The following is a 114,759-nucleotide window of genomic DNA, read 5'->3' as shown; positions in this document are numbered from 1 at the left end:
GATCAGCTCGCCGTAGACGTCGAGCTGGAGCTGCGCATGCGCGGCATTGCCGACCCGCACGGGCCGCGCGCCCTCGTAGCCGTCGAGCCAGCCCGCTTCCCATTCCAGCAGACGCCGCTGGCCCCAGATGCCGTACATGATCTGCATGTTCGCCGGCGAGCCTGCCGCCGCGCGCAGCAGCCAATTGTGCCAGGCCAACGCTTCCTCGGTGTAACCCGAGTTCATCAGCGCCAGCAGCGTGAAGGTCGCATCGCGCAGCCAGCAGAAGCGGTAATCCCAGTTCCTGGCGCCGCCGAGCTTTTCCGGCAACGAGGTGGTGGGCGCCGCGACGATGCCGCCGGTCGGGTCGAAGGTCAGCGCCTTCAGCGTGATCAGCGAGCGTACGATCAGATCGTGATATTCGCCGTCGCGGGTGCAGCGGCTGCACCATTCGTTCCAGAATTTCTCGGTCTCCTGGAAGGCGATCTCCGGATCGATCGGCGCGGGCGGATCGAGATGCGAGGGGCCGTAGGTCAGCACGAACGGCACCGTCTCACCGGCCTTCACGTCGAAGTCGGAGACCGTGGTCAGATCCTCGCCGCGCGTCTCCACCGGGGTGCGCAGCACCGTCATGTCCTGGCCGGCGACCGCCAGCAGCGAATGGTCGATGCGTCGCACCCAGGGAATGTCGACGCCGAATCCGAAGCGGATGACCAGCTCCATCCGCATCTTCACCGTGCCCGTGAGGCCGCGGACCAGCCGCACGATGTCGGAGGCCTTGCCGCGCGGCGGCATGAAGTCGATCAGCGCAACGGTGCCACTCCTGGTCTCGAAGCGCGTTTCGAGGATGAGCGTGTTGCCGAGGTAGCGGCGCGAGATACCGGTGATGTCTTCGCCCGGCGCGATCAGCCAGCGGCCGTTCTTGTGCGTGCCGAGGATCGCCGCAAAGCAGGCATCGGAATCGAAGGCCGGCCAGCACAGCCAGTCGATCGAGCCGTCGCGCCCGACCAGCGCTGCGGTCTCGCAATCGCCGATCAGCGCATAGTCCTCGATCCTCTGAGCCAATGTGTCACGAGCCCCGGAAAATCCGCCGTTTCAACTCCCGCCGGTCAACGAGCGTTCCCGCGTCGCCGCCTTCAAGGCCGTAACATCGACCTTGGCGGCGATCTTGTCGAGCGCCACCGGCAGGCGCTGGCGCCAGTTCGGATGCTCGTCGATCGTACCGGGAATGTTGGGCTGGTCAATCACGCCGAGCAGATCCTCCAGCGACACCGCCAGCAGACGCGACGGCGTCCGCGACAGGAAGGCGAGCACCGAATAGAGATCGTTGGCGTTGATGCCGTTCTGGCGCAGGATCTCGTCGAGCCTGCCGAGCGCATCCCAGCGCGCCTGGTCGTTCTCGCCGGGGTCGAGCCCGAGCGAGCGCTTCATCTTGAGATCGCTGAAGGAGCGCCAGCCGGCATACGTGCACAGATCATGCGTGTTCAGCGTGACCAGCGCATTGGGCCGGTAATGGTCGGCATTACGGAAACGGCCGGCATCGTCGCGCTCGAACATCATGACGAGGTAGGACCAGATGCCGAAATCCTGCATGGTCTCGCGGAAACCTTCCGGCACGGTGCCGAGGTCCTCGCCGATCACGATGCATTTGTGCGCCGCGCTCTCGCGCACCACAGCGCCGAGCAACGCCTCGAACGGCATCTGCACGTAGGCGCCGTTGTCCGGCTTGAAGCCGCGCGGCACCAGATACAGCCGCTTCAAGCCCAGCACGTGATCTAGCCGGATCGCGCCGGCATGGCGCATCGAGGCGGCCAGCATGTCGGCGAACGGCACGAAGGATTGCGCCTCCAGACCACCGGCATTGAAGCCGGCAAGGCCCCAATCCTGTCCGACGGTGTTGAGCACGTCGGGCGGCGCGCCGACGGCGAGATGGCGCGAAATCGCCATCTGCTCGTTCCAGGCGTCGAAGCCGTTGGACTGCACGCCGACGGCGACGTCGAGATAGAGCCCGACGCGCATGCCGAGCTGGCCGGCCAATTCCTTGGCGGCATGCAATTGGCTATCGGCCGTCCATTGCACGAATTCGACGAACTCGACCTCGCGCTTGTCGGGACCGTTGCGGAGCTCGGCGCATTTGGCTTCATCCGGCTGCTGCCACTCTTGCGGCCATTCCCACCATGGCGCGGTGAAGCGATGCCGCAGCACCTCGAAGCAGGCAAAGCGGGACAACAGCGGCGCGCGGTCCGCGCGGAAGACGTCGAATTCCTTGCGGCGCGTCTCGCTCGCGCTCGTCACGAAACTGTTGTAGACGGCGCGCAGGCCGAGCCATTTCAGCGCCGCCATGTCCGCATAGGGCACACGATCGCCTTCGCGCAGCCGCGCGGCTGTCGCAGCCGCGTCGGGGACGAGGTCGGCGGAAAATTCCGGGATCGCCTCGACGTCGATATAGAGCGGGTTGAGAAACAGCCGGCTGTTCGGCGAATAGGGGCTACAATCGGCAGGGTGGTTGTCGAACAGGACATGCAGCGGATTGAGCCCGACGCCATCGGCGCCGAGCTGCCTGGCGAGGCGGACGAGATCGGCGAGGTCGGTGAAATCGCCAATGCCCCAATTGCGGTCCGAGCGGACGCTGTAGAGCTGCACGGCAAGCAGCCAGCCACGGGCGAAATCGCCGCCGAAGGCGCGTTCGGGCGCCACGATCATCGGCACCTCTTCCGCAACGCCCTCGGCATCGGTCAGCGTCAACCGGTGATAACCGAGCGGCAGGTCGGCGGGCCAGGCGATCACGGGCTCGCGAGTCTCGCCTTGCGCGATCACATTGCCGTTTGCGCGTAATGTCCATTGCAGCGGCGGCGCGCCGATTGTCGTCAATTCGGTGCGCGGATGTCCCAGGGCGCGCACCACCACGGGTCCGCCGACGAAGCGGTAAATCCGCTTCTCCGGCAGGGCCTCGAGGATGGATTTGAGGGCCACGGGATCGGTGACCCGCAGCTTTCCGAGGGCATCGACGAATTCGGACTGAACGCCCTTGATCCGGGCTTGAGCTAAAAGATCCATTCGGCACGCAGCTTGCAGGCCGTCATCCGGCCGGGGGCAGGGAATTTAACGAGGTCGTGGAAGAGGTTAGTCAGGGGTAACTCGCATACCGTGCCTGCCGTTCCCGAGGGAACCAATGACACACAAGCGGCTTTCTATATTGGTATCAAGCGTAGGTTCCCGACAAGGGAAACGGGCTCCTGCTTTCTTGTCAATGGCATCACCGTGAACAAGACAATTCAAACTGTCGAGAGTGCCGCAGCCGGCGGCGCTTTCCTCATCGAAGATATCTATCCCTCGATCGACAGCGGCCGTTTCGCCGTGAAGCGGATTGCCGGCGAACGGGTCGACGTCTGGGGCGACATTTATCGCGACGGCAGCGCGGTGATCGGTGCCGCGCTGATCTGGCGAGGAGAGCAGGACCGGGAATGGCGGAGCGAGCCGATGATCCATCACGGCAATGACCGCTGGTCCGGCGCGTTCACCCCCGTCGAGCCCGGCCAATATGTCTATGCGATCGAAGCGTGGACCGACGAGTTCGCTACCTGGTCGCACGGGGTCGAGCGCAAGCGGCGCACCGGCGCAGACGTCAGCCTCGACGCGATCGAGGGCGCCGGCCTCCTGACCAAGGCGCATGGCGCCCGGCAGGACGCCGCGGCGGTCATCGTGAAGCAATGCGAGGATTATCTTCAGACCGGCGATGTCGGCTCGCTGCTCGCAGCCGATCTCGGCGCGGCCATGGCTGAGAGTCAATCGCGGCCCGACCTGACCCGCTCGCAGAACTTCCCGCTGATCGTCGACCGCGACAAAGCGCGCTTCGGCGCCTGGTATCAGATGATGCCGCGCAGCCAGAGCCAGAGTCCCGGCCGGCATGGCACGCTCCGCGACTGCATCGCGCGCGTGCCTGATATCGCCGCGATGGGCTTTGACGTGCTCTACTTCACGCCCATCCACCCCATTGGCCGCACCCGCCGCAAGGGCCGCAACAATGCGCCGGTAGCGACCGAAGGCGATCCCGGCTCGCCCTATGCGATCGGCACGGCCGAGGGCGGGCACGATGCACTGCATCCCGAGCTCGGCACGATCGAGGATTTTCGCGCGCTGGTCGCGACCTGTCTCGAATACGGCCTCGAGCTCGCGCTCGACTTCGCCGTGCAATGCTCGCCCGACCATCCCTGGCTGACGCAGCATCCGGAATGGTTCAAGTGGCGGCCGGACCGCTCGGTGCGGACGGCGAATGATCCCTATTCGGACATCGTCATCCCCGACTTCGCCTCCGTCGACAGGGCCGGGCTGTGGAACGCGTTTCGCGATGCCATGCTGTTCTGGATCGACCACGGCGTCACCATATTCGCCATCGACAATCACGACACCGCGCCGCTTCCGTTCTGGGAGTGGCTGATCAGCGACATCCGCCGCCGCCATCCCGAGGTGATCCTGTTCTCCAAGACCTTTGCGCGGCCGAAGCTGATGCAGGGCCTCGCCAAGCTCGGCTTTGCACAGTCCTTCAGCTATTTCCCCTGGCGCACGGCGAAATGGGAGCTGGAGCAATATCTGGGCGAGCTGACCCGCTATCCCGAGCGCGATTTCTACCGGGCGAACCTGTTCGTGAGCACGCCCGACCTGCTGCCCTATCATCTCCAGGGCGGCGAGCCCTGGGCGTTCAAGTCGCGCGTCGCGCTGGCCGCGACCCTGTCCGGCACTTATGGCATCTACAGCGGATTCGAGCTGCTGGAGCATGACGCGATTCCCGGCCGCGAAGAATATCTCGATTCCGAGAAATACCAGATCAAGCCGCGCGACTGGGACCGGCCCGGCAACATCAAGCCCTACATCGCCGCGCTCAATCGCATCCGCAACGATAACGCCGCACTTCAACAAATGGAGAATTTGCGCTTCCTCGGCGTCGAGGACGGCGAGACGATCGCCTTTGCCAAGGAGGCGGCCGATCCAGCCAACACCGTCGTCGCGGTCATCGCCCTCTCGCGCCATGTCCGCGAAGTCTGGCTGCCGCTCGGCGACCTCACCATCGACGCCGGCGGCGCACGCCGCCACGTCACCGCACTCGAAAATCTCATCACAGGCGAACTGTCCCGCATCGAATGGGGCGGGATCAGATTATATATCGATCCCGACCGCGACCCGGCGCTGCTGTTCCGCTGCCTGGCGTAAGGATCACGCCATGAATGTTTTGTCTTCCGTCGACACCCAAAAAGCCGAGGCAGCCGAGATCGTGGATGAACTCTGGTACAAGGACGCCATCATCTACCAGCTCCACGTCAAGGCGTTTGCCGACAGCAACCATGACGGCATCGGCGATTTCGCCGGACTGACCGAGAAGCTGCCCTATCTCCAGGAGCTCGGCGTCACCGCGCTGTGGCTGTTGCCGTTCTATCCATCGCCCGGACGCGACGACGGCTACGACATCGCCGACTACGGTTCGGTCAATCCCGATTTCGGGACGATGAAGGACTTCAAGCGCTTCATCCAGGAAGCGCAGAAGCGCGGCCTGCGCGTCATCACCGAGCTCGTCGTCAATCACACCTCCGACCAGCACAAATGGTTCAAGCGCGCGCGCCGCAGCCATCCGGGCTCGAGCGCCCGCAACTGGTATGTCTGGAGCGACACCGACCAGAAATACCAGGGCACGCGGATCATCTTCACCGACACCGAGAAGTCGAACTGGACCTGGGACCACGAGGCCGGGGCGTTCTACTGGCACCGCTTCTTCTCGCACCAGCCGGACCTCAATTTCGACAATCCGCGCGTGGTCAGCGCCCTGATCCAGGTGATGAAGCGCTGGCTGGATGCCGGCGTCGACGGATTCCGCCTCGACGCCATTCCCTATCTCTGCGAACGCGACGGCACCAACAACGAGAACCTCCCCGAGACGCATGCGATCATCAAGCGCCTGCGCCAGGAACTGGACTCCTACTCCAAGGGCAAGCTGCTGCTGGCCGAGGCCAATCAATGGCCGGAGGACGTGCAGGAATATTTCGGCCGCGGCGACGAGTGCCACATGGCCTACCACTTCCCGCTGATGCCGCGCATCTACATGGCGATCGCGCAGGAAGACCGCTTTCCGATCACCGACATTTTGCGCCAGACGCCGGACATTCCTGCGAGCTGCCAATGGGCGCTGTTCCTGCGCAACCATGACGAGCTGACGCTGGAGATGGTCACCGACGTCGAGCGCGACTATCTCTGGACCACCTACGCCAACGATCCCCGCGCCCGCATCAATGTCGGCATCCGCCGGCGCCTCGCGCCGCTGATGGACAACGACCGCCGCAAGATCGAGCTGATGAACTCGCTGCTGCTGTCCTTTCCCGGCACGCCGATCATCTATTACGGCGACGAGATCGGCATGGGCGACAACATCTATCTCGGCGACCGCAACGGCGTGCGCACGCCGATGCAGTGGAGCCCGGATCGCAATGGCGGCTTCTCCCGCTGCGATCCGGCCCGCCTCTATGCGCCGCTGATCATGGACCCCGTCTACGGCTACGAGTCGGTGAACGTGGAGGCGCAGTCGCGCAGCCTGTCCTCGCTGCTCAGCGCCACCAAGCGCCTGATCTCGGTGCGCAAATCGACCCTCGCCTTCGGCCGCGGCACCATGACCTTCATCCGCCCGGCCAACCGCGCCGTGCTGGCCTATGTCCGGCAGTACAACGACGAGGTGATCCTGTGCGTCGCCAACCTCTCGCGCGCAGCCCAGGCGACCGAGCTCGACCTGTCGCCGTGGAAGGACCGCATTCCGCAGGAGATGCTCGGACGCACGCGTTTTCCGCCGATCGGCGAGTTGCCCTACATGATCACGCTGGGGCCTTACGGCTTCTACTGGTTCCAGCTCACCGAGCGCAACAAGTCCGAGCCGGTGACTCCACGCGCGGTGCCTGAGTTCGAGACGCTGGTGGTGCCGGTCAATTCGACCTGGGTGTCGCTGGCGCGCGAGCGCGGCGTGTTCGAGCATGAGGTGCTGCCAGGCTTCCTGTCGCGCACGCGCTGGTATCCCGAGCAAGATCCCAAGCAGATCAAGCCGACGCTGACCTCGGCGGTGCCGTTCTGCGACATCGGCGACAACAGGCCCTGGATCGCGATCTTCGAAACCGCGCAACAGGATGCCACGGCGCGCTACGTGCTGCCGATGCAGATCGAATGGGTGCGCTTCGACCGCGAACGCTTCAACCCGAAGGCGCTCGCCGCCGTGCGTCAGGGCGCGCGCGAGGGTACGTTGCTCGACGTCGCGACCGAGCAGATCTTCATCGGCCTGTTCCTGCGCAATCTGTCGCAGAACCTGGTGGTGGAAGAGAACAATCTGCGCCTGGAGTTCAAGGCGACCAGCCGGTTCGCCGATTACATCATCAAGGAGCCCGAACGCATCCGCGCCATCGAGCAGTCGAACAGCACGGCGCTGGTCGACAACCAGTACGTCGCCAAGATCTATCGCCAGCTCGAAGGCGGCATCAATCCCGAGATCGAGATCGGCTCCTACCTCACCGACGTCACGCACTTTGCCAATACGCCGGCGCTGCTCGGCAGCGTCGAGCTGGTCGAAGGCGATAGAAGCAGCGCGGTCGGCGTGCTGCACGCCTATGTCGAGAACCAGGGCGACGGCTGGGCCGTCACCACGGGCTATCTCGACCGCTATATCGACGAGCAGCGGTTGGCGCCGATGAGCGAAGCGCCCCGAGAGACCCAGGAGCAAGCGCCTTATCTGCACTTCATGGCGCAGATCGGCCGGCGGCTCGCCGAGCTGCACGTGGCTCTCGCCGCCGCAAGGCCCGAAGATCTCGCGCCGGAGCCGATCGGCCCCGCGCAGGTCGAGCGCTGGGCATCCGAGCTCAAGGCACGGGCCGAGCGGATCTTCGAACGGCTGGCCGACAGCCGCGACGGCCTGCGGGAATCCGACCGGCCGCTGATCGATCAGCTCGTCGCGGTGCGTGCGACCCTGCCCGACCACCTCACTGCGCTCTTGCCATCCGACATCGGCGGGTTGAACATCCGTCATCATGGCGACTTCCGCCTCGGGCAAATTCTGATCGTGAAGGACGATATCTTCATCATCGACTTCGACGGCAATCCGCATCTCGCGCTGGCCGACAAGCGGCGCAAGGCACCGGCCGCACGCGACGTCGCCGGCCTGATCCGCTCGATCGAGCTTTCGGTTAACACAGCACTCAGCCGCGCGCTGACGGGCGCATCCGACGAGCAGGACCGGCTCGCGACCGCACTCGGCGAATGGCGCGAACGCGCCGCCGCGACATTCCTTAACGCTTACCGCGAAGCCATGACCGATCGCCGGCTGTGGCCGGAAGATCGGCAATCCGCAGAAGGCCTGTTAAGGTTTTTCCTGCTTGATCAAGCCTTCGACGAAGTAGAGTACGAGCTGTCCCACCGGCCTGAGGGGCTCCGTGCGCCGCTGACCGGACTGCTTCGCATTCTGTCCAATGAGAGCGAAGCCCATGCCTAAACTGCCAGCCGAGGCCTACGCGATCATCGAGGGCCGCCACTCCGACCCCTTCCACTATCTCGGATTGCATCCTGAGGGCGGCAAGAGCGTGGTGCGCGCGTTCCTCCCCGAGGCCACCAATGTCGAGGCGGTGGGCGAACATGGCGAGGTGGCGAAGCTCGATCGCGTCCACGATTCGGGCCTGTTCATCGGCGCCCTGCCGAACGGCTCGAAGCGCTATCAGCTCCGCGCCAGGTTCGGCGACAACATCGTCGAGTTCGAGGACGCCTATCGCTTCCCGCCGATCCTGACCGACTTCGATCTCTATCTGCTCGGCGAAGGCACCCATCAGCGCCTCTACGACAAGCTTGGCGCGCATCCGATGCGGCTCGAAGGCATCGACGGCATCGGCTTCGTCGTGCTGGCGCCGAATGCGCGGCGCGTGTCCGTGGTCGGCGATTTCAATTTTTGGGACGCGCGGCGGCATCCGATGCGGGTGCGCGGTGCCGGTTATTGGGAATTGTTCATCCCGCACGCCAAGGGCGGCGACCACTACAAGTTCGATATCATCGGGCCGCACGGACATCAGTTGCCGCTGAAGTCCGATCCCATGGCCTTTGCGAGCGAGGTGCGGCCGAAGACGGCTTCCATCGTGTTCGACGAGGCACATCTCGCGCGCCCGCGCCCGGCGCCGGATGGCATCAACGCGCTCTCGGCGCCGATGTCGATCTACGAGGTCCATCTCGGCTCCTGGCGGCGCAAGAACGGCGACGAATGGCTCACCTATCGCGAACTGGCCGAGCAGCTGCCGGCCTATGCCCGCGACATGGGCTTTACCCATCTCGAATTCCTGCCCGTCAGCGAGCATCCGTTCGACGGCTCCTGGGGCTATCAGCCGACCGGCCTCTATGCGCCGACCAGCCGCTTCGGCGGGCCCGAGGATTTTGCCGCGCTGGTCGATGCCTGCCATCGCGAGGGCGTCGGCGTGCTGCTCGACTGGGTGCCCGGCCATTTCCCCGACGATCCGCACGGGCTCGGCAGCTTTGACGGCACCTCGCTCTACGAGCACGCCAATCCGCTCCAGGGCCGCCACCTCGACTGGGGCACACTGATCTACAATTACGGCCGCACCGAAGTGACGAACTTCCTGGTGTCTAACGCGCTGTTCTGGCTCGAGCGTTACGCGATCGACGGCCTGCGCGTCGATGCGGTCGCCTCCATGCTCTATCTCGACTACAGCCGCCCGCCGGGCGCCTGGATTCCGAACCAGTATGGCGGCCGCGAGAACATCGAGGCGATTGCGTTCCTGCGCCGCTTCAACACCGAATTGTTCGCGCGCTTCCCGCAGGCAACCACGGCGGCCGAGGAATCCACCGCGTGGCCGCAGGTCTCGCGCCCGGTCGAATTCGGCGGGCTCGGCTTCGGCTACAAGTGGAACATGGGCTGGATGCACGATACGCTGAACTACATCAGCAAGGATCCGATCCACCGCAAGCATCATCACGGCGAGATCCTGTTCGGCCTGCACTACGCATTCTCGGAGAACTTCATCCTGCCGCTGTCGCATGACGAGGTCGTGCACGGCAAACGTTCGATCCTCGGCCGCATGCCCGGCGACGAATGGCAGCGCTTCGCGAATTTGCGCGCCTATTACAGCTTCATGTTCGGCCATCCCGGCAAGAAGCTGCTGTTCATGGGCGCGGAGATCGCGCAAAGCCGCGAATGGAATCACGACCAGTCGCTCGACTGGCATCTGCTCGAATACAAGTACCATTCCGGCATCCAGGCGCTGATCCGCGACCTCAACCGGCTCTATCGCGCGGTGCCGGCGCTGCACCAGATGGATTGCGAACAGGGCGGATTCGAATGGCTGATCACGGATGACGCCAACCGCAACGTGTTCGCCTGGCTGCGCAAGGGATTCGACGAGCACGCGCGGTGTCTCGTGATCATCAACTTCTCACCCAACGTCTATCGCAACTATCGCGTCCCCGTGCCCTTTGCCGGCAAGTGGAAAGAGGTGTTCAATTCGGACTCCGCCCATTACGGCGGCACCAATGTCGGAAACATCGGCGAGGTTCATGCTGCTGGCGGCAAGGCGCCCGAGCTTCGCCTGACCGTTCCGCCGCTCGCCGCGATCTTCCTCGTTCCGGAAAGCTGACCGATGCGCCTGACTGCCGGATCGCCCGCACGCCTCGGCGCAAGCTGGGACGGACGCGGCACCAATTTCGCGCTGTTCTCCGCCAATGCGCAGAAAGTCGAGCTGTGCCTGTTCGACACGCAAGGAAGGCGTGAGCTCGAGCGTGTCGAGCTGCCCGAGCGGACCGAGGACGTCTGGCACGGCTATCTCAACGACATCTCGCCGGGCCAGCTCTACGGCTATCGCGTGCACGGCCCCTACGAGCCCGAGCACGGCCACCGCTTCAACTCGAACAAGTTGCTGCTCGACCCCTACGCCAAGCGGCTCGCCGGGCGGCTGGTCTGGAGCGATGCCCATTTCGCCTATCGCACCGGCTCACCGCGCGAGGATCTCTCCTTCGACCGGCGCGACAACGCGCGCGGCATGCCCAAGGCCGTCGTCGTCGACGAGACCTTCAACTGGGGCCGTCGCGAGATCCGGCCCAACATCCCCTGGGAAGACACCATCATCTACGAGGCCCACGTCAAGGGCCTGACGCAGAAGCGCGATGACGTGCCGCCGAACTTGCGCGGCACCTATGGCGGCCTGTCGTCGCCGGCGATGATCCAGCATTTGAAAACGCTCGGCGTCACCACCGTCGAGCTGCTTCCGATCCACAGCTTCATCGACGACCGCATTCTGGTCGAGAAGAAGCTCGCCAACTACTGGGGCTACAACACGCTGTCCTTCTTCGCGCCCGAACCGCGCTACGCCCAGGACAATGCGCTCGATTCCTTCCGCACCACGGTCGCGCGGCTGCACGATGCCGGCATCGAGGTGATGCTCGACGTCGTCTACAATCACACGGCCGAAGGCAATCACCTCGGTCCGACCCTGTGCTACCGCGGCATCGACAATGCCTCCTATTACTGGCTGAACCGCGAGAACCCGCGCTATTACGACGACTTCACCGGCTGCGGCTCGTCGGTGAACCTCACCCATCCGCGCGTGCTCCAGATGGTGATGGATTCGCTGCGCTACTGGGTCGAGGTCTGCCATGTCGACGGCTTCCGCTTCGACCTCGCCACCACGCTCGCGCGCGGTCCGAACGGCTATGATCGCGGCAGCTCGTTCCTGACGGCGATCCGGCAGGACCCGGTGCTGGCGGCGGTGAAGCTCGTCGCCGAACCCTGGGATCTCGGGCTCGGCGGTTACCAGGTCGGCGCATTCCCTTCGCAATGGTCGGAGTGGAACGATCGGTATCGCAGCGCCATGCGCCGCTACTGGAGCGGCGAAGGCAGCCTGATCGGCGACATCTCGAGCCGCATGACGGCGTCATCCGACCTGTTCAACCATGACGGACGGCGGCCGCGCGCCAGCATCAACCACATCACCGTACATGACGGCTTCACGCTCGCCGACCTCTTCAGCTACAATGAGAAGCACAACGAGGCCAATGGCGAGGACAATCGCGACGGCTCCAGCGACAACCACAGCAACAATTGCGGTGTCGAGGGTCCGACCGACAATCCTGAGATTCTCGGGCTGCGGCGGCAGCTTCGCAAGAACGTGCTGGCCTGCCTGATGCTGGCGCAGGGCGTTCCGCTGATCCTGGCCGGCGACGAGGTCGGCAATTCGCAATCCGGCAACAACAACGCCTATTGCCAGGACAACGAGGTCGGCTGGGTCGGCTGGGACAATCTCGGCAAGGATGGCGACGACATGATCGATTTCGTCGCCGGGCTCGCGGAGATCCGCCGCCGGTTCTCGCAGCTTCGCAGCCATCGCTGGCTCGACGGCCGCCCCAAGGACGGCGTCTCCTACGGCGCGCTGTGGCTGACGCCCGCCGGCGACGAGATGACGGAGAACGACTGGAAATTTCCGGAAGGGCGGTTCCTCTCCTATGTGATGGGGCCGATGGAACCGGGGAGCGCCGCGATCTTTATCGTACTGAACGCCGCCCCTGAAGAGATCGCATTCAAATTGCCCAAAATGGCCGAGTACAAGAGCTGGCAGCAGATCCTGAACACCACTGATGCCAGGCCGAACAGTGTTGATCTGCAGCCCGGAAGCGACAGCAAGGCGCCGCCGCGCTCCGTGCTCGCCTTCGCGGGGGCGCTATGAGACCATCCTTCGGGGCGAGGCCGACCAAGGACGGCGTGTCGTTCCGGCTGTGGGCGCCCGGTGCTCGCCGAGTCGATCTCCTGCTCGACAGGCGGCACGCGATGCAGCGCCGGCAGGATGGCTGGTATGTCGCCGAGATTGCCGGCCTGCCCGTCGGAAGTCCCTACCAGTTCAGGATCGACGACGAGATCGACGTGCCCGATCCCGCATCCGCCTTCCAGCCGGACGACGTTTTTGGCCCGAGCGAAGTCGTCGATCATGATGCCTTCGCGTGGCGCGCGCGCGATTGGCGCGGACGTCCCTGGGAAGAGACGGTGCTGATCGAGGCCCATGTCGGCACCTTCACGCCCGAGGGCACCTACCGCGCCATGATCGACAAGCTCGATCATCTCGTTGCGACCGGGATCACCGCGCTGGAATTGATGCCGCTGGCCGATTTCGCCGGCCGCCGCGGCTGGGGCTATGACGGCGTGCTGTGGTACGCGCCCGACAGCGCCTACGGCCGGCCCGAGGACCTGAAGACACTGATCGACGAGGCGCATCTGCGCGGCCTGATGGTGTTCCTCGACGTCGTCTACAATCATTTCGGCCCCGAGGGGAATTATCTCGGCCGCTATGCGCCGGCCTTCTTCACCGATGCGCATACGCCCTGGGGCAGCGCGATCGATTATCGCGTGCCGCAGGTCCGGGCCTTCGCAGTCGAGAACGCGCTGTCCTGGCTCACCGACTACCGCTTCGACGGCCTGCGACTGGATGCCGCCAATCACATCATGGCGATCCCGGGCGAGCAGTCGATGTTGCAGGATCTCAGCGTCGCCGCCGGCGAGCTTGCCAAGGCCACCGGGCGGCACATCCATCTCGTGCTGGAGAACGGCGACAACCGCGCCAGCCTGCTCGATGCCGCGCAGGATCCGCCCAACGGCAAATATCGCGGACAGTGGAACGACGATTATCACCACGTCTGGCACGTGATGCTGACCGGCGAGCTCGCCGGCTATTACGCCGACTACCAGACGCCGCGCATGGATCTTGCGCGCGCGCTCGCCTCAGGCTTCGTCTACCAGGGCGAGATCTCGGAGTTCTGGGGCAAGAAGCCGCGCGGCGAGGCGAGCGGCGAGCTGCCGCCGGCAACCTTCGTCAACTTCCTGCAAAACCACGACCAGATCGGCAATCGCCCATTGGGGGAACGGCTCGAGAGCCTGGCATCGCCGCGGCAGATCGAAGCCGCGCTCGCGGTGACCCTGCTCGCACCGATGGTACCGATGCTGTTTCAGGGCGAGGAATGGGGCTCCACGGTGCCCTTCCCGTTCTTCTGCGATTTCCAGGGTGGCCTTGCCGATGCCGTGCGCAAGGGTCGCAAGCAGGAATATGCCTGGGCCTACGAGAAATACGGCGACGAGGTCCCCGATCCGCTCGATCCCGAAACGCTGCAATCGGCGGTGCTCGATTGGACCGGCCACACGCCGGAGCAGGATGCGCGGCTCGCGCTGGTGCGGGAGCTGCTCGCGCTCCGTCACAAGGAGATCGCACCGCGGCTGAAGGGTGCGAGGTTCGGCGATGCCGAGACGGCCGATAGCGGCCTGCTCACCGCGCATTGGCGCATGGGCGACGGCGCGAGGTTGCGCCTGACCGCCAATCTCTCGGACAAGGACATCGCACGTCCCAGCGACGCGACGGGCACGCCGATCTGGGGCTCTGTCAGCGGCGATCGGCTCCCACCCTGGTCGGTGATCTGGCATCTCGGAGGTTAGCATGCCTCCTGCCATTCCTCTAGCGACCTATCGGCTTCAGCTCACCGCGGATTTCGACTTCGACAAGGCCGCCGCGGTCGTGCCTTACCTCAAGGCACTCGGGATCACGCATCTCTACGCTTCGCCGGTGATGAAGGCGCGCAAGGGCTCGACCCACGGCTACGACACCGTCGATCACAGCCAGTTCAATCCCGAGCTCGGCGGCGAGGCCGGCTTTGCTCGGCTGAGCGACGCCCTCACGCAGCACGACCTCAGCCTCATCATCGACTTCGTGCCGAACCATGTCGGCGTGCACTTTGCCGACAATCCCTGGTGGCTCGACGTGCTGGAATGGGGCCAGGCCTCGCCGCATGCGGTTTCCTTCGACATCGACTGGGATCAATTGGCCTACCGCGCCCGCGGCGGCGTGCTGCTGCCGATCCTAGGCTCGCCCTATGGCGAGGCGCTGGAGCGCAGCGACATCGAGCTGCGCTACGATCCCGATGAAGGCAGTTTTTCCGCCTGGTATTTCGAGCATCGCCTGCCGATCGCGCCGGAACGCTATGGCGAAATGCTGCGCGTGATCGTGAAGGAAGCCGACGCCGCCGAGACCGAGGCCGGCAAGCGCCTGCTCGCGCTCGCGGCCCGCTACACCGGGCTGCGTCGCCCCAACCGCAGGGAGGCGCCCGGCTTCAAAGCGGAGCTCAGGGAGATCGCAGGCAGCGCCGACATCATCGTACGCGGCCTCACCGCCTATCGTTCCGCCAAGGATCGTCCGGCGCAGACGCTGGCGCTGCATCATCTGCTGGAGCGCCAGCACTACAAGCTCGGGCACTGGCGGCTTGCCTCCAGCGACATCAACTATCGCCGCTTCTTCGACGTCAACGGGCTTGCGGGCCTGCGCGTCGAGGACGCGAGCACGTTCGCCGCCACGCACCGGCTGGTGAAGCAGCTCATTGCCGACGGCAAGCTGCAAGGCATCCGCCTCGATCACATCGACGGCCTGCGCGATCCCGCACAATATTGCCAGCGGCTGCGCCGGCTGGTGCGCGACGCGCAAGGCAACACCAAACCGTTCTATACCGTGATCGAAAAGATCCTGTGCGAGCACGAGCGCCTGCCGCATTTCGCCGGCGTTCAGGGCACCACGGGCTATGAGTGGATGAACGTCATCACCCAGGTTCTGGTCGACGCTAAAGGGCTGGAGGCGCTGAACGAGACCTGGCGGCAGATCAGCAATCGCCCGCCGCGGCTGGCGCCTTACGTCAAGGACGCCAAGCGGCGCGTGCTGGAGACGCTGCTGACCAGCGAATTCACCGTGCTGACCCGCCTGCTCGCGCGCATCGCCAACGGGCATTACTCGACGCGCGACTTCTCCGCCGACAGTCTGCGACAGGCACTCGAACTGTACGTGCTGCATTTCCCGGTCTATCGCACCTATTTGACGCATAGCGGCCCGACCGCGCTCGACCGCAAACTGATCGACGACACCATCGAACGGGCCCGCGCGGAATGGTTCGCCGCGGATGAAGGCATCTTCGACTTCCTGCACGATGCCCTGACCATGGACCTGCTCAAACCCGGCCGTCCCCCGCACAGCGCCCCGCGGGTGCGCCGCTTCGCGCTGAAGGTGCAGCAGTTCACGGGACCGATGATGGCGAAGTCGCTGGAGGACACCGCGTTCTATCAATTCCACCGGCTGCTCGCCCTGAACGAGGTCGGCGGCGATCCCGCGAGCAACGGCCTGACGATACCCGCCTTCCACGAGGCCATGCGCGCGCGTGCCAAGGAATGGCCGCAAGGGATGACGGCGACCGCGACCCACGACACCAAGCGCGGCGAGGACGCGCGCGCGCGGATCGCGGCGCTCAGCGAGATTCCCGGCGAATGGACCAGCGCCGTGGCGCGCTGGAAGGTGCTGAACGCGCCGCACCTCGCACTCGACGGTAATCTGCGCGCGCCGTCAGCGACGTTCGAATACATGCTCTACCAGACCCTGCTCGGCGCCTGGTCGCTTGGGGAGACGGCCGATGCCGGCTTCGTCGAGCGCATCCAGGCCTATGCGCTCAAGGCCGCGCGCGAGGGCAAGGAGGAGACCAGCTGGCTCAACCCGCACGAGGCCTATGAGAATGGCGTCGAAAGCTTCATCGGGAAGATCCTCGATCCAGCGCAGTCCAGCGAGTTCCTGGAGGCGCTGCAAACCCTGGCACGCCGCGTCGCGCTGCTCGGCGCCTTGAATTCGCTGAGCCAGCTCACGCTCAAGGCGATGCTGCCCGGCGTGCCCGACTTCTACCAGGGCACCGAATACTGGGACCTGTCGCTGGTCGATCCCGACAACCGCCGCCCGGTGGACTTTGCCGCGCGGCAGACGACGCTGACGTCACTGGAAGCCCCGGACTGGCGCGGGCTGATCAAGACCTGGCCGAATGGCCAGCTCAAGCTGGCCTGGACGCGGCATCTGCTCAAACTGCGCAACGAACTCGCCGATGTGTTCGCGCAGGGCGAATATCAGCCGCTGCAGGTCCGGGGCGCGCACGCTGACCACGTCATTGCCTTTACCCGCCGACACGGCCGCACGGCTGCGATCGTCCTGGTCGGGCGCCAGTTTGCGCCGTTCACGCGAGAGGGCCGGCAATGGCCCGCGTTCGAGGACGTTGACGCGACGATCGACGTCACCGGCTACACCGGGCCGGGCTTTTCCGGCATTCAATTGCCCCTCGCGCAAGCCTTCCGGGATATTCCCGCTGCGGTCATCGAAGCACGCGCTGTCAGTACAGCGAGACCCAGGCAACAGCGCGCTCGGAGCTGACGGCTACTTGCCCCCGTCCTTGGTCAGCAGCAGCTGCCCGCGCTTGCGGATGGTCGCCTGCGCCATCTCGGCGAAGCGCTGCAACAGCCACGGCAACACAACCTCAACCTTGACGTGGTCGTCGGCGACATCGATCTGACCGCTCGCAATCTGCCCGAGCGCGCGGATGCGAAAATTCATGCTGTCGCCGTTCCAGCGCTCTTCCTCGACCTGCATCACGGGAATGCTGGCTGCGGCGCGGCCGAGCCCGGTCTTGAGCCGGCGCACGGCTTCCTCGCGGCCGAGACGATGCGGAATGGAGACGACAAGCGGTGCTGACATGGCCCTGCCCTATAGTGACTGATCCTCACATAGTCATGCCGCCTGGACTGGCAAAGGTTCCATGCAAGTTCGCTCCGTTCGCCGTGTTTCATCGTCGGAACTATAGAACCTGCGGCAAGTTGCCCTCGCACCACGGGACAGGTGCAAACGACCCTTTCAACAAAGGGCTGGAGGAGACTAGCATGTCTATCGGTACGATCATTCTGATCATTTTGGTCATCGCGCTGCTCGGCGGCTTCAGCGGTATCGGCGGCGGCCCGTTCTACGGCACCGGCTATTACGGCGGCGGCGGCCTCGGACTCGTCATCGTCATCCTGCTGATCCTGCTGTTGCTCGGACGGATCTAGGACGAGGAGCCGTAGCTTCGTAGGGTGGGCAAAGGCGCAACGCGCCGTGCCCACCTCTTCGCCGCAATAAGAAAGATGGTGGGCACGCTTCCGCCTTCGCTCTTCGAGCTACGGCGGACAAGCCGCTAACCCACCCTACTTCTTCTCCGCGAGTTTCTTCGCCGCCGCCTTGATCGACGAAGCCGCGTCGTCATAGCCATCCCACGCCTTCGAGCGCGCCAGCAGGCCCGGCACCGTCCGCACCGTGTACCGCTTCGGATCGAGATCTCCCTTCACCTGCGCCCATGTCACGGGCATCGACACGGTCGCGCCATCGCGCGCACGGGGCGACAGCGGCGCCACCGCCGTCGACAGGCGGTCGTTGCGCAAGTAATCCAGGAAGATCTTTCCGTTGCGCAGCTTCTTGGACATGTTGAGCAGATAGCGCTCGGGATCGTCGTCGGCCATCCACTGGCAAACGCCTTGCGCGAACGCCTTGGCCTCCTTCCAACTCACCTTGTCGCGCGCGCCGTGGAGCAGCGGCACCACCACGTGCAGGCCCTTGCCGCCGGTGGTCTTGCAAAAGCTCTCCATGCCGACGTCGGTGAGGCGCTGCCGCATCTCCTTGGCGGCGTCCACGACATCGGCAAATTTGACGTCCGGCGCAGGATCGAGATCGAACACCAGCCGGCCCGGCGTATCGTAGGCGTCCGGGGCACAATTCCAGGGATGCAGCTCGACGCCGCCGATCTGCGCGACCGCGGCGAGCCCCTCGACGCGATCGATCTGCAGGTACGGCTTGCGATCGCCCGAGACTTTCGCGAGCTCCAGCAGGTTCGACGTGCCCTGCATGGCATGGCGCTGGAAGAATTTTTCGCCGCCGATGCCATCAGGCGCGCGCAGGATCGAGCAGGGCCGGCCCTTGATGTGCTCGATCAGCCAGGCGCCGACGGCCTCGAAATAGCGCGCGAGATCGAGCTTTGTGACGCCCGCGCCGTCCCGGCCATCCGGCCACAGCTCCTTGTCCGGCTTCGAGAGGACGACACCCATCACCTCGGCCGTGCCGGCATCCTTCCGCTTGCCTGCCTTCGGCACGGCACGCTTCCTGACCGACGGCTTTGCGAGTTCGGTATCAGCCGGTGTTTCCGCCTCGACCTCCTCGGCCGGCTTGTCCTGCCGCAGGCCCTTGAAGGCGGCCTGGCGGATGTTGCCGTCAGCGGTGAAGCCGGCGAACTCGATCTCGGCGACGAGCTCCGGCTTCAGCCAGTGCACGTCGCGCGTCTTATTCGGTGCGTTCTTGCCGCCGAAGGGGCTTTGCCCGGCCTCCATGGCTTTCAAGGACGGCATGATGCGCTTGACCGTGTCCGCGCCGAAGCCGGTGCCGACCATGCCGACGAAGGCAAGATGATCGCCGCGGTGCACGCCGGCCATCAGCGAGCGGAATTTTCCGTTGGTGGTCTTCCAGCCGCCGATCACGACCTCATGGCCGGCGCGGCATTTGGCCTTGGTCCAGCTTTCCGTTCGCCCCGACCGGTAGGGCGCATCGAGCTTCTTCGACACCACGCCTTCGAGCTCGAGCTTGCAGGCCGATTGCAGCACGGCATCGCCGCTGCTCTCGAAATGCTCGACATAGCGGATTTGGCCCGATTTCTTCTTGCCTGCTTCGAGGAGTTGCCTGAGGCGGTCCTTGCGCTCGCCGAGTGGCAGGCGCCGGCAATCGAGCCCCTCGGCGAACAGGAGGTCGAAGGCAAAGAAGATCAGGTCCTCGGTCTTGCCGTCCGACAGCGCGGCCTGGAGCGAGGAGAAATTCGGCGCGCCGTTGTGATCGAGCGCGACGATCTCGCCGTCAATCATGACGTCGGGAAGCTCGCCCGCCTCCTTCGCGATGGCCGCGAACTTGTCGGTCCAGTCGAGGCCCTTGCGCGTCTTCAGCGTCGCCTCGCCGTCCGCGACGCGGAGCTGGACGCGATAGCCGTCGAACTTGATCTCGTGGCACCAGCCGTCGGCCGCCGGCGGCCGCTCGATCGCGGTGCAGAGCTGCGGCGCGACGAAGTCCGGCATCTCCGAGACTTTCTTCGCGTTTGTCGCGGTCGTCGCTTTCTTCCTTGCGCCCGTCCCGCGCTTCAACGCCGCACCGGGCGCCGGCCTGACGGTGCGCCCTCTCGGCTCCTCGGCACGATTGGACTGCCAGACCGCATCGGCCTTGACCTTGGCACCCTTCGCCAGCATGAACGGTTTTGGCGCGCGACCCTTGCCATCCGCAATCTCTGCCATCGCGCGGCCGGAGGCCACTGACTTGTCCTCGCTGAGAATGTCGTCGCTCTCGCTGGCATACTCGTCGCGATGCTTGATCAGGAGCCAGTTGGTGCGCTTGCCGCCGGTGCGGTCATGCCTCATTCGCACCAGCACCCAGCTTCCATGCAGCTTGTCGCCGTGGAGCGTGAACTTGAGGTCGCCCTTCTGGAAGCCACGCTCGGGATCCTCGGACTCCCAGGTGCCGCGGTCCCAGAGCATGACCGTGCCGCCGCCATACTGCCCTTCCGGAATCGTGCCTTCGAAATCGCCATAGTCGAGCGGATGGTCCTCGACCTCGACCGCCAGCCGCTTGTCATGCGGATCGAGCGAGGGTCCCTTGGTGACCGCCCACGACTTGAACACGCCGTCGAACTCGAGCCGCAGATCATAGTGCAGCCGCGTCGCATCGTGCTTCTGGATCACGAAGCGCCGCTGCGCCGAAGGCGCCACCGCGGTCTTGCCCGACGGCTCCGGTGTCTTCTCGAAATCGCGCTTCTGTCGGTAGGTGGAGAGTTTTCGCAGCACGACCGGTCCCGCATTCTCTTTCGGCGTTGAAGCCTATCACGGCAGAAGTCCCACCCGGAACCAAAACCCGATGGGGCTGTTGGGGTTCCAAAATGCCTTGAAACGCTGGAGAACGGAATGGCCCCGCGCGCCTATTGGAAGGGAACGTTAAGGCTCTCGCTGGTCAGTTGCCCGGTCGCGCTCTATCCCGCGACCACCGCGGCCGAGAAGACGCGGTTTCACATGATCAACCGCGAGACTGGAAACCGGCTCAAGCAGCAGATGGTGGACTCCAGGACCGGTGACGTGGTCGAGAGCGACCAGAAGGGACGCGGCTACGAGCTGCGCAAGGGCAAATATGTCGAGATCGAGCCGGAGGAGCTCGAGGCGGTCCAGATCGAGAGCAACCACACCATCGACATCGAGAGTTTCGTGCCGAGCGACGAGATCGACCAGCGCTATCTCAATCATCCCTATTATATCGCGCCCGACGGCAAGGCTGCGGTCGATGCTTTTGCCGTGATCCGCGACGCGATGAAGGACCAGGACCGCGTGGCGCTCGCAAAAATCGTGCTCACCAACCGTGAGCACATCATCGCGATCGAACCGCTCGGCAAGGGCCTGCTCGGCACCACGTTGCGCTTCCCCTATGAGCTGCGCGACGAGGACCAGTTCTTCGACGACATCAAGAGCCCCAAGATCACCAAGGACATGGTCGAGCTCGCCAGCCACATCCTGCATACCAAGGCCGCACATTTCGACCCGAGCAAGTTCAAGGACGAGTACGAGACCGCACTGAAGGCGCTGGTGAAGCGCAAGGCCAGCGGCAAGACCATCGAGCGGCCGGAGCGCGAGGAGCGGCCGAGCAACGTCGTCAGCCTGATGGACGCGCTGAAGCAGAGCCTGAAGGGACGCGGCGGGAAGAAGACGCCGGCCAAACCCAGCGAACGCCGCGCGACGGGAAAGCAAAGAGCGACGAGGAAGACCCAGCGGTCGACGGCCCGGCACAGGAAGGCGGGCTGATTGCCTCCGTCATTGCGAGCGCAGCGAAGCAATCCAGGATCTTTCCGCGGAAGGACTCTGGATTGCTTCGCTGCGCTCGCAATGACGATGTGATTGCAGGCTCGCGCCACAACCTCTGCCGTCATGCCCGGGCTTGTCCCGGGCATCCACGTTCTTCGTGCCGCACGTCAAGGCGTGGATGGCCGGGTCAAGCCCGGCCATGACGGGTCGTTTGACGTCGACAACTAATCCCCCGCCTTCAGCCGATACCCGATCCCCGTCTCCGTCAGCACATATTGCGGGCGTTCGGGGTCGGCTTCGATCTTCTGGCGGAGCTGGCGGACATAGACGCGCAGATATTGCGCATCCGTCAGTTCGTCCCAGAGCTCCTTGAGCAGGAAACGATGGGTCAGCACCTTGCCGGCGTGCTGCACCAGCACGCGCAAAAGATCGTACTCCTTCGGTGACAGCTTTATCTCGCGCTCGCCGACCTTGACGATGCGGCGCACGAGATCAACGGAAAGATCCCCGGTGCGGAACACCGGACGCTCGCCCTTGACCTGGAGCTGGTGCCGCAGCGCCGCACGCAGGCGCGCCAACAGCTCGTCCATGCCGAACGGCTTTGTCAGATAATCGTCGGCGCCGAGATCGAGCGCCTGCACCTTGCCGGCCTCGTCGCCGCGGCTCGACAGCACCACGATCGGCACGCCCTCGTTGCGGCCACGGATGGTGCGCAGCAATTCGTGGCCCTGGATGTCCGGCAGGCCGAGATCGAGGATGATCAGCGCGGGCTCTTCCGCGAGCTTCTCGAGCGCGGTCTTTCCGTTCGACGCTTCCAGGATCTCGTAGCCTTGCGTCGAGAGCCCCATCCGCAGCAATTTTCGGATCGGCGGCTCGTCGTCGATGACCAGAACCTTGATCGGGGCGGCACTCATGCGGCTGTATCCAATGCGTGGGTCCGTGCCGGAACGGGCAACCGGATGGTGAGGATCGCACCGCTGCGGTCGCCGCGGTTGGCGGCCGAGATCGTGCCCCGCATCGCCTCGACGAAGCCGCGGGAGATGGCGAGCCCCAGCCCGGTGCCGGGACGGACATGGTCGCCCTTCTGCACGCGATAGAACTTGTCGAACACGCTCTCGAGCTCGTCAGGCGGAATGCCGCCACCCTGGTCGGCGATCTCTAGCACAACATGGTTCCCCTCGCGCCGGCTGCGGATCGAGATCGTTGTATCGGGCAACGAATATTTCGCGGCATTGTCGAGCAGATTGAACAGCACTTGCTCGAACAGCACGGCATCGAGCTGAAGCATCGGCAGATCGGCCGCCAGCACCAGTTCCACCTTGTGCGCGGTCAATATCTTGCTCGCACGCCGCAGCGCGCTGCCGACGATCTCGCCGAGATCGTGCAGTGCCGCATTGGGCACGATGGCGCCTGATTCGAGCTTTGTCATGTCGAGCAGATTGGCGATGAAGCGGTTGAGGCGCTCTGACTCGTCGATCACGGTGGCGAGCAGATCGCGCTTCTCGGTGTCGGAGAGTGCACCGGCGAGATCGCGCATGGTCGAAGCCGCGCCAAGCACGGAGGCCAGCGGCGTCTTGAGATCGTGCGAGATCGAGGTCAGCAGCGCAGAGCGCAACCGCTCGGATTCGACGGTGCGCTTGACGCGATCCACGTCCTCGACCAGCAGCACGCGCTCGATTGCCAGCGCGCCCTGGTCGACGAGTGCATCGAGCAGCCGGCGCTGGTCGGGGGTCAGCAGCGGACCGGTGCGATCATTGTCGATACCGATGACGCCGATCGGACCACGCCCGGTGCGCATCGGCAGGAACAGGCGCTTGGCACCTGGCAGCGTGTCCGAGCCGCGGCCGGCGGGACGATCATTGCTCCAGGCCCAATTGGCGGCGGCGAGATCGGCCTGGTCGATCTGGTCCTCGGGCGGATAGCCGGACTTCACCGTGAGCAGCCCTTCCTCCGGCAGCAGCAGGACCACGCGAACCTTCAGCATCAGCGCAGTTTGATAGGCAGTCGCCCAGAGCACATCGTCGAGCGTGCCGGTGCCCGTGAGCTTGCGGCTGAACGCATAGAGCTGCTCGGTCGTGCGGATGCGGCCGAGCGCGGTGTCCGCCTGCGTGCGCACCCGTCCGGCGACGTTCGACACCACGAACGCGATCAACATAAAAAAGAAGAACGCCGCGACATTGGTCGGGTCGGTAATGGTGAAAGTGTACACCGGCGGCAGGAAGAAGAAGTTGTACGCCAGCGACGCCGCAACGCTCGCAAGGAGCGACGGCCACAACCCGTAGCGAACAGCCACGGCGACAACCGCGGTCAGGAACATCAGGTCGACGTTTTCGATGCCGAAATACGGCTTGATGGCCACCGCTGCGGCAAGGCCGAGCGCGGTGATCCCGAGCGCCTTCAAATAGGGACGTGCGTCAAACGCCTCTGCCCGTGCCGCCGTCTGAACCGCCGTCTTCGGCGCCGGCTCGGTCGTGAGCTCATCGCCGGGAATGACATGAACGCTGATATTGCCGGCACTGCGCACGAGATCATGCACGACCGAGCCGCGCGTCAGTTCGAACCACCGCGAGCGCGTCGATTTCCCGATCACGATCTGGGTGACGTTGTTGCCTTGCGCGAAGTTGATGACGTCGTCGGCGATACGGCGGCCGACAGCTGGAATGGTCAGCGCTTCACCGCCCAGCGATTCGGCAAGCCGCAGCGTATCGGCGAGACGGTCGCGTTCCTCGTCCGAAAGCTGGAGCGACCGCCGGGTCTCGATCGAGATCGCGGTGAATTGCGCATGCAGCCGGTCGGCCAGCCGCTTGGTGTAGCGCACGAGCCCGGCCGCACGCGGATCCTCGCTGATGCAGACGAGGATGCGCTCGCCCGCGGCCCAGGGGCCGGCGATGGCATTCGCCTGCATGTGATTGAGAAGCTGCTCGTCGACCCGCTCGGCCGTACGCCGCAGCGCCAGCTCGCGCAGCGCGGTCAGATTGCCCGGGGAGAAATAGTGCTCCAGCGCCCGCTCGGCCTGCTTTGGCACATAGACCTTGCCCTCCCGCAGCCGCTGGATCAAATCGTCGGGCGTGAGGTCGATCAGCTCGATCGCATCGGCGCGGTCGAAGACCGAGTCCGGCACGGTCTCGCGCACCCGCACATGGGTGATCTGGGCGACGACGTCGTTCAGGCTTTCGATATGCTGGATGTTGACGGCGGTGTAGACGTCGATGCCGTGGGACAGCAGCTCCTCGACGTCGAGATAGCGCTTGGGATGGCGGCTGCCGACGGCATTGGTATGAGCGAGCTCGTCAACCAGCGCGAGCCGAGGGCGGCGCTCGATCACGGCATCGAGGTCCATCTCCTCGACGATCTGGCCGCGGTAGTCGAACCTCTTGCGCGGCACCACCTCGAGCCCACGCACCAGCGCCTCGGTCTCGGCGCGGCCATGGGTCTCGACAAAGCCAACCACCACGTCGATGCCCGCCTTGCGCCTGGCATGGGCGCTCTGCAGCATCTCGTAGGTCTTGCCGACGCCGGGGGCGGCGCCGACGAAGATCTTCAGCTTACCGCTCGCGCTCTCCTCCCTGCGCGCGGCTTCAAGCAGCGCCTCAGGGGACGGACGTTGTTCGGGATCGCGGCGCTCTCGGACCATCAGGCCAATATAATCATCCGCCCGCCCCCAGCCTAGACCGCTACTTCGCGGTGGCGCGATCGAGCGCGAGGTTCAGTGCCAGAACGTTAACCCGCGGTTCGCCAATCAGGCCGAGCAAACGGCCCTGGGTGTTGGAGGCCACGAGCTGCTTGACCTGAGCGTCCGGCAGATTCCGCGCCTTCGCCACCCGCGGCACCTGAAATTCAGCCGCTTCCGGCGAGATGTCCGGGTCGAGGCCGCTGGCCGAGGTGGTGACCAGGTCGACCGGCACGGCGGCGTTCGGATTTGCAGCCTTCAACTTATCCACATCCTCCTTGAGCCGGTCAGCCAGCGCCTTGCTGGTCGGGCCAAGGTTGGAGCCGCCCGAGTTGGCCGCGTTGTAGGGCGCCGACACCGTCTTGGTCGAATCATTCGGGTCCGGGGCCAAAGTCGCCGAGAGGCGGCCGTGGAAATATTTGTCCTCCTTGAACTCCTGCCCGATCAGGGCGGAGCCGATCACCTTGCCGTCCCGCTCGATCAGGCTGCCCTGCGCCTGTGAGGGGAAGATCGCACCGGCAATAGCGGTCATTGCGAGCGGATAGGCCAGGCCGGTGATGGCGGTGAGCACCAGCAGCAGGACGATGGCGGGGCGAATTTCTCTAAGCATTTTAGGTCTCCAAATCTTTCGTCATTGCGCGGGGCGCGGTGCGCCCCGCGACGACGATCAAGCCAGATGCAAGGCGGTGACGACGAGGTCGATCGCCTTGATGCCGATGAAGGGAATCACGATGCCGCCGAGGCCGTAGATCAGGAGGTTGCGCCTCAGCAATGCGCCGGCACCGACCGCGCGATAGGCCACGCCCTTCAGCGCCAGCGGGATCAGCGCGATGATGACCAGCGCGTTGAAGATGATCGCCGACAGGATGGCGCTCTGCGGGCTCGACAGGTTCATGACGTTGAGCACGTTGAGCTGCGGGTAGAACGCCAGGAACATCGCCGGGATGATCGCAAAATACTTTGCGACGTCGTTGGCGATCGAGAACGTCGTCAGCGCACCGCGTGTCATCAGCAGCTGCTTGCCGATCTCGACCACCTCGATCAGCTTGGTCGGGTTGGAATCGAGGTCGACCATGTTGCCGGCCTCGCGGGCGGCCTGGGTGCCGGTGTTCATGGCGACGCCGACGTCGGCCTGGGCAAGCGCCGGCGCGTCGTTGGTGCCGTCGCCGCACATGGCGACCAGCTTACCCTTGGCCTGCTCGTCGCGGATCAGCTTGAGCTTGTCCTCGGGCGTTGCCTGCGCGAGGAAATCATCGACGCCGGCTTCGGCCGCGATCGCAGCGGCCGTCATCGGGTTGTCGCCCGTGATCATGATGGTGCGGATGCCCATGCGGCGCAGTTCTGCGAAGCGCTCGCGGATGCCGCCCTTGACGATATCCTTGAGCTGGATGACGCCGAGCAGCTTGCCGTCCTTGGCGACCGCAAGCGGCGTTCCGCCCGCTTTCGAGATCTCGTCGGCAATGGTCTGGACTTCACGGCCGACGTCGGAAAGCACCGCAGGCTGGATGGCGCGCGCGGTGTTGCCGGAGGCAACGGCCAGCGGCGCACCGCCGCCGACATAGTTGAGCATGGCATCGACCGCGCCCTTCCGCACCGACGAGCCGCCGGCATCGACACCGCTCATGCGGGTTTGCGCCGTGAACGGAATGAAGGTGGCGCCAAGCTCGGCCATGTCCCGGCTGCGGATGGAATACTTCTCCTTCGCCAGCACGACGATCGAGCGGCCTTCCGGGGTCTCGTCGGCGAGCGAGGCGAGCTGGGCTGCGTCCGCGAGCTCCTGCTCGGTGACGCCGCGCACCGGACGGAACGCGGTCGCCTGACGGTTGCCGAGCGTGATCGTACCGGTCTTGTCGAGCAGCAGCGTGTCGACGTCACCGGCAGCCTCGACCGCACGGCCCGACATCGCCAGCACGTTGAAGCGGACCAGGCGGTCCATGCCGGCGATACCGATCGCCGAAAGCAGCGCGCCGATCGTGGTCGGGATCAGCGTCACGAACAGAGCGACCAGCACGACCACCGATATCGAGCCGCCGGCATAAGCCGCATAGCTCGGAATGGTGACGGTGGCGAACACGAAGATGATGGTGAGGCCCGCGAGCAGGATGTTGAGCGCGATCTCATTCGGCGTCTTCTGCCGCTCGGCGCCCTCGACCAGCTTGATCATGCGGTCGATGAAGGTCGAGCCTTGCGCGGCCGTGATGCGGACACGGATCCAGTCGGACAGCACCTGCGTGCCGCCGGTCACCGCCGACCGGTCGCCGCCGGACTCGCGGATCACGGGCGCGGACTCGCCGGTGATGGCGGCCTCGTTGACGGAGGCCACGCCCTCGATCACCTCGCCGTCGGAGGGGATGACGTCACCGGCCTCGACCAGCACGATGTCGCCGACCTTCAGGCTGGTGCCCGGCACCAGCGTGAAAGCCTGTCCCGCGCCGCTCAGGAGCTTGGCCTGGCTCTCGGTGCGGGTCTTGCGCAACGATTCGGCCTGTGCCTTGCCGCGGCCTTCGGCCACCGCTTCGGCGAAATTGGCGAACAGCACCGTGAACCAGAGCCAGAGGATGATCTGGAAGGTGAAGCCGAGATTCTCGCCGCCGGTGACGAGGTCGCGCAGGAAGATCACCGTGGTGAGCGCGGCCACGATCTCGACCACGAACATCACGGGGTTCTTGATCATCAGCCGCGGGTCGAGCTTGGTGAAGGACGCGCTGATCGCGGGCAGAACGATCTTGGGATCGAGCATTGCCGACATCGGGGCACGTTTTTGCAGTTTCATCGTATCCATGGAGGTCACTCCAAACAATCAGAAGACGTTGCCGGCGTTCATCGCGAGTTGCTCGACGATCGGGCCGAGCGCGAGAGCCGGGAAGAAGGTCAGGCCGCCGATGATCAGGATCACGCCCACGACGAGGCCGACGAACAGGCCGCCCGTGGTCGGGAACGTACCCGCCGACGGCGGGATCGACTTCTTGGCAGCCAGCGAGCCCGCAATCGCCATCGCCGGGACGATCATGAAGAACCGGCCGACGAACATCGCGGATGCGAGGGTGAGGTTGTAGAACAACGTGTTGCCGGTGAGGCCCGCGAAGGCCGAGCCGTTGTTGCCGGTCGCCGAGGTGAAGGCATAGAGCACCTCGGTGAAGCCATGCGGGCCCGCATTCGCCATGGAGGCGACCGCCGCCGGATAGACCACGCTGACCGCGGTCCAGCCAAGATACATCAGCGGCAGCACCAGGATCGCGAGCATCGCCATCTTGACCTCGCGCGCCTCGATCTTCTTGCCGACATATTCCGGTGTGCGGCCGACCATCAGGCCGGCGACGAAGATCGCGAGCACGACGAACAGCAGCATGCCATAGAGGCCGGCGCCGACGCCGCCGATGATGACTTCGCCGAGCTGCATGTTGATCAGCGGGATCATGCCGCCGAGCGCGGTGAAGCTGTCATGCATGGCGTTGACCGCGCCGCACGAGGCGGCCGTGGTCACCACGGCGAACAGCGAGGATGCGACGATGCCGAAGCGGACTTCCTTGCCCTCCATGTTGCCGCCGGTGAGACCGAGCGCATGCATGATCGAGGTGCCGTTGGCTTCCGCCCAGTAGGTGATGGAGACACCGGCGATGAACAGCACGCCCATCACCGCGAAGATCGCCCAGCCCTGGCGCTGGTTGCCGACCATGCGGCCGAACACATTGGTCATGGCCGCGCCGATCAGGAAGATCGAGAGCATCTGCACGAGATTCGACAGCGCGGTCGGGTTCTCGAAGGGATGGGCGGCGTTGGCGTTGAAGAAACCGCCGCCGTTGGTGCCGAGCATCTTGATCGCGACCTGCGAGGCCACCGGGCCGACCGCGATGGTCTGCTTGGCGCCTTCGAGCGTCGTGGCCTCGACGTAATCACCGAGCGTCTGCGGCATGCCCTGCCAGACCAGGAACAGCGTGTAGACGACACAGATCGGCAGCAGCACGTAAAGTGTCGTGCGGGTGACGTCGACCCAGAAATTGCCGACCGTGCGCATCGAGGCGCGCGAGAATCCGCGGATCATGGCCACCGCGAGCGCGATGCCGGTCGCCGCCGACAGGAAATTCTGGTGCGTCAGGCCGAGCATCTGCACGAGATAGGATACCGTGCTCTCGCCGCCGTAATTCTGCCAGTTGGTGTTCGTGATGAAGGAAATCGCGGTGTTGAAGGAGAGATCCTGGGCGACCGCGCCCTGCCCGGCCGGGTTGAAGGGCAACACCGCCTGAAGCCGCATCACGCCGTAGATGATGAGGAAGCCGCCGACATGGAACAGCAGCATCGAGACCGTGTAGGTCAGCCAATGCTGCTCGCGCCTCTCTTCGACGCCGGAAAACCAGTAGATGCCGGCCTCGATCGGCCGCAGCACCGGCGACAGGAACGTCCGCTCGCCGTTGAAAACACGCGTCATGTACCAGCCGAGCGGCTTGGTCAGCGCGACAATGATCGCGCAGAAAAGAATGATCTGGAGCCAACCGATCATAGTCATGGCATCAACCCTTTAGGACGTTTGACCTGCGCAGGAGCGGCAGGATCAGGGCAAGCAGGCACGCCACGAGCGCGGCGTCCGCGAGCAGCAATTCGAGAAGCAGCAGCACGGTCAGAAGCGCTCGGGCCGCAGCAGCGCGTAAGTGAGGTAGAACAGGAGACCGAGCGAGACGACGGCGGCGAGCGAATAATCGAAGGTCATGGTCCGCTCCCTCACAGCCGTTCGCAGGCGTAGGTGTAGCCGATCGCGAGCGCGAAGAAGCCAAAGCCCAGCGCCAGCATCAGAATGTCCATCATGGGAATGCTCCTCGTTGCGGCTTTATGTCGGACGCAACCGTTTCTCAGACGTCCGGCGAGCGCGTGGAACGAAGGAAATGCAAAGCATTTCCACGGCACCAGCCGGGACTTTTGACCGTGTTGAAGTGCCACCACCGGCATAGGTTTTCGAGATGAGGCCTATGACGAAGTTATATGAATTCCATAAGTGCCGGCGCGTCGCGGCTGTCCGCCATGTGGCACCGACACTGCATTCCGGGCGGTCGTTCCGAGCAGGCAGCGCAGCGACACAAGCCAACGTTGCCTTCACTACCGTTGTTAAGGCAGGCCATGGCCAGGGTCTTTTCAAAAAGCCCTGCTTCTATAAGCCTCGACCTTCGGCGGCGACGGCGGCCGGGGATCTGTCGCTCTTATCCGGAAGATTCCGTGCACTTATGAAATCCTTATATCTCCCGTTCCGTCCCCATCTCGTTTTCAAATGCGCTTCCAGCCATCTTGGAGAGGCCGGCCGACTGACCGACGCCAATTCCAGGAGGCCTGACATGACCGCCGTTCTCCGACGCCTTGCCCCACCTTCCCTCGACCAGCAGCTTCGCGCGGCACCGGCAATGACGCGTCCGCTGATGCTCGACATCATCGATCAGGCCTGCCGGCGCTTCCCGTCGCGCGGGAGGAGCGAGCGCAGTGCGCGTATCATGCGCCTGGTCGATGCCGAGGCCTGGACCGACGCCGCGCTGGCGCTGATCGAGCTCGAGCTGCCGATGTGGCAGGTCCGCCGCATCGCCTATGACGAGGGCGAGTGGCATTGCGCGCTGTCGCGCGAGCGCGAACTACCGGACTGGCTCGACGCCGCTGTCGAAGCCCGGCATGCCGATCTCGCACTGGCCTTGCTGTCGGCCTTCATCGAGGTACAGGCATTGGCCGTGGAGGTATCGCGGCCGAGCGTTCCCACCGTGCGCCCCGCCCGGGACCCGCTCTATCAGCCGGTCGCCTGCGAGAATTTCAGCTAAGCCAAGCGGAGGTTCGCGCCTTGCCGCAATCTTCGAACATGTCGCGGGTCCTCAGCCCGACGCGGGTGATCGCGCGCTTTGCCGTCCGCATCGCACTGCTCGTCGCCTTTGCAGCCTTCGGCAGCGTCGGCTTTGCACGGAGCCTCTCCGCCCTGCTCTGGATGTCGATCATCCTATGCGCTCTCGCCGGCCTCGTCAGGCGCGAGCCGCTGTTCGGTGCCGTCCTCAATCATTGGGACGAGGGCGTTGCCTTCGGCGCGCTGTTCGCGCTGATTCAGGTCGTCAACGAGCTAGCCTGAACATCAGGCTTTATGACCTTCCTATGAGATCGTCGCGCAGCCTCACTCGAAATCATATTCGCTTGAAAAGATATTGATCGGGTGGTCGCGGGACACGCACCCGCCGCCCGCATCAATTGGAAGGAATACGAAAGTGAAACTCGTCGAACCTCCCTCGTGCAGCTCTCCCTCGACCGTCGTCTTCATCGGCCGCAACCACAGGGGACAGTGGGTCGCCCAGCAGCAGAACGGCCTCTACGGTGGCCTCTTCGTCAACCGCGCCCAGGCCATCAAATATGCGCTGTTCGAAAACGGACAGCACCCCGAGACCATCATCGAGCTGCCGCGCGAGATCGAGCTCGACATGGGCAGCAGGCCCGATGCCGCCGCTCCCAAGCGCGCCGCCTGAGCCCCTCGGCAAAAAGCCATGTTCATCCCGCCCTCCGCCTGGTTCACCGGGTTCATACCGGACCTGCCGACACCGTTCGATTCGGCCGACGCCATCGACCTGAAGGCGTTCGCCGCGCTCTGCGAGCGTCAGATCACGGCCGGCGTGCCCGCACTGGTGGTGTGCGAGACCGCCGGCGAGGCACCGACGCTCTCGCCGGCCGAGCAGGGGCTGATCATTCGCACCGCGGTCGATGTCGCGCGTGGCCGCGTGCGGATCATTGCCGGCGCCGTCTCGAATTCAACGAGCCACGCCATCGAACTCGCGCGGCGCGCGGAAGCTGCCGGCGCCGATGCCGTGATGTCGGTGGTGCCCGCCTACAACAGGCCGATGCAGGAAGGAATGCTCGCGCACTTCCGCGCCATTTCCGGCTCGATCGGCCTGCCCGTGATCCTGCACGACGTACCCTCCCGCACGCTGCGCCCGCTCGCCGACGAGACGCTTCTGCGTCTCGTCGAATCGCGCCAGTTCGTGGGCCTGCGCGATGCGAGCGGCGACATCACCCGCCCGATGCGCCTGTCCCGCCGACTGCCTGCCGGCTTTCGCTGTCTATCCGGCGACGACACCACCGCCTTCGGCTTCATCGCGGACGGCGGCGATGGCGCGATCTCGGAGGTTGCCAACATCGCGCCCGATCTCTGCCGCACGATTTTTTCACATGTCAGGCAGGGCCGGCTGCAATCCACCCGCTACCTGCACAAGCGCCTGATCCCCTTGATCGCCTGCCTCGGGAAGGAGAGCCCGGCCGCACTTAAATGTGCGCTCGGCGTGCTTGGCCTGATGTCGCCCGCCACAAGGCTTCCGATCGTTCCGCTGGACGCAGCCGCGCAGAGGGAAGTGGTACGCGCATTCGCCGCGATCGCCGACGAGGAGCTGATCGACCGCGTCGGCGCCTGAGGCGTCGCACGGCATCCGAGTATCCCCATGCGGCAATCAATCGAAAGGCCTCACAGGCTGCTCCGCGCCTGGCAGCTCGCGCTGCTGCGATTTGCCGTGACGCTCGATGAGTCCGACAGGCTTAATGTCGCCGCGCTCGCGGCGGAGCTCGATCATCTGGGCGGCGGCGCCAGGGACTCCCTCCACTTCTTTCGGCGGACCAGCTCGCAACTCTGTGCGGCCATCAGCGGGCCGCAGCAGAGTGTGGAAGCGACGCTGGAATGCTTCTGCAAGCAGATCGAGGAACCGCGGCTGCGGAACGCCTTTGCCGCAGCGATCGGGATGACGCATTCGGATCCTGCGCCGTCTCAGGCCCGGCCGAAGCGGAACCCCGGTCTCTTCAGAGGGCTGCCGGCGCGACGGACGGCGTCCTTATAGCATTCCTATACTGGTGCCTCGGCGCTCATCTCGCAATCCTACGCAACGATGGACATCATAGGAGGCAGATCGCGGCGGCCTCGGCCACCGCCATGCTGACGAAGGAATGCAGACATGTCGATGCTGACACATGGCGTTGAGCGCTCCCTTGGCTGGGCCGAACGCCCCGCACGGATCTCGCCGGAGCGCAAGGCGCAGCTCAAGCGCATCGCGCTCAGCGCGCTGACCCTGCTCTCGATGGGCAGCGTGCTCACAGCGCTGATCGCGCTGAAGACCGCGATCTATGTCTGGCACCTCCACGCCTGACGGCATGGGAGACCATCATGACCTTGCAGATGTGTGAGGAAGCCGCGATGACCGCGATCGCCCTTCAAGCCACGCGTCGCCAGCCCGAGCGACCGACAATGGCCGCGTCCGCGGCGTGCCTTGGACCGATCGACCCGGATGTCATCAGCACCGCCATCCCCGCCTTCTTCATCGGGCGCAACGGCGCCGGCCTCTGGGTCGCGCGCGAGGCGCATGGGCGCGTCGGCGGTCTCTTCCTGTTCAAGAGCTCAGCGGTCGATTTCGCCAACCGGCAGAGTGGCCTCGCAAGATGCGCGCTGGTGTTTCCCGCCGAGACCTTCGAGCTCGATATCGAGAACCGCGGCAATCCGCTGATTGCGCTGGCGGAGGGCGCGAGGCGGCTCCTGGCCCGCGCGGCGACAAGGCTGCGGACATGATCGAGCTCAAGATCGCCATCCTGGTTGCGGTGATAGGTGCATTGCTGCTCGGCCTGCGCATCGGCGTCGCGCCTGGCACGGACAAATAGCATGCAGCTCCTCAAGGGAAATCTGGAGCAGGCGGTCACGACGACGGTCCTGACCATGACGCTGAGCCTGATCTGGGGCGCGGTCCTGACAATCGTGATCACGCTCGTGGCACGCGGGCTGGGAGTTTAGAACCCGGCACATCGATGGACCGTGAATTGACCATGGCTGCCTACGCGGCGAGCAGCCGGGTACGTAGCGCTGTCGCGATGCCCGCGTGAGGCCGCGTATCCCCGCGAAAAGATCTGGCCGATCTGGCGCTATTTCACGGAACCGTGTAGATCGGTTTCATGAGCACAAGCCGCGTCAACGTCGTCGCCCACCCCCTGGTCCAGCACAAGCTCTCCCTCATGCGGGAGAAGGACCGCTCGACCAAGAGTTTTCGCGAGATCCTGAACGAGATCGGGATGCTGCTCGGCTACGAGGTGACGCGCGATCTGCCTTTGGAGCTGGTGGAGATCGAGACGCCGATCTCGCCGATGCGGGCACCGAAGATCGCCGGCAAGAAGCTCACGCTGGCGCCGATCCTGCGCGCCGGCGTCGGCTTCCTCGACGGCATGCTGGCGCTAATGCCCTCGGCGCGCATCGCCCATATCGGACTCTACCGCGATCCCGAGACATTGCAGGCCGTGGAATATTACTTCAAGGCGCCGCAGGACCTGTCCGACCGCACCGTGATCCTGATGGACCCGATGCTGGCGACCGGCAACTCGGCCTGCGCCGGCGCCTCCCTGCTCAAGGCGCGCGGCGCCCGCGACATCCGCTTCGTCTGCCTTCTGGCCGCACCCGAAGGCATCGCGCAGTTCCAGAGCGAGCATCCCGACGTGCCGGTCTGGACCGCCGCGATCGACGAGCGGCTCAATGACCACGGCTACATCGTGCCGGGCCTGGGCGATGCCGGCGACCGAATGTTCGGCACCAAGTAGACAGGTTTGCGCGATCGGGTTAGTCCGGTTGCCATGAGCGTCAGCCAATTCTCGCTTCAATCGCTGATCGGCACCGAAGGCGCCGAGCCCGCCTTCGTGTTTGACGGCAGGCTGGTCTCGCGCGCGGAATTCTCCCGGAAGGTCGAGCAGACCGCCGCATGGCTTGCCGCACAAGGCATCGGCCAGGGCGACGTGGTCGCGGTCTGGCTGCTCAACCGGGTCGAATGGATCGCACTGCTGTTCGCCGCCGCCCGCTGCGGTGCGATCGTCGCCGCGGTCAATACCCGCTACCGCAGCGCGGAAGTCGGCCATCTGCTCAAGGTGTCCGGCGCCAGGCTGATGGTGGTCGAGGCCGCGTTCCGCTCGATCGATTTTGCCGCCATCCTCGCCGAGGTCAGCAGGGACGAAGTGCCCGCGCTGCAAAGGCTTGCGGTGGTCGGCGGGGATGCGATCCCCGCACACTGGCCCTGTGCGCGCTTCGATGCGTTCGAGAAGTCCTACCCGCCAGCGCCGCCGGCGCAGGACGATGTCGATCTGCCGGTGCTGCTCTACACGACATCGGGCACGACCAAGGGGCCGAAGCTTGTCGCGCATTCGCAGCGGACGCTCGCCACGCACGCCGCCTCCGTCGCCAAGGCGCTGAAACTCTCGCCACGGCGCCATTCGCTGCTGGCCATGCTGCCGTTCTGCGGCACCTTCGGCATGACCAGCCTGCTCGGCTTCATCGCAGCCGGCGCGACCGTCCATGTGCTCGATGCTTTCGAGGCGGCATCAGCGTTGAAGGTCCTTGCCGAACACGAGATCACGCACGCCTTCGGCTCCGACGAGATGTTCCGCCGCATCCTCGCGCTCGCCGACGCACCACGGCCATTCCCGCATCTCGAAGTCTGCGGCTTCGCCGCGTTCCAGCCCGGCTGGCGTGAGCTCGCCGCGGAGGCCGAGGCGCGCAGCATGCCGCTGTTCGGCCTCTACGGTTCGAGCGAGGTGCAGGCGCTGTTCTCGATCGCCCGCCTCGATGATGCCTTCGCCGATCGCATCGAAGGTGGCGGCTGGCCGATGTCTCCCGACGCGAAGGTGCGCGTGCGCGATACCGAGACCGGCGAGCTGGCGGCGCAAGGCGTCTCCGGCGAGATCGAGATCAGCGCGCCCTCGTGCTTCCTCGGCTATTTCAACAACCCGGATGCGACGCGCGATGCGATCACCGCCGACGGCTTCTTCCGCACCGGCGACATCGGCCGCCTGCGCGGCGACGGCGCCTTCGTCTACGAGACCCGCGCGGGCGATGCGATGCGGCTCGGCGGCTTCCTGGTTGCGCCCGGCGAGATCGAGGACGAGCTCAAAGCCTGCATGGGGGTTGCCGACGCCCAGGTTGTCGCGGTCGATCTTAGGGGTCAGGCGCGCTGCGTCGCCTTCGTGATTCCGGCCGAGGAGCCGCCGCAACAGGAGATGCTGGTCGCGCGCCTGCGCGAGCGCCTCGCCGGCTACAAGGTGCCGGCACGAATCTATATCGTCGACGCTTTCCCCGTCACCGACAGCGCCAACGGTGTGAAAATCCAGCGCGCCGGGCTTCGCGCCATGGCAATGGAACGGATCGCCGCCGAATAGACCGGCCCGTTTCAGATAGCTCGCGAGATTCTAGCGCGCGGCGCGAAGCTGCGCCGACAGCGCATCACGGTGCCCGGGCGCCGCGATCGCGATCATGCGGCGCGCCCGCTCGGCAAGTCCGCAACCGCGCAACTCCGCAACGCCCCATTCGGTCACGATGGCATCGACGTCAGCGCGCGGCGTCGTCACGGTCTCCACGTTGGCGACAATGCGGCTGGTCCCGTCGGACGCCGTCGCCGGCAGCGCGATGATCGCCCTGCCCCCGGGCGATGCATTGGCACCGCGCACGAAATCGAGCTGCCCGCCGATGGCACCGATCGCAACGCCGTTCAGCGTTTCGGAATTGACGCTGCCATCGAGCCCGACCTGAAGCGCCGAATTGATCGCGACCAGCCGGTTGATTCGCGCCAGCACGTTCTGGCCGTGCGTATAGGACGTCGGCCGCACCAAAACCGCCTTGTTCTCGTGCACGAAGCGATAGAGCCGCTTCGTGCCGATCACCTGGTTCGTCACCGTGATCCCGGCGTCGATCCCCTTCTCCGCATTCGTCACCGCGCCGCACTCGATCAGGTCGACGACGGCGTCGTTGATCAGGCCGGAATGGATGCCGAGATTGCGCGCATGCGACAGCGAGGACAGGATCGCGTCCGGAATGCGTCCCACGCCGAACTGAAGCGTGCTGCCGTCGGCGATCAGGCTCGCCGCATATGACGCGATTTTCCGTGAGACGTCATCAAGTGGTGCCGGCGGCAGTTCGACGGGCGGACGGCGAGCGGCGACCCGCAGATGGATCGGCGCGTCCGCAGGCCATTCCGCACCAAACGTCCAGGGCGCATCCGGATTGATCTCGGCGATGACGACGCGCGCGCCACGTGCGGCATCGATGACATGATCGTTCGAGAGGCCAGCGCTCAATCGACCATCGCCGGACTCGGCGAGTTGCACCAGCACCACATCCGCACGGTGGCGCCGTGAGGCGAAATCGGCGCAGAAGGCGCTGTAATTGCTCGGGATCACGTCGAGCCGCCCTGCTTTCGCAAGCCGCCGTGCATTGCCGATCACGCCATAGCTCTGGAACGAGATGTTGGGCGCGCACGCGGCGGAGAACGTGTCGGAGAATATTGGACCGACCATCATGCGGAACGCCGGCAGATGCCCGGCTTGCGCGACCAGCGCTTCGGTCAGGGTGACCGGCTCAGCCGTTGCCTGCCCGCACACGACACGGTCGCCCTCCCGGATCAGGCCGGAGAAGTCGAGGTTCATTGGCGTCCCCGCTAAGCGATCCGCGCGAAGACTAGTAAGACTTCGCCAGACCGAGCACCTTTTCCGCAATGAAGCTGAGCGCGAGCTGCGGGCTGACCGGCGCGATGCGCGGGATCAGGACCTCGCGCAGATAACGCTCGACGTGGAATTCCTTGGCATAGCCGAAGCCGCCATGGGTCATCACCGCCTGCTCGCAGGCATGGTAGCCGGCTTCGCCTGCGAAATATTTCGCGGCGTTCGCGCCAGCGCCGCAGGGCAAGCCCTTGTCGTATTGCCAGGCTGCCTGCATCACCATCAGCCAGGCGGCCTCGAGCTCGACCCAGTTCACCGCGAGCGGATGCTGGATGCCCTGGTTCTTGCCGATCGGCCGATTGAACACCACGCGTGTCTTGGCGTATTCGGTCGCGCGCGACAGCGCTAGCTTGCCGAGGCCGACGGCTTCGGCGGCGATCAGGATACGCTCGGGGTTCATGCCTTCGAGGATGTACTGAAAGCCCTTGCCCTCTTCGCCGATGCGGTCCTCCATCGGGATCTCGAAATCCTCGAAGAACAGCTCGTTGGAATCGACGATCTTGCGGCCCATCTTCTCGATCTCGTGGACCTTGATCTTCTTGCGGTCGAAATCGGTGTAGAACAGGCTCAGCCCATGGGTCGGCGAGCGCACGTCCTCCAGCGGCGTGGTGCGCGCCAGCAGCAAAATCTTGTGCGCGACCTGCGCGGTGGAGATCCACACCTTCTGGCCGTTGACGATGTAGCGGTCGTTCTTGGCCACAGCACGCGTCTTGAGCTGGGTGGTGTTGAGGCCTGTGTTGGGCTCGGTGACGGCGAAGCAGGCCTTCTCGCGGCCCTCGACCATCGGCGGCAGCATGCGCTTGCGTTGCTCCTGGGTGCCGAACACGACGACGGGATTGAGACCGAACACGTTGATATGCACCGCGGAGGCACCGGACATGCCGGCGCCGGATTCCGCGATGGCGCGCATCATGATCGCGGCCTCGGTGATGCCGAGCCCGGAGCCGCCATATTCCTCCGGCACACAGATGCCGAGCCAGCCGGCATCGGCCATTGCCTTGTGGAAATCGTGCGGGAAGCCGCCGTCATGGTCCTTCTTCAGCCAATAGGCGTCGGGAAAGTCTTCGCAAACTTTTGCGACGGCGGCGCGAATGGCTTCCTGCTGATCGGTGAGCGCGAAATCCATGTTCTTGATCTCCTTATTGGGAGCCGAGCTCCGATCCTAGCGCCCCATCTGCGAGGGCAGCCAGAGAATGATCGAGGGGAACGCCACCAGAATCGCGATTGCGATCAGGTGCGCGATGAAGTGCGGGAAGGTGCCGTGGAAGACTTCCGCCACCGGCCGCTTGGCATAGCGGGCGACGATGAAGCAGTTGAGCCCGACCGGCGGTGTGATCATGCCGACCTCCGCGGTGACGATCTTGATGACGCCGAACCAGATCGGGTCGAAGCCGAGCGTCTTGATCAGCGGCAGAACGATCGGCACGGTCAGCACCAGGATTGCGATCTGGTCCATGAACGAGCCGAGCACGATATAGCCGCACAAGATCAATGTGATGATCACCCAGCGCGAGGCCGGCAGGCTGCCGATCCAGGCGACGAGGTCCTGCGTGACATGGGTCAGCGTGAAGAAATAGCCGAAGATCGAGGCACCGACCAGGATCATGATGATCATGCAGGTGCCGTGGCAGGCGCGCAGCAGCGTCGCATAGAGCGAGGACGGCGTGATCTTGCCCTTGACGATCGCGAGCAGGAAGGCGCCGAACGCGCCGAAGGCGGAGGCTTCCGTCGGCGTCGCGACGCCGAGATAGATCGTGCCCGTCACGATCGAGAACAGCACCACCATCGGCGAGACCTGCCACAGCAGCGCGAATTTTTCCCGCCACGGCACTGATTTCGCAGCCGGTGCGCGCGAAGGATCCTGCCAGACCAGGAAATAGATCGTGGCCATGATGGTGAACGTGACCAGGATCGCCGGGATGATGCCGCTGATCAGCAGCTTGCCGATGTTCACTTCGGCCAGCAGGCCGAAGATGACGAGCGCAACGCTGGTCGGCAGCAGCATCGACAGAGTACCTGAGATCGCAACGACGCCGGCGGCCATCTTCGGCTCATAACCCTGGCGGATCATCGCCGGCAGGCTGGTCGAGGACAGCGTCGCGGCGGAAGCGGTCGAGGTGCCGCAGATCGCGCCAAAGCCGGCGCCGGCGAGCGCGGTCGCCATGCCGAGGCCACCGGGAATGCGGCCGACCCAGGCCGAGGCCGTCTTGAACAGATCGTCCGCGACGCCCGACAGCAGCACGAGGTCTGCCATCAGGAGAAACATCGGAATGGTGATCAGCTCGTAGGCCGAGACGGTCGAGAGCGGCGCGGTTTGCAGGATGCCGAGCAGCGTGCCCCATCCACCGACCATGACGAGGCCAACCGAGCCGGAGAAGGCCATGGCGAAACCGACGGGTGTGCCGAGTGCAAGCAGGCCGAACAGCAGGGCGAGAACGATGAAAGGTGTCATGGATATCGCCCGTTACTCGAAGCCGCGCGCTTCGCCGACGCCGGTCACCGGCGGCAGTGGATAGAGATCGCGGCCGCTGACGAGGCTCAACACATTGCCGACCAACTGGAGCGCGAGCCGCAACACCAGCACGCCGCAACCGAACGGCACCAGCGCCGCGGAGATCCAGGTCGGCCAGGGGATCGCGCCGGAGAGCACGTCGTGCTGCTCGTAATTCTCCAGCGCGCGCTCGAAGCCGACCTTGCAGATCAGGATGAACACGAACAGGCCGGCGAGCGCGGTGACGATCTCGGACAACCGTCGCCCGGTCAGCGAGAAGCGCGACAGGAGGATGTCGACGCCGACATGGACATGCTCGCGCAAGGCGTCCGACAGCGTGAAGAAGAACACGCCGGCGAGGAGATAGAGCCCGATCAGATCATAGGTGAAGGAGAACGGACTGTTCAGCGCGTAGCGCATGAACACGTCGGTCACGACCAGCAGCATGATCACGAACATGAACACCACCGCGATCACCGTCAGCGCGCGTTCCAGCGCGCCGAGCACATCTCCTGCTCGTTTGATCACCTCTCGCGCCTCCTTGTTGGATGTCGGACTACTCTGCGCTTTACTTGGCGCCGCCAGCGGCGAGCAGATCGTCGAACTCCTTCAGCGCGGCGGACGCCTGCTTGCCGCGGCTGTCGAGCCCGCTCGCCCACTCCTTGCCGACGCCCTTGAGCTTGTCCTTGATCTCGGTGCGCGTCACCTCTGGCAGCGGATCGAAACTGATGCCTTCGTCCTGCATTTGCTTCTTGGTGACTTCGCCTTCCTTTTCGACGCCGGCGCAGGCTTGCGGCGTAATCGCCTCCGAAGCCTCGTTCATCGCCTTCTTCACGTCGTCGGGCAGCTTGTCCCAGACCGACTGGTTGATGGAATAGGCGACGATGAAGCTGCCGAAGCTGACGCCTTCGGTGGCGTGCTTGACCAGCTTGTCGAGGCCGTAGGAGACGACACTGTCGAGCGGGAACAGCAGGCCGTCCATCGTGCCGCGCGACAGCGACTCATAGGCATCGGGCGCAGCCATGCGCACCGGCACGGCGCTGAGCGCACGCAGCGTCAGGTCCTGCGCGCCGCCCGTGGTGCGCAGCTTCAGGCCCTGCATATCCTTGGTGGTTTCCACCTTCGATTTGACGGTCCACACCTGGTAGGGCGGCAGCACCACGGCGAGCAGCAGCTTGATCTTGTTCGGTGCGTATTCCTGCTTCGCCAAAATGCCTTCACGCGCGGTTTTCCAATAGGCGAGCGTGCCCTGGCAGCTGGTTGCGAACGCGCCCGGCAATTGCGCGACTTCCGAGAGCGGCATCTTGTCGGAGACATAGGACGGCCCGATGTAGCCGATGTCGACCACGCCGGACTGCGTCAGCCGCAGCATGTCGGCCGCCTTGCCGATCTGCTGGTTCGGATAATAGGTGAAGGTCACCGCGCCGTTGGTGCGCTTGGTGACGTCGTCCATCCAGGGCTTGAGCATCAGGCGGACGAGATAGTGACCGGCGGGGAAACTATCGGCGACCTTCAGCTCCAGCGCCTGCGCCGACATTGTCGAGACCGGCAGCGAGAGTGCGAGCGCTGCGACGGCCCGGACCAGATTCTTCTTCATGTCGTTCTCCTTGACGCGTCCCCACGCCGAACGCGGCAGCGAACCGCTGCGGCATCGTTCGGCCCTCACTCCACTTCTTACTTGAGGAAAATGTACATATATGTGAATTTATCTGTCAAGTATATGAATTATGCATAGCGTTATGCGCCAAAGCTTATAGCCGGCGAATTGACATCGAAATTTTCTGAACTCTAACTCCACGTATATGAATTCATCCAACGAGGCCCCATGGGACCGCTCGCCGGCTTCACCATTCTCGACCTGACCTCGGTGCTGATGGGCCCTTACGGCACCCAGGTGCTGGCCGACATGGGCGCCGACGTGATCAAGGTCGAAAGCCCCGAGGGCGACATCGTTCGCCAGATCGGTCCCGGCCGCACGCCCGGCATGGGCGGAATGTTCCTCAATGCCAATCGCGGCAAACGCAGCATCGCGCTCGACCTGAAGAAGGCGGAAGGCCGCGACACCTTGCTGCGGCTGGCGAAGCACGCCAACGCGCTCGTCTACAATGTGCGCCCGCAGGCGATGGCCCGGCTCGGCCTCGACTACGAGACACTTCGCGAGATCAATCCCGCCCTCGTCTATGTCGGCGCGTTCGGCTACGGCCAGTCCGGGCCCTATGCCGCAAAGCCCGCCTATGACGATCTCATCCAGGGCGCCGCCACCATTCCGACGCTACTCGCAGCCGCCGGCGACGGCACACCGCGCTACGTCCCCGTCACCATCGCCGATCGCATCGTCGGCCTGATGTTGGTCAATGCGATCATGGGTGGGCTGATGCATCAGAGCCGCACCGGCGTCGGTCAGCGCATCGACGTGCCGATGTTCGAATCGATGACGGAGTTCGTGCTGGTCGATCACTTAGGCGGACTCACCTACGATCCGCCGCTCGACCATGGCGGCTATGCCCGCCTGCTGTCGCGCTATCGCCGCCCCTACAAGACCAGCGACGGCTATCTCTGCGTCCTCATCTACAACGACAAGCACTGGCGCAGCTTCTTCGAGGCGATCGGACAGCCGCATTTCCTCGATCAGCCGCGCTTCGCCAACCACGCCGCGCGGACGAAGCACATCGACGAGATCTATGAGGAGATCGGCCACATCTTCCTCACGCGCACCACCGCAGAATGGCGCGATCTGCTCGAGCGCGCCGACATTCCGGTGATGCCGATGCATACGCTGGAAACGATCCTCGAAGATCCGCATCTCAATGCGATCGACTTCTTCAGGACCGTCGATCATCCCGTCGAAGGCCGCATCCGCCAGATGCGCGTGCCCTCCACCTGGAGCGTGACCCAGCCGGAACCCGCCGGCCCCGCACCAACGCTCGGCCAGCATGGCCGCGACATTTTGCGCGAGGCCGGCTTCTCAACCGAGGAAATCGAACAGCTCGCAGAGCAAGAAGCAGTTCACCTGGCCGCGCCGCCCTAACGGCAGCGCTGGCCAGAATCGCAGCGATACAGGGAGGAAACCGCGATGGCCGGACTTTATTTCGAGGACTTTTCCGTGGGCCAGGAGTTCAGGCATCCGCTGACCCGGACCGTCACGGAGATGGACAACACCATGTTCAGCCTGCTGACGCTCAACCCGCAGCCGCTGCATATCGACGCGCATTTCGCTGAAAAGACCGAGTTCGGCCAGCGCATTTTCAACAGCCTTTACACCCTCGGCATCATGATCGGCATGACGGTCTATGATACGACCATGGGGACCACCGTTGCCAATCTCGGCATGACCGACGTCACGTTCCCAAAACCGGTCTTCCATGGCGATACCTTGCGGGCGACGACGAAGGTGCTTTCGTTGAGGGAATCCAAATCGCGTCCGAAGGCGGGCATCGTCGAGTTCGAGCACCACGCCTTGAACCAGAACGACGAGATCGTCGGCAAATGCCGCCGGATGGCGATGATGCACAAGAGGCCGGTCTGATGCGTTCGATGCTGTTCGTGCCGGGGGATTCCCCCCGCAAATTCGAGAAGGCGAGCGAAGGCAAGGCCGACGCGCTGATCATCGATCTCGAGGATTCCGTCGTCACCGAGAAGAAGCCGGAAGCGCGCGGGCTGACGCTTGCGATGCTGAAGAGCCGCCCCGGCCCGCATCAACTCTATATCCGCGTCAACGCGCTCGACATCGGCCTGACGCTCACCGATCTCGCCGCGGTGATGCCCGGCAAGCCCGACGGCATCGTGCTGCCGAAATCGCAAGGCGGCGATGATGTGCGGCAGGTTGCAACCTGGCTTGAAGCGCTGGAAGCGGCTGCCGGCATCACGGTCGGCGCGACCCGCATCGTTTGTGTCGCGACGGAGACGGCCAGCTCGATCTTCGGCCTCGGCAGCTACAAGGGCTGCTCCCCTCGCCTCGCCGGATTGATGTGGGGTGCGGAAGATCTCTCGGCTTCGCTCGGCGCCACGGAAAAGGCCTCGGGCGGCGTGTTCCACAGCCCCTACCGCCTCGCGCGCGATCTCTGCCTGATGGCGGCGGCCGCAGCCGAGGTCGCGCCGATCGACACCGTCTATACCGACATCGACAACCTCGCCGGCCTCGAGCAGGAAACGCGGGCGGCGCGGCGCGACGGGTTTTCGGCGAAGGCGCTGATCCATCCGAAACATGTCGACGTCGTCAACGCGGCATTCGAGCCGACCGAGGCTGAGCGCACCTGGGCGGAAAAAGTGATCGCCGCATTCGCGAACAATCCGAACTCCGGCACGCTGCGGCTCGACGGCCAGATGATCGACAAGCCGCATCTTCGCGCCGCGAAGAAGATCCTCGGCCAGCCCTAGATCGGAACGCCGCCACCATGATCGTTCGCCAAGCCGCAAACGTCCTGGAGATCATGGAATTCTTCGCGCAAACGAGGAAGCCGGCGACGCTTGCCGAGATCGCCGATCATTTCGGCTGGCCGCGCTCGTCGACCTTCAACCTGCTCGCGACGCTGTCCGAGAAGGGCTATCTCTATGAGCCCCGCCCGCGCGCCGGCTTCTATCCGACGCCGCGCTGGCTGGCGATGGCGCGGATGATCTCCGAGGTCGAGCCGCTGCCGCCGTGGGCGCATCAGCTGATCGCAGATCTCTCCGCCGAGACGGGCGAGACCGCATCCATCGTGGCGCCGGCCGGCGTGATGGCGGTGTTCATCGACGTCGTCGAATCCCAGGCCGCGATCCGCTATTTCGCGACCATCGGCCACCGCGTGCCGATCCACGCCACCGCGAGCGGCCGCGCCCTGTTGCTGCAATATTCGCAGGAAGAGCGCGACTCCGTCTATCGCAAGATCGAATTCAAGCAATACGGCCCGTCGACGCCGATCAGCATCGAGGCCGTGGAGCTCGAGCTGCGCAATTCGATCGCGCGCGGCTATTGCCAGAGCTTCGCCGATTACAGCCGCGACCTCGCGGGTGCCGCGATCCCGCTGCCGATCGGTGATCGCCGTCTCTCCGTCGTCGTCGCAGGGCCGGAGTTTCGGATTGGTCCGAAGGTGCCGGAGGTGGCCGCGCTGATCGCACGGACCGTCGACCGGCTGCGGCCGAAGACGACCGCGGCCTAAAGCCGGAGCCTCATTCGAGTCCCTGAACGGGCGGGGTCGAAGTCGCCGCCGGCGCAACAGGCGCAGCTTGAACAGGCTGCACCGCAGGCGCGGCTTGAGCCGGCGGATTGCTAGCGGCTCTGATCTGGCCGTTGGCATTTATCGCCTCGCGTGCGCTCGGCGGAGCGCCGGTCGCGGCTGCGCGGTACGCCTCGCGACGCGGCGGCTGCTGGTGTCTTGCCGACCGCGAACCTCTCACGCCCCATGACCTCGCGATTGAAGGACCGGCGGTATAGCCAATCACTGCCCCCGCGACCGCACCGACCGGACCGAGCACGACGGCCCCGGACACGGCGCCTATCGCCGCAGCACCAGCGCGCTCCTGCGCAACGGCGCTCGCAGGCACGCCAGCCAGCAGCACGGCCGCAGTGATCAAAGCTTTCTTCATCGCAAGCGCCTCCCTCTCGGGAGATCACTCTTACTCAAATATGGCCGCACGAGGTTTGTTCGTTGCCCAACACGGGGCAATGGCCGATGGAACTCCGGCAATTCAAAGACCCCCGCCGCCAGTCGCGGTTCCAGCGGACGCAGTTCGGCGCAACTACGGCGCGATCTTGTCGCTGGTAAATCCGTTACCGTCGAGCGCGCGACGCACGGTGCCGTCGGCCTTGGCCTCATCGAGGAAGTGCGCGGCCCAGGTCTTCGCCGCGGCCTTGCCCTTGGGAACAACCACGACCACGCCGGTCGATTGAATCACTTCGTCCAGCACCTTGGTTCCGGGCAGCTTTCGCGAAAGGTCTTCCAGAGCTCCCATGCCCATCGCCAGAGCATCGAGCTGCCCCTTGCCGATCAATTCGGCCGCCTCTTCCGGCTTCACGAACTTTGTCAGCTTCGCCTGTTTCAGCGATTTCTCGACCGTACGTGACGTCGATGTCCCTTCGATGCAACCAACCCGCATGCCGGCGCGATCGACATCCGCAACGATCCGGATGTCCGAACCGGCCCGCACGAGATAGCCGCTCATATAGGCGACGTAAGCCGGCCCCTGGTCCACGAACTGTTCGCGCTTGACGTCCGCCGGCATGAAGGAGAGATCCCAGACGTCCTTACTGCCAGCGGCCGCGATCTCGTCGGAGCTCTGGTATTCGACGAGCTGAAGCGGAACGTGCAGCTTGTCAGCGGCAGCCTTGGCGAGTTCGACCGTAACGCCGCGCGGCTTTCCGGTGGAAGGATCGCGCGTCGTCCAGAACGCCGACGCGGCAGGACCGACAGCCACCGCCACACGGAGCGCTCCCGTCGGCGCGATGTCGACGGGGCCTTCGGCCTTTGCAACGGTGATCGCAAAGGCCAGACTCAACGTGGCTATCACAGCATGCCGCAACATGAGCACCTCCCGACGCGATACTTGGCTGCAGGGATCGGTTAAACGATCTTGATCGACATATCCGGCAAGCCTTCGAGCTTGCACAGCAGCACGTCGCCCTTCACCACCGGGCCGACATTCTCCGGCGTGCCGGAATAGATGATGTCGCCGGCCTTCAGCTCGAACGCTTCCGACAGCTTTGCGATCTGCTCGGCCACGCTCCAGATCATCTTGCTGAGATCCGAGCTCTGCTTCACCGTGCCGTTGATCGCGAGCGAGATGGCGCCCTTCTCGAAATGGCCGGTTTTGCTGGCGGGGTGGATGGGTCCGATCACCGCGGCCTGGTCAAAGCTCTTGCCGATCTCCCAGGGCTTCTTCTCCGCGGCCATGCCGTTCTGGAGATCGCGCCGGGTCATGTCGAGGCCGAGCGCGTAACCGTAGACATGGTCGAGTGCCTTGTCGGCCGGGATGTTGGTGCCTCCCGATTTCAGCGCGGCGACCAGCTCGACCTCGTGATGATAGTTCTTGGTCAGTGACGGATAGGGATGGTCGGCAACCTGGCCGACCGCGACGTTCTGGATCGCGTCCGTCGGCTTCTGGAAGAAGAAGGGTGGCTCGCGGTTCGGATCCGAGCCGCGCTCGATCGCGTGCGCGGCATAATTGCGGCCGATGCAGTAGATGCGGCGGACCTGGAACACGCTGCTCTCGCCGACGATCGGGATCGCCACCATCGGCACCGGGAAGATCGGCTTGGGTGCGACCTGCGCCGCAGCCGGCGTCACCTCAGTGAGGCCTGCCGCTGTCATCGCGGCGGCGGCCGTGAGCACGCTGCGTCGCGTGGTTTTCGTCATGGCTTCACTCCCTGATATTTGCCGTTTCTTGTCGAACGGTAGTCTTAGAGCCAAATGCAGGGCAGGCCAATGGCCCGCCCTGTACGTCTTAGGTCGCGACGCGATCGAAGAACGCGCGAACTTTTTGCGCGCAAACGTCCGGGTCAGTCGCGGCGACGTGATAGGAATCACCCGGCAGCACTTCCAGCTTCGAGCCTGGAATCGTTTCCTGCCATGCCTTCACGGAGGCGACGTCGCCGAGACCGGAGCCGGTCGTGGTGATCACCAGCGTCGGACGCTTGATGGACGGAAGCTCGCCGGTGACGTCGACCGTCGGCACCATCTGTAGGAATGCCTCCAACGTCGAGGCCTTGGTCTTCGACATCAGCTTGATCCACCAGTCCAGCGCCGCCGGCGGCAGCGAGGAGCCGAGGCGGCCGGCCGTGGTCTCGCGCACCCAGGGCTCGACGCCCTGCTCGCGGATCTGCTTGCGCCAGGTCGGCGCACGCTCGTTGAAGGAGGTGAGCGAAGCCGGCGCACCGACCGCGGCGACTGCGATCACGCGATCCGGGTGTTTTGCCGTGAGATGCATCGCCAGCGTGCCGCCGATCTTGCCGCCGACCAGGAACACGCGATCGAGCTTCAGCACGTCGAGCATCCGGATGATGTCGTCGCCAAGGCCTGCGAAGCGATAGACATAGTCGCCCTGCATCGGCGTCGAATCGCCGTAGCCGCGCAGGTCCGGGCGCACCACGAGATGATGCGTGGCAAAGTAAGGCACCCAGCGCCGGAACGCCTCGCCGCTCTCGGCGAGTCCGTGCAGCATCACGACCGGCGGTTTGACGTCCCATGGCAGCAGATAATCGTCGATGCGAACAGCAAGCTCGCAATCCTCGCTGACACCGATCTTCCGCAGTTCGCTAGCCATCAGATACACCTCGTTCCGCCGCCATCGACATTGATGCAGGTACCAGTAATGAAGGACGCGCGGTCTGAACAGAGGAACGCGACGAGGCCGGACACTTCATGTGGCTGCCCGACGCGGCCGAGCGGAACCGAGGCGATCGCCACAGCATTGGTCGCGCCCTGATCCTGGCCTGAGATCGCCGCACCTTGAGAGATGAGGCTGTCCCAGCGGTCGGTCTGCACCGGTCCGGGATTGACGCCGGTGACCAGCACATTATCAGGCGCGCATTCCTCGGCGAGCGCCAGCGTGAAGTTGAGCAGCGCCGCGTTGACCGCGCCGCCCGCCATATAGGCCGCACGCGGCTGATGCCCGCTGCGGCCGATGATGTTGATGACGCGGCCCCAGCGGCGGTCGCGCATTTCAGGCAGGACATTGCGCGCGCAGCGCATGTAGCCGAGCAGCTTCAGCTCGATCGACTTGGCCCAGGTCGCATCAGGTGTCTCCGCGATCCGGCCCATCGGCGAGGCGCCGGCGTTGTTGACGAGGATATCGATCCGGCCGAAGGCCTCGCGCGCGGTGGTCATTGCACGGGCTATGTCGTCAGGCTTGGTCATGTCGCCGGCACAGGCGATCACGCGCCGGCCGGTGTCCCGCGACATCTCCTGCGCCGACGCCGCAAGCCGCTCGGCGTCGCGCGCGACGATGACGACGTGCGCCTGCTCGCGCGCGAGTTCGGCGGCAATGGCACGGCCGATGCCGATGCTGCCGCCGGTCACGACGGCAACCTTGCCGCCCAGATTGAGATCCATGACGCTAACCCAACTCGCTAATCGACCGTGGCGCCGGAGGCCTTGACGAGCTTGCCCCATTTTGCGGTTTCGTCAGTCATGAATTGACCGAATGCGTCGCCGAAAACGGTGCCGGGCTCGGCCCCGAGTTCAGCGAGCCGCTTCTTGACATCCGGCATCTTCAGAATGGTCTCGAGCTCGCCGCTCAGCTTGGCGAGCGCGGGCGCTGGCGTCTTGGCCGGCGCCACCAGTCCGAACCAGGACGAAGCCTCGAAGCCGGGAATGGTGTCAGCCACCGTCGGCACGTCGGGCAAGGCTTCCGCACGCTTGGCGCCTGCGACCGCGATCGCATTGATGGCCTTGCCTTGCACCTGCGGCAACACCGCGGGCATGTTGTCGAACATGAACGGGATCTGCCCTGCGAGCAGATCGTTCATCGCCGGCGCAGCACCGCGATAGGGCACGTGGACGATGTCCACGCCGGCCATGCTCTTGAGCAGTTCGCCCGCCAGATGATTGGTCGAGCCAATGCCGGACGAGCCGAAATTGAGCGAGCCGGGCTTCGCCTTGGCCAGCGCGATCAGCTCGCCCACGTTCTTCGCCTGCACCGACGGATTGACGACCAGCACAATCGGCACCGAGGCGATCAGCGCCACCGGCGCAAAGGCCTTGGCGGGATCGAACGGCAGCTTTTTGTAGAGAGAGCCGTTGATCGTCAGCGGAGGCGGCGCGGTCAGCAGCAGGGTGTAGCCGTCGGGCTCTGCGCTCGCGACCGTCTCGGCCCCGATATTGCCGCCGGCGCCGCCGCGGTTCTCAACGAGGAAAGTCTGGCCGTTCCGCTCAGTCAGCTTCTGCGCGACGATGCGGGCGATGATGTCGTTGGACCCGCCGGCCGGGAACGGCACGATGATCTTGACGGGTCGGGAGGGATAGTCCTGCGCTACCGCGAAGCCGGAGAACAGAACGGCCGCACAGGCGGCCAGAAAGGTGCGTCGCATAACCCCGCGCATGGGCACTTCCTTGATGTTTGTCTTGTTGTTGATTGATTCATCACGCCGTCAGCAATGGCCTCAACTTGCCGACGTCGTCAAGCCGTTCGAGATGGCCGATCTGCTCGATCAGCTTCTCGGCCCTGTCACTGCCCAATACCGGTGCAATCAGATCCCGCGTCTTGGCCGCCACTGCTTCCGTACTCAGCGGATTCTCCTTGGTGCCCGGCGGATACTTCGTGAAGTGCTCGACCTTCTTGCCATCGGTCAATGTCACCTCGACGACAGCGCCACGCGGCGCCGCCGGGTCCATCAATGCCTTGTCGCCGGCCAGCGTCACCTTGGCGCGCTGCTCCAGGATTTTTGGATCATGCATCAGCGCGACGTCGTGACTGTCGTTGAACGACACGGCGCCCTTGACCAGCGCGACAGCCACGAGATGCTGGCAGTTGACGTCTGGCATCGCGCTCTCGCCCACAATTCCCATCGCATCGGTCGGCAGCTTGACCAGAATGCTACGCACATTATCTGGCGTGAGGCTGTGCTGCTTGCGCAGCGTCAGCATCGCATCCAACGGCGACTGGATGGGGTAGCCGACCGAAAATGTCTTGATCGCGGTCTCCGTGACGTAAAAGCGCTTGCCGAGATCCTTCACCATCTCCTCCGGCTTCGGATCGGTCGACAGCGCGATGAAGAGATTGTGGGTGCCATCGAGCACGTCGTCGACGCCGGTCAGGCCTGCCTTCACCATGTCGACTGCCATGACGCCGTTGCGTGCGCCCATGCCGGCGAAGTCGAACGCTTTCTCGATATGGTCGTGGTCCTTCACCCAGCTCCAAAGGCCGGAGACCTGCTGCGACGAGTAGGAAATCGCGTAGCGCATTCCCTTTTCATCGAGCCGCGCCAGCGATGCGGCGGCCCCGAACGCGCCGAACGTCGAGGACGTCCCTTCGGCACTCCGATGCGAACCGCGGACGAGGTCGGGACCCAGAGCGAACAGCAATCGGCAGGTCAGGTCGTAGCCGAGCGCGACGGCGCGAATGAAATCCTGTCCGCTGCGATGCTCGCGCTCGCCAATCGCAAGGGCGGCGGGCACGACCGAGCATCCCGGATGCGCCTTGGTGACGGGCTCGAAATCGTCGGTCTCGTCGGCATGTCCACACATAGCGTTGGCCAATGCCGCGTTGACCGCCGTGGTGCGGAAATCGGAACCGATCACGGATGCCTGCTCATCACCGCCGAGCGTGCGAACATATTTCAATGCCATCTCGCCCGGCCGCATGCGCGAGCCCGACACCATCGCACCGAGCGTATCGAGAATGCGATGCTTGCATTCGAGCATGACTTGTGCGGGCAGTTCCTGATCGCGCGCGACGACCATGTAGCGGGCAAGGCGCTCCGTCACGCCCGGACCTTCGGCGAGAGCCGCACGACCGCCGGTCGCGGCCAGGGCGGCAACCGAGCCGGCGGATTGCAGGAAACGGCGGCGTGACGGCATGCTTCTCTCCCCCGCGGTCAGGACGCGACCGACATCTTTGCGATCTCCGCCGCGTTCGGCAGGCCCTCGACATTCCAGCAGGCGTCCATCACGCGCCGGATCGTCGCAGCAGGGATGATACCCTCGGCAAGGTCCGAGAATTTGGTTTCGAGCTGCTTGTCGGTCATCGGCACCTCGACGCTGCCGATCGCATGCTCGATGTAGCGGTTGAGCTTGCGGCCGTCCTTGAGCACGATGGTGAGGTCGACCTGCTCCGGCTTGATGCCGGGTGTGATCACCGGATTCACCTTGCCGCGCAGCGCGACGACTGTCGGATCGGTCACGGCCCGGTCGCTGAACTGCTTCTCGCCGCCTGCGCCCTCCACGATCGCCACCGCGACCGCGTGGTAGATGCTGAACTTGCCTTCGAGGCCCGCCTTCGGCGTCTTCTTGCCGGTCAGTTCCAGCACCAGCGGATGGACCTTGAGATCGACGCGCTCGATCTGGTCCGCAGTCACCTTGCTCTCGTTGCGGAGCTGGATCGCGGCGTCGATTGCCGGGTGCATAACGATGCCGCAGGCGAATGGCTTGTAGGTATTGAGCGCGGCCTCATAGCGTTTGCCGAGGTCGCCCAGGATCTCGTTGTAGTCCTGCTTGGTGCTGATCGTGTTGGCCCAGCCGCGCTTGGCCTCGATCATGGCGTCGGACGAGGTGAAATTCTTCGAGGCCAGGATCGCCGCGAAAATGCCGCTTGATGCGGCACGGCCTGGATTGAAGCTCTTGTTCATCGAGCCGAAGGATTCGCGCAGGCCCACCGGCTGCGAGGCGGCAAGGCCGAGCGCCCATGTCATCTGCTGCTCGTTCAGCTTCAACAGCTTGCCGACGGCCGCGGCGGAGCCGAACACACCGGCGGTGCCGGTGATGTGCCAGCCGACATCGTAATGGTTCGGATAGACCGAGTTGCCGATCCGGCACTCGGCCTCGACGCCGAGCACCAGCGCGTTCAGGAAATCCTTGCCCGATACCGGCTGCATCTCCGACAGCGCGAGAATGGCCGAGGCCACGGGACCGGCAGGATGGATGATTGTCTTCAGATGCGTGTCGTCATAGTCGAAGATGTGGCTCGACACACCGTTGATGAAGGCCGCGTTCATGATGTCGAACCGCTCACGCCGCCCGAACAGCGAGGCCTGCTGCGGCCCGGAGAACGGACCGAGCGCGGAGACCGCGATATCGACCGTCTCGTGGTGCGATCCGCCGATGGCGACGCCGACCCAGTTCAGCAGCGTGCGCACGCCTTCCTTGCGCACATTGGCCGGCAGGTCGTCATAACTCGCGGTCACGAGATAATGCGCCAGCGCACGCGTCACCTCCATGGGTGGCGCGGCGGCGGGCGTTGCGGCCGGCGTCTGTGCGAAGGCGGCGTTGGCGCCGACGGTTGCGAGCGGCAGCGCGGCCGCCGCCTGGAGCAGGGTCCTGCGATCAGTGTGCATAGGCAGCCTCCTTGACCTTGATCGATACCAGTTGTGCCGCGAGCCGCACCGCGCTTTCGAGCGCACCGGTCTTGGCGACGCCCGTGCCGACGATGTCGAACGCGGTGCCATGCGATGGCGTGGTGAAGACGGTCTCGAGACCCGCGGTGACGGTGACGCCGCGGTTGAAGCCGCGCAGCTTGGTCGCGATCTGGCCCTGGTCGTGATACATCGCGACCACGCTGTCGAACTCGCCGGCGAAGGCGCGGACGTAGACGGTATCGGCGGGATAAGGTCCCGTGCAGGCAATCCCCGTCTTCGCGGCGGCTTCGACCGTTGGCCGGATCATCTCGATCTCGTCGCGGCCGAACAGGCCGTTCTCGCCGGCATGTGGATTGAGCGCGGCGACCGCGATGCGCGGCCTGGCGACGCCAGCCCTCCGCATCATGCGGTCGACCAGCTCGATCGAGTCGGTGATGCTCGCCGGATTGATGCCGTCGAGCGCCTCGCGCAGCGATTGATGCCCGGTGACGCGCGACATCCACTGGCCGTCGAGCACGTTCATCTCGGAGAAATAGGTCTTGTGCCCGAGCAGGCTCGCGAACATCTTGTGCTCGTCGGGGAACTTCCAGCCGCCGTCGAACATCGCGCGCTTGTTGAGCGGCGCAAACGTGATCGCATCGACCTCGCCCGCCTTGGCGAAATCGATCGCACGCGACAGCGTCTCGCCGGTCAGCCGGCCCGATTCCGCGCTGGCCTTGCCGATCGGGAATTGGGCGGGATCGGTGTTGCCGAGGTCGACAAGCTGCACAGCGCCGCGGCCCCAATTGGCAGCCTTGGGCGAGGCGATCCGCTCGACCTTCAGCGTCGCGCCGGCATGCGCCATGCCCATCTCGAGCACGCGGGCGTCACCGATCACGACGAGGCGAGCGGCGTCGGCGAGCCGGTCGTCGGAGAGGATGCGCGCGATCTGTTCGGGGCCGATGCCGGTGCAGTCGCCCGGCGTCAGTGCGATAACGGGCCGTTCATTGGTGCTGGTAGCCATATCGGAACCTTGGATCCTTACTTCACTGCCTGGATTTGAACGGTGGACTGAGCCCAGTCCTCCCGGTTGAATTCCCCGTCCCATTTCGCGACCACGATCGCGGCGACGGCATTGCCTATGGTGTTGGTGATGGAGCGCGCCAGCGACATGAAGCGGTCGATGCCGAGCAGCAGCGCCAGTCCCTCCGCCGGCAACCCCGCGGCGATCACCGTCGCGGCGAGCGCGGCAAAAGCGCCGCCGGTGACGCCCGCGGCGCCTTTGCTGGTGAACAGCATCACCACGAACAGGCTCAATTGCTGGCCGGCCGACAATTCGATGCCGTAGACCTGGGCGACGAACATCGTGGAGAGCGGCAGCGTCAGCGCGACACCATCGAGATTGAAGGAATAGCCGGAGGGAATGACGAGGCCGGCGACTGCCCGCCCCACACCCGCCTTCGGCAGCTTCTCCATCATGCCGGGAATGGCGGTTTCCGACGACGAGGTGCCGAGCACGACCAGCAGCTCGTTGCGCAGCAGGCGCAGCAAATCCATCAGGCGAATACCGGCGAGGCGGCAGATCGTGCCGAGAATGACGAAGATGAAGAACGCCATCATCGCCCAGGCGGTGCCGACCAATAGCGCCAGCGCATAGAGCGTGGCCGCGCCGAACTTCGCCACCGTGAAGGCCATCGCGCCGAACGCTCCGATCGGGGCCAGCGCCACCACGACGTGAACGACGCTGAACACCAGCTCGGTCACGCGCTCGAGGCCCGTCCGCAGCGGCGCGGCCTTTTCGCCGAGCAGCAACAGGCCGATGCCGCAAAGAAGCGCGAGCACGAGCACCTGGAGCACGTCGCCGGCCGCGAATGCGCCGACAAAACTCTCCGGGATCATGTGCTGGATGTAGGCTGACAGCGACCCGACATGGGCCTGCGAATAGCGCGCGACGGTCTCCGCCTGCTGCGCGGTGGCATGCGCCACGCCCGCGCCGGGCTGCACCCAGCGCACCACCACAAAACTGATCAACAGACAGACGGTCGTCACCGCCTCGAAATAGACGAAGGCCTTGAGTCCGATGCGGCCGACCGCCTTCATGTCACCGACTTGCGCGATGCCGGTGACCACCACCAGGAAGATCAGCGGCGCGATCGTCATCTTGATCAGCGAGATGAAGGCATCGCCGAGCGGCTTGAGCTCCACCGCAAATGCCGGAAACAGGGCACCGAGGAGCGCACCGAGCGCGGCGCCCGCGACCACCAGGACATATTGCTCGCGCCAGAGCGGCTTGCGGCGCCGTTCGGAAACGGGGCTCAATATAGTCTCCGACAGCGGAGTTGCGGCGATCTGCAATTGATTTCCTCCAACGCATCGTCGCGCCATGCGGAGTGGCGCCTTGTTCTGGTTTTGCGCTGTTTACATTGGACCAGCAGCGCCCGAGGCGCTAATGCCGTATCGGTATGATTTGAGGACGAAACCGCATCATGGACCTGGTCTGGCTGGAGGATTTCCTCGCCATTGCCGAGGAGGGCGGGTTCTCGCGCGCCGCCCAGCGACGGCATGTGACCCAGCCGGCGCTGAGCCGCCGCATCAGGTCGCTCGAGGAGTGGCTGGGCACGCCGCTGTTCGAACGTTCGACCCACACGATCACACTGACGCCGGCCGGCGAGAGTTTCCGCCCCGTCGCGGAGGACGTGCTGCGCCGGGTCCTGGTCGGACGCGAGGAGGCGCTCGAGGTCGCACGGCTGAAGGCCGAGACCATCACCTTCGCGGCCACGCATTCACTGTCGCAGACCTTCTTTCCGGAATGGATCCGCAACTCCGACAGCGCGCGGGCCGACTCGGCCGTTCAGCTCGTAGCTTCGAATTTCGCCGGCTGCGAGAAGCTGCTTCTGGACGCGCAGGCGCATTTCATGCTGGCGCACTACCATCCGACGCTGGTAAGCCGGCTCGACATGGACCGCTTCCAGCGCGTCGATCTCACGACCGACGTGCTGATCCCGATCAGCGCGCCGGCCGCAAAATCGGGCCGCGGTGGACGCAGCAGCAAAAAGGCACAGCCTCGTTATGCCCTGCCCGGCGCATCGGGCGCGCCGCTGCCCTATCTCGCCTATCACCCCGGCTCGGGTGTGGGGCGGCTCGTCACCTCGTTCCTTGCCGCGAAGGATCCGACGGCGTGGCTGGCGCCCGGCTTCGCCGCGCCGGTCATGCTGCTGGTCGACATGGCGCGCGAAGGGCGCGGCGTGACGTGGGCTCCGATGAGCCTCGTCCGCGCCGATCTCGACAGCGGCCGTCTGTTGCGCGCCGGCGGCGCGGATTGGGACATTCCGATCAGCGTCTCGCTGTTCCGCACGCGGGCCCGCATGACCCGGGCGGCCGAGAATTTCTGGAGTTTGGTGCGCAAGGGCCGGCCGGGAGGGAAATCCATCGCCGCTGCGCCGCGGACCAGATGACCGTGTCACGGATCAAGTCGGCTTTCGGGCTGCTTCGGCCGCAGATGCTGCTGATGAGCCTGCTCGCTGCCACAACGTTAGACGCGGCGGACGCCGGCGGCGCCTCCATCGCACCCGCCGAGCTGAAGGCGATCGGGACGATCGATGCGCGCTTTCAATCCTACAATATCGAGATGGTGGAGGTGACCGGCGGCCGGTTCTGGAAGCCCTATCCGCGAACGATGCGCGCGCTCGATGAGCGGGATCGTTACGGCGAGAGGCCGCCGATCGATCTGGCCAACGCGCGGCTGCGCAAGCTCGCCGCCGCTTTGGCGCCGGCCTATCTGCGCGTGAGCGGCACCTGGGCCAATGCGACGTTCTTTGCCGACACGAACCATGCGCCGGCCAAGCCCCCGCCGGGATTCAATGACGTGCTCAGCCGCAACCGATGGCGCGACGTCATCGACTTTGCCCGCGCCGTCGACGCGGAGATCGTCACCTCCTTCGCGATCGGTCCGGGCAGCCGCGATGCGGATGGCACGTGGAAGACCGATCAGGCGCAGCGCCTGATCGACACGACGCGTTCGCTGGGTGGCCACATCGCGGCGGTGGAATTCATGAACGAGCCGACGCTTGCGGCGACGAACGGCGCGCCGCCGGGATATGATGCGGCCGCTTATGGCCGGGACTTCAGGATCTTTCGCGAATGGATGCGACGCGCGGCGCCCGAGACGCTGATCGTCGGTCCGGGTTCAACCGGCGACGCGCTGTCGCCATCCGGGTCGGGCATCACCACGCGCGATCTGCTCGCCGCATCCGCCTCCGGCATCGATCGCTTCTCCTATCATCACTACAACACGCTCTCGCCGCGCTGCGGCGGCCGCGACGATCCAGCGCAGGCGCTCTCCGCGGACTGGCTGGCACGCACCGACGCGACGTTCACGACCTACCGGGCCCTGCGCGACGCATTCGAGCCTAGCAAGCCGATCTGGCTGACGGAGACGGCAAACGCCGCCTGCGGCGGCAATCCATCGGACAAGACGTTTCTCGACGCATTCCGCTATCTCGACCAGCACGGACGCCTGGCAAGGGCCGGCGTCCAGGTGGTGATGCACAACACGCTGGCCGCCAGCGACTACGGCCTGCTCGACGAGGGAACGTTCCGTCCGCGGCCGAGCTACTGGGCCGCGCTGCTCTGGCATCGGCTGATGGGGGCGATCGTGCTCGACGCGAACCCGGTCGCCGCGCCAGATCTCCATCTCTACGCGCATTGCCATCCGGGCATCCGGGGCGCCGTGTCCGTGCTCGCAATCAACGCGTCGCGGCACGCATCATCGACCCTGACGCTGTCACACCCCGCCGAGCGTTACACGATACATGCGACGCGGCTGCAGGACGCGACAGTTCAGCTGAACGGCAAGGCGCTCGCGCTGAGTGCCGATGACGAACTGCCCCGACTTGAGCCGCGCGCAACACCCGCGGGAGCGATCCGGCTGGTGCCGGCGACCGTCACCTTCCTGGCGTTTCCGGACGCAGCAAACCCCGCCTGCCGGTGACCGCGCTTACGACTTCAGCGCGTCGCGCGCCGTCTCCGGCGCCATCAGCGTCGCGATGATCGTGATGACCGACAGCGCGATGATGTAGACCGACACCGCCCAGGACGAGCCGGCCCATGCGAGCAGTGCGGTCGCAATCAGCGGCGAGAAGCCGCCGCTGAGCGCGGCCGCGACGTTGGCGCCGAGCGATGCGCCGCTGTAGCGGACCTGGGTGCGGAACAGCTCCGGCATGAACGCCGCCTTCGGCCCGAACAGCAGCGCGTGCGTCAGCGTCATCGTGACCACGAGCGCGAACGTGATCAGCGCCGGCTCCCTGGTGTCGAGGAACCAGAACAGCGGAAACGCCAGCGCCACCGAGAACACCCCGCCGGCGAGATACAGCGCCTTGCGGCCGAAAATGTCAGACAGCCACCCCGCAAGCGGCAGCGTCGCGAACTCGACGATCGCGGCATAGACCACAGCGTTCAGGATCACCTGGCGAGGCAGGCCGAGTTTCGTCGTCGCATAGACCACGGTGAAGACGGTGAGGAGATAAGCGAGCCCGACCTCCGACACTGTGATGCCGATCGCGAGCAGAAAACTGCGCCAGTCGCGGCGCAACACCTCCAGCACCGGCTGCGCCAGCACTTCCTTGCGCTCGACGACTTCCTTGAAGTGCGGTGTCTCCGCGAGCTTGAGCCGTACGATGAAGCCGACGCCGACGAGCAGGATGCTGATCAGGAACGGAACGCGCCAGCCCCAGCTCAAAAAGTCGGCCTCGGGCAGTTGCGTCATCAGGCCGAAGATACCGGTCGAGGCGGCGACGCCGACGGGAAAGCCGATCTGCACCAGACTGCCGTAGAAGCCGCGGCGATCACCGGCGTGCTCGATCACCATCACGACCGCGCCGCTCCATTCGCCCCCGAGCCCGATGCCCTGGACGAAGCGCAGGATGATGAGCAGGATCGGCGCCCAGACGCCGATCTGGCTGTAAGTCGGCAGGCAGCCGATCAGGAAGGTGCCGAGCCCCATCGCGATCATGGTCGCGACCAGCATGGTCTTGCGGCCGAGCCGGTCGCCGTAATGCCCGATGATGGCGCCGCCGATCGGACGCGCCACGAAGCCGACCGCATAGGTCGAGAACGCCACCAGCGTTCCGACGAAGGGATCGAAGCTCGGAAAGAACAGCTTGTTGAAGACAAGTGCAGCTGCCGTGCCGTAGATCAGGAAATCGTACCACTCGATCGCGGTGCCGAGCGCGCTTGCCCACACCACATGCGCCGTCGTCGATTTCTCCGCGGCCGCGGAGACCCCCGTTGCTGCCGTCATGCCCTGCCCCAAAGATTCCTGGCGGCATCATGGCTAATCGTGTGGACGGTTGCAACCTGCGGGCGTGATGGCTCTCACAGGATAACTGGGCGAGATTTATGCGCCACTGCTCCACACCCGTCATTGCGAGAGCTCTTGCGACGAAGCAATCCAGAATCCCTCAACGGAGAGGGACTGGATTGCTTCGCTTCGCTCGCAATGACGATTGTCGAAACAGATGCACCCCTGCCACCAGAAGGAACCCGCTATTCACCATTGACAAACTCATTCGCTAATATCTAATTTACCCCCAGAATAACCAGCCGCGCCAAGCGGCCAATAAGAGAGGGATCGACGATGAGAGGGCTTTTGGCCTGCACCTTGCTCGCGGCCATAACTTCGGCTGCCATGACCACGGCGGCGCGCGCGCAGGTCTCCGACGACGCGGTGCGGATCGGCGTGCTGACGGATCTGTCGAGCTGGGGCCGCGACAACAGCGGGCCGGGGTCGGTCGAGGCGGCCAAGATGGCGGTCGAGGAGTTCGGACCGACCGTGCTCGGCAAGCCGATCGAGATCATCAGCGCCGACCATCAGATGAAGACCGACGTCGGCGTGCAGATCGTGCGCGGCTGGTTCGACAACGGCAAGGTCGACGCCGTCGTCGACATCCCCAATTCCGGCATCGCGATCGCCGTGCACAACATGGTGCGCGAACGCAACAAGATCGCGCTGCTCTCCGGCCCCGGCGCGAGCTCGCTGACCGACGAGCTGTGCAGCCCGAACACCGTGCATTTCACCTACGATACCTACGCGCTGTCCAAGGTGACGGCCTCCGCCGTGATCAAGGAAGGCGGCAAGTCCTGGTACTTCATCACCGCGGACTACGCTTTCGGCCAGCAGCTCGAAAAGGACGCAACGCGCTTCATCAACGAGATGGGCGGCAAGGTGCTGGGCGGCGTGAAGCATCCGACCAACACGGCGGACTTCTCCTCCTTCGCGCTCCAGGCGCAGAGCTCGAAATCCGACGTGGTCGCCTTCGCCAATGCCGGCCAGGACACCGACAACGCGATCAAGCAGTCCGGCGAGTTCGGACTGGTCCAGGGCGGCCAGAAGCTGGTCGGATTGTTGATGTTCGACACCGACGTGCACGCAATCGGCCTGAAGGCCGCGCAGGGCACCTACATGACGACGGCGTCGTACTGGAACATGGACGAGGCGACCCGCGCCTGGTCGAAGAAGTTCTACGAGCGCACCAAGGTGATGCCGACCATGATCCAGACCGGCGTCTACGGCTCGGTGCTGCATTATCTGAAAGGCATCAAGGCCGCCGGCACCGACGACCCCGCCAAGGTGATGGCCAAGATGCGCGAGCTGCCGATCGAGGATACCTTTGTCCATGGCGGCAAATTGCGCGAGGACGGCCGCGTCATCCGCGATATGTATCTCGCCAAGGTGAAATCGCCCGAGCAGTCCAAGGAACCCTGGGACTATCTGGAAATCGTCAAGACAGTAAAGGGCGAGGACGCCTTCCGCCCGGTCTCCGAATCCAAATGTCCGCTGCTGAAGAAATGAGGCCCGCATGACCGGCAACGAGCGCAACGCAATTGAGACTTACGAGTGCGATGTGCTCGTGGCCGGATCGGGTGCCTCCGGCATGTCGGCCGCGATCACCGCGGGTTATCGCGGCCTCGACGTGCTGATCGTCGAGAAGGAGCCGCGCTTCGGCGGCACCACCGCCCGCTCCGGCGGCTGGCTCTGGATCCCCGGCACCTCGCTGGCGAAGGCCTACGGCATCGAAGAAACGCCGGAGCAGGCCCGCACTTACCTGCGGCACGAAGCCGGCAACAATTTTGACGCCGCGCGCGTCGATGCCTTCCTCAGCGCCGGTCCTGAAGCGGTGGATTTCTTCACGACCAAGACCGCGCTGCGCTTCGACATGCCGCTGGTGTTTCCCGACTATCACGCCGAAGCGCCGGGCGGCGCGCAGGGCGGCCGCTCCATGGTGACGCGCCCGTTCGACGGCCGCGAGCTCGGCGATCAGATCAAGACGCTGGGCATGCCGCTGCCCGAGCTGACCGTGTTCGGCATGATGCTCGGCTCCGGCAAGGAGATCATCCATTTCATGCGCGTGACGAAGTCGCTGACCTCGGCGGTATACGTCGCCAAGCGCCTGTCACGGCACCTGATGGACGTGCTGCGCTATGGCCGCGGCATGACCTTGACCAACGGCAACGCGCTCGCCGGGCGCCTCGCCAAATCCGCGCAGGATCTGAAGATTCCGATGTGGCTGTCCTCGCCGGTGCGCGAGCTGACGGTCGAGAACGGCACGGTGACCGGCGCCATCGTCACCCGCGAAGGACGCGAGGTGCGCGTCCGCGCGCGGCAGGGCGTCGTGCTCGCCTGCGGCGGCTTCCCGCATGACGTCGAACGCCGCAAGAAGATGTTTCCACACGCACCGACCGGCCATGAGCATTATTCGCCCGGACCGACCGGCAACACCGGCGACGGCCTGCGCCTTGCAGAAAGCGCCGGCGGGCACGTCGAGGATCGCCTGCCGAACGCGGCAGCCTGGGTGCCGGTGTCGGTGACCAAACGCAAGGATGGTTCGAGCGGCGTGATGCCGCATTTCATCGACCGCGCCAAACCCGGCGTGATCGCGGTGATGCGGGACGGCAAGCGCTTTGCCAATGAGGGCAATTCCTATCACGACTTCGTCCAGGCCATGATCAAGGCGGCGAAGCCCGGCGAGGAGATCGCGGCGTATCTCGTCTGCGATCACCCGACGCTGCGCAAATACGGCCTCGGCTGCGTGCCGCCATTCCCGATGCCGCTCGGTCATCACCTCGATACCGGTTACCTCATGCGCGGCGACACGCTGGAGGCGCTGGCAGCGAAGGCCGGCATCGATACGACGGCGTTCACCGAGACGGTCAGGCAGTTCAATGCGACCGCGCCGCTGGGCCATGATGCCGCCTTCGGCAAAGGTTCAAAAGCCTATAACCGCTACCAGGGGGATGCCATGCACGGCCCGAATCCCTGCATCGCGCCGATCGAGAACGGCCCGTTCTACGCCATCAAGATGGTGATCGGCGATCTCGGCACCTATGCCGGCATCGTCACCGACGAGAACGCGCGGGCGCTGGACGCCGAAGGCCGGGTGATTCCCGGGCTCTATGCCGCCGGCAACGACATGGCGAGCATCATGGGCGGCAATTATCCGGGCGCCGGCATCACGCTTGGGCCGGCGCTGACCTTCGGCTACATTGCCGGCCGTCATCTCGCCGACAGCGCCGCCAAGCGCAACGCGGCGTAAGCCACGCGCCAGGAGACGCATGAAGAGAGAAAGCCGCGGCATCCAGTCGATCGAGGTCGGTGGAGAATTGCTTCGCGCGCTCGCGAGATGCGGCGAACCGATGATGCTGCGCGATCTCGCGCGCGAGGCCGGCATGACGCCGGCCAAGGCGCATCCCTATCTCGCCAGCTTCTCCCGTATCGGGCTGATCGAGCAGGACGAGACCACCGGCCGCTACGAGATCGGCGCGCTGGCGCTGGAGCTCGGCCTGATCAGCCTGCGCCGGCTCTCCGGCCTGCGGATCGCGCGTCCGAAGATCGCAGGCCTCGCGAGCCAGATCGGCCATGCCGTCTCGCTCGCGGTCTGGGGCACGCACGGCCCGACCGTGGTGCAGCTCGAAGAGCCCGGCCAGCCCGTCCACATCGTGATGCGCGCCGGCTCGGTGATGGCGCTGCTCGAAACCGCAACCGGCCGCGCCTTTGCGGCATTCCTGCCGGAGAAGACCATCAACGCCGCGCTCGAGAGCGGCCTCGACCGTCATGGCGTCGGCTACAATCCGAAGCGTGCTGTGAAAGGCGCGAAGGTCGCCGAGATGCTCACGGAGGTCCGCAAGCACGGCCTCGCCCGCGCGCTCGGCGATCCCCTGCCCGGCGTCAACGCATTCTCAGCGCCTGTGTTCGACCATGCCGGCCATGTCGCACTGGTCATCACCGCGATGGGACCGGAAGGCACGTTTGATGCGCGCTGGGACAGCCCGATCGCCCATGCCCTGCGCGACTGCGCCGGCGGCATCTCGAAGCGGCTGGGCTATGGGATGACGATTGCGGCGGAGTGAGAGTCGCGGCCCAACACAAATACCGCTGTCATGCCCCGCGAAAGCGGGGCATCCAGTACGCCGCGGCCTATCGATTCCATCACAACTGTCTCGGCGTACTGGATCGCCCGGTCAAGCCGGGCGATGACACTGAAAATGTGGAACGCGCGTGCCGCAAATCGTCATTGCGAGCGCAGCGAAGCAATCCAGATTGCCTCAGCAGATCACTTGTCCTTCACCGGCACCGTGTAGTTCAGGATCAACCGCCCGCCATCCGGGTAGATCGTCTGCCCGGTGATATAGGACGCATCGTCACTCGCCAGGAACGCTACGACCGACGCAATCTCGCTCGGCTCGCCGCCGCGGCCTGCCGGCGTGCGTGACATCACGGTCTTGCGGGCATCCTCCGAGGTGTAGATGGACGACGCCACCATGTCGGTCAAAATCGTGCCCGGCCCGACCGCCACGACGCGGATGTTGTGCGGGGCGAGCGCGACGGCGGCGACCGAGGTCAGCTGCTTCATGCCGCCCTTGGAGATGGCGTAGGTCGCAAGCGTCGGGATCGCCAGCAGCGCGTTCACCGAGGACATGTTGATGATGACCCCGCCGCCGCCCTGCGCGATCATCTGCTTGGCCGCCGCCTGCACGCCGAAGAACGCGCCCTTCAGGTTGATGCCGATGATTTCGTCGAATTCCTCTTCGGAAATCTCCAGGATGTCGCGGTTGCGGGCGACGCCGGCATTGTTGACCATGATGTCGAGCCGGCCGAATTCCCTGACCGCGGTCGCCACCGCGCGATCGACGTCCGCACGCCGCGCGACGTGACATGGCACGGCATACAATTCCTTGGGCTTGCCCAGCTCGTTGACGGTCTTCTCGAGCTCATCCGTATCGACGTCCGAGATGACGACCTTGACGCCGTCGTCGAGGAACCGCTTTGCACACGCCTTGCCGATGCCGCGCGCCGCGCCGGTGATGACGGCGACCTTGCCGGATAGTTTCATGGGTCTCACTCCAGGATAGCTGCTTGGGCGGCGAACTATCCCGGAGAGGACCCCGGTTCAAGCCGCCGCGAAGCCGAGATGAGCACGGAACCGGTTCTTGATAAAGACGGCATCGCGCGAGGGCAGCGAACGCGGCGGATTTTCGGCCAGAACCTTGATGACAAAAAGCCGCGGGCCATCGGACGGCCCGGCGATCTGCGCGGCGAGGCGCTGCACCTCCTCGAGCGTCCGCACGGTCCCAGTTGCGGCGAAGCCGCAGGCGGCGGCAATTGCCGTGAGATCGACGCCGCGACCGGTGTGGCTCGCCTGCATGCCGGTCTCGCCAAAATGCTGATTGTCGATCACGACGATGTCGAGATTGCGCGGGCGCGCGACGCCGATGGTAGCGATGCCGCCGAGCCCCATCAACTGCTCGCCATCGCCCGTCAAGGCGAGGACGCGCTTGCCCGGCTGGGCTTGCGCGAGCCCAAGCGCGATCAGTGCGGCGCCGCCCATCGCGCCCCAGAGATAGAAATTGCCGTCATGATCCCCCACAGAATGCAGGTCGTAGGTGGGCGAGCCGAGACCGGAGACGACCAGCGTGTCCTTGCGGTCCTTCAGGAGCGCGGCGACAGCCGCGCGACGATCGAGTTGAGCTTGCATCGGCATCACCACTTCTTCTTGCCGATCAGGCGTTGCCCGATCAGAACCGCGATCTGCTGGTCGGACTCGTAGGCGAGCGATGCCGCCGATTCGACCGTCTCGACCAGATCCTCCGCCGTCTCCGCGCGCATCACTTTCAGGCCGATCGCTTCCAGCGACGGCTGCGTCGCCCGGCTCATCGGCACCTGCCAGGGATTGAACTCGGCCCATTCGCCGCGCATCGTCACCAGCATCAGCAGCGGAAAGCGGCCGATCGCCGACAGCGACAGCATGTTGATGCAATTGCCGACCCCGCTCGACTGCATCAGCAGGACGCTGCGCTGCCCGCCGAGCCAGGCGCCGGCGGCGATCGCAATACCCTCCTCCTCGGTCGTCAGCACGTTGGTGGTGACGTCGCGGTCGGCCGAGAACAAGCGGATGAGCTGGCTGTGGCCGGCATCGGGAACGTAGGACATCTGCCTGACGTCGGCGGCTTTGAGGACGCGATAGAGCTCGGACGGCCAGTCGTCGCTGCTGCGCGTTTCGGGATTCGGTTGAGGACTGTGCACCGCGTGTCTCCGTGAATTTCGAGCGGCACGCTAGCGATTATTCCGCGCGAAAGCTCTGACCGTCTGGCACGAGCAGATATCGAGGAATTGTATAGCTACGGAATCGCGCGATGCGCATGGCTGCGCCCTCTCCCCTTGCGGGAGAGGGCAGCACCGCGGGTTGACACAAACGCACTGGGGTGAGGGGTCTGTCTCTCCACACTCATGTGCACTTGCATTCGCCGAGAGATACCCCTCATCCAGCGCTTCGCGCCACCTTCTCCCACAAGGGGAGAAGGGAAGGACACCGTCACCGGGGCTGGCTGCTCAATTCGCCGCAGATCTCGCCGCGGCCGGCATGTAGATCTGCGCGTAGCCTTCCTTGATCGCGGAGGTGATGCGGTCGAGGCGGCGGTCGATGTGCTTCTCCAGCACCGAGACGCAGGCCTCTTCGTCACGCGCCTTCAGTCCTTCGACGACTGCGCGGTGCTCGGCCTGGGTGTTGGAGCGGTTGATGCGGTCCATGTCGATCCAGCGCACGAAGCGGATGCGGGCGTTGACGTTGCGCAGCACGCGCAGCATCTCGGCGTTGTTCGACATCCCCATCAGCCGCTCGTGAAAGGTCTCGTCGAGTTCGACCAGCTCCACCGACGAACGCTCGCCGGGATCGGGACCGGTGGCTTCGAGGAATTTCAGGAGCGCGTCGATGTCCTCATCCCCAGCGCGCTTGATGGCGAGGCGGATCGAGGCGACCTCGATCGATTTGCGCAGCTCGTAGAGATCGAAGATCTCGTGCGCGTCGAGCTCGCGGCAGAAGAAGCCCTTGCCCGGCGTGAAGCGCAGGAAGCCTTCGGTGTTGAGACGGTTGAGCGCTTCGCGCAGCGGCGTGCGGCTAACGCCGAGGCGCTTTGCCAGCTCGCCCTCGTTGAGCCGTTCGCCCGGCTTGAACTCATAGCTCACGGCCATCGCCTTGAGCTGTTCATAGACGCGATCGACGATACTATCGGAAGCCAGTTCCACGTTGCTCTTCATAAGCTGCATTCATGCCCGAACACAGCCCAATATACCGGGGCTGCATGGACGATTGCAATCCAAACAGCTGCCTAGCACATCTTGTGCAGAGCTTTGCGACAGCCGGACTCAGGCAAACGCGCGCGGGCGCAGTCCAGCATGAAACCAGGTGATCATGGAATAGATGTCGTAGACCGGCAGGCCAACTTCGGCCTGCAGAGCTGCCGCATAAGGCGGCATGTTGGTGCATTCGAGCACGATGGCGCCGACATCCGGATTTTTCGCGACCAGCTCCTTGCCCGCCTCGACCACGTCACGCTCGGCCTGGGCCACATCCATGTCGTCCTTCTCGGCCTTGATCAGGACGCGAAAGAATTCCTTACCGTGCTCGGTGCCGACCAGTGGCGTATCGAGCGGCACACCGGCGCCTTCGAGATGGGCCGGCGTCAAGGTCGAGCCTGATACCGTGACGAGGCCGACGCGCTTGCCTGGGGGCAAGGTCGCCTGCACCCACGGCACCTGCATCAGCGACGAGGTCGCTACGGGAACGCCGACGGCGGCTGCGATCTCCTTCTGAAACAGCGAGAGGAAGCCGCAATTGGTGGTGATGGCTTCCGCGCCCAACCGGACCAGGTCCTTCGCCGCATCGATGAAGTCAGGCAGCAGGCCGGCGGCGCCCTTCAGCACCACCTTCTCCGGCGAAGCGCCGCTCACCACGCGATAGAGCACGGGGAACGGCCAGGTCGTGCCGTTGCCCATGTCGCCGGGAATGCGGGGAAAGCGCGCTTCCAGCATCAGGATGCCGAGCGGCGCGCCATAGATGGCCTTGCCGCCGCGGGCGATGCGAGAGGACGAGTTGGCTGCATAGGTCATGGTGCGTTCTCAGAGGAAGCGAGTGGGCGCGAACGGCGCGAGCGGAATCTCCGGCTGCTTGCCGCTCAGGAGTTGCGCGACGAGACGGCCGGTGCGGGCCGATCCGACCAGGCCGACATGGCCGTGGCCGAAGGCGTAGACGATGTCGCGCGAGGCGCGCGCATGGCCGATGCAGGGCAGGCCATCGGGCATGCTCGGCCGATGACCGAACCAGGTCTTGATGCGCGAGGGCGGAATGTCCTTCGGCAGTTTCGGGAACATGCTGAAGAGGTTGTTGCGCAGGATCTCGGCGCGCTTCCAGTTCGGCGCGGCGTCGAGGCCGGCGATCTCGACGGTGCCGGCGGCTCGCAGGCCCTTGTCGGTCCAGTTCACCACCATGCTGACGTCGGACGCCATCATCGAGCTGCGCGGACCCGATTCCGGGTTCTCGATCATGACGTGATAGCCGCGCTCGGTCTCGAGCGGCAAGGGATCGCCGACCGATGCGGTGAGCTGCTTTGACCGCGCGCCGGCGGAGACCACCGCGGCATCGCAAGCAATCTCACCGGTTTCGGTGAGAACGGCAACGAGCTTGTTGCCTGAAAGCTTCAGACCGGTCGCCCTGGCATGAACGAGCTTGGCACCGCTCGCAAGCGCATGCTGGGCCAGCGCCGCAACGTAAGCGCCGGGATCGCGGCAGCGGCCGGCTTCCTCCACCACCACGCCAAAGGTGTAGCGCGGATGCAGATCCGGCTCGCGCTGACGCATCTCGTCGGCGTTGAGCTCCAGCCATTCGACGCCGACCTTCTTGCGCAGGCGCCAGCCGAGATTGCTGTCGAAATTGCCGCGCGACGGGAATACGTGCATCACGCCGTTGCGCTCGACCAACTCAGGCACGCCCGCTTCCTCCGCGAGCTTCTTGTGCAGCAGCGGCGCGTCCTTCAGCAGATCGCGCAGCGCAAACGCCGTCTTCTCGACCCGTGCCTCGGTCCAGCCCGAGAGCAAATACTTGATCAGCCAGGGCAGCGCCTTCGGCAAGTAAGACCAGCGGATCGCGAGCGGGCCGAGCGGGTCCATCAGATAACCCGGCACCTTCTTCCAGAGGCCCGGCTCGGCCGGCGGAATCACCGAATGGGAGGAGAGCCAGCCGGCATTGCCGTAGCTCGCCGCCTGTTCGCCACCGGGCTCGCCTGCGTCGATCAGCGTGACGCGATGCCCCTCGCGCAGCGCCTCGATGGCGCTGATCACGCCGACCGCGCCGGCTCCGATGATAGCGACGTGGCGGCCTTCCGACATCGGCTACGCCTTCACCGCCGGCGCGAAATCCTTGCCGACCGACATCGCGCGCGGATCGATGATGCAGTGGAGGATCGACGGCTTGCCCGAAGCGAGCGCGCGCTCGAACGCCGGCGCAAACTCTTCGGTGCGCTCGACGCGCTCGCCATGGCCACCGAATGCCTTTGCATACATCGCAAAGTCAGGGTTCTTGAGCTGGGTGCCGACCACGCGGCCAGGATAATCACGCTCCTGGTGCATACGGATGGTGCCGTATTGCGAGTTGTCGACGACGATGACCACCAGCGGCGCGTCGTACTGCACAGCGGTCGCGAATTCCTGGCCATTCATCAGGAAGCAGCCATCACCGGCAAAGGCGACGACGACGCGATCCGGATATTGCCGCTTTGCAAGCACCGCAGCCGGCACGCCATATCCCATCGAGCCCGAAGTCGGCGCGAGCTGGGCGGCAAAGCTGTGGAAACGGTGATGGCGATGGATCCAGCCGGCATAGTTGCCGGCACCGTTGCAGACGATCGCGTCCTTCGGCAGGCGGTCGCGCAGCCAGGTCATGACCTGGCCGTACTGGAATGTGCCCGGCAGCTCACGCGCCTTGTCGGTCCAGGTGAGATAATCGGCATGCGCCTTGGCGGCTTCACCCTTCCAGGCAACGGCGCCAGCGGGCTTCAGCGTCTCGACGGCGGCCGCGAACGCGGCAGGCGTCGCCTGGATCGCGAGCTCAGGCTGATAGACGCGGCCGAGCTCTTCCGAGCCCGGATGCACGTGGATCAGCTTCTGCTTCGGCGTCGGGATATCGAACAGCGTGTAGGACGAAGACGGCATCTCCGACATGCGGCCGCCGATCAGGAGAATGACGTCGGCGCCATCGATACGCGCCTTCAGGCCAGGGCTCGGCCCGATGCCGAGATCGCCGGCATAATGCGAATGATCGGCGTCGATCAGCGAGGCCCGGCGGAACGAGGTCGCGACCGGCAGGTCGAACCGCTCGGCAAAGCGCGCGATGCTCTTAGTCGCCTCATCCGTCCAGCGCGAGCCGCCGAGGATGACGAGCGGCGCCTTGGCGCTCGCGAGCATGGCGCCGAGGCGCTCGAGATCTGATGGTGCCGGCCAGCTCACGGCCGGCTCGATGCGCATGGCGTCCGCAACGGCGGCCGTCTCGGTCAGCATGTTCTCCGGCAGCGCGATCACCACGGGACCCGGACGGCCCTGCATGGCGACGCGGAAGGCGCGCGCGACCAGCTCCGGAATGCGATCGGGGCGATCGATCTCGACGGCCCACTTGGCCATGGTGCCGAACACCGCCTTGTAGTCGAGCTCCTGGAACGCCTCGCGCTCGCGCATGCCGGTGTCGACCTGTCCGACGAAAAGGATCATCGGCGTCGAATCCTGCATCGCGATGTGGACGCCGTGGCTGGCATTGGTGGCGCCGGGGCCGCGGGTGACGAAGCAGATTCCGGGACGGCCGGTGAGCTTGCCATAGGCTTCCGCCATCATCGCAGCACCACCCTCGGCGCGGCAGATCACGACGTCGATTGGGCTGTCATGCAGCGCGTCGAGTGCCGCCAGATAGCTCTCGCCCGGCACGCAGGTGACGCGCTCGACGCCTTGGGCGACGAGCTGATCGATCAGGATCTGGCCCCCGGTGCGGGTGTTGCGAATGGTCATGACAGCTCCCTGCAGGCTTTGGCGATGCGCATCACGGCCTCGCGCAAGTTTTGTTCCGAGGTGGCGTAGGACAGGCGGAAATAAGGTGCAAGGCCGAAACAGCTGCCCGGCACCACGGCCACGTCATGCCTCTCCAGCAGGAAGCGGCAGAACGCCGCGTCGCTGTCGATGGTGGCACCATCAGGCGTACGGCGGCCGATCAGGCCGGCACAGCTGGCATAGGTGTAGAACGCACCTTCCGGCCGGCGGCAGGTGACGCCGTCGATGGCATTGAGCGCATCGACCACGATGTCCCGGCGGCGTTGGAACGCGGTGCGACGCTCGATCAGGATGCCTTGCGGCCCCGTCAGCGCGGCGATCGCGGCGGCCTGGCTCACCGAGGAGGGATTGGTCGTGCTCTGGCTCTGCACCACCGCCATCGCTGCGATCAATTCGCGCGGACCGCCGCCATAGCCGACGCGCCAGCCGGTCATGGCATAGGCCTTGGAAACACCATTCACGGTCAGCGTGCGTGATTTCAGGCTCGGCTCGAGCGCCGCTGCGGTCACGAACGGCATGCCGTCATAGATCAGGTGCTCGTAGATATCGTCCGCCATCAACCAGGCATGCGGATGGCGCTTGAGCACATCCAGGATCGGGCGAAGCTGCTCGGCCGAATAGGCGGCTCCGGTCGGATTGGAGGGCGAGTTCAGCAGCAGCCAGCGCGTCTTCGGCGTGATCGCGCGTTCAAGATCGGCGGCGTCGAGGCGAAAGCCGCTCTCCTCGCGGCAGAGCACATCCACCGGTGTGCCGTCGGCGATGCGCACCATGTCGGCATAGCTGGTCCAGTAGGGCGCGGCGAGGATGACCTCGTCGCCGGGACTGAGCGTCGCCATGAAGCCGTTGTGGATCACCTGCTTGGCGCCGGCGCCTGCGGTGATCTCGTCGGCGGCATAGACGAGATCGTTCTCGCGGCGGAATTTCTCGGCGATCGCCGCCTTCAATTCCACCGTGCCGTCGAGGATGGTGTATTTGGTCTGCCCGGCGCGGATGGCCCGCTCGGCCGCGTCCTTGGCATGGTCGGGCGTATCGAAATCAGGCTCGCCGGCGCCCAGGACGATCACCGGCCGCCCCTCGCGCTTCAGCCGCTGCGCGACTGCGCCGATCTTCAAGATCTCGGAGACACCGATCGCGCTGATGCGCTGGGCGGGACGGAAGGTCGGTGCGGGCGCCTGGACAGTCACGGCCGAGCCTCAACTGCGCGCGGCGATCGCGATCACTTCGATACGGAAGGCGGGATCGGCGAGCTCGACCTTGCCGCAGGCGCGGGTCGGCGTGTTGCCGGGCACGACCCAGGCATCATAGACCGCGTTCATGGCGTCGAAATCGTCCATGGTCCTGAGCCAGACCTGCACACTGAGCAGGCGCGATTTGTCGGTGCCGGCGCGCGCCAGCATGTCGTCGACCTTCGCCAGCGCCTCTTTGGTTTGCTGGGTGATATCGGCGGTCTTGGTGTCCGCCACCTGACCTGCGAGGAAAACGAGATCGCCGAACACGGAAGCGCGGCTGCGGCGGGCGTTCTGGTCGATGCGGGTGATATCCGACATGGGATGTCCTTAGCTTTACTTGCCGGTGGCGATGATGCGGCGGCAGTGGTCGAGCGCCGCACCAATGAGGTTGTCGCTCGCCTCGGGCGTGCGGAACGCCGAATGCGCCGACAGCGTCACATTCGGCAGTTTGGTTACGGGATGTCCCGCCGGCAGCGGCTCGACGGTGAAGACGTCGAGACCGGCGTGACCGATGTGGCCGGAGCGCAGCGCATCCAGCATTGCGTCTTCATCGACCACGGCGCCGCGCGCCGTGTTGATCAGAATGCTGCCGGGGCGCATCTGCGCGATGCGCTCGCGCGACAGGAAACCCTTGGTCTCGTCGTTGAGCAAGAGATGCAGCGAGACGACGTGGCTCTCGGCGAGCAGCTTCTCCAGCGAGACGAACTCGACGCCGGGATGGGTCTTCGGCGTCCGGTTCCAGGCAATCACCTTCATACCGCAGCCCGCCGCCATACGCGCGGCTTCCGCAGCAATGCCGCCAAAACCGATCAGGCCGAGCGTCTTGCCGGTGAGCTGCATTGCGTCACGGCGCAGCCAGTTGCCCTCGCGCATGCCGCGGTCCATCTCGCCAAAATTTCGCGCAGACGCCCACATCAGCGCGATCGCGCATTCGGCAACGGCCGTATCGCCATAACCCTTGATGGTGTGGACGGAGATGCCGCGCTCAGCGAGCTCTTCCGGATTCATGTAGCTGCGCGCGCCGGTGCCGAGGAAGACGACGTGCTTCAGCTTCGCGCATTTCTCGGCAATCGCTGATGGCACCGCCGTGTGGTCGACGATCATGATCTCGGCATCGCCGAGCAGGCCGGGCAGATCGTCGGGCTTGATCGAGGGATTGCGGTTGATGCTGACCGGCAGCTTCTGCGAGGCCAGCAGCTTGTCGGTCACCGCCGCCAGGGTCTCGTTCGCATCGACGAATAGGGCGCGCACAGGCCTCTCCTTCAGCTCACTTCCATATTGCGTTCAGTCTTGTATTCAGACTTAAATGCAATTTACAACCCCTCCCTATCAGGAATTTTGCGCAATCCTGCCAAGATATTGGGCTCATTTCTGCCTTGCCGCCCAAACGGTCAGCAAATCGAAATACCGTATTGCATTTTACTCTGAATACAGAAATAGTCCAGCGGCCGGAGACGATCCGACCCAAATTCCAGGGAGACAGAAACCATGAATCGCAGGGATGCTCTCACCACCGTCGCGCTGGCAGGCGCAGCGATCGCCGCCGCGAGCGGCCCGGCCAAGGCCGATGCGCCGGCCTCCACGCTCGACCGCATCAAGAAGAATGGCGTGCTGCGCGTCGCCGTCATCGTCGGCCAGGAGCCCTATTTCCATAAGGACCTCGCCACCAACGAATGGTCGGGCGCCTGCATCGACATGGCCAAGGACATCGCCGGCAAGTTGGGGGCCAAGCTCGAGACCCTGGAATCGACCTGGGGTAACCAGATCCTCGACCTCCAGGCCGACAAGGTTGACCTCGCCTTCGCCGTGAACCCGACGCCGGAACGCGCGCTCGTCATCGACTTCTCGACCCCGATCCTGGTGCACTCCTTCACCGTCATCACCAAGAAGGGCTTTGCCAAGCCGCAGACATGGGCCGAGCTCAACAAGCCCGAGGTCAAGATCGCCGTCGATATCGGCTCGACCCACGAGACCATTGCGCGCCGCTACTGTCCGAAGGCGACGATCCTCGGCTTCAAGAACCGCGACGAGGCGATCCTTGCCGTTGCCACCGGACGTGCCGACTGCAACGTCTCGCTGGCGGTGCTTTCGGTCTCAACACTGAAGAAGAACCCGAACCTCGGCGATCTCGCCATTCCGCGCCCGCTGCTGACGCTGCCGACCAACATGGGCATCCGCGCCGAGAGCGACCGCCGCTACAAGGATTTCCTCAGCGCCTGGGCCGACTACAACCGCTCGATGGGCCAGACCCGCGACTGGATGCTGAAAGGCTTCGAGGCCGTCGGCCTCACCGCCGACGATCTTCCGGCCGAAGTGCAGTTCTGATCGGCCATGTATGTCTGGGACTTCGCGGCGCTCAAGCCGTATTGGGGCCTGATCTGGCAAGGGCTCCTGGTCACCGTGTATTACACAGTGACCACGGTGGTCGCGGGTCTCGCCATCGGACTGTTCGTCGGCATCCTGCGCACGACGGCACCGCGCTGGGTCACGGTGCCGTTGCGTCTCTATATCGAGGTGTTCCGCTGCACGCCGCTGCTGGTGCAGCTGATCTGGGTCTACTACGCCCTGCCCGTGCTGATCGGCGTCGACATGTCGCCGGCGATGGCCTGCTTCATCGCGCTGTCGCTCTATGCCGGCTCGTTCTATGCGGAAATCTTCCGCGGCGGCATCGAGGCCGTCGACACCGGCCAGTGGGAGGCCGGCCGCGCCATCGGCATGCGCCGCGGCAAGATCTTTCGCCGCATCGTGCTGCCGCAGGCAACCCAGGTGATGATCCCCTCCTTCATCAACCAGACCATCATGCAGCTCAAGAACACCTCGCTGGTGTCGGTGGTCGCGGTCGGCGACCTGCTCTACCAGGGCACTGTCATCACGGCGTCGAGCTACAAGCCGCTCGAAGTCTACACCACGATTGCCGTGCTCTATTTCGTCGTGCTGTTCCCGCTGACGCTGGTCGCGGATAGGGTCGAGCTGAAGATGGGAGCGCACCGATGAGTGCTCTGATCGCTGACAACATCCACAAGGCGTTCGGCGACCATGAGGTGCTCAAGGGCGTCTCGCTCTCGGTCGCCCGCGGCGAGGTCGTCACCCTGATCGGCGCCTCCGGCTCGGGCAAGTCCACCTTCCTGCGCTGCCTCAATCTCCTGGAAATGCCACAGCAGGGCGAGCTTGCCATCGGCACGCACAAATTCGCCTTCGGCAAGGGCATGCGCGCCGCCGGCGATGCGCAGCTCGCGCTGCTTCGCCGCAGCGTCGGCATGGTGTTCCAGCACTTCAATCTGTTCCCGCACATGTCGGTGCTCGCCAATGTCACCGAGGGCCCGGTGCAGGTGAAGGGCATGGCGCGTAACGAAGCCGATGCGCTCGGCCGCGACCTGCTCGCCAAGGTCGGCCTCGCCGACAAGGCCGACGCCTTTCCGAGCCGCCTGTCCGGCGGGCAGAAGCAGCGCGTCGCCATCGCGCGTGCGCTCGCGATGAAGCCGGACGTGATGCTGTTCGACGAGCCGACCTCGGCGCTCGACCCCGAGCTTGTCGGCGAAGTCCTCTCCGTCATCCGCAGCCTTGCGAGCGAAGGCATGACCATGGTGCTGGTGACGCACGAGATGGCCTTCGCCGCAGACGTCTCCACCCGCGTCGGCTTCATGAACGACGGCATCATGGCCGAGATCGGCACGCCCGAGGAGACCATCCGCCAGCCCCGCAGCGAACGGCTGAAAGCGTTCCTGAGCCGGTTCCACGAGACGCATTAGGGGCGCGTGACCCGCGGCAGTCAAACCCGCACGCAGATCCAGGCAGCGCCCGATCAGGCCACCGACATCTGTAAAGATTGATCTATCTCAAGACTACATCCGAAAGGCGAGCCGAGCTTACCTCCGCAAGACAGCGATACGTCCGGACAATTCGGGAGGTAAAGCATGTACAGTCATATTCTCATTCCGACGGATGGATCCGAACTCGCGGAGCGCGGGGTGGCGCATGGAATGGCGCTGGCGAAATCTCTTGGAGCCACCGTATCCGTCATCTTCGTCGTGGAACCGTTTTCCGAAGTGTCGAGCCGGTTCCTCGAAGCCGTCGTCGCTTATGTCGAGTTCCGCAAGCAGCAGGCCACGAGCGTGCTCGATCGCGTGGCAAATGAGGCCAAGACAGCCGGTATCTCCTGCCAAACGATTCAGGTGGAGAGCGGGCAACCCCATCAAGCCATCATCGCAGCAGCCGCGGATAAGGGATGCGATCTCATCGTCATGTCGTCGCACGGGCGCAGCGGAGTTGCCGCGCTTCTCGTCGGCAGCGTGACGAGCAAGGTGCTGACGCACGCGAAGATACCCGTGCTGGTCTGTCCCTGAATATATAGGCCCGTATCGAGACCAGACCTGCGCGCCGCGAGATAGAGACATTGTCGCCGAGAAGGGAGTTCGCAAATGTACGCCCATATTCTCTTGAGCACGGATGGATCGGATGTCGCGCGAAACGGCCTCAAGCATGGAATTGCATTGGCCAAGGCCCTAAAGGCGAGGGTGACAGTCATCGCCGTCACGGAATCGCTGCCGATCGACTACGGCAGCGGACATGCCTCAGGCTGGATACCCTCGCAGCAGGAAATTGATGCCTTCGACGCTGCCTCCAGGCAGCGCGCGGGCAAATTCCTCGGTGAAGCCCGCGCCATGGCGGAGCAGGCCGGGATATCTGCAGAACTCCTGCATGTTCCAAATGCGCATCCGGCCACCACGATCATCGCAACAGCAAAGTCCGCGGGGTGCGACTTGATCGTCATGGGCTCTCACGGGCGCCGAGGTCTCAAGAAGCTATTCCTTGGAAGCCAAACATCAGAAGTCCTGGCGGACGGAAACGTACCCGTGCTGGTCGTGCACTGAGAAACACTGCACTTTGAAACGCTCGACAATCCGGATCTCGCAAGAAGCATGGCCGGCCGCTGGCGGCGGCGCATGCTGCCCAACACTTGGGCACAACGGAGCAACAGGCGGCGAAGTCGATCCTGGTTCAGGCCGATACCCTTCCGAAACAATTGATTGACATCGATCGCGCCAAAGGCGCGGCAAAAATTCACACCATACTCTTCGTGCGAATTCGCAAATGCTGCGGGGTCGTCGTTTGACAGCATCGGCGCTTGCGCGGCACGCTGACCACGCCGGTTCAACCTTCGACGGCGCTCGCTGGAGCGTGCCAGTTCGACCTCACGTCCCGCGAGGACGCGCGAAAGGAACATCGACATGATCGAGCTCACGGTCAACGGGACCAAGCGCCAGGTCGACGTCGTTCCCGAGATGCCCCTGCTCTGGGTGCTCCGCGACGAGCTCGGTATCACCAGTCCGAAATACGGCTGCGGCGTCGCGCAATGCGGTGCCTGCACCGTCCAGATCGACGGAGCCGCCGTGCGATCCTGCCAGGCCCGCATCGGCGATCTCGCCGGCAGGTCAGTCGTCACGCTCGAAGGGCTGGACAACAGGGAGCAGCATCCCGTTCTGCAGGCCTGGATTGAACATCAGGTTCCGCAGTGTGGCTACTGCCAGACCGGCCAGATCATGCAGGCCATCTCGCTGCTCGGATTGATCGACAAACCGACGGACGAGGACATCAACGAGGTGATGTCCGGCAATTTGTGCCGTTGCGGTACCTACCCGCGCATCCGCACCGCGATCCACGCGGCTGCCGCAAAGATGGCGGGGAAGTGAAATGGGACTTCAGACGCTTTCCCGCCGGGCTTTTGTCTTCGGCTCCGCCGCGGTCGCCGGCGGCATCGCTTTCGGCTCCTACAGCGACGCAGCGCAGGCCGCGACGGCCGGGGACAATCCACTGATCGCGGGCCTTGCGCCGAACTCCGTGACCTTCAATCCCTGGGTCGAGATCAGCCCCGAAAAAATCACGCTAATCGCCCAGCACGCCGACATCGGCCAGGGTGTCGGCTCGGTGCAGCCGATCATGATCGCCGAAGAGATGGACCTCGAGCCCGGCCAGTTCGAAGTCCGGTTTGCAGGCCCGAGCCCGGCGTATTTCAACACCGGCTTCGCCGACGAGTTCGCGCCGTTCGTGGCTGCGGACCAAAGTCCCGCCGCCGAGGAAGCGCGCGCCAAGACGCTCGAATGGCTCAGAGAGTCCGGCCTGCAGATGACCGGCGGGTCGAGCACGGTGCCGGACACCTATGAAAAGCTGCGCGTTGCCGGCGCGGTCGCGCGCGAGACGCTGAAGGCCGCCGCTGCCAAGCGTTCGGGTGTCGCCGTGGCCGACCTGCGCACCCAATCAGGCCATGTGATCCTGCCCAACGGCACCAAGATCGCCTACGTCGATCTCTCCGTGGACGCCGCAAAGATTCCGCCGGTGCTCGATGCCAAGCCGCGCGATCCGTCGAAATGGCGCATGCTGGGCAAGCCGATGATGCGCCTCGACGTTCGCGCGAAGGTCATGGGTGAGCTGAAGTTCGGCATCGACCAGAAGATGGACGGCATGCTGTATGCCGCCGTCAAGCTGAACCCTGGCAAGGGCCAGCCCCTGAAGTCATACGACGCCAGCAAGGCGCGATCGATGCCGGGGGTCAAGACAATCCTCGAAATCAAGAATGGCGTCGCGGTGATCGCCACGAACAGCTGGTACGCGATGAAGGCGGTCGACGCCGTCACTTGCGAGTGGGCACCCTCGGCCTATCCCGCCGAACAGGCCGAGCATTGGAAGGTTCTGGAATCCTCGTTCAAGCCTGAATTCCTCGGCAAGGAGTGGCGGAAGATCGGCGATATCGAAGCCGGGCTGAAGACGGGCAAGCTTGTCGAGGCCGAATATCGCGCGCCCTATCTGGGGCATCAGCCGCTCGAGCCGTTGAACGGGATCGGCCTCGTCACCGACAAGGGGATGGAGATCTGGGTCGGCCATCAGAGCCCCCGTTTCGTGCAGTATGTCGCGGCGACGGCGATCGGCCTCAGCCGGAACAGGTCACCTTCCACAATCAGTGGACGGGTGGAAGCTTTGGCCACCGTCTCGAGTACGAGAACGTCCGCGTTCTCGCCGAGATCGCCAATCAGATGAAGGGAACGCCGATCAAGCTGGTGTTCTCGCGCGAGGAGGATTTCCTCCAGGACATTCCGCGGCAGATTGCGATCGCCCGGCACCGAGGCAGCATCGACAAGAGCAAGATCGTCGCAGCCGATCTGCAACTGGCCTCGACTGCTCCGCTCAAGGGGCTGCTCGAGCGTTCGGGCACACCCTCGAAGGATCCCGACGGGCAATTGGCTGCCGGCCTGTGGAATGTCTACTACGACATCCCCAATTTCCGGGCCACGAGCTACGAGGCGCAGGGACTTTCGCCGAGCACCACGTGGCGGTCGGTCGGCGCCTCGACATCGGGCTTCTTCACCGAAAGCTTCATCGACGAGCTGATCCACGCGGCGGGTCTCGATCCCATGAAGGCGCGCATCGCGATGTGCACCGTGCCGCATTATCGCAAGGTGCTGGAAACGGTCGCGGAGATGTCGGACTGGAAGGGACCACTCGGAAACGGCAGGGGCCGCGGCGTCGCGTTCGTTGAATCCTTCGGTACACCGACAGCCGAAGTCGTCGAAGTCACGAAGACGGAGCGAGGCATCAGGATCGACAAGGTCTGGGTCGCTGTCGACGTCGGCAAGGTGGTCGATCCCGTCAACTTCGAGAACCAGGTGCAGGGCGGCGTCATCTGGGGCCTCGGCCACGCCATCAATTGCGAGCTCACCTACGCCAAGGGCGCGGTGCAGCAGACCAATTACAATCACCACGAAGCGATGCGGATCTACCAATGCCCCGTCATCGAAGTTCGCGGGCTCGAGAACGATCCCAAGGTGAGAGGCGTCGGAGAGCCGCCTGTTCCGCCAGCCGCCCCCGCACTCGCCAACGCGATCTTCGCCGCGACCGGGCAGCGCATCCGCGAAATGCCTTTCAACAAGTTCATCGATTTCGTGTGAGGCGAGCCATGAAGAGTTCTCTCATTGCGCTCGTTCTCGCCGCTTCGCCAATTGCGGCTCTCACCGGGTTAGTCGCGGCCAAGGACGAAGCGAACAAGGACGCTTTGCCGCCGGGCAGCGTCAGCCGCGCCGAGGGTCTGGAGGCCTGGAAGCGGATTGAAGCCGTGGTGACCCATCCGCGCTGTGCCAACTGCCACGTCGACGCCAAGGCCATACCGATCTGGACGCCGGCAGGCGAAACCAGGCCGCGCGTGCACGGCATGAACATCCACGGCGGCGACAGCCGCATCGGAGCCGAGAAGGTCGCCTGCTCGACCTGTCACATGACCTCCACCCAGGCGAACGACCCGGCGCCGTCACCACCGCGTGCCGGCATCGACTGGCAGCTGGCGCCGGTCGAGTTCATCTGGTTCGGCAAGAGCGGCGCCGAGATCTGTACGCAGCTGAAGGACCCCAAGCGCAATGGCGGCCGCGACGCCGTGGGCCTGCTGGCGCATTTGCGGCACGACGCATCCTTGAACGGCTTCATCCCGCGCGGATGGGCGCCCGGAGCCGGCCGCACGACGCCGCCGGGCACCTTCGAGGACCACGTCAAGGACATGGCCCTGTGGGGCGCTGCAGGACAACCGTGTCCGAACTGACGGTCTTGCTGTTGCCATGGGGCAGGCCTACTCGCGCTGCACCCCAACCCGTCGCAATTGCGCTTGCCCAGCTGAGCATGCCCTTGGCTCGCGCCCGCGCAGCCATGGCCGTGGTGTCATAGGGCACGTAGCGGATCGCCGCGGACCAGCCTGCGCCGGCATGCTCCAGGATCGCGTAGCACGCATGCGGCGTACCGACCTCGACCACGTAGGGAACGGGCGCCTTCCCTTCATAACCAGGCAAGCCGACGCTGCCGGGATTCACGACCAGCCGTCCATCCCTCAAACGCACCACGCGCGGAATGTGGGTGTGGGCGCACAGGATGATCTCGGCGTCGATCCCCTCAGCTTCAGCCTCGATTGCGTCGATGCCGCTTGGGCGCGGGCAGCCGTCTTCGGCGATGTGGTCGAGCCAGAAAGCAGCGTCATCCCTTGGCGATCCATGGCACAGAAACACCCGTCCCTGATACGTGAGCGTGGACGGCATATTTGCCATCCAGTCGAAGTGCTTGCGCGCGAGCTCGCGGAAATCGCTGCGAGCGGAGCCGCCGGCCTGCCAGAGCTCGACGAGGATTCGATCCTGATCGCCCCGTATCGAGGGAAAGCCTCGCGCCATCAACAGGTCCGCTGTCCTGGCTGCCTCGAGCGGGCCACTGACGTGGTCGCCGAGATTCACGACCTCGTCGATGCCGGCCCTGGCGATGTCCGCAAGAACGGCTTCAAGTGCCGGACGATTCCCATGCACGTCCGCGATGGCAGCAAATCTCATTTGGCCCTCCCACTCGGAATGGCCGATCATTCTCGCTATGCGGGGGATGCAGGACTGGCTAGTCAATTTAGCTACGTCTCTTTAGCTGCATTTGTAGAAGCGCCCGCAAGCTGAGGATCAAATCGGCGCTGGCGGAAGATTTACACGATCGTGGTTGCCAGGCAAGCGATGCGAGTTACGAACTGTCGCGGCAATGCCGACGTGACCTCGGGAAAATAACACGCTACGTTTCCCGGAGAAGACCAAGAGGAAACGCCAATCGTGTACGACTTCATTATCGTCGGCGGCGGCTCGGCGGGGTCCGTGCTGGCCCACCGGCTCTCCGCAAAGAGCGCCAACAAGGTCCTGCTGTGCGAGGCCGGACAGGACACACCGCCCGGCAACGAGCCCGCAGAGATCAGGGACAGCTATCCGGGCACGGCCTATTTCGATCCCCGCTTCCACTGGACCGAACTCAAGGTCACGACCCAGATCGTCAGCCACAACAATCCGAACGAAGCGCGTCCTCCTTTACGCAAATACGAGCAGGCGCGCGTGCTCGGCGGCGGCTCATCGATCAACGGCCAGATGGCCAATCGCGGTGCACCGACCGACTACGATGAATGGGACGCGCGGGGCGCCGACGGCTGGAGCTGGAATGACGTGCTGCCCTTCTTCAAGAAGGTCGAGCGCGACCTCGATTTCGACGGGCCGTACCACGGCAAGGACGGCAAAATTCCGGTACGCAGAATTCCGCGTGAACACTGGACGCGGCATTCGCAGGCGTTCGCCGATGCCTTCCAGCAGGCCGGCCATCAGTTCGTGCCGGACCAGAACGGCGAGTTCGTCGACGGCTATTTTCCGGTGACGCATTCCAATCAGGCCGAGCAACGCGTCTCGGCCGCGATGGGTTATCTCGATCGTGACACGCGCAAGCGCGCCAATCTCACCATCTCCACCAAGACGCAGGTGAGAGAGCTGCTGTTCGAAGGCAAGCAATGCGTCGGCGTGAAGGCGATGGTCGACGGACGGGAACAGGAATTCCGCGGCCGCGAGATCATCCTCTCCAGCGGCGCGATCCATTCGCCGGCGCATCTCCTGCGCGCCGGCATCGGCCCGGTCGGTCATCTCAAGGATATGGGCATTCCGGTCCTGATGGGGCTGGCAGGCGTCGGCCAGCGCCTGATGGATCATCCCTCGATTTCGCTGTCGTCCTTTGTCCGCCGCGGCGCGCGCATGAACGAGCACACCAGGCGCCACATGCAGCTTGGCCTGCGCTATTCATCCGGGCTGTCGGGTGTACCGAAGGGCGACATGTTCGTCGTCCTGCTCAGCAAATCGGCCTGGCACGCCGTCGGCGAGCAGATCGGCTCGCTGCTGACCTTCGTCAACAAGACCTATTCCGAGACCGGACAGGTCAAGCTCGCCTCGCGCGATCCCGCCGCCGAGCCGATCGTCGAGTTCAATCTGCTGTCCGACCGCCGCGATCTCGATCGCCTGATGAGCGGCTTCCGCAAGATGGCGGCCGTGCAGATGAGCGACGTGGTGAAAGCGGTGACGGACAAGCCGTTTCCGGCCGCCTACACGGACAAGGTGCGCAAGATCGGTGTGGTCAATGCCAAAAACAGGATCCTGACCAAGATCGCCGCGACCTTGATGGACGGGCCGGCGGCGCTGCGCCACTACCTGATCGACAATTACGTCGTCGAAGGTTTCACCTTCGACCAGGTGATGAACGACGACGATGCGCTGGAAGCCTTCGTCCGCAAGGCGACCATCGGGGTGTGGCACGCCTCGTGCTCATGCCGCATGGGCCGGGCCGACGATCCGATGGCGGTGGTCGATAATCAAGGCCGCGTCAAAGGCGTTCAGGGCCTGCGCGTCGTCGACGCCTCGATCTTCCCCGTGGTGCCGTGCGCCAACACCAATTTTCCGGTGCTGATGTCGGCGGAGAAGATCGCTGCGGCGATGCAGTGAGCGGCGGCCTTCGAGGCAAGAGCTGGATGGCCGGGACAACAAGCCCGGCCTGATGCTGGGGAATCTCAGTCCCGCGAGACCCGTGGCGTCGAGGGCGTGACATTCGCCGGCGTGTGGAAGTCCAGCCGCGCCGCGTTCTCCTCGCGAACACCGGAATCGTCACCGAACTCGACATATTTCTGGGCGTTCTGATTCCACTGCGGCCACGGCGTTGCCGGCGTGCCGGGATTGCCGGTCCGTGCGAACGCAACCAGCGTATCCATCATGCGCTCGGACATGGCGCGATCGAATTCGGTCCAGACCCGCGTGGCGCGAAATTTGTTGAAGGCGTCCTGGGTCCCGAACCAATAGGGCACGTCCGAGGTGTGGTAGGCGCCGATCTTCTGCGGGCTGTCGAAGAACTGGACGTCCTTTGCAAACGGTTGCACGCGGGAGAACATATACATGTAGAACGGCGCCTTGCCGGTCTTCGCCTGCGCCAAGGCCCAGTTGCGCGTGCCGATCTCGACCAGCCCCTCGCGTGCGGCGAGCGGTCCCATCACCTTGGCCTCTTCGTCGGTCTTCGCCGGATAGAGCGCGAGGAAACGATCGGCCTGATCGCCGTAGAGTTTTCGCGCAGCGGCGACATAACCTTCCAGATTGGCCGCGGTGCGGAGGTCGTTGGAGCTTTCGTCGCTGGTAAAGCCCGCGACGGTTGCGACATCGTTCTGCTTCCCTGCGGCAAAGATGTTCGGCACGGTGTCGGGCAGGACGTAGCCGTCGATGTCGGGCGTCACCGCAATCGTTCCGGCGCAGCCGAGCTGACAATCCTTCTGGATTGCCAGGATCTTGTCGGCCTGGATCAGCCGCATCTCGGCGAGCGAGGACGCACCGAGCGCCGTCTGCACGTCAAGACCGATCTTCTCGGCGGCCGGCAGCGCCGGGAATTTGAAGCGATTGTCGAACATGCTGAGACTCATCGCGAAGCCGCGATGGAACAGGCCCTTCGCCAGCGGGCTCGCCTCCAGCGCGGAGACCGACATGGCGCCCGCGGACTGCCCGGTGATGGTGACGTTGTCGGGATCGCCGCCGAACGTCGCAATGTTGCGCTTGATCCATTGCAGCGCCGCGACCTGGTCCATCAGGCCGTAATTGCCGGAAGCACGATGCGGCGATTCTGCGGTCAGCTCGGGATGGGCGAGATTGCCCAAGATGCCGACGCGGTAATTGAAGCTGACGAAGATCGTACCCTTCCTGGCGACATTCTCGCCGTCATACATCGCCATGCCGCTGGAGCCGAGCGTGAAGCCGCCGCCATAGATCCAGACCACCACCGGCAACTTTGCGCCCGCTTTCGCGTCAGGGCTCGCCCAGATGTTCAGATAGAGGCAATTCTCGCTGGTCGCCTCCTCGCCGAAATAATGATTGAGGTTGTGCCGGCGCAGCACCTGGATGCATTCGGGCGCCAGCCGGTCGGCGTGATAGGTGCCTTTCCAGGCCTCGACTTTCTGCGGCTCGCGCCAGCGCAGATCGCCGAGCGGCGGCGCAGCATAGGGGATGCCGAAATACGCCTTCACGCCGGACGGCAGCACCTTACCGGAGACAGCGCCGCTATCGATGCCGACGGGATCTTCGGGGATCGGCGTCAGGACGACCTGCGCCGGCGCCGGCGAGGCCGCCAGCACAGAGAGGATCGAGGCTATCGCAAGAATCGCGCGCGGGAGCACGCGCCCGCTGTCTGAAACGCTCATCCGGTCTCCCCTTTTTCTTTTCTTGTCAGGCCACCACTTCGGGACGGGACTGTTCGGTCAGCTCCGCCCACACGCGGAAGCGCGCGCCGTCATTGAGAGGCACAATATGGAACGGCTGGCCGAAGATCGCGAGCGGCTCATGGCCCGGCTCGAACCGCGGCCAGGCTTGAGCGATATCCGGCCTGCCGGTCGTGACGAAGCGCAAGACGCTCACCTGAAACCGCGCGGCGACATCAATGTCGGCCGGCGTCATCGGCCCGCCCTTGCGCCTGAGGATCGGCCGATCGATGAAATCAGGCAGATGCGCCCACAGGCAGGCGTTGTCCGCACCATGGGTTGGTCCCTGCGACAGGAACGGCTCCAGCGCCGGGCGATGATCGAACCGGCTCAACCACACCGCGCCGCCTGCCGCAGCATGACGCCGCGCGAGATCGGCCATGGGGCGATGCCAGAACGCATCCGACAACAGCGCCTCGTACGGATCCTCGTCGAGGCGCGCGTTGGCGCGATAATAGGATAGCAGCCGGCACCAGCCGGCATCGCCGAACGTCGCGCGCACTTGTCGCTCGGTGGTGCGGATCATCGCCGCCGGCGGCGCGCTCTTCAGGAACATCACCATCTCGTCGCGGCAGGAGCCGAGCCAGAACGGAATGTCGCGCAAGGTTCCGTCGGCGAAGACTTCGCGCGGCTCGCGCGGGATGACCGTGCCGTCGAGCACCGGGCCGAACACGGTGCCTGCATCGGTCTCGTCCGCGAGCCTGCGTCCGATGCGCTCTACCGTCGCGAACAGCTTTGGCAGCGGCACGGACGCAATCGCGCTGGGATCGCGCGCAAGCTCGAGCTCCTCGAGCACGTGGCGCGCGACATCGTCGGCATGCCCCGCACTCATGATGTCGCGCCCGGGCGCGCTCAGCGCGAGCGCACGGATAAACTTGCCCCTCGCCTGCGGCAGGGTTGCGAGCGCGATCACCATGGAGGCGCCGGCGGATTGTCCCGACAGCGTAATCGCATCCGGATCGCCGCCGAAGTTCGCGATGTTGGCCCGGACCCAATCGAGCGCTGCGAGCGTATCCTGGAGCGCGAGGTTGTTGGCTTCGGTGAGGCCGTAGCGATGCAGTTGCAGGAAGCCGAGCGGCCCGAGCCGGTAGTTGATGGTGACAATGACGGCCGGACCGTGGACGGCGAGGAAGGAGCCGTCATAGTCGGCGCCGCCGCCGGTGACGAAGGCGCCGCCATGGATGAAGAACTTGACCGGCAGCGGGTGATCCGCCGCCGGCGCCCAGATGTTCAGGCTGAGGCAGGATTCCTCGTCAGCATGATCGAGATGGCCGGGCTGCGGCGCGTAAGCGCCGTAGTCCGTGCATTGGCGCGGCTCCGTCCACGCGAGCGGCGGTGTCGCCCTGGCAAAACGCCGCGTGGTCGCGAACGGCACGCCCTTGAAGGCGCGTAGGCCGTTCTGCTCGGCGCCGATGATCGGCCCGCTCGTGGTCGAAACTGCTTTGGTCAACATGCGACTTTCACTCATCCTGACTCAGGCGCGCTGCTTGCCGAGATCGGCGATGTCGACATTGTGGGTTTCGCGCGCCGTGGCCGCTGATGCCGCCGAGATCACGCAGCAGCAGGCAACGAAGATTGCCACGGGAATCCAGCCGTTCGGCCCTTCGCCGACCAGGCTCGCACTCACCAGCGGCGTGAAGCCGGCGGCGAGGAAGCCGAGCTGCGTGCCGATCGCCGTGCCGGAGTAACGCACGCGCGCGTCGAACATCTCCGCATAGAACGACGGCCAGATCGCGTTCGGCGCGGCGTAGATGACGCCCGAGAGGATCATCGCCGCGGCGAAGATCGCCAGCGTATTCCCTGATGTCACCAGCATGAAGTACGGGAACACCAGCACCGCACAGCCGAGCACGCCACCGATGAACACCGGCTTGCGGCCGATCCTGTCGGCCAGCAGCGCCCACAGCGGCTGGTGATCAGCGCGGTGACATTGCCGAGCACGCCGGCCCACAGCATGGTCGGGCGGGCGACGCCGAACTTGCTGGTGGCATAGCCGAGCGCGAATACCGCGGTCATCGTGCTCACGGTGGCGATCAGCGCACAGACGATCACGCGCAGCACGTCCTGCCAGTAGTCGCGCAAGAGCGTAACGACGGGAAAGCGCGCCACCTGCGCCTTGTCCTTGATGTCTTCGACGACAGGCGTTTCCGGCATGGTCCTCCGCACCAGGTAGGCGACCAGCAGCACGAGCGCGGAGAGCAGGAACGGAATGCGCCAGCCCCAGCTCAACAACTGGTCTTCCGGCAGGCTCGACACCGGGATGAACACCAGTGTTGCAAGGATCGCGCCGGCCTGGGTGCCGCTCAGGGTCCAGCTCGTGAAGAAGGCGCGGTTCGAATTGGCGGAATGCTCCAGCGTCAGCGAGTTGGCTCCGCTCTGCTCGCCGGCAGCCGACAGGCCCTGCAACAGGCGGAGCAGCGTCAGGATGACAGGCGCGGCGTTGCCGATCGTCTTGGCATCCGGCAACAGGCCGATCGCCAGCGTCGAGCCGCCCATCAGCACCAGCGTGAACAAGAGCACCGTCTTGCGGCCGATACGGTCGCCGAAATGGCCGAGGATGACGGCCCCGACCGGGCGCGCGATATAGCCGATACCGAAGGAGAGCAACGCGAGCAGCGTCGCGGTCGAGGGATCGACGTTGGCGAAGAACACTTTCGGAAAGATCAGCGCCGCAGCGGTGCCGTAGATGAAGAAGTCGTAGTATTCGAGCATGCTGCCGACGAAGCTGACCAGCGCGGCGCGCTTCGGCAGCTTGTTCGGCATGGCTTCCGCGCTGGATGATGCGCGCAGCGGTGCGGTTGACGTCAACGTCATTGAAAGCTCCTCCCCATGTGGCCGGTGCGGTTCGCGTCAGGCAGATCGCCTCGCGCGCGTTTTCTGGTTCTGGTTGCCGCAACTTTGGTCTGGAGCGATAATGTACGAACTAGTACGTTTATGCAATACGCATTGGATCAGTGCCCCGACGGGTGAAATTTGCCTTCACCTTCAAGGTGATCCGTGGAAACTGGCGGGAGAAACAGTGATGCTCGAGCGCATGCCGCCCCCATCGAAGCGCACCAACGACCCCGAGCGCACCAAGCGCGACATCCTCGAAGTGGCGATGGCCGAATTCGCTTCGGAGGGCTATTCCGGCGCCCGCGTCGATGCGATCGCGGCGCGCACGCGCACATCCAAGCGGATGATCTATTACTATTTCGGCGGCAAGGAGCAGCTCTATCTCGCGGTGCTGGAGGAGGCCTATCGCAGCATCCGCGCGCTGGAGGACCAGCTCGACATCGAAAGCTGCGACGCCCGCGAGGGACTGCGCCGGCTGATCGAGGCCACCTTCGACCATGACGAGCGCAATCCGAACTTCATCCGCCTCGTCAGCATCGAGAACATCCACCACGGCAAGCACCTGAAGCAGAATCTGCAACTGCGCCAGCTCAACGCCAGCGTGATCGCGACGCTCGACGGCATCCTCGCACGCGGTCGCGGCGAAGGCGTCTTCCGCGACGACGTCGACGCCATCGACCTGCACCTCGCCATCTCCTCCTACTGCTTCTTCCGCGTCGCCAACCGCCACACCTTCGGCGCCCTGTTCGACCGCGACCTCAGCGAGCCCAGGGTGCTGGCGACGAGCCGGACGCAGATCGTGGAGATGATCCTGGCGTGGCTTGGGGCGAAGGCTTAACAGCACACTCGCTGTCATTCCCCGCGACCCGGCTACGCCAAGGCTTCGCCGGGGCTGCGGTCCAGGGGCGCCGAAGCTTTAGCGTAGGCGGCAGGCGGGGAATCCAGTACGCCGCGGCCTAGCGAGGAACCACTACCGGCTCTGGAATACTGGATCACCCGCTTTCGCGGGTGATGAAGGCGGAGACCGGTGCCCCCTCACCCGCCCTTCTTGCCCCGCGTGCTCGCCAACAGCACCAGCATGAACGACGCCATCGTCATCAGCGTCGAGATCGCGGCAATGGTCGGGTCGATCTCGTCGCGGAGCGCGGTGAACATGCGCTTGGTCAGCGGCTGATACTGGCCGCCGGAGATGAACAGCGCGACGATGGTCTCGTCCATCGCCGAGATGAAGGCGAAGATGCCGCCCGCGACCACGCTCGACTTGATCTGCGGCAGCGTCACCGCGAAGAAGCTGCGCAGGCGGTTCATGCCGAGGCTGCGCGCCACCATCTCCTGCGCCGGATCGAAGCTCTGCAAGCCCGCAAGCACCGAGATGACGACATAGGGCAGGCCCAGCATCACGTTCGCCAGCACGAGGCCGGGCATGGTCGCGACCAGGCCGACCTTTGCATAGACGAAGAAGATGCCGACCGCAGTGATGATGATCGGCACCACCAGCGGCAGCAGCAGCGCCATGTGGATGATGCGCATGATGCGCAGCTTTGACTGGCTGATCGCGTAGGCCGCCGCAACCCCGCACGGCGTTGCGATCAGGACAGTGAAGAAGGCGACCGTCAGCGTCACCCGCGTAGCCTGCATCCAGGCCGGATTGGCGAAATATTGCTGGTACCAGCGTAGCGAGAACGACGGCGGCGGGAACGTCAGGAAGCGCGCACTGGAGAACGAGATCGGCGCGATGATCAGGACGGGCAGGATCAGATAGACCAGCACCAGCGCGCTGATCACGTAGAGGATAATCCGTGCGGGCGAAGTGCGCGTCATTTCTGCCCCAACACGCGATCGAGCGAGATGAAGCGGCTGACGGCGAAGAAGATCAGGAGCACGCTCAGGAGCAGCACCACGGCGACCGCGCTCGCGGCGCCGAACTGGTTGTAGAGCTCGACATTGCGGCTCACCAGCATCGACACCATCACGGTGCGGCCGCCGCCGAGCAATTCCGGCGTGATGTAGAAGCCGAGGCAGAGCACGAACACCATGGTGCAGCCAGCGAGCACGCCCGGCAGCGACAGCGGCAGGAACACGCGGAAGAAGGTGAGCGACGGGCTCGCCCCCAGGCTCGCGCCGGCCTGCATCAAATCGCCGGGGATCTTCTGCATGGTGGCATAGAGCGGCAGCACCATGAACGGCAGCAGGATGTGCACGGTCGCAACCACCGTGCCGAACGTGTTGTGCACGAGCGCGAGCGGCTCGGAGATGACATCGAGATAGCGCAGGAACTGGTTGATCACACCGGTGCGCTGGAGCAGCGCCAGCCACGCATAGGCGCGCACCAGCACGGACGTCCAGAAGGGCAGCACCACCAGCGACAGGATCAGGATGCTCCACCCTTTCGGCACGGCGTTGGCGAGATAGGCCACGGGATAGCCGAGCAGCAGCGCGATGACTGTCACCGCGAGGCTGATCTCGAAGGTCAGCGCAAAGCTGCGCCAGTAGATGTCCTCGGTGAAGACCCGGCGATAGTTCTCCAGCGTGAAGCCGTCATGGTAGATCGACTGCCAGGCGAGCCAGCCGACCGGCAGCACGATCAGGAGAAGAATCACGAGCAGCGCCGGCGACACCAATGCCAGCATCAGCGCATGCTCGCGGCGCTGATGCTTTTGGGAGGAATCTGGCACGGATGTCGACAACGCTGCCTCGCTCACTTCTGCATGAACGACGCCCAGCGCTTCTCGGCGGCCTCGCCCGCGGGCGAGGACCACCAGGCGTAGGACATCAGCGCCTGCTTGGCCGCGTTCGCGGGCTCACTCGGCAATTGCGCGGCGCGCTCGGGCTTGATCACGCCGGTCTCGAACGCCTTCGGATTGCCCGGGCCGTACTCGATGTTGAGCGGCAGATTGGCCTGGTGCACGGGATCGACGGCCTCATTGAGGAACTTCACCGCGGTATCGAGATTCGGCGCGCCCTTGAGGATGCAGAGCGAGGTGCTCTGGAGGACGCCCTGGTTGTAGGTGAAGGAGACCTTTGCCCCCTCCTTGGCCACCGCGCTGACGCGGCCGTTCCAGGCCATCTCCATGTCGACCTCGCCGTCATTGAGGAGCTGCGCCGACTGCGCGCCCGAGGTCCACCACACCGTGATGTGCGGCTTGATCTCTTCCAGCTTCTTGAAGGCGCGGTCGACGTCGAGCGGGTAGAGCTTGTCGGGCGCGACGCCATCGGCCATCAGCGCGGCCTCGAGCGTCGCGAACGGATGGTTGCGCAGCGCGCGGCGGCCGGGAAATTTCTTCACGTCCCAGAAATCGGCCCAGCTGTTCGGCGCGTCCTTCGGGAAGGTCTTCTGGCTGTAGGACAGCACGCTGGAATAGAACTCGTATGACACCGAATAGGGACTGCGATAGGCCTCCGGCATCGCCGCGCCGTTTGGAATCTTCGAAAAGTCGAGCTTCTCGATCAGCCCCTGCTCGCCGCCGCGCAGGCAGTTTCCGGTCGGGGTGTCGACGACGTCCCAGATCGGCTTGCCGCTGCCGACCTGCGTCTTGATCGCTGGCCAGGCGTCGGGAATGGAGTCCTGGTTGATGGTGATGCCGAGCTTCTTGGCGGAGGGATCGAGGATCGCCACCGTCTGCGCCGCCTGATAGGCGCCGCCTTGCGAGACGAAGGTGATCTGCTCGGCGGCGCTCGCTGCAGTGGTAAATCCGATTGCGCCCAGCACGGCACAGCCCAATCCAAAATTTCGTGTCGTCGTCATCCTCGCCTCCTCCATCACCAAAGAGATCTCACTGACCGATCGCATCGAGAAACTGGTACCAGCCGGCGACCATGCGCACGGCGGGCTCGCGCAGCGGATAGAACGGGATCGCCTTCATGCGCCTGATATCGAGCAGCCCGACCTCCGGCGTCTCGCCGCGCACAAAGGCGGCGAGATAGCGGCCCATCAGGCTCGACATCGCAACACCCGCGCCGTTGTAGCCCATCGAGACCAGCGTGCGGTCGTCGAGCCGACCGATATGCGGCACCGAGTCCATCGTCATCGCGACGAGGCCCGACCATTTGTAGGCGAGCGGCACATCGGCGAGATCGGGGAAGATGCCGATCATCGCCTTGCGCAAGGCGTCGAAGGCAGCTTGCGAGTCCTGCTTGCCGAAGGCGCCGCGGCCGCCGAAGATGACGCGGTTGTCGACCATGCGGAACCAGCGCATCATGCGCTTGGTCTCGGTGTAGGTGCGCCCCGTCGGCATCAGCTTGCCCGCGAGATTGCGCGACAGCTGCTCGGTCGCAACCATGGCGCTGCGGAAAGGGATCAGCGTGCGCTGCATATGCGCGGTCGCACTGGTGAGGTCGGAGTAGCTGTTGGTGGCGATGATCGCCTGTTTCGCGCGCACCGCGCCTTGCGGCGTCTCGGCGACGATGCCGCCGTTCTCGCGCCGGAGTTTGACCACCGGCGACTCCTGGAAGATCGGAACGCCACGGCGCGCGACGCCATCGGCGAGCCCGCGCAGATAGTTCAGCGGATGGATGCCGCCGGAGCCGGGATTGAGCACGCCGCCGACGAAAATGTCGGAGCCGGTTTCGTCACGCACCCCACGCTTGTCGAGGATGCGGACTTCGGCGGAGCCCATCTCGCGCGTCATCCAGTTGGCTTCGTCGATCGCGGCCTTCAGCGTCGTCTCGTTATGCGCGGCCTTGACCTGGCCCGTGCGTGTCAGCGCCGCGCTGGCGATGCCGAATTCGGACACCAGCTCCTCGACCATGTCAGTCGATTCGTGCGCGATCTCGTACATGCGCTGCGCCATGGCGCGGCCATGGGCGGCGTCGATCTCGCGGAACGACAGCCGGAACTTCGCGGTGATCACCCCGCCATTGCGCCCGCTCGCGCCCCAACCGGGACGGTTCGCCTCCAGCACGACCGGCGACAGGCCGCTCTTGGCGATGTGGTGCGCCGCGGACAGGCCCGTGTAGCCTGCACCGATGATCACCACATCCGCCTGTCGCTCGCCCGACAGCACGGGAAACGCGCGCGCCGGCTCCGCCGTGGCTTCCCACAGCGAGTTGGCCGATGGCAGTGCGCTCCAGTCCCGTGTCATGCCGCCGCTCATGCCTTAAGCCGCCGGTCCGATCGCCGCGTCCGCCAGCGCCTTCAGTGTCGGGAAGTGGAAGTCCGGCTTCGTCAGCGTCTCCACAGCCGGCGTGCCGCCGAAACCGGCGATGCCCTGGCGGCGCTCGATCCAGCACACCTTGTAGCCAAGCTTTCGCGCGATCCCGATGTCGTGGTATTGGCTCTGCGCGACGTGCAGAATGTCGGACTGCTTGTAGCCGAAGGCGGACTGGCGCCCCTTGTTGTAGGCGAAGAACTCCGGGTTCGGCTTGGCAACGCCGGTATCGTCGGCGCAGACGGTGTCGTCGAAGGGATTGCCGAGCGCGTGCGCGTAGCAGGAGAGCGCGACGCGGTCCGCATTGGTCATCGCCACCAGCCGGAACTTCGTGCGCAGGCGCTTCAGCGCCTCGACCGAATCCGCGAACGGCCCCCAGCGCAGCACCGAGAGCTGGAACACGTCGCAGGACGCATCGTCGGAGGGAAGTCCGAGCTCCTTGGCGAGATGGCGATAGACATGGAACATCGCCTCGCTCGAGCGCTCGTAATGCTTGTCGCGGCCGCGCTTGTAGGGCTCGAAGATCTGCTCGTCGCTGAGCTCGGCCGGCGACTTGCCGGAGATCTTGCGCACCGCGGAGAGCACGCCGGTCTCGAAATCGATCAAGGTGCCGACGACGTCGAAGGTGAGAACCTTGAAATTGCTGAACGAGGCTGCTGACGACATCTTTGGTTTCTTCTCTCGGTTGAACAAGGCTTGAGTTCAGTCCCCCGCCCTGGGGACAACGATGGTGTCCTCGGGGTGAAGGGTCACGGTGAGGCTGCCGCCGAGCGGCGGGATGCGGCTGTAGGCCTGGTGATAGCTCGGCTGGCGCAGGCTGAGCGCGATGCCATCGGTGAGCGCCAGGAAGATGCGGAGACTCTCGCCCTGGTAGACGATGTCGGTGACCGTCCCGGTCAGCCGGTTGCAGGCGGCATCCTGCGCGCCGTCGTCGATCAAGAGCTTTTCGCTGTGCACGGCGAGCATCAGGGCATCGCCTGAGGGAATGGCGCGGGCGCTGCGCAGCAGCGCATTGCCGAGCGCGACGCTGGAGGCATCGACGCGGCGAACCGGCAGCATCGTCGCCTCCCCGATGAAGCTCGCGACGAAGGAATCCGCGGGATGATCGTGCAGCGGCTCGGGCGCGTCGATCTGGATCAGCCGGCCGTCCTTCATCACGGCGACGCGGTCGCTCATGGTCAGCGCCTCGCGCTGGTCGTGGGTGACGTAGATGATGGTGGCGCCGATGCGCCGGTGCAGCGCGCGCAGCTCGATCTGCATGGATTCGCGGAGCTGCTTGTCGAGCGCGGAGAGCGGCTCGTCCATCAGGATCAGGCGCGGCTCGAAGATCATCGCACGCGCAAGCGCCACGCGCTGGCGCTGGCCGCCGGAGAGCTGCGCGATGCCGCGCCCTTCATAGCCGGCGAGACCGACCATCGCGAGCGCTGCGCGCACCTTGTCGAGCCAGTTCGCTTTCGGCAGGCGCCGTGCGCGCAGGGGAAAGGCGACGTTCTCGCCGACGCTCATATGCGGGAACAGCGCGTAGTTCTGGAACACTACGCCGATGTCGCGCTTGTGCGGCGGCATCCAAGTGACGTCACGGCCGCCGAACAGGATGGTTCCGCTCGACGGCAGGATGAAGCCGCCGAGAATTCCAAGCAGCGTGGTCTTGCCGGAGCCGGAGGGCCCGAGCAGCGAGACGAATTCGCCGGCGCCGACATTGAGCGAAACGTCGTCGAGAGCGCGAACGGCGCCGTACGCCTTGCTCGCGGACCTGATCTCGACGCTTTCCGCTCGTTTGTCCAACGATCGACCTCGCCTCGTTCCCTGCAATGGCGTGCCTCACTGCGCGCCATAAGCCTGCTTTATAGACAGGAATTTTGGGCACTCACGGCCGAAGCGTGCACCGCACCAAATCTTCGTTCGCAAGCCCTGTCTTTAGGCTGTGATGCCAATGACACCAGACTTGGCAAAACTCGGCAATTGCCAAATTCTCACCGCGTCCATAACATGGCGTTATGCCCGAGCTGCGCCGGATGCTGCCCTCCAGTAACGCCCTGTTCGTCTTCGACGCGGCGGCGCGCAATGGCAGTTTCACGGCGGCAGCAGCCGAGCTCAACGTCACGCAGCCGGCGGTAAGCCGAATGCTCGGACAGTTCGAGGAGCATCTCGGCGTCCGCCTGTTCGACCGCACTGCGGGGCGCGCGGTGCTCACCGAGGAAGGCGAGCTGCTTTATCGCCGCGTGCTCGAAGGCTTTCGCAGCATCGAGACCGGGCTCGTCGAGATCGAGCGGCGCCGCAAGGGCACCGAGACGGTGACGTTGTCGGTCTCCTCCGCCTTCACCACGCATTGGCTGATGCCGCGCATCGACAAGCTCCAGAAGCAGTTTCCCGAGGTCGATCTGCGCTTCCAGCTCATCTCCGGCGCGCTGCGCGGACCCGTGGAGAATGTCGACCTCGGCATGCGCTTCCGTGACCGCGACGAGCCGTCATCCGGCGGCACGCTGGTGATGAAGGAAGTCATGCTGCCGATGTGCAGCCCTGGCTATCTCGGCGAGACCGATCCCGCTGAAGGCAACACCATCATTCGCCTCGCCGAGACGCCGGGCGACTGGGCCGCGGATTACGCCTCGCTTCTCACCGGCCGCCGCGGTGCGGCCAAGGCGCTGAGCTTCACCGACTATGCCGTCGTGATGCAGGCCGCCCTGCTCGGCCAGGGCATCGCGCTCGGCTGGCTGACGGTGGCCTCGCACTGGCTCCTGACCGGCGCGCTGGTGCCGGCCTCCGAAACGCTCACTACCACGCGTCGCATCTGCGAATTCCTGCCGCCGCGCAACCGGCCGATGCGCCCCATCGCCGCCGAGATCCGCGACTGGATCATCGCACAGATGAAAAGCGAGATCGCCGCGATCGACCGGCTCTATCCGAAACTCGGCGCGATGGCCGCCTGCTATTGAGGCCGAACGATCACGGCGCGCTACCCGGGCCGGAAGCGCAGATTGGCGCGCGATAGCTGGCTGATCGACGTGCATCCCATCAGCTTCAGATCGCGCACGAGCTCGGCCCGCAGCAGGCCGAGGGCTCGTTCGACACCGGGCCGGCCGGCGGCGGCGAGCGGATAGAGATAGTATCGTCCAAGCCCGACCGCCTTGGCCCCGAGCGACAGCGCTTTCAGGATATGCGTTCCGCGCTGGATGCCGCCGTCCATCATCACGTCGATGCGGTCGCCCACGGCATCGACGATTTCGGCGAGCTGATCGAAAGCCGAGCGGGAGCCGTCGAGCTGGCGGCCACCATGATTGGAAAGGACGATCCCGGCACAACCGATATCGACCGCGCGGCGCGCGTCTTCCACCGACATGATCCCCTTCAGGCAGAACGGGCCGTTCCAGGTCCGCACCATCTCCGCGACATCGTCCCAGTTCATCGCGGGATCCAGCATTTCAGTGAAGTAGCGACCGATCGACATGGCGCCGCCGCTCATGTCGACATGCTCTTCCAGCTGAGGGAGCCTGAATTTCTCGTGGCTGACATACTGGATGCCCCACATCGGCTTGATCGCGAACTGCAACATGCCCGCAGGCGTCAGGCGGAAGGGAATGCTGAAGCCGGTGCGCAGATCACGCTCGCGATTTCCCCCGGTGATGCTGTCGACCGTCAGCATCATCACCTCGACGCCAGCGTCCTTGGCGCGCTGCATCATGGCGCGGTTGAGACCGCGATCCCTGTGGAAATAGAATTGATAGACCTGCGGCGTGTCGTGGGCCTTGCGCAATTCCTCGAGCGACACCGTGCCCAGCGAGGAGACGCCGAACATGGTACCGTAGCTCGCCGCGGCAGCGGCGACGGCACGCTCGCCTTCATGATGGAACAGGCGCTGCAGGGCGGTCGGCGAGCAGTAGAACGGCAGCGCGAGCTTCTGGCCCATGATGGTGACCGAGAGATCGACGTCCTGCACGCCGCGCAGCACGTTGGGCAGAAGGTCGCAATGCTCGAAGCTCGCGCTGTTGCGGCGATGGGTGGTCTCATCGTCGGCCGCGCCATCGATGTAGTCGAAGATCGGACCGGGCAGTCGGCGGCGCGCCAGCCGCCGAAAATCGTGGAAATTATGACACTGTGTCAGGCGCATTTCTCAACTCCGCTCACGGCATGTTCTGCGCGTCGATCATCTTGCCATCGCGCCGCCGATGCTGTCAGCCGTCGCCATCGCGGCGATCTCTCGCCTGATGGCGCCGCCGGTCTCCTATCGATGCTCGATCGCCCTGATCGCGCCACGGAGTTCGGCGAGGCCGCGCAGGCGGCCGATCGCGGTGTAGCCGGGATTGGTGCGCTTGGTGGCGGCGAGATCGTCGAGCATACGATGGCCGTGGTCGGGACGGAACACGATTCTCTTGTCGGGTGAGCGCCGTGCGTTCTCCTTCAACAGCGCTTTCAGCACCGCGACCATGTCGACGTCTCCGTCGAGATGGTCGGACTCGTAGAAGGACAGGCCGTCGGCCTCGCGCTTGGTCGCGCGCAGATGCGCAAACGCAATGCGCGGTCCGAAGCGCTCGGCCATCGCAGGCAGATCGTTCCCGGCGCGCACGCCGAGCGAGCCCGTGCACAGGCAGATGCCGTTGGCCTTGGACGGCACGGCATCGAACAGCGCCTGATAGTCGTCGGCGGTCGAGGCAATGCGCGGCAGACCGAACAGCGGGCGCGGCGGATCGTCGGGATGCAGCGTCAGGGACACGCCGAGTTGCTCGGCGACCGGCGTGACGCGGCCCAGGAACTCGGCGAGATGCTGCCGCAGGATCTTTGGCGTGATGTCGCGATAGGTCTCCAGCCGGTCACGGAATTGCGGGATCGTCATCGGCTCGGTGGTCGAGCCCGGCAGCGCGCTGGCGATGACCATGACGAGATAGTCGATATCGGCCTGGCTCATCTTCTCGAACAGCTTTTTCGCACGCGCCTGCTGCTCGGGGGAGTATTCCTGCACGGCGGCGGGGCGCTTCAGGATATGCAGCTCGAACGCGGCAAAGCGGTCCTGGTCGAAGCGCATGGCGCGGGCGCCGTTCGGCAGCTCCCACTCCAGATCGGTGCGGCACCAGTCCACCACCGGCATGAAATTGTAGCAGATGATCTTGATGCCGGCTGCGGCCACCGCTTCGAGACTCGCGATCCACGCCTCGATCGAGGCCGTCGCCTTAGCCCCGAGCCGCTTGACGTCGTCGGGGATCGGAATCGACTCCACCACCGACCAGGTCAGTTGCGAACGGCCGGGCTGGCCGTGCTCGATGAAGTTCTTGCGCTCCTCGACCGCCTTGCGTGTCCAGGCTTCGCCGATCGGCACCTGATGCAGCGCCGAGACGATATCCGTCGCCCCGGCTTGCCTGACATCGTCCAAAGACACCGGATCATCCGGACCGTACCAGCGCCATCCCTCGAGCATCATGTGATCACTCCAATCAGTTCGCGGTCAGCACGACCTTGACGCTCTGCGAGCGGTCAAGTGCCAGCCGCAGTGCGTCCGGCGCGGTCGACAGCGGCCGCTCGGCGGTGACCAGCGACAGCACGTCGACGCTGCCGGCGCCGATCAGTTCCACCGCGGTCATGAACTCGAAGCCGAAGCGGAACGAGCCGCGCAGGTCGATCTCCTTGGCCATCACCGCATTCGACGGCGTTGGAATCTGGCCGCCCGGCAGATTGCCGATCTGCACCACAATGCCGCCGCGCCTGACGATGCCGATCGCACTGGCAAGGCCCGCGGCGGTGCCCGAGACCTCGAACGCAACGTCATAGGGACGCGATGCGGCCTGTGCCTTCAGTCCTTCCTCGCCGGCCGAGACGTTCTCGACATGCGAGGCGCCGAGCCTGGTCGCAAAGGCGAGCGGCGCCGGCGCGATGTCCGCCACCGTGATGTCGGCCATGCCGGCACGATGTGCGGCGAGCATGGTCAAAAGCCCGATCGGGCCGGCACCGAAGATGATGCCGCGCTTGCCCTCGATGTTGCCGGCGCGCGCCACCGCGTGCAGGCAAACCGCGAGTGGCTCGGCCAGCGCCGCAGCCTGATAGGACACATGGTCGGGAATCTTCACGCATTGCGCGGGGACTGCGTCGAAATAGTTCGCGAAACCGCCCTGCATGTGCGGCGTCTTCGAGGCCGAGCCCATGAAGTAGATGTTCTCGCAGAGATTCGGCCGGCCCTCGCGGCAGGCGACGCAATGGCCGCACCAGCGCGACGGGTTGACGGCGACACGGTCGCCTACCTTCAGGTTCGCTGCGGAACCCGCGATCTCCACGACTTCGCCCGAGATCTCATGACCAAGAACCAGTGGCGACTTCACGACGAAATCGCCGGTCCGGGCATGACGGAAATAGTGCATGTCGGAGCCGCAGATGCCGCCGGCGCCGAAACGGATGCGCACCATGCCGTCAGCGAGCCTGTCGAGCGGATGCTCGATCATGCGCAGATCTTCGGGGCCGAACAGGGTTGCGGCGAGAGCGGTCGAGGTCATTTGGAGAGTCCCATGTATTTAGGCAGCCAGAGGGTCAGTTCGGGAATGTAGGTGATCGCGATCAGCGCGACCATCAGCGGCACCAGCCAGGGTAGGATCGCGACCGTCGTGCGCTCGACCGAGAGCTTGGCCACGCGGGCGAGCACGAACAGCACCATGCCGAGCGGCGGATGCAACAGGCCGATCATCAGGTTCAGCGTCATGATCAGACCGAAATGGATCGGATCGATGCCGAGCTTGAGCACGATCGGCAGCAGGATCGGCACCAGGATGGTGATCGCCGCCGTGGTGTCGATGAAGCAGCCGACGAACAGGATCAGGACGTTGGCGAGCGCCAGGAACACCCATTTGTTGTGGGTGATGCTGAGCATCCAGTCCGAGAGCATTTGGGCTGCCTGCGACACCGTCAGCAGCCAGGCGAAGATCGAGGCTGCTGTGACGATGAACAGCACCGAGGCCGTGGTCTCGATGGTGTCGAAGGTCGCCTTCGCCACCGTCTTCAAGGTCATGGTGCGGTAGCGGACGAGGCCGAGGAACAGCGACCAGATCACGGCTGCGACCGCGGCCTCGGTCGGCGTGAACCAGCCGAGCGTCATGCCGCCGATCAGGATGACCGGCGCCATCAGCGCCATTACCGCCGAAAAGTCGAAATACCAGTCGATCAGGAGCAGCGTGCCGAGGCCGATGACCACCGCCATGTTGACCGACATGCCCGCAAGCACCATCAGCCAGATCGCCATCGGGAACGCCAGCACGATGGCGATCTCGAGGCCGGCCGAGCCGAGCTGCGGCCAGGAGAACGGCGTATCGCTGCCCCATTTGTTCTTGTGCGCGAAATAGGTGACGGTGGCCATCATCAGCAGCGTCATGACGATGCCGGGAATGACGCCGCCCAGGAACAGCGCACCGATCGAGACGTTCGCCATCATGCCGTAGATCACGAAGGGCAGCGACGGCGGGATGATGGGCCCGAGCGTGGCGGACGCCGCAGTGACGCCGACGGAGAACTCGGTGGAATAGCCGTGGTCCTTCATCGCCTTGATCTCGATGGTGCCAAGACCGGCGGCATCCGCGATCGCGGTGCCGGACATGCCGGAGAAGATCACCGAGCCGATGATGTTGACGTGGCCGAGGCCACCGCGCATCCAGCCGACCAGCGCGACGGCGAATTTGTAGATGCGGCCGGTGACGCCGGCGATGTTCATGAGATTGCCGGCCAGGATGAAGAACGGCACGGCGAGCAGCGGAAAGCTCTCGACGCCGGCGATCATGCGCTGCGCCAGCGTGACGTCGGGCGTCACGCCACTGACCAGGATGTAGAGCAGCGACGACGCGGCCATGGCAATCGCCACGGGAACGCCGAGCAGCATCAGGACGAGGAAACCTCCAAGCAACAGCAGCATGACTTTACCCTTCAAAACCGTCGTAGGCGCCGGGACGTTCGAGGATCGAGTAGCCCTGTCGCAAATGTTGTATGGCCACCTGCACCGAACGCACGAACATCAGCACGAAGCCAGCCAGCACGGCGTAGTAGACGTAGTCCTTGGGCAGATTGATCGTGGTCATCGATTCATCGCCGATGATCTGGATGTAGACCCAGACCAGCTTGATGGCGTAGCCGAAGAACGCGATCCGGATCAGGTCGATCGCCGTGGACAGCGCGCGCGCCACGACGTGCGGCAGATAGCGGTAGATCAGGTCGACCTGGATATGCCGCGACAGCCGCACGCACATCGAGGAGCCGATGAAGACCACGCCGATCAGGCAGTAGGTCGCGATCTCCTCGGTCCAGGCATAGCTGTCGTTGAGCACGTAGCGGGTGAAGAATTGAAGGAAGACGGCGAGCGCCATCACCCAGAAGATCACCAGCGCCACCCAGTCCTCGAAGGCGTAGACGCCGAGATCGACCTTCGGCACCGCCTCTTCCTCGAAGGTGTGGGCGATCTCGTCCCCGGTGATCTGCCGGTGCACTTCGACGGTGGACATGGGGTTACTCCCTCAAACTTGCAGCACGTCGTTCCGGGATGGTGCGTTAGCACCAGACCCGGAACCTCGAGATTCTCAGGTGCGCAATTGCGCACCATAGTTCGGCTCTTCGAGCCGCCCCGGGATGACGACTACGTCGTCACTTCACCGCCTGGATGCGTTCCCAGTCGGCCTTGCGATAACCAAAGGTCTCGAACGGAACGTTCTTCAACACGATGTCGCGGAACTCGTTCTTGTCGACTTCGGTCACGGTCAGGCCCTTCTCCTTGAAGAAGGAAACCAGCTTGGCCTCGTTCTGCTTGATCTCCGTGGTCGCTTTCGCGGCGGCCTCCTGGGCGACGTCGGCGAAGATCTTCTTGTCCTCGTCGCTGAGCTTCTTCCAGAGCGCGCCCGCAACAACCGTGTTGAGGTGATCGACGATGTGGCCGGTCAGCACGATGTGCTTCTGTACTTCGTAGAACTTCTTGGCCTCGATCGTGGTCAGCGGATTCTCCTGCGCCTCGACGGTGCCGTTCTGGAGCGCGAGATAGACTTCCGCGAACGCGATCGGCGCGGTGTTGGCGCCGCAGGCGCGCGGCATGGCGAGATAAGCCGGAACGTCGGGCACGCGCATCTTCAGACCCTTGAGATCGGCGCAGCTCTTGATCGGCTTGTTCGACGAGGTCTGGCGCACGCCGTAATAGGTCACCGCGACGATGTGGTGGCCGCTCTTGTCCTCATAGCCCTTGGCGAGCTCTTTGAAGATGTCGCTCTTGGTGTAGGCAAGGAGATGGTCGGCGTCGCGGAAGGTGTAGGGATAGTAGGTCACGCCGATCGGCGGGAAGCTCTTGGCCGCGAAGCTCGAGCCGGAGATGATGATGTCGACCGAGCCGAGCGAGAGGCCCTGGTTGATGTCGGCTTCCTTGCCGAGCTGCGAGGCCGGATAGACGTCGACGGTATAGCGCCCGTTGGTGCGCTTGCCGATCTCCTGCGCGGCCCAGACCGAAGCGGTGTGGAACGGCTCCGAGGTCTCGTAGACATGGGCCCATTTGAGCTTGGTCTGCGCCATGCCGGGATTGGTCGCCGCGAACATTGCCGCGACCGAAGTCGCCAGCACCATCGTCATCTTCTTCAACACTGACTTATCCTCCACTGACTAAAGTCTGCTTCTTGTTTGCCCGCCCCAAAACCGGGACGAGCCGCCCAATCTCATCGTCGCCGCACGCTGCCGCTCTTGGCCTGCGTCTTCGCGGGTTTTGGTTTTGCCGGTTTCGCCGGCGTGCGCGCGACCCGGCCTCGCTCCGCGGGCGATCCCGCGGCGGTCTCGGCACCAAAGTTCTGCGCAAAGCGCTCCTGCGAGCGCGCTAAGTGCTTGCGCATGGCCTCGCGCGCGGCGTCCGGATCATGCGCCGCAATCGCGTCACGCACGGCGCAATGCTCGTCGAGCGCGGTGCGCCAGGTGCCTGGGCTCTCGAAGTAATGCGCAAGCTGCGCGAAATAGGGATTGAGGCGCTGGTCGAACAGCTCGCCGACTACGCGCACCAGCACGGCATTGCCGAGACTGCCGGCAATCGCAACGTGGAAGGCACGGTCGTGCACCATCGAGGCCTCGCCGGGATGCTCGACATTCTCCATCGCGACAAGCGACGCATCGATGCGGGCAATATCGTCCTTGGTCGCCACGCGCGCGGCCTGCTCGGCGATGGCGCCTTCCAGGAATTCGCGGGCGCGCAGCAGCTCGAACGGGCCTTCGATACCGGCGGCCGGCGGTGTGGGCGCGGCGTCCGCGGGGTCGATCACATAGATGCCGGAGCCGACGCGGATGCGGACGCGGCCCTCGACCTCGAGCGCGATCAGGGCTTCGCGCACGGTCGGGCGCGAGATCCTGAGCTGCTCGGCGAGCTCGCGCTCGGTCGGCAAGCGGCTGCCGACCGCGTACTCGCCGCTGTCGATCAGGCTTCGCAATTGATCGGCGACCTGGCGGTAAAGCCGTCTCGCCTCCACAGCTTCCAGCGGCACGCTGGCCTCCCCGAAAGGGTCTCGCCGGGAAGCATCGCGTCCCGGCGGCCCGCCAATTTTGGAAAATTGGTCTTACCAATTGACCGAAGCATTGACCGAGGACAGGCGCCATGTCAAGCAGCGGCCAAACACAGGGAGAGACGACCATGCGCCTTGGCAGCGCCAATCTCGACCGGCTGCCGCCGGCCATCCGCCGCCCGGCCTATGACCGTTCGCGCGTTACGCCCGGCATCGTGCATTTGGGCCTCGGCGCCTTTCATCGTGCGCACCAAGCCGTCGTCATCGACGACTGCCTTGCCGCAGGCGGCTCGTCCTGGGGCATCGTCGGCGCGAGCCTGCGCAGCCCGGATACGCGCGACGCCCTCGCCCCGCAGGATCATCTCTACACTGTCGCCGTACGTGCCGCCGAAGGCACCGAGCACCGCGTCATCGGCGCGCTGCTCGACAGCGTCGTCGCGCGCGAGAAGCCGGCAGCACTGGTCGATCGGATGGCCGATCCCGCCATTCGCATCGTCTCGCTGACGGTCACCGAAAAGGGCTATTGCCACACGCCGCAGACCGGCGATCTCGACGAGCGGCATCCGGATGTCGTGCACGATCTCAACAATCTTGACGCGCCGCGCTCCGCGCCCGGCTTCATCGTCGCCGCACTGGCGCGCCGGCGCGCACAGGGGCTAGCGCCCTTCACCGTGCTCTGCTGCGACAACCTCGCCGCCAACGGCCACACCGTGCAGCGGATCGTGACGCAGTTCGCCGCACTCCGGTCGAAGGACCTCGGCAAATGGATCGCGGATAGCACCGCCTTCCCGTCGACCATGGTCGACCGCATCGTGCCGGAGACGACGGACGCCGACCGGGATGCGGTCTCGAACGCGCTCGGCATGCGCGATGCCTGGCCTGTGATGACCGAGCCGTTCACGCAATGGGTGGTCGAGGACCGCTTCACGGCGGGGCGGCCCGATTTCGCCGCCGCCGGCGTCGAGCTCGTCACCGACGTCAAGCCGTTCGAACTGATGAAGCTGCGGCTGCTCAACGCCAGCCATTCGGCGCTGGCCTATCTCGGCTATCTCGCAGGCTACGAGACCATCGCCGACACCATGCTGGATCCGCATTTCGCCCGTCTCGCCGCGCAGGTGATGGAAGAGGCCGCGGTGACGCTGACGATGCCTGTTGGCACCGATCTCGCCGCCTATCGCGCCTCACTGCTCAAGCGCTTCGCCAATCCGGCGCTGCATCACCGCACCTGGCAGATCGCGATGGACGGCTCGCAAAAGCTTCCGCAGCGCCTGCTCGGCGCGATGCAGGATCGCCTGCACAAAGACCTGCCGATCGCGACGCATGCGCTCGCGGTGGCCGGCTGGATGCGTTACGTCACCGCACGCGACGAGCAGGGCCGCGCCATCGACGTTCGCGATCCGCTCGCCGCCGAGTTCGCCGCGCTGGCGCGCGAGGCGGGTCCCGTCGCCGAACGGCTCGCGCCCGCATTGCTCGGGGTCGAGAAGGTGTTCGGACCGCTGGGCACCGAGCCGCGCCTGCGCGAGGCCCTGACCACGGCGCTCGGCCGTCTTTATAAGGATGGTGCGCGGCGGACGGTGGAGACACTTGTCTCGGCGTGACCACAAAGCAGGCAATGCTGCACTGCGGTCCAAATCGAACGCAAAGTCGGACGGAAGTCGCGCTTGATTTTTGCCTGCCATTGCCCCACCCGAGAGGCATGGCAAAGGACAATAAGGTCATCGCCGCGAACGCGGCCTTCTACGCCGCCTTTTCAACGGGCGACTTCGACGAAATGGAGCGGATGTGGGCGGATGACGACGCCATTTCCTGCATCCATCCCGGCTGGCCGGCCATCATCGGCCGGGCCACGGTGATCGGCAGCTGGCGCGACATCCTGCAAAATCCCGAGCGGCCGCAGATCGCTTGCGCCGAACCGCAGGCGATCGTCGACGGCGACAGCGCGCGCGTGCTCTGCATCGAGATCGTCGACGGCACCGCATTGGCCGCGGCCAACCATTTTCGGCGTGTCGGCGACGGCTGGCGGCTGGTGCACCATCAGTCGAGCCCAATCGCGCAGATTGTCGAGCAGGCTGAAGACGATAGGGCGAGCCACCGCGTCCACTGACCGCGGCGGGGCGGCGGGCGCTTTCTACTGTGCATGGGGTTGTTTTTCAGTTTTTTGTCTTGAGCCCCCGAGTTCCGACAAATCGTCCAGCACGACCTGCGCCGCACTGAAATCATCGTCCCGAAAGAACATGCTCCTGGTGATGAGCACCGGAATGTTCGCCCGCGAGGCCGCGATCAGACCGTTGCGGGAATCCTCGATCGCGACGCAGTCGGCTGCGCCCAGCTTCAGCCCCGCCAGGGTTTCCAGATAGACATCCGGCGCCGGCTTCTTGTGGCGGACATCGTCGCCGGCGACGACCGCATCAAAATCCGCCGCCCAGCGCGTTCCCAGCGCTTGCGACAACAGCGCATCGATGTTGCCGTGCGAGGTGGTGGTCGCGATCGCGAGCCGCTGGCCGCGGGCCTTCGCGGCGGTGAGCAGGTCCGCCACACCGGGCCTTAAGGGGCAGCAGCCGGTTTCGATCAGCTCGGCGTAATGCGCGGTCTTGATGCGGTGAAGGGCTGCGATATCGGCATTCGGCAATGGCGGCGCGACCTGCAGCCTCGCGTGAAAGGCGCGCATGCGCTCCTTGCCGCCGGTGACACGCAGCAGCTCCTTGTAGACGGCCCGATCCCACTGCCAGTCGAGACCGTGGCGAACGAAGGCATGGTTGAAGGCCTGCCGATGCAGCTCCTCGGTTTCGGCCAGCGTACCGTCGACATCGAAGATCAGCGCGGCGGCGCGCCCGATCAACTCCGCGGCACCGCATGGCACTGCGGCCGGCGCTTCTGCCTGCATGACCGACGCCTCCCTCCTGACAAGCGAGCATCGCCTGCCCTGGCCGGCGAGTAAAATTGCAATATCTTTTGCCGGACCCAAAAATCCCTTATGAGCGAACGGCGCGCAGCTCGCGCGAGCGGGAACTTCAGCACGGCAGACGCATGCGGCTCTTCATTCTTGGCCTCGGCTACAGTGCCCGGCATTTCGTCGGCCAATTCGGCGGCGCCTTCTCGCATATCGCCGGCACCGTGCGCGGTCCCGGCAAGCGAAACGACCTTGCCGGCATCGAGATGCACGCCTTTTCCGGCAGCAGTCCGGCCCGCGAGGTGGTCGAACGAGTCCGCGACGCCGATGTCCTTCTCATATCGATCCCGCCCGGCAGCGCGGGCGACCCCGCCGTTACGGCCTTTGCCGACGCGCTCGCGGGCCGGCGGCGGAAGATCGTCTATCTCTCCACCATCGGCGTCTATGGCGATCACGCAGGCCGCTGGGTGGACGAGAGCACGCCGCCGCAGGCCACCCTCGACCGCACGCGCACGCGCGTTGCGGCGGAGCAAGCCTGGACCGCGGCGGCGCGCGGCGATGTCGCGATCCTGCGGCTTGCGGGCATCTACGGTCCCGGCCGCAACGCGCTGGTGACGCTGCGGGCGGGGACAGCCCGGCGCATCATCAAGCCGGGACAGGTCTTCAATCGCATCCACGCCGACGACATCGCGAGCGCGATCATGGCCGCGGTGAAGCACGGTGACGGCGGCACCTGGAACGTCTGCGACGACGAGCCGGCGCCGCCGCAGGATGTGATCGCTTATGCGGCGAAGCTGATGGACCTTGCGCCGCCGCCCGAAGAGCCGTTCGAGACCGCCGAGATGTCGGCGATGGCCCGCAGCTTCTATGCCAGCAGTGCCCGGGTCTCCAACGCGAAACTGAAGCACGAGCTCGGTGTCACGCTTGCCCATCCGACCTATCGGCATGGCCTGGATGCGTTGTGGCGCACCGGGCAAGGACGATAGGTTCCGGTTATCTCCTACGCGCCCCAGACATGCCCCGCCCGCGCTTGACTTCGCTCAGGCGCAGCCGTGATCTAGCCGCTCGGCGAGCCACCACAGAACGAGCTCGCCTTGGGAGGATGCAATGAACAAGACGATCGCCATGATCGCGACGGCGGCTGCCGTCATCACGTTCGGTGCGGCGCGCGCCGCACCGCTGCCCGAAGCCAACCCTGATGACGCCGGTTTCTCGAAGCAGGGTCTCGCGCGGCTCGACAGCTTCTTCGCGCGCGAGATCGCCGCCAAGCGCGTCCCCGGCGCCGTCGTCGCGGTGGCGCGGGACGGCAAGCTCGTGCACTACAAGGCTTACGGCATGCTCGATCCCGACAAGGGCACGCCGATGCCGGTCGACGCGATCTTCGCGCTGGCCTCGATGACCAAGCCGATGGCGGCGGTCGCCGGCCTGACGCTGATGGAGAAAGGCCAGTTGCCGCTCCAGGCCAAGCTGTCCGACTACTATCCCGGCTTTGCCGACATGAAGGTCGGCGCGACCGGGGCCGATGGCTCGCTCAAGCTCGAGCCGCAGGCGTCGCCGATCTTCATCCACGATCTTTACCGGCACACATCCGGATTGATGTATGGCGGCCGCCCGGACTCATCGAGCCCGGTGGCGCGGCAATACCCCGATGGCGTCGCCCCGGCGGTGGAAGGCGACACTGACGCCTTCATCGACCGCATCACAAAACTGCCGCTGGCGCATCAGCCCTCGACTGAGTTCGAATACGGTTTTTCGATCGACGTGCTCGGCGCCGTCGTCGAGAAGGTGAGCGAGCAGAGGCTCGGCGACTATCTCGCCGCCAATGTGTGGCAGCCGCTCGGCATGAAGGACGCGACTTTCCACCCGACCGACGCACAGCGCCCTCGCCTCGCCCGCCCGTTTGCCAACGATCCGCTGACCGGCAAGCCGCAAGCCATCAAGCTGCTGGACACCCCGACCAAGTTCGACTGCGGCGGCGCCTGCTCGTTCGCGACGATGGGCGATTACATCCGCTTCGGCCAGATGCTCCTCAACGGCGGCGAGCTCGACGGCCAGCGCATTCTTTCCCCGAAGACCGTGCATCACATGACGACCAACCACCTCGGTCCCGAGATCAAGAACAACGTGGCGAACATCGAGCCGCATCGCGCCGGCTTCGGCTTTGGTCTCGCGGTCGCGGTCCGGACCAGCGAAGGGCTGTCGTCGGTCCCCGGCAATCCCGGCGAGTTCAGCTGGAATGGCGCCTACGGGACGCAGTTCTTCTGCGATCCCAAGGAGCGTCTCGTCGTGGTGGTGGGAACGGCGGCGCCGGGCGAACTCAGGAAATACTATCGCGAGCAGGTGCAGGACATCGTCTATGGCGCGATGGTGAAGTGAGACCGGCGCTCTGGAACAGAGAGGGCGGCCGCTCAGGCCGCCCTTTTCGAATCTGGCGTCAGCTCAGCACGCCGTACTTCTTGAACCAGGCCTGGGCCTGCTTCCAGGCATCTTCCGCCGCATCCTTGCGATAGCTGCCGCGATAGTCGGCATGGAAGCCGTGCGGCGCCTGCGGATAGATCTTGAATTCGGCGATCTTCTTGTCCTGCTCGAGCGTCGCCTTGAACTGCTCGACCTGGGCCACGGGAATGCCGGTATCGGCGCCGCCATAGAGGCCGAGCACCGGCGCCTTCATGTCGGGGGCGAGCTGAAGCGGGCTCTTCGGCCACACCGGATTGGCGGGATCGACCGGCGCACCGTAGAACGCGACACCAGCCTTGAGGGTGCCACTGTGGGCGGCGTATTCCCAGACATTGCGGCCACCCCGGCAGAAGCCGATGATGCCGAGCTTCGTGGTGTCGCCGCCTCGCGATCCCGCCCACGCCACCGTCGCATCGAGATCGGACAGCAGCTCGGCGTCCGGCTTGGCATTGACGACCGGCAGCAGATCCTTGATGTCGGTGACCTTGGTGAGGTCGACACCCTTGCGGAAGTAATAGTCGGGCGCGACCGCGAACGCGCCGAGCTTGGCGAGGCGCCGTGTCACATCCTTGATGTATTCGTGCAGGCCGAAAATCTCCATCGCCACGATGATCACCGGCGCCTTGGTGTTGCCGGCCGGGCGCGCGAAATAGGCAGGCATCTCTTCGGACCCGACCTTGATCCTGGCGTCGCCAGCCTGGAGGCCGCCCGTATCTGTCGTGATGATTTCGGCACGGACCGGACCGGCCGCAAGCGAGTAGCCGGCAGCGACGGCCGCGGTGGCGCTCATGAATCCGCGGCGCGAGACCGGGGCAACTTTCGTCAGGCCGACGACGTCGGATGTCATCGTAGTTTCGAAGCTCATCGGTCGATCCTTCCTGATGCTTGGCCCTGATTCCTCAGGCGGCGCATTCGCCGATAATTGCAGGCGAAACGCAAATCACCAGCCTGCGAGCATGTCCGCGTTCAGGCCAGGCCCTGACGTTTTTTCACCGGCGCCGTTTCGGGCATCAGGCTCATTGCGACAAGTCCGACGATCGCCGCAAGCAGGAGGTACCAGGCCGGCGCCAGCGGATTGCCGGTGACGTGGAGGAGCCAGGTGACCACGAGCTGCGCCGTACCTCCGAAGCTCGCGATCGCCACCGCGTAGACGGTCGCGAACACGCCTCCACGGATGTTCTGGGGCAGCGCTTCGGTGAAGGTCGCATAGAACGCGGTGAACGGCAGCGAGCCGATGATCGATAGCACGCCGAAGCCGATCAGGAGCGACAGCGCGCCCGGTGCATGGACGATCCACAGGAAGGTCGGATAGGTGAGCAGGAGCGTTGCGAGCTGCGGCCAGATCATGATCGGCTTACGGCCGAGACGATCGGCGAGCCATCCGCCGACCAGTGCGCCGACGAACTGAATGCCGTTGCTGACGAGCGACACGGCGAAAGCCAGTGTCGACGACACATGCAGGGTATTCTGCGCATAGGTCGTCATGTATTGCGTGACATAGGTCGAGATCGTGCCGCTGGCCAGGATCATCAAGGCCAGCGCGATGATGCCGAGGTGACGTCGGGCCTGCGAGAGGTGACCCGTGCGCTCTTTCGCTGCGACACCGGCATCGGCATGCGGAATCGTCTCGGGCAGTGTCCGCCGCATCCAGAGCCCGAACGGCAGGCAGACGGCCCCGATCAGGAACGCCACCCGCCAGCCGTAGGAGTCCAGCATCTCCGGCGCCATGGTCGTGCTCAGGATGACGCCGACCAGCGCGCCGGCTGTCGCCGCGATCTCCTGGCTCGCCGGCTGCCATGCCACGACCAGCGCCCGATGCTCGGGCGGGGCAATCTCGAGGAGATAGGCGGTGGTCGGTCCGACCTCGCCGCCAAGGGCGAAGCCCTGCACCATGCGCGCCGCAATCACAATGATGGGCGCGGCGACGCCGATCATGCGATAGGACGGCGTAAGCGCGATGGTCAGGATCGCAGCTCCCATCAACGCAAAGCTCAGCAGCATGGCGGGCCGCCGGCCGATCCGGTCGGAATAGATGCCAAGCACGATCCCGCCGATCGGTCGCGTCACGAAGCCGGCCCCGAACGTCGCCAGCGACAGCATCAGGCTGCCGTACTCGCTTCCGGTCGGGAAGAAGCTATGGCCGATCTGGATGGCGAAGAAGCTGTAGGTAATGAAGTCGTAGAATTCGAGCATGTTGCCGATGGTGGCTGCGAATGCTGCTCGTTTGACGTTGAACGGCGCCGCTTGCTCAATTCCCAACGACACTTTGACTCCCTGGATTCGCTCGTTTGCCGGACTTAACCGTCTGGCTGCATTGCGTCGCAACATCCATTAACCGAAAGAGAGGGTTCTCTCCCGGCCAGCCACATCGCCAGGCGTTGCCGGTGATGCGCCCTTTTGCGTATTCGAAACTCCAGGCCGCAACAAATGGGCCTCGCAGTGGCGACAATGACACATCATGTTGCTCAGGCGTCGCACATCACCGTCAATTCACGCGCAAGCTCTCGTGATTTGATTGAAATTTTCAGAGAGTTGAGCCGTGCGATTTACTCGAACTTTCTGTGTGACGCTCTAGTTCCACGGCCGGAAGTTCCATCTGCACAACGGATGCAACTTCCCGAGCGCGGTCCTTCCATCCGGCAACGGACGAAGAATCGCCCGAGAACTTCATTCTCGTCCACCCAGATTGCGCTACCAAAGGCTCAATTGAATAAAGCTTGTCCGACCTGGAACTGAAATGATTTTAGCTCGCGAAGCGATTGAATTGTTGGGACAGATGGCCCGCATCCTGTGGTTCGAAGGCACCAAGCATGGCTTGCGCGACCGCGAATGGATGGCCCTGCGCTTTCTCTCCCGCGCCAACCGTTTCTCGCGGACGCCCTCGGCGCTCGCGAGCTACGTCGGCACCACGCGCGGCACCGCCTCTTTCATCATCGGCGAGCTCGAGCGGCTCGGGTATCTGGAGCGAAAGCGCTCCGCGACGGACAAGCGATCGGTGACGCTGAGCGTGACGCAGCAGGGCAAGAAGTTCCTGGTGCGCGACCCCATCAGCGTTCTCCTCGAGCCGATCGCCGTCCTCGACGACGAGGCCAAGATCCGCTTTCGCGATACGCTCCGGCACGTGCTCGATCAGGCGGACGCGGCCGAGCAGCGGCACCATACCGACGTCTGCAAGCGATGCATCTTCCTGCGCGAAGATCGCACCGCCACGGACGGCAAGCCCGGCGCCGCCGAGTTCAGCTGCCGCCTGTTTCGCGCGCCGATCGCCGAGGCGGAGATCGATCTGCTATGCACCAGCTTCGAGCATCATCGCCAATAGGAGACGGCCCTCGATCACGGCGTCGCCTTGCGTGACGAGTAGATGACGCCGCCGCTGGACTCCACGACCAGACGGCCGTTCTCGTTCTTGATCTCTTCGATGCGGCCAAGGCCGGGGACCTGCTGTCCAAGCACAGCCTCGATGACGCCGTTCGGACCTTGCAGGATCGCAATCCCTTCATAGGCCTGACGGACCGACCAGCCCTTGACCACCTTGCGCGGCGCCGACGGAGGAACCGAACCCGTGATCTCGGGCGCGGCAACCGAGGCCATCATCGGCATCGTCTGCGAGGGCGGCTGCGAGGCGACGGCCGCCGGTGCCGGCACTTGGGCCTGAGCCTGGGCGAGCTTGTCCAGCTTCACCGTCGAGGACGAGCTCACCCGCTCGATACGATCCAGATTCTCGGCGAACCTGCCGAAGCGATCGTTGGTCGCCTTGCTCGACTGATCGACCGCGGTGCGCAGGCCGTCGAGATTTTCGGACACGCCTGACACCTGCTTGCGCAGCAGCGCGACAGTCTCGCGCAGATTCCTGATCTCCGTATTGGCGGCAACGTTGCTTTGGGCGGGCTGCGTGGTGAGATAGGCGATCACGCCGGTGCAGGCGCAGACCACCAGGATCGCAGCGACCGCCAATGTTGCGAGCGGCGCGACCCATGTCGGACGCGGCGGCGGCGGCTTGGCCACGATCACGGCCGGCTTCATCACCGTCGGCGCAGGCTTCGGTATCGCCATCTTGTCGAGGCGCGCCTTGGCGCGAATACGCTTCAGGCCCTCGAGCGCCTCTTTCGCCAGAGTCTCGTCGTTCGCCGCAGCCGACACACGCTTCGCGCTTGCAGCGGGCTTGGCCGTCTGTGCCGTGCTTGTATCGCGCGCATCCGGAGCCGGCTTCGCCGCCGCGGAAACATCAGCGGTCGCGTTGGGACGAGCTTGTCCATCGGACAACATGTGAAAATGCTCCGTTCGGTTCGATCTATCGAACGGTGAAGTTATTTGCCGAAGCTTGCCTGAAACGTGCGCAGCGAAAACTTTTCATCGCGCCCGATGCGACGTCGCATGAGTCAAAAGCGTCATGGACGTGGCGAGAGTGCGACTCGAAAGACACACACTCGCCAAGATTTCGCCAAGCTGGAGTCGACGCGCCGTACATGAGTCGAATTGTCGCATGGGGAAACCCCAGCAGGAGAGTCAATCCCGGGTTGAAAACCCCATTGTGCGCATGACCCGCAGCACCGCACAAAATAGCTGTGATTACGCGGGGATGCGGAACTTTAGAAACGCTACGGTGCAAAACTAGTTCGATTATCAAATCAATTGATGCGGTCGAATATACAAAGAAACAACCAGAAACGAATCAACAGCATCAAACACGCATAGCAACCGCTTTGTTGCGCGCGCTTGATCGGAAATCGGCAATTGTTACGGTCCTACTCAAGTGATTCTCGCCAGTTGGCGAGGAGATCGACACGGTTCAGGTGCGTTCGGACGCAATCGGCAAGTTGGCGCAACTGTTCTAGGTCTGTCTCAATCCGCTCCGCGAGGTGATCCGTAAGACACCCGCCGAGCCTCACGCAGTAAGCGTTCAGTATCGAGTCGAAGTAGCAGGCCTGCACACGCAGGCACTGAATGCGTAGGGCTGCCCGCGAATATCGAAACCATAACAACGGTTCGCGGGATGGGAAATATCGTCAAACAGCATGGTTGCCGAGCCGGGCATCACAACAACCATCCGGCCGCAACAAGTGCGAAACAGGGGCGAAAGACTAATGTATATTATCGTTGATGATCGCGAGAGCGTCACGAACAGCTACGTTGGAGGGCTCGTTCGCGAAGGTGTATCGTCGATCGGCTTCTCCTCCGGAGAATTCTGGGACTGGCTGCAATCTGCGAGTGAACCGGATCTGGCGGCGGTCGACGCCTTTCTCCTCGGGGACTGCGATGCCCGCGGAAGCCTGCCGCGGGCGATGCGCAAGCGTTCCTCGGCGCCCATCATCGCCATGAGCGGCCAGAAGATGCTCAAGAACACGCTTGAGCTGTTCGAATCGGGCGTCGACGACGTCGTCCACGTGCCGATTCACCTGCGCGAGATCCTCGCCCGAACGGCCGCAATCGCGCGCCGCCGGGTGGGCGAGCTACCGAGGCCCTGCGAGACCAGGATCCAGGTCTTCTTCAACGGACGTGACCCCGAGATCGCGGGCCACGCTCTCACCCTGCCCCGCCGCGAGCTGCGCATTCTCGAATATATGGTCAGCAACCACGGCAAGTGGATCACCAAGACGCAGATCTTCAACGCGGTCTACGGCATCTTCGAGTCGACCTTCGACGAGAGCGTGATCGAGAGCCACGTCAGCAAACTGCGCAAGAAACTCCGCGACCGCCTCGGCTTCGACGCGATCGTGGCCCGGCGCTACGTCGGATACCGCCTCAACATCCCGGCCGGCGAGACCATCGACGTGCCGATGCAGGAACTCGACGAGGTCGGCATCCTCCTGAACAGGGCACATGCCGCCCCGGCGGCGTACCCGGCCGGGAACTGACGCGGCAGG

101 protein-coding genes and 3 pseudogenes (1 of these 104 cut by a window edge) are annotated in these 114,759 nt (G+C 64.8%); 45 read left to right on the top strand and 59 right to left on the bottom strand.

The annotated features are described in order from the left end of the window. On the bottom strand, nt 1-1,044 hold the 5' portion of the coding sequence (locus QJT78_RS02375) for a glycoside hydrolase family 15 protein (RefSeq protein WP_028147060.1). The gene continues 759 nt to the left of window position 1, outside the view; 1,044 of the gene's 1,803 nt are visible here — the first part of the coding sequence; its start codon is at nt 1,042-1,044; its stop codon lies off the left edge, out of view. A gap of 30 nt (nt 1,045-1,074) precedes the next feature. Then, complete coding sequence (gene malQ, locus QJT78_RS02370) at nt 1,075-3,036, bottom strand: 4-alpha-glucanotransferase (protein ID WP_038941838.1); 1,962 nt, start codon at nt 3,034-3,036, stop codon at nt 1,075-1,077. Between the two features lie 204 nt (nt 3,037-3,240). On the opposite strand from malQ, the gene QJT78_RS02365 reads away from it, so the two are divergent. From QJT78_RS02365 to treY, 6 genes are read left to right on the top strand one after another with little or no spacing between them, the layout of a single operon-like run. Beyond that, nucleotides 3,241-5,187, top strand: coding sequence for a maltotransferase domain-containing protein (locus tag QJT78_RS02365; protein WP_028147062.1), 1,947 nt, complete (start codon nt 3,241-3,243; stop codon nt 5,185-5,187). A 10-nt stretch (nt 5,188-5,197) separates the two neighbouring features. Continuing rightward, a complete protein-coding gene (gene treS, locus QJT78_RS02360) occupies nt 5,198-8,488 on the top strand; it encodes a maltose alpha-D-glucosyltransferase (protein WP_028147063.1) in 3,291 nt (1,096 codons plus the stop codon). Then, a complete protein-coding gene (gene glgB / locus QJT78_RS02355; RefSeq protein ID WP_028147064.1) occupies nt 8,481-10,628 on the top strand; it encodes a 1,4-alpha-glucan branching protein GlgB in 2,148 nt (715 codons plus the stop codon). The genes treS and glgB overlap by 8 nt, the downstream gene beginning before the upstream one ends. A gap of 3 nt (nt 10,629-10,631) precedes the next feature. Further along, nucleotides 10,632-12,710, top strand: coding sequence for a glycogen debranching protein GlgX (gene glgX / locus QJT78_RS02350; protein WP_028147065.1), 2,079 nt, complete (start codon nt 10,632-10,634; stop codon nt 12,708-12,710). Next, a complete protein-coding gene (treZ, locus tag QJT78_RS02345) occupies nt 12,707-14,461 on the top strand; it encodes a malto-oligosyltrehalose trehalohydrolase (RefSeq protein WP_028147066.1) in 1,755 nt (584 codons plus the stop codon). The genes glgX and treZ overlap by 4 nt, the downstream gene beginning before the upstream one ends. Before the next feature lies 1 nt (nt 14,462). After that, nucleotides 14,463-17,249 (top strand): malto-oligosyltrehalose synthase, encoded by a 2,787-nt coding sequence (gene treY / locus QJT78_RS02340; RefSeq protein ID WP_028147067.1) that lies wholly within the window; start codon nt 14,463-14,465, stop codon nt 17,247-17,249. Between the two features lie 3 nt (nt 17,250-17,252). Here the strand turns inward: treY and QJT78_RS02335 are convergent, their stop codons facing one another. Further along, on the bottom strand, nt 17,253-17,570 hold the full coding sequence (locus QJT78_RS02335; RefSeq protein ID WP_028147068.1) for a polyhydroxyalkanoic acid system family protein: 318 nt from the start codon (nt 17,568-17,570) through the stop codon (nt 17,253-17,255). Between the two features lie 182 nt (nt 17,571-17,752). Here QJT78_RS02335 and QJT78_RS02330 point away from each other — a divergent pair, with 182 nt between their 5' ends. Beyond that, a complete protein-coding gene (locus QJT78_RS02330) occupies nt 17,753-17,917 on the top strand; it encodes a DUF3309 family protein (protein ID WP_007595743.1) in 165 nt (54 codons plus the stop codon). 135 nt (nt 17,918-18,052) lie between these two features. Here QJT78_RS02330 and ligD read toward each other — a convergent pair whose 3' ends face one another. Next, the gene (gene ligD / locus QJT78_RS02325; RefSeq protein ID WP_028147069.1) at nt 18,053-20,716 is read right to left on the bottom strand and encodes a DNA ligase D; all 2,664 of its coding nucleotides are present in this window, start codon (nt 20,714-20,716) and stop codon (nt 18,053-18,055) included. A 117-nt stretch (nt 20,717-20,833) separates the two neighbouring features. Here ligD and QJT78_RS02320 point away from each other — a divergent pair, with 117 nt between their 5' ends. Beyond that, nucleotides 20,834-21,718 carry a Ku protein gene (locus tag QJT78_RS02320; RefSeq protein ID WP_028147070.1) on the top strand — a complete coding sequence of 295 codons (885 nt, stop codon included), beginning with the start codon at nt 20,834-20,836 and terminating at the stop codon, nt 21,716-21,718. A 224-nt stretch (nt 21,719-21,942) separates the two neighbouring features. Here the strand turns inward: QJT78_RS02320 and QJT78_RS02315 are convergent, their stop codons facing one another. The 7 genes from QJT78_RS02315 to QJT78_RS02285 form a co-directional block, all read right to left on the bottom strand. Beyond that, nucleotides 21,943-22,632: a response regulator transcription factor gene (locus QJT78_RS02315; protein ID WP_028147071.1), complete on the bottom strand. Its 690-nt coding sequence runs from the start codon at nt 22,630-22,632 to the stop codon at nt 21,943-21,945. Further along, nucleotides 22,629-25,352 (bottom strand): sensor histidine kinase KdpD, encoded by a 2,724-nt coding sequence (locus QJT78_RS02310; protein WP_038941837.1) that lies wholly within the window; start codon nt 25,350-25,352, stop codon nt 22,629-22,631. The genes QJT78_RS02315 and QJT78_RS02310 overlap by 4 nt, the downstream gene beginning before the upstream one ends. Nucleotides 25,353-25,392: 40 nt before the next feature. Then, nucleotides 25,393-25,998 carry a K(+)-transporting ATPase subunit C gene (locus QJT78_RS02305; RefSeq protein ID WP_028147073.1) on the bottom strand — a complete coding sequence of 202 codons (606 nt, stop codon included), beginning with the start codon at nt 25,996-25,998 and terminating at the stop codon, nt 25,393-25,395. A gap of 57 nt (nt 25,999-26,055) precedes the next feature. Then, nucleotides 26,056-28,170, bottom strand: a complete 2,115-nt coding sequence (gene kdpB / locus QJT78_RS02300) for a potassium-transporting ATPase subunit KdpB (protein ID WP_038941836.1) — start codon at nt 28,168-28,170, stop codon at nt 26,056-26,058. A gap of 18 nt (nt 28,171-28,188) precedes the next feature. Further along, entirely contained in the window at nt 28,189-29,892 is a 1,704-nt protein-coding gene (gene kdpA / locus QJT78_RS02295) for a potassium-transporting ATPase subunit KdpA (protein WP_028147075.1), read from the bottom strand. A gap of 111 nt (nt 29,893-30,003) precedes the next feature. Continuing rightward, complete coding sequence (locus QJT78_RS02290; RefSeq protein WP_041953522.1) at nt 30,004-30,093, bottom strand: K(+)-transporting ATPase subunit F; 90 nt, start codon at nt 30,091-30,093, stop codon at nt 30,004-30,006. An 11-nt stretch (nt 30,094-30,104) separates the two neighbouring features. Beyond that, nucleotides 30,105-30,329 carry a hypothetical protein gene (locus tag QJT78_RS02285; RefSeq protein WP_085965673.1) on the bottom strand — a complete coding sequence of 75 codons (225 nt, stop codon included), beginning with the start codon at nt 30,327-30,329 and terminating at the stop codon, nt 30,105-30,107. Between the two features lie 380 nt (nt 30,330-30,709). Here QJT78_RS02285 and QJT78_RS02280 point away from each other — a divergent pair, with 380 nt between their 5' ends. The 4 genes from QJT78_RS02280 to dapA all read left to right on the top strand — a co-directional run bounded on the left by QJT78_RS02280 (nt 30,710) and on the right by dapA (nt 32,800). Beyond that, entirely contained in the window at nt 30,710-31,177 is a 468-nt protein-coding gene (locus QJT78_RS02280; protein WP_028147076.1) for a hypothetical protein, read from the top strand. Between the two features lie 20 nt (nt 31,178-31,197). Continuing rightward, the gene (locus tag QJT78_RS02275; protein ID WP_028147077.1) at nt 31,198-31,476 is read left to right on the top strand and encodes a hypothetical protein; all 279 of its coding nucleotides are present in this window, start codon (nt 31,198-31,200) and stop codon (nt 31,474-31,476) included. Between the two features lie 133 nt (nt 31,477-31,609). After that, nucleotides 31,610-31,864, top strand: coding sequence for a hypothetical protein (locus QJT78_RS02270; protein ID WP_049807383.1), 255 nt, complete (start codon nt 31,610-31,612; stop codon nt 31,862-31,864). Between the two features lie 18 nt (nt 31,865-31,882). After that, the gene (gene dapA, locus QJT78_RS02265; RefSeq protein WP_028147079.1) at nt 31,883-32,800 is read left to right on the top strand and encodes a 4-hydroxy-tetrahydrodipicolinate synthase; all 918 of its coding nucleotides are present in this window, start codon (nt 31,883-31,885) and stop codon (nt 32,798-32,800) included. A 36-nt stretch (nt 32,801-32,836) separates the two neighbouring features. Here dapA and QJT78_RS02260 read toward each other — a convergent pair whose 3' ends face one another. Next, complete coding sequence (locus tag QJT78_RS02260; protein WP_155257701.1) at nt 32,837-33,130, bottom strand: hypothetical protein; 294 nt, start codon at nt 33,128-33,130, stop codon at nt 32,837-32,839. A gap of 201 nt (nt 33,131-33,331) precedes the next feature. Here QJT78_RS02260 and QJT78_RS02255 point away from each other — a divergent pair, with 201 nt between their 5' ends. The 5 genes from QJT78_RS02255 to QJT78_RS02235 all read left to right on the top strand — a co-directional run bounded on the left by QJT78_RS02255 (nt 33,332) and on the right by QJT78_RS02235 (nt 36,557). Beyond that, on the top strand, nt 33,332-33,523 hold the full coding sequence (locus QJT78_RS02255; protein WP_028147081.1) for a hypothetical protein: 192 nt from the start codon (nt 33,332-33,334) through the stop codon (nt 33,521-33,523). A gap of 17 nt (nt 33,524-33,540) precedes the next feature. Continuing rightward, on the top strand, nt 33,541-33,939 hold the full coding sequence (locus QJT78_RS02250; protein WP_028147082.1) for a hypothetical protein: 399 nt from the start codon (nt 33,541-33,543) through the stop codon (nt 33,937-33,939). A gap of 90 nt (nt 33,940-34,029) precedes the next feature. After that, nucleotides 34,030-34,158, top strand: coding sequence for a hypothetical protein (locus QJT78_RS02245; RefSeq protein WP_264653559.1), 129 nt, complete (start codon nt 34,030-34,032; stop codon nt 34,156-34,158). Nucleotides 34,159-34,316: 158 nt separating this feature from the next. After that, nucleotides 34,317-34,952, top strand: coding sequence for a uracil phosphoribosyltransferase (gene upp / locus QJT78_RS02240; RefSeq protein WP_028147083.1), 636 nt, complete (start codon nt 34,317-34,319; stop codon nt 34,950-34,952). A 33-nt stretch (nt 34,953-34,985) separates the two neighbouring features. Further along, complete coding sequence (locus tag QJT78_RS02235) at nt 34,986-36,557, top strand: AMP-binding protein (protein ID WP_028147084.1); 1,572 nt, start codon at nt 34,986-34,988, stop codon at nt 36,555-36,557. A gap of 30 nt (nt 36,558-36,587) precedes the next feature. On the opposite strand, the gene QJT78_RS02230 is transcribed toward QJT78_RS02235, so the two are convergent. Genes QJT78_RS02230 through dctP form a run of 5 tightly spaced genes read right to left on the bottom strand, consistent with a single transcriptional unit; the run spans nt 36,588 to nt 41,980 of the window. After that, nucleotides 36,588-37,820: an acetyl-CoA hydrolase/transferase C-terminal domain-containing protein gene (locus tag QJT78_RS02230; RefSeq protein ID WP_038941834.1), complete on the bottom strand. Its 1,233-nt coding sequence runs from the start codon at nt 37,818-37,820 to the stop codon at nt 36,588-36,590. Between the two features lie 31 nt (nt 37,821-37,851). After that, entirely contained in the window at nt 37,852-39,018 is a 1,167-nt protein-coding gene (locus tag QJT78_RS02225) for an acyl-CoA dehydrogenase family protein (protein WP_028147086.1), read from the bottom strand. A 36-nt stretch (nt 39,019-39,054) separates the two neighbouring features. Next, nucleotides 39,055-40,344 (bottom strand): TRAP transporter large permease, encoded by a 1,290-nt coding sequence (locus QJT78_RS02220; protein ID WP_038941832.1) that lies wholly within the window; start codon nt 40,342-40,344, stop codon nt 39,055-39,057. Nucleotides 40,345-40,356: 12 nt separating this feature from the next. Next, complete coding sequence (locus QJT78_RS02215) at nt 40,357-40,911, bottom strand: TRAP transporter small permease (protein ID WP_028147088.1); 555 nt, start codon at nt 40,909-40,911, stop codon at nt 40,357-40,359. Nucleotides 40,912-40,951: 40 nt separating this feature from the next. Continuing rightward, the gene (dctP, locus tag QJT78_RS02210; RefSeq protein ID WP_038941831.1) at nt 40,952-41,980 is read right to left on the bottom strand and encodes a TRAP transporter substrate-binding protein DctP; all 1,029 of its coding nucleotides are present in this window, start codon (nt 41,978-41,980) and stop codon (nt 40,952-40,954) included. Between the two features lie 228 nt (nt 41,981-42,208). On the opposite strand from dctP, the gene QJT78_RS02205 reads away from it, so the two are divergent. The 4 genes and pseudogenes from QJT78_RS02205 to QJT78_RS02190 all read left to right on the top strand — a co-directional run bounded on the left by QJT78_RS02205 (nt 42,209) and on the right by QJT78_RS02190 (nt 45,521). Next, nucleotides 42,209-43,411 carry a CoA transferase gene (locus tag QJT78_RS02205; RefSeq protein WP_028147090.1) on the top strand — a complete coding sequence of 401 codons (1,203 nt, stop codon included), beginning with the start codon at nt 42,209-42,211 and terminating at the stop codon, nt 43,409-43,411. Nucleotides 43,412-43,441: 30 nt separating this feature from the next. Beyond that, nucleotides 43,442-43,909 (top strand): annotated as a pseudogene (locus QJT78_RS02200) (MaoC family dehydratase); the annotation flags it as partial. After that, entirely contained in the window at nt 43,909-44,760 is an 852-nt protein-coding gene (locus tag QJT78_RS02195; protein ID WP_281460171.1) for a CoA ester lyase, read from the top strand. The pseudogene QJT78_RS02200 and the gene QJT78_RS02195, both read left to right, overlap by 1 nt. A gap of 17 nt (nt 44,761-44,777) precedes the next feature. Beyond that, nucleotides 44,778-45,521, top strand: coding sequence for an IclR family transcriptional regulator (locus tag QJT78_RS02190; RefSeq protein ID WP_028147092.1), 744 nt, complete (start codon nt 44,778-44,780; stop codon nt 45,519-45,521). A gap of 10 nt (nt 45,522-45,531) precedes the next feature. Here the strand turns inward: QJT78_RS02190 and QJT78_RS02185 are convergent, their stop codons facing one another. The 10 genes from QJT78_RS02185 to QJT78_RS02140 all read right to left on the bottom strand — a co-directional run bounded on the left by QJT78_RS02185 (nt 45,532) and on the right by QJT78_RS02140 (nt 55,666). Continuing rightward, nucleotides 45,532-45,948, bottom strand: a complete 417-nt coding sequence (locus QJT78_RS02185; protein WP_028147093.1) for a hypothetical protein — start codon at nt 45,946-45,948, stop codon at nt 45,532-45,534. A gap of 153 nt (nt 45,949-46,101) precedes the next feature. Then, a complete protein-coding gene (locus QJT78_RS02180) occupies nt 46,102-46,884 on the bottom strand; it encodes a transporter substrate-binding domain-containing protein (RefSeq protein WP_028147094.1) in 783 nt (260 codons plus the stop codon). A gap of 38 nt (nt 46,885-46,922) precedes the next feature. Then, complete coding sequence (locus tag QJT78_RS02175) at nt 46,923-47,714, bottom strand: fumarylacetoacetate hydrolase family protein (RefSeq protein ID WP_028147095.1); 792 nt, start codon at nt 47,712-47,714, stop codon at nt 46,923-46,925. An 88-nt stretch (nt 47,715-47,802) separates the two neighbouring features. Beyond that, nucleotides 47,803-48,621 carry an alpha/beta hydrolase gene (locus QJT78_RS02170; RefSeq protein ID WP_028147096.1) on the bottom strand — a complete coding sequence of 273 codons (819 nt, stop codon included), beginning with the start codon at nt 48,619-48,621 and terminating at the stop codon, nt 47,803-47,805. After that, nucleotides 48,621-49,409, bottom strand: a complete 789-nt coding sequence (locus QJT78_RS02165) for an SDR family NAD(P)-dependent oxidoreductase (protein WP_028147097.1) — start codon at nt 49,407-49,409, stop codon at nt 48,621-48,623. The genes QJT78_RS02170 and QJT78_RS02165 overlap by 1 nt, the downstream gene beginning before the upstream one ends. A gap of 17 nt (nt 49,410-49,426) precedes the next feature. Next, complete coding sequence (locus tag QJT78_RS02160) at nt 49,427-50,398, bottom strand: tripartite tricarboxylate transporter substrate binding protein (protein ID WP_028147098.1); 972 nt, start codon at nt 50,396-50,398, stop codon at nt 49,427-49,429. Between the two features lie 40 nt (nt 50,399-50,438). Further along, on the bottom strand, nt 50,439-51,875 hold the full coding sequence (locus QJT78_RS02155) for an MmgE/PrpD family protein (protein WP_028147099.1): 1,437 nt from the start codon (nt 51,873-51,875) through the stop codon (nt 50,439-50,441). A 17-nt stretch (nt 51,876-51,892) separates the two neighbouring features. Continuing rightward, nucleotides 51,893-53,347, bottom strand: a complete 1,455-nt coding sequence (locus tag QJT78_RS02150) for an MmgE/PrpD family protein (protein ID WP_028147100.1) — start codon at nt 53,345-53,347, stop codon at nt 51,893-51,895. Beyond that, on the bottom strand, nt 53,337-54,371 hold the full coding sequence (locus tag QJT78_RS02145; protein ID WP_028147101.1) for a 4-hydroxythreonine-4-phosphate dehydrogenase PdxA: 1,035 nt from the start codon (nt 54,369-54,371) through the stop codon (nt 53,337-53,339). The genes QJT78_RS02150 and QJT78_RS02145 overlap by 11 nt, the downstream gene beginning before the upstream one ends. 17 nt (nt 54,372-54,388) lie before the next feature. Continuing rightward, on the bottom strand, nt 54,389-55,666 hold the full coding sequence (locus QJT78_RS02140) for a cation:dicarboxylase symporter family transporter (protein WP_240537457.1): 1,278 nt from the start codon (nt 55,664-55,666) through the stop codon (nt 54,389-54,391). Nucleotides 55,667-55,833: 167 nt separating this feature from the next. Here QJT78_RS02140 and QJT78_RS02135 point away from each other — a divergent pair, with 167 nt between their 5' ends. Together QJT78_RS02135 and QJT78_RS02130 are read left to right on the top strand one after the other, a co-directional pair. Beyond that, on the top strand, nt 55,834-56,802 hold the full coding sequence (locus QJT78_RS02135; RefSeq protein WP_038953253.1) for a LysR family transcriptional regulator: 969 nt from the start codon (nt 55,834-55,836) through the stop codon (nt 56,800-56,802). Next, the gene (locus QJT78_RS02130; protein ID WP_038941822.1) at nt 56,799-58,337 is read left to right on the top strand and encodes a hypothetical protein; all 1,539 of its coding nucleotides are present in this window, start codon (nt 56,799-56,801) and stop codon (nt 58,335-58,337) included. Before QJT78_RS02135 ends, QJT78_RS02130 begins: the two co-directional genes overlap by 4 nt. A gap of 6 nt (nt 58,338-58,343) precedes the next feature. Here QJT78_RS02130 and QJT78_RS02125 read toward each other — a convergent pair whose 3' ends face one another. Further along, complete coding sequence (locus tag QJT78_RS02125; protein WP_028147104.1) at nt 58,344-59,645, bottom strand: MFS transporter; 1,302 nt, start codon at nt 59,643-59,645, stop codon at nt 58,344-58,346. Nucleotides 59,646-59,981: 336 nt separating this feature from the next. Between QJT78_RS02125 and QJT78_RS02120 the strand changes: the two genes are divergently transcribed. Genes QJT78_RS02120 through QJT78_RS02110 form a run of 3 tightly spaced genes read left to right on the top strand, consistent with a single transcriptional unit; the run spans nt 59,982 to nt 63,751 of the window. Further along, complete coding sequence (locus QJT78_RS02120) at nt 59,982-61,196, top strand: ABC transporter substrate-binding protein (protein ID WP_038941821.1); 1,215 nt, start codon at nt 59,982-59,984, stop codon at nt 61,194-61,196. Between the two features lie 7 nt (nt 61,197-61,203). Further along, on the top strand, nt 61,204-62,937 hold the full coding sequence (locus QJT78_RS02115) for an FAD-dependent oxidoreductase (protein ID WP_028147106.1): 1,734 nt from the start codon (nt 61,204-61,206) through the stop codon (nt 62,935-62,937). A 19-nt stretch (nt 62,938-62,956) separates the two neighbouring features. Continuing rightward, nucleotides 62,957-63,751, top strand: a complete 795-nt coding sequence (locus QJT78_RS02110; protein WP_028147107.1) for an IclR family transcriptional regulator — start codon at nt 62,957-62,959, stop codon at nt 63,749-63,751. 203 nt (nt 63,752-63,954) lie between these two features. Here QJT78_RS02110 and QJT78_RS02105 read toward each other — a convergent pair whose 3' ends face one another. The 10 genes from QJT78_RS02105 to QJT78_RS02060 form a co-directional block, all read right to left on the bottom strand. Further along, the gene (locus QJT78_RS02105; RefSeq protein ID WP_028147108.1) at nt 63,955-64,734 is read right to left on the bottom strand and encodes an SDR family oxidoreductase; all 780 of its coding nucleotides are present in this window, start codon (nt 64,732-64,734) and stop codon (nt 63,955-63,957) included. Nucleotides 64,735-64,791: 57 nt separating this feature from the next. Next, on the bottom strand, nt 64,792-65,382 hold the full coding sequence (locus QJT78_RS02100) for a thiamine pyrophosphate-dependent enzyme (RefSeq protein ID WP_038941820.1): 591 nt from the start codon (nt 65,380-65,382) through the stop codon (nt 64,792-64,794). Beyond that, nucleotides 65,382-65,924 carry a thiamine pyrophosphate-binding protein gene (locus QJT78_RS02095; protein WP_028147110.1) on the bottom strand — a complete coding sequence of 181 codons (543 nt, stop codon included), beginning with the start codon at nt 65,922-65,924 and terminating at the stop codon, nt 65,382-65,384. Before QJT78_RS02095 ends, QJT78_RS02100 begins: the two co-directional genes overlap by 1 nt. Nucleotides 65,925-66,230: 306 nt before the next feature. Then, nucleotides 66,231-66,923, bottom strand: a complete 693-nt coding sequence (locus QJT78_RS02090; protein ID WP_240537456.1) for a GntR family transcriptional regulator — start codon at nt 66,921-66,923, stop codon at nt 66,231-66,233. Nucleotides 66,924-67,043: 120 nt separating this feature from the next. Then, on the bottom strand, nt 67,044-67,787 hold the full coding sequence (locus QJT78_RS02085; RefSeq protein WP_028147112.1) for an aspartate/glutamate racemase family protein: 744 nt from the start codon (nt 67,785-67,787) through the stop codon (nt 67,044-67,046). Between the two features lie 9 nt (nt 67,788-67,796). Then, the gene (locus QJT78_RS02080) at nt 67,797-69,062 is read right to left on the bottom strand and encodes an FAD-binding oxidoreductase (protein ID WP_038941819.1); all 1,266 of its coding nucleotides are present in this window, start codon (nt 69,060-69,062) and stop codon (nt 67,797-67,799) included. Nucleotides 69,063-69,065: 3 nt separating this feature from the next. Beyond that, entirely contained in the window at nt 69,066-70,727 is a 1,662-nt protein-coding gene (locus QJT78_RS02075; RefSeq protein WP_028147114.1) for a thiamine pyrophosphate-binding protein, read from the bottom strand. Continuing rightward, the gene (locus tag QJT78_RS02070) at nt 70,724-71,950 is read right to left on the bottom strand and encodes a pyridoxal phosphate-dependent aminotransferase (RefSeq protein ID WP_038953251.1); all 1,227 of its coding nucleotides are present in this window, start codon (nt 71,948-71,950) and stop codon (nt 70,724-70,726) included. Before QJT78_RS02070 ends, QJT78_RS02075 begins: the two co-directional genes overlap by 4 nt. A gap of 9 nt (nt 71,951-71,959) precedes the next feature. Then, nucleotides 71,960-72,313 (bottom strand): RidA family protein, encoded by a 354-nt coding sequence (locus tag QJT78_RS02065; protein ID WP_014492730.1) that lies wholly within the window; start codon nt 72,311-72,313, stop codon nt 71,960-71,962. Between the two features lie 15 nt (nt 72,314-72,328). Beyond that, nucleotides 72,329-73,246 (bottom strand): NAD(P)-dependent oxidoreductase, encoded by a 918-nt coding sequence (locus QJT78_RS02060; RefSeq protein WP_028147116.1) that lies wholly within the window; start codon nt 73,244-73,246, stop codon nt 72,329-72,331. 237 nt (nt 73,247-73,483) lie between these two features. Between QJT78_RS02060 and QJT78_RS02055 the strand changes: the two genes are divergently transcribed. The 10 genes and pseudogenes from QJT78_RS02055 (at nt 73,484) to QJT78_RS02010 (ending at nt 80,576) form a co-directional block, all read left to right on the top strand. Further along, entirely contained in the window at nt 73,484-74,320 is an 837-nt protein-coding gene (locus QJT78_RS02055; protein ID WP_028147117.1) for a transporter substrate-binding domain-containing protein, read from the top strand. A 6-nt stretch (nt 74,321-74,326) separates the two neighbouring features. Further along, entirely contained in the window at nt 74,327-74,989 is a 663-nt protein-coding gene (locus tag QJT78_RS02050) for an amino acid ABC transporter permease (protein WP_014492727.1), read from the top strand. After that, nucleotides 74,986-75,744 (top strand): amino acid ABC transporter ATP-binding protein, encoded by a 759-nt coding sequence (locus tag QJT78_RS02045; protein ID WP_028147118.1) that lies wholly within the window; start codon nt 74,986-74,988, stop codon nt 75,742-75,744. The genes QJT78_RS02050 and QJT78_RS02045 overlap by 4 nt, the downstream gene beginning before the upstream one ends. Before the next feature lie 165 nt (nt 75,745-75,909). Then, nucleotides 75,910-76,338: a universal stress protein gene (locus tag QJT78_RS02040; RefSeq protein ID WP_028147119.1), complete on the top strand. Its 429-nt coding sequence runs from the start codon at nt 75,910-75,912 to the stop codon at nt 76,336-76,338. A gap of 75 nt (nt 76,339-76,413) precedes the next feature. Continuing rightward, a complete protein-coding gene (locus QJT78_RS02035; RefSeq protein ID WP_028147120.1) occupies nt 76,414-76,866 on the top strand; it encodes a universal stress protein in 453 nt (150 codons plus the stop codon). Between the two features lie 357 nt (nt 76,867-77,223). Beyond that, complete coding sequence (locus QJT78_RS02030) at nt 77,224-77,685, top strand: (2Fe-2S)-binding protein (RefSeq protein ID WP_038941814.1); 462 nt, start codon at nt 77,224-77,226, stop codon at nt 77,683-77,685. A gap of 1 nt (nt 77,686) precedes the next feature. After that, nucleotides 77,687-79,027, top strand: a complete 1,341-nt coding sequence (locus tag QJT78_RS53105) for a molybdopterin cofactor-binding domain-containing protein (RefSeq protein WP_348652384.1) — start codon at nt 77,687-77,689, stop codon at nt 79,025-79,027. Continuing rightward, a pseudogene (locus QJT78_RS02020) lies at nt 78,985-79,353 on the top strand (xanthine dehydrogenase family protein molybdopterin-binding subunit); the annotation flags it as partial. The gene QJT78_RS53105 and the pseudogene QJT78_RS02020, both read left to right, overlap by 43 nt. Before the next feature lie 48 nt (nt 79,354-79,401). Beyond that, a complete protein-coding gene (locus tag QJT78_RS02015) occupies nt 79,402-79,935 on the top strand; it encodes a molybdopterin cofactor-binding domain-containing protein (RefSeq protein ID WP_348652385.1) in 534 nt (177 codons plus the stop codon). Between the two features lie 8 nt (nt 79,936-79,943). Beyond that, nucleotides 79,944-80,576, top strand: coding sequence for a hypothetical protein (locus tag QJT78_RS02010; RefSeq protein ID WP_038941813.1), 633 nt, complete (start codon nt 79,944-79,946; stop codon nt 80,574-80,576). On the opposite strand, the gene QJT78_RS02005 is transcribed toward QJT78_RS02010, so the two are convergent. Beyond that, on the bottom strand, nt 80,527-81,345 hold the full coding sequence (locus tag QJT78_RS02005) for a metallophosphoesterase family protein (RefSeq protein ID WP_244433251.1): 819 nt from the start codon (nt 81,343-81,345) through the stop codon (nt 80,527-80,529). The genes QJT78_RS02010 and QJT78_RS02005 overlap by 50 nt on opposite strands. A gap of 261 nt (nt 81,346-81,606) precedes the next feature. Here QJT78_RS02005 and QJT78_RS02000 point away from each other — a divergent pair, with 261 nt between their 5' ends. Continuing rightward, a complete protein-coding gene (locus QJT78_RS02000) occupies nt 81,607-83,301 on the top strand; it encodes a GMC oxidoreductase (protein ID WP_028147124.1) in 1,695 nt (564 codons plus the stop codon). A 65-nt stretch (nt 83,302-83,366) separates the two neighbouring features. Here QJT78_RS02000 and QJT78_RS01995 read toward each other — a convergent pair whose 3' ends face one another. The 3 genes and pseudogenes from QJT78_RS01995 to QJT78_RS01985 form a co-directional block, all read right to left on the bottom strand. Then, complete coding sequence (locus QJT78_RS01995; RefSeq protein ID WP_038944433.1) at nt 83,367-85,031, bottom strand: carboxylesterase family protein; 1,665 nt, start codon at nt 85,029-85,031, stop codon at nt 83,367-83,369. Nucleotides 85,032-85,056: 25 nt separating this feature from the next. Then, nucleotides 85,057-86,541 carry a carboxylesterase family protein gene (locus QJT78_RS01990; RefSeq protein WP_028147125.1) on the bottom strand — a complete coding sequence of 495 codons (1,485 nt, stop codon included), beginning with the start codon at nt 86,539-86,541 and terminating at the stop codon, nt 85,057-85,059. 21 nt (nt 86,542-86,562) lie between these two features. Next, nucleotides 86,563-87,902, bottom strand: a pseudogene (locus QJT78_RS01985) (MFS transporter). A 208-nt stretch (nt 87,903-88,110) separates the two neighbouring features. On the opposite strand from QJT78_RS01985, the gene QJT78_RS01980 reads away from it, so the two are divergent. Next, nucleotides 88,111-88,761, top strand: a complete 651-nt coding sequence (locus tag QJT78_RS01980) for a TetR/AcrR family transcriptional regulator (protein ID WP_028147127.1) — start codon at nt 88,111-88,113, stop codon at nt 88,759-88,761. A gap of 197 nt (nt 88,762-88,958) precedes the next feature. On the opposite strand, the gene QJT78_RS01975 is transcribed toward QJT78_RS01980, so the two are convergent. The 6 genes from QJT78_RS01975 to QJT78_RS01950 form a co-directional block, all read right to left on the bottom strand. Next, nucleotides 88,959-89,744 (bottom strand): ABC transporter permease, encoded by a 786-nt coding sequence (locus QJT78_RS01975; RefSeq protein WP_028147128.1) that lies wholly within the window; start codon nt 89,742-89,744, stop codon nt 88,959-88,961. Then, complete coding sequence (locus QJT78_RS01970) at nt 89,741-90,553, bottom strand: ABC transporter permease (protein ID WP_049807861.1); 813 nt, start codon at nt 90,551-90,553, stop codon at nt 89,741-89,743. Before QJT78_RS01970 ends, QJT78_RS01975 begins: the two co-directional genes overlap by 4 nt. 68 nt (nt 90,554-90,621) lie before the next feature. Then, complete coding sequence (locus QJT78_RS01965) at nt 90,622-91,668, bottom strand: ABC transporter substrate-binding protein (protein WP_028147130.1); 1,047 nt, start codon at nt 91,666-91,668, stop codon at nt 90,622-90,624. A 28-nt stretch (nt 91,669-91,696) separates the two neighbouring features. Next, on the bottom strand, nt 91,697-93,004 hold the full coding sequence (locus QJT78_RS01960; protein ID WP_028147131.1) for an FAD-binding oxidoreductase: 1,308 nt from the start codon (nt 93,002-93,004) through the stop codon (nt 91,697-91,699). 15 nt (nt 93,005-93,019) lie between these two features. After that, nucleotides 93,020-93,736 carry an HAD family hydrolase gene (locus QJT78_RS01955; protein WP_014492710.1) on the bottom strand — a complete coding sequence of 239 codons (717 nt, stop codon included), beginning with the start codon at nt 93,734-93,736 and terminating at the stop codon, nt 93,020-93,022. Nucleotides 93,737-93,772: 36 nt separating this feature from the next. Continuing rightward, nucleotides 93,773-94,855 carry an ABC transporter ATP-binding protein gene (locus QJT78_RS01950; protein WP_281460170.1) on the bottom strand — a complete coding sequence of 361 codons (1,083 nt, stop codon included), beginning with the start codon at nt 94,853-94,855 and terminating at the stop codon, nt 93,773-93,775. Between the two features lie 212 nt (nt 94,856-95,067). Here QJT78_RS01950 and QJT78_RS01945 point away from each other — a divergent pair, with 212 nt between their 5' ends. Continuing rightward, complete coding sequence (locus tag QJT78_RS01945) at nt 95,068-96,006, top strand: LysR family transcriptional regulator (RefSeq protein ID WP_028147133.1); 939 nt, start codon at nt 95,068-95,070, stop codon at nt 96,004-96,006. 20 nt (nt 96,007-96,026) lie between these two features. On the opposite strand, the gene QJT78_RS01940 is transcribed toward QJT78_RS01945, so the two are convergent. The 7 genes from QJT78_RS01940 to QJT78_RS01910 all read right to left on the bottom strand — a co-directional run bounded on the left by QJT78_RS01940 (nt 96,027) and on the right by QJT78_RS01910 (nt 103,530). Then, on the bottom strand, nt 96,027-97,178 hold the full coding sequence (locus QJT78_RS01940; RefSeq protein ID WP_028147134.1) for an alpha-hydroxy acid oxidase: 1,152 nt from the start codon (nt 97,176-97,178) through the stop codon (nt 96,027-96,029). Nucleotides 97,179-97,292: 114 nt separating this feature from the next. Next, nucleotides 97,293-98,483 (bottom strand): mannonate dehydratase, encoded by a 1,191-nt coding sequence (gene uxuA / locus QJT78_RS01935; RefSeq protein WP_080586724.1) that lies wholly within the window; start codon nt 98,481-98,483, stop codon nt 97,293-97,295. A 13-nt stretch (nt 98,484-98,496) separates the two neighbouring features. Further along, complete coding sequence (locus QJT78_RS01930) at nt 98,497-99,546, bottom strand: L-idonate 5-dehydrogenase (RefSeq protein WP_028147136.1); 1,050 nt, start codon at nt 99,544-99,546, stop codon at nt 98,497-98,499. After that, entirely contained in the window at nt 99,543-100,949 is a 1,407-nt protein-coding gene (locus tag QJT78_RS01925) for a TRAP transporter large permease (protein ID WP_028147137.1), read from the bottom strand. Before QJT78_RS01925 ends, QJT78_RS01930 begins: the two co-directional genes overlap by 4 nt. Nucleotides 100,950-100,953: 4 nt before the next feature. Beyond that, complete coding sequence (locus tag QJT78_RS01920) at nt 100,954-101,532, bottom strand: TRAP transporter small permease (protein ID WP_028147138.1); 579 nt, start codon at nt 101,530-101,532, stop codon at nt 100,954-100,956. Between the two features lie 139 nt (nt 101,533-101,671). Beyond that, on the bottom strand, nt 101,672-102,631 hold the full coding sequence (locus QJT78_RS01915; RefSeq protein ID WP_038944435.1) for a sialic acid TRAP transporter substrate-binding protein SiaP: 960 nt from the start codon (nt 102,629-102,631) through the stop codon (nt 101,672-101,674). An 89-nt stretch (nt 102,632-102,720) separates the two neighbouring features. Beyond that, the gene (locus tag QJT78_RS01910) at nt 102,721-103,530 is read right to left on the bottom strand and encodes a FadR/GntR family transcriptional regulator (RefSeq protein WP_028147140.1); all 810 of its coding nucleotides are present in this window, start codon (nt 103,528-103,530) and stop codon (nt 102,721-102,723) included. Between the two features lie 146 nt (nt 103,531-103,676). Between QJT78_RS01910 and QJT78_RS01905 the strand changes: the two genes are divergently transcribed. Next, nucleotides 103,677-105,146 (top strand): mannitol dehydrogenase family protein, encoded by a 1,470-nt coding sequence (locus tag QJT78_RS01905; protein WP_028147141.1) that lies wholly within the window; start codon nt 103,677-103,679, stop codon nt 105,144-105,146. 98 nt (nt 105,147-105,244) lie between these two features. Beyond that, a complete protein-coding gene (locus QJT78_RS01900) occupies nt 105,245-105,652 on the top strand; it encodes a nuclear transport factor 2 family protein (RefSeq protein WP_028147142.1) in 408 nt (135 codons plus the stop codon). A gap of 24 nt (nt 105,653-105,676) precedes the next feature. Here the strand turns inward: QJT78_RS01900 and QJT78_RS01895 are convergent, their stop codons facing one another. After that, nucleotides 105,677-106,432, bottom strand: coding sequence for an HAD family hydrolase (locus tag QJT78_RS01895; protein ID WP_049807862.1), 756 nt, complete (start codon nt 106,430-106,432; stop codon nt 105,677-105,679). A 143-nt stretch (nt 106,433-106,575) separates the two neighbouring features. Here QJT78_RS01895 and QJT78_RS01890 point away from each other — a divergent pair, with 143 nt between their 5' ends. Together QJT78_RS01890 and QJT78_RS01885 are read left to right on the top strand one after the other, a co-directional pair. Further along, on the top strand, nt 106,576-107,424 hold the full coding sequence (locus tag QJT78_RS01890) for an NAD-dependent epimerase/dehydratase family protein (RefSeq protein ID WP_028147143.1): 849 nt from the start codon (nt 106,576-106,578) through the stop codon (nt 107,422-107,424). 121 nt (nt 107,425-107,545) lie between these two features. Further along, nucleotides 107,546-108,814 carry a serine hydrolase domain-containing protein gene (locus QJT78_RS01885; RefSeq protein WP_028147144.1) on the top strand — a complete coding sequence of 423 codons (1,269 nt, stop codon included), beginning with the start codon at nt 107,546-107,548 and terminating at the stop codon, nt 108,812-108,814. 58 nt (nt 108,815-108,872) lie between these two features. On the opposite strand, the gene QJT78_RS01880 is transcribed toward QJT78_RS01885, so the two are convergent. Then, nucleotides 108,873-109,760 carry a dienelactone hydrolase family protein gene (locus QJT78_RS01880; protein ID WP_028147145.1) on the bottom strand — a complete coding sequence of 296 codons (888 nt, stop codon included), beginning with the start codon at nt 109,758-109,760 and terminating at the stop codon, nt 108,873-108,875. A gap of 101 nt (nt 109,761-109,861) precedes the next feature. Further along, complete coding sequence (locus QJT78_RS01875; protein ID WP_249151579.1) at nt 109,862-111,088, bottom strand: MFS transporter; 1,227 nt, start codon at nt 111,086-111,088, stop codon at nt 109,862-109,864. Between the two features lie 544 nt (nt 111,089-111,632). On the opposite strand from QJT78_RS01875, the gene QJT78_RS01870 reads away from it, so the two are divergent. Beyond that, complete coding sequence (locus tag QJT78_RS01870) at nt 111,633-112,214, top strand: MarR family transcriptional regulator (RefSeq protein WP_028147146.1); 582 nt, start codon at nt 111,633-111,635, stop codon at nt 112,212-112,214. Between the two features lie 14 nt (nt 112,215-112,228). Here QJT78_RS01870 and QJT78_RS01865 read toward each other — a convergent pair whose 3' ends face one another. Beyond that, a complete protein-coding gene (locus tag QJT78_RS01865; protein WP_038944445.1) occupies nt 112,229-113,161 on the bottom strand; it encodes a hypothetical protein in 933 nt (310 codons plus the stop codon). A gap of 818 nt (nt 113,162-113,979) precedes the next feature. Between QJT78_RS01865 and QJT78_RS01860 the strand changes: the two genes are divergently transcribed. Beyond that, nucleotides 113,980-114,750, top strand: coding sequence for a response regulator transcription factor (locus tag QJT78_RS01860; protein WP_028147148.1), 771 nt, complete (start codon nt 113,980-113,982; stop codon nt 114,748-114,750). Nucleotides 114,751-114,759: the final 9 nt, after the last annotated feature.

Source organism: Bradyrhizobium sp. Mp27, assembly GCF_029953005.1.
Classification (GTDB): Bacteria; Pseudomonadota; Alphaproteobacteria; order Rhizobiales; family Xanthobacteraceae; genus Bradyrhizobium; species Bradyrhizobium barranii.
The sequence above is the reverse complement of the archived record's forward strand: the minus strand, read 5'-3'. Positions and strand labels throughout refer to the sequence as shown.

Excerpts from the sequence above, each read along its gene's own strand:
- QJT78_RS02085 (WP_028147112.1), bottom strand. The coding sequence starts at position 67,787 with ATGACCTATGCAGCCAACTCGTCCTCTCGCATCGCCCGCGGCGGCAAG.
- QJT78_RS01980 (WP_028147127.1), top strand. The coding sequence starts at position 88,111 with ATGCTCGAGCGCATGCCGCCCCCATCGAAGCGCACCAACGACCCCGAG.
- treZ (WP_028147066.1), top strand. The coding sequence starts at position 12,707 with ATGAGACCATCCTTCGGGGCGAGGCCGACCAAGGACGGCGTGTCGTTC.
- QJT78_RS02055 (WP_028147117.1), top strand. The coding sequence starts at position 73,484 with ATGAATCGCAGGGATGCTCTCACCACCGTCGCGCTGGCAGGCGCAGCG.
- treS (WP_028147063.1), top strand. The coding sequence starts at position 5,198 with ATGAATGTTTTGTCTTCCGTCGACACCCAAAAAGCCGAGGCAGCCGAG.
- QJT78_RS02065 (WP_014492730.1), bottom strand. The coding sequence starts at position 72,313 with ATGTCGGATATCACCCGCATCGACCAGAACGCCCGCCGCAGCCGCGCT.
- QJT78_RS02280 (WP_028147076.1), top strand. The coding sequence starts at position 30,710 with ATGACCGCCGTTCTCCGACGCCTTGCCCCACCTTCCCTCGACCAGCAG.
- QJT78_RS02050 (WP_014492727.1), top strand. The coding sequence starts at position 74,327 with ATGTATGTCTGGGACTTCGCGGCGCTCAAGCCGTATTGGGGCCTGATC.
- QJT78_RS02245 (WP_264653559.1), top strand. The coding sequence starts at position 34,030 with ATGCAGCTCCTCAAGGGAAATCTGGAGCAGGCGGTCACGACGACGGTC.
- QJT78_RS01875 (WP_249151579.1), bottom strand. The coding sequence starts at position 111,088 with ATGCTCGAATTCTACGACTTCATTACCTACAGCTTCTTCGCCATCCAG.
- QJT78_RS02230 (WP_038941834.1), bottom strand. The coding sequence starts at position 37,820 with ATGAACCTCGACTTCTCCGGCCTGATCCGGGAGGGCGACCGTGTCGTG.
- QJT78_RS02155 (WP_028147099.1), bottom strand. The coding sequence starts at position 51,875 with ATGCCGTCACGCCGCCGTTTCCTGCAATCCGCCGGCTCGGTTGCCGCC.
- QJT78_RS02290 (WP_041953522.1), bottom strand. The coding sequence starts at position 30,093 with ATGACCTTCGATTATTCGCTCGCCGCCGTCGTCTCGCTCGGTCTCCTG.
- QJT78_RS01945 (WP_028147133.1), top strand. The coding sequence starts at position 95,068 with ATGCCCGAGCTGCGCCGGATGCTGCCCTCCAGTAACGCCCTGTTCGTC.
- QJT78_RS02150 (WP_028147100.1), bottom strand. The coding sequence starts at position 53,347 with ATGCACACTGATCGCAGGACCCTGCTCCAGGCGGCGGCCGCGCTGCCG.
- QJT78_RS02320 (WP_028147070.1), top strand. The coding sequence starts at position 20,834 with ATGGCCCCGCGCGCCTATTGGAAGGGAACGTTAAGGCTCTCGCTGGTC.
- QJT78_RS02250 (WP_028147082.1), top strand. The coding sequence starts at position 33,541 with ATGACCTTGCAGATGTGTGAGGAAGCCGCGATGACCGCGATCGCCCTT.
- QJT78_RS01975 (WP_028147128.1), bottom strand. The coding sequence starts at position 89,744 with ATGACGCGCACTTCGCCCGCACGGATTATCCTCTACGTGATCAGCGCG.
- QJT78_RS02260 (WP_155257701.1), bottom strand. The coding sequence starts at position 33,130 with ATGCGTCATCCCGATCGCTGCGGCAAAGGCGTTCCGCAGCCGCGGTTC.
- kdpA (WP_028147075.1), bottom strand. The coding sequence starts at position 29,892 with ATGACTATGATCGGTTGGCTCCAGATCATTCTTTTCTGCGCGATCATT.
- QJT78_RS01880 (WP_028147145.1), bottom strand. The coding sequence starts at position 109,760 with ATGAGCTTCGAAACTACGATGACATCCGACGTCGTCGGCCTGACGAAA.
- QJT78_RS02145 (WP_028147101.1), bottom strand. The coding sequence starts at position 54,371 with ATGGCTACCAGCACCAATGAACGGCCCGTTATCGCACTGACGCCGGGC.
- QJT78_RS02165 (WP_028147097.1), bottom strand. The coding sequence starts at position 49,409 with ATGGATCTCAATCTGGGCGGCAAGGTTGCCGTCGTGACCGGCGGCAGC.
- QJT78_RS53105 (WP_348652384.1), top strand. The coding sequence starts at position 77,687 with ATGGGACTTCAGACGCTTTCCCGCCGGGCTTTTGTCTTCGGCTCCGCC.
- QJT78_RS02130 (WP_038941822.1), top strand. The coding sequence starts at position 56,799 with ATGACCGTGTCACGGATCAAGTCGGCTTTCGGGCTGCTTCGGCCGCAG.
- kdpB (WP_038941836.1), bottom strand. The coding sequence starts at position 28,170 with ATGGATACGATGAAACTGCAAAAACGTGCCCCGATGTCGGCAATGCTC.
- QJT78_RS01955 (WP_014492710.1), bottom strand. The coding sequence starts at position 93,736 with ATGTCGTCAGCAGCCTCGTTCAGCAATTTCAAGGTTCTCACCTTCGAC.
- QJT78_RS02185 (WP_028147093.1), bottom strand. The coding sequence starts at position 45,948 with ATGAAGAAAGCTTTGATCACTGCGGCCGTGCTGCTGGCTGGCGTGCCT.
- QJT78_RS02285 (WP_085965673.1), bottom strand. The coding sequence starts at position 30,329 with ATGCCGGTGGTGGCACTTCAACACGGTCAAAAGTCCCGGCTGGTGCCG.
- dctP (WP_038941831.1), bottom strand. The coding sequence starts at position 41,980 with ATGAAGAAGAATCTGGTCCGGGCCGTCGCAGCGCTCGCACTCTCGCTG.
- QJT78_RS02310 (WP_038941837.1), bottom strand. The coding sequence starts at position 25,352 with ATGGTCCGAGAGCGCCGCGATCCCGAACAACGTCCGTCCCCTGAGGCG.
- QJT78_RS02075 (WP_028147114.1), bottom strand. The coding sequence starts at position 70,727 with ATGACCATTCGCAACACCCGCACCGGGGGCCAGATCCTGATCGATCAG.
- QJT78_RS02010 (WP_038941813.1), top strand. The coding sequence starts at position 79,944 with ATGAAGAGTTCTCTCATTGCGCTCGTTCTCGCCGCTTCGCCAATTGCG.
- QJT78_RS02105 (WP_028147108.1), bottom strand. The coding sequence starts at position 64,734 with ATGAAACTATCCGGCAAGGTCGCCGTCATCACCGGCGCGGCGCGCGGC.
- QJT78_RS02205 (WP_028147090.1), top strand. The coding sequence starts at position 42,209 with ATGGGACCGCTCGCCGGCTTCACCATTCTCGACCTGACCTCGGTGCTG.
- QJT78_RS02305 (WP_028147073.1), bottom strand. The coding sequence starts at position 25,998 with ATGCTTAGAGAAATTCGCCCCGCCATCGTCCTGCTGCTGGTGCTCACC.
- QJT78_RS02015 (WP_348652385.1), top strand. The coding sequence starts at position 79,402 with ATGAAGGCGCGCATCGCGATGTGCACCGTGCCGCATTATCGCAAGGTG.
- QJT78_RS02225 (WP_028147086.1), bottom strand. The coding sequence starts at position 39,018 with ATGGATTTCGCGCTCACCGATCAGCAGGAAGCCATTCGCGCCGCCGTC.
- uxuA (WP_080586724.1), bottom strand. The coding sequence starts at position 98,483 with ATGATGCTCGAGGGATGGCGCTGGTACGGTCCGGATGATCCGGTGTCT.
- dapA (WP_028147079.1), top strand. The coding sequence starts at position 31,883 with ATGTTCATCCCGCCCTCCGCCTGGTTCACCGGGTTCATACCGGACCTG.
- QJT78_RS02005 (WP_244433251.1), bottom strand. The coding sequence starts at position 81,345 with ATGAGATTTGCTGCCATCGCGGACGTGCATGGGAATCGTCCGGCACTT.
- QJT78_RS02135 (WP_038953253.1), top strand. The coding sequence starts at position 55,834 with ATGGACCTGGTCTGGCTGGAGGATTTCCTCGCCATTGCCGAGGAGGGC.
- QJT78_RS02045 (WP_028147118.1), top strand. The coding sequence starts at position 74,986 with ATGAGTGCTCTGATCGCTGACAACATCCACAAGGCGTTCGGCGACCAT.
- QJT78_RS01960 (WP_028147131.1), bottom strand. The coding sequence starts at position 93,004 with ATGACACGGGACTGGAGCGCACTGCCATCGGCCAACTCGCTGTGGGAA.
- QJT78_RS02110 (WP_028147107.1), top strand. The coding sequence starts at position 62,957 with ATGAAGAGAGAAAGCCGCGGCATCCAGTCGATCGAGGTCGGTGGAGAA.
- QJT78_RS01925 (WP_028147137.1), bottom strand. The coding sequence starts at position 100,949 with ATGCTGCTGTTGCTTGGAGGTTTCCTCGTCCTGATGCTGCTCGGCGTT.
- QJT78_RS01920 (WP_028147138.1), bottom strand. The coding sequence starts at position 101,532 with ATGTCCACCGTCGAAGTGCACCGGCAGATCACCGGGGACGAGATCGCC.
- QJT78_RS01930 (WP_028147136.1), bottom strand. The coding sequence starts at position 99,546 with ATGACCTCGACCGCTCTCGCCGCAACCCTGTTCGGCCCCGAAGATCTG.
- QJT78_RS01895 (WP_049807862.1), bottom strand. The coding sequence starts at position 106,432 with ATGCAGGCAGAAGCGCCGGCCGCAGTGCCATGCGGTGCCGCGGAGTTG.
- QJT78_RS02220 (WP_038941832.1), bottom strand. The coding sequence starts at position 40,344 with ATGACACCTTTCATCGTTCTCGCCCTGCTGTTCGGCCTGCTTGCACTC.
- QJT78_RS01860 (WP_028147148.1), top strand. The coding sequence starts at position 113,980 with ATGTATATTATCGTTGATGATCGCGAGAGCGTCACGAACAGCTACGTT.
- QJT78_RS02115 (WP_028147106.1), top strand. The coding sequence starts at position 61,204 with ATGACCGGCAACGAGCGCAACGCAATTGAGACTTACGAGTGCGATGTG.
- QJT78_RS02175 (WP_028147095.1), bottom strand. The coding sequence starts at position 47,714 with ATGACGAAAACCACGCGACGCAGCGTGCTCACGGCCGCCGCCGCGATG.
- QJT78_RS02180 (WP_028147094.1), bottom strand. The coding sequence starts at position 46,884 with ATGTTGCGGCATGCTGTGATAGCCACGTTGAGTCTGGCCTTTGCGATC.
- glgB (WP_028147064.1), top strand. The coding sequence starts at position 8,481 with ATGCCTAAACTGCCAGCCGAGGCCTACGCGATCATCGAGGGCCGCCAC.
- QJT78_RS02035 (WP_028147120.1), top strand. The coding sequence starts at position 76,414 with ATGTACGCCCATATTCTCTTGAGCACGGATGGATCGGATGTCGCGCGA.
- QJT78_RS01865 (WP_038944445.1), bottom strand. The coding sequence starts at position 113,161 with ATGTTGTCCGATGGACAAGCTCGTCCCAACGCGACCGCTGATGTTTCC.
- QJT78_RS01900 (WP_028147142.1), top strand. The coding sequence starts at position 105,245 with ATGGCAAAGGACAATAAGGTCATCGCCGCGAACGCGGCCTTCTACGCC.
- QJT78_RS02030 (WP_038941814.1), top strand. The coding sequence starts at position 77,224 with ATGATCGAGCTCACGGTCAACGGGACCAAGCGCCAGGTCGACGTCGTT.
- QJT78_RS02255 (WP_028147081.1), top strand. The coding sequence starts at position 33,332 with ATGTCGATGCTGACACATGGCGTTGAGCGCTCCCTTGGCTGGGCCGAA.
- QJT78_RS01990 (WP_028147125.1), bottom strand. The coding sequence starts at position 86,541 with ATGTTGACCAAAGCAGTTTCGACCACGAGCGGGCCGATCATCGGCGCC.
- QJT78_RS01885 (WP_028147144.1), top strand. The coding sequence starts at position 107,546 with ATGAACAAGACGATCGCCATGATCGCGACGGCGGCTGCCGTCATCACG.
- QJT78_RS01995 (WP_038944433.1), bottom strand. The coding sequence starts at position 85,031 with ATGAGCGTTTCAGACAGCGGGCGCGTGCTCCCGCGCGCGATTCTTGCG.
- treY (WP_028147067.1), top strand. The coding sequence starts at position 14,463 with ATGCCTCCTGCCATTCCTCTAGCGACCTATCGGCTTCAGCTCACCGCG.
- QJT78_RS02100 (WP_038941820.1), bottom strand. The coding sequence starts at position 65,382 with ATGCCGATGCAAGCTCAACTCGATCGTCGCGCGGCTGTCGCCGCGCTC.
- QJT78_RS01915 (WP_038944435.1), bottom strand. The coding sequence starts at position 102,631 with ATGGTGCTGGCGACTTCGGTCGCGGCAATGTTCGCGGCGACCAATCCC.
- QJT78_RS02190 (WP_028147092.1), top strand. The coding sequence starts at position 44,778 with ATGATCGTTCGCCAAGCCGCAAACGTCCTGGAGATCATGGAATTCTTC.
- QJT78_RS02195 (WP_281460171.1), top strand. The coding sequence starts at position 43,909 with ATGCGTTCGATGCTGTTCGTGCCGGGGGATTCCCCCCGCAAATTCGAG.
- QJT78_RS01870 (WP_028147146.1), top strand. The coding sequence starts at position 111,633 with ATGATTTTAGCTCGCGAAGCGATTGAATTGTTGGGACAGATGGCCCGC.
- QJT78_RS02080 (WP_038941819.1), bottom strand. The coding sequence starts at position 69,062 with ATGTCGGAAGGCCGCCACGTCGCTATCATCGGAGCCGGCGCGGTCGGC.
- QJT78_RS01940 (WP_028147134.1), bottom strand. The coding sequence starts at position 97,178 with ATGCGCCTGACACAGTGTCATAATTTCCACGATTTTCGGCGGCTGGCG.
- QJT78_RS01890 (WP_028147143.1), top strand. The coding sequence starts at position 106,576 with ATGCGGCTCTTCATTCTTGGCCTCGGCTACAGTGCCCGGCATTTCGTC.
- QJT78_RS02040 (WP_028147119.1), top strand. The coding sequence starts at position 75,910 with ATGTACAGTCATATTCTCATTCCGACGGATGGATCCGAACTCGCGGAG.
- QJT78_RS01965 (WP_028147130.1), bottom strand. The coding sequence starts at position 91,668 with ATGACGACGACACGAAATTTTGGATTGGGCTGTGCCGTGCTGGGCGCA.
- QJT78_RS02235 (WP_028147084.1), top strand. The coding sequence starts at position 34,986 with ATGAGCGTCAGCCAATTCTCGCTTCAATCGCTGATCGGCACCGAAGGC.
- upp (WP_028147083.1), top strand. The coding sequence starts at position 34,317 with ATGAGCACAAGCCGCGTCAACGTCGTCGCCCACCCCCTGGTCCAGCAC.
- QJT78_RS01905 (WP_028147141.1), top strand. The coding sequence starts at position 103,677 with ATGCGCCTTGGCAGCGCCAATCTCGACCGGCTGCCGCCGGCCATCCGC.
- QJT78_RS02315 (WP_028147071.1), bottom strand. The coding sequence starts at position 22,632 with ATGAGTGCCGCCCCGATCAAGGTTCTGGTCATCGACGACGAGCCGCCG.
- QJT78_RS01970 (WP_049807861.1), bottom strand. The coding sequence starts at position 90,553 with ATGCTGGCATTGGTGTCGCCGGCGCTGCTCGTGATTCTTCTCCTGATC.
- QJT78_RS02170 (WP_028147096.1), bottom strand. The coding sequence starts at position 48,621 with ATGGCTAGCGAACTGCGGAAGATCGGTGTCAGCGAGGATTGCGAGCTT.
- malQ (WP_038941838.1), bottom strand. The coding sequence starts at position 3,036 with ATGGATCTTTTAGCTCAAGCCCGGATCAAGGGCGTTCAGTCCGAATTC.
- QJT78_RS02335 (WP_028147068.1), bottom strand. The coding sequence starts at position 17,570 with ATGTCAGCACCGCTTGTCGTCTCCATTCCGCATCGTCTCGGCCGCGAG.
- QJT78_RS02125 (WP_028147104.1), bottom strand. The coding sequence starts at position 59,645 with ATGACGGCAGCAACGGGGGTCTCCGCGGCCGCGGAGAAATCGACGACG.
- QJT78_RS02330 (WP_007595743.1), top strand. The coding sequence starts at position 17,753 with ATGTCTATCGGTACGATCATTCTGATCATTTTGGTCATCGCGCTGCTC.
- QJT78_RS02120 (WP_038941821.1), top strand. The coding sequence starts at position 59,982 with ATGAGAGGGCTTTTGGCCTGCACCTTGCTCGCGGCCATAACTTCGGCT.
- QJT78_RS02160 (WP_028147098.1), bottom strand. The coding sequence starts at position 50,398 with ATGCGCGGGGTTATGCGACGCACCTTTCTGGCCGCCTGTGCGGCCGTT.
- glgX (WP_028147065.1), top strand. The coding sequence starts at position 10,632 with ATGCGCCTGACTGCCGGATCGCCCGCACGCCTCGGCGCAAGCTGGGAC.